At 71.7% G+C, this 115343-nt stretch carries 93 protein-coding genes, 4 pseudogenes and 1 riboswitch (1 of these 98 running past the window's edge); of the genes and pseudogenes, 33 read left to right on the forward strand and 64 right to left on the reverse strand.

What is annotated here, in order from left to right; all coding sequences use genetic code 11:
- The first annotated feature begins 415 nt into the window (after window positions 1–415).
- Together ADL25_RS00005 and ptsP are read left to right on the forward strand one after the other, a co-directional pair.
- Window positions 416–865, forward strand: coding sequence for a PTS sugar transporter subunit IIA (locus ADL25_RS00005; protein WP_059125456.1), 450 nt, complete (start codon window positions 416–418; stop codon window positions 863–865).
- 96 nt (window positions 866–961) lie between these two features.
- Window positions 962–2632, forward strand: a complete 1671-nt coding sequence (gene ptsP, locus ADL25_RS00010) for a phosphoenolpyruvate--protein phosphotransferase (RefSeq protein ID WP_059125457.1) — start codon at window positions 962–964, stop codon at window positions 2630–2632.
- A gap of 132 nt (window positions 2633–2764) precedes the next feature.
- Here ptsP and ADL25_RS00015 read toward each other — a convergent pair whose 3' ends face one another.
- Both ADL25_RS00015 and ADL25_RS00020 read right to left on the reverse strand, forming a co-directional pair.
- A complete protein-coding gene (locus ADL25_RS00015; RefSeq protein ID WP_059125458.1) occupies window positions 2765–3664 on the reverse strand; it encodes a hypothetical protein in 900 nt (299 codons plus the stop codon).
- 138 nt (window positions 3665–3802) lie between these two features.
- Window positions 3803–5770, reverse strand: a complete 1968-nt coding sequence (locus ADL25_RS00020; RefSeq protein ID WP_059125459.1) for an acetoacetate--CoA ligase — start codon at window positions 5768–5770, stop codon at window positions 3803–3805.
- A 213-nt stretch (window positions 5771–5983) separates the two neighbouring features.
- Here ADL25_RS00020 and ADL25_RS00025 point away from each other — a divergent pair, with 213 nt between their 5' ends.
- The gene (locus ADL25_RS00025; protein ID WP_059125840.1) at window positions 5984–8350 is read left to right on the forward strand and encodes a TIM-barrel domain-containing protein; all 2367 of its coding nucleotides are present in this window, start codon (window positions 5984–5986) and stop codon (window positions 8348–8350) included.
- A gap of 88 nt (window positions 8351–8438) precedes the next feature.
- Here ADL25_RS00025 and ADL25_RS00030 read toward each other — a convergent pair whose 3' ends face one another.
- Together ADL25_RS00030 and ADL25_RS00035 are read right to left on the reverse strand one after the other, a co-directional pair.
- On the reverse strand, window positions 8439–8975 hold the full coding sequence (locus tag ADL25_RS00030; protein WP_059125460.1) for an NUDIX domain-containing protein: 537 nt from the start codon (window positions 8973–8975) through the stop codon (window positions 8439–8441).
- A gap of 47 nt (window positions 8976–9022) precedes the next feature.
- Window positions 9023–9832 (reverse strand): M15 family metallopeptidase, encoded by an 810-nt coding sequence (locus ADL25_RS00035; protein WP_059125461.1) that lies wholly within the window; start codon window positions 9830–9832, stop codon window positions 9023–9025.
- A 185-nt stretch (window positions 9833–10017) separates the two neighbouring features.
- On the opposite strand from ADL25_RS00035, the pseudogene ADL25_RS00040 reads away from it, so the two are divergent.
- The 5 genes and pseudogenes from ADL25_RS00040 (at window position 10018) to glpK (ending at window position 16190) form a co-directional block, all read left to right on the forward strand.
- A pseudogene (locus tag ADL25_RS00040) lies at window positions 10018–10444 on the forward strand (Zn-ribbon domain-containing OB-fold protein).
- Window positions 10441–11613, forward strand: coding sequence for a lipid-transfer protein (locus tag ADL25_RS00045; protein ID WP_059125841.1), 1173 nt, complete (start codon window positions 10441–10443; stop codon window positions 11611–11613). The pseudogene ADL25_RS00040 and the gene ADL25_RS00045 overlap by 4 nt, the downstream one beginning before the upstream one ends.
- A 182-nt stretch (window positions 11614–11795) precedes the next feature.
- Entirely contained in the window at window positions 11796–13436 is a 1641-nt protein-coding gene (locus ADL25_RS00050; protein WP_059125462.1) for a GGDEF domain-containing protein, read from the forward strand.
- Between the two features lie 452 nt (window positions 13437–13888).
- Window positions 13889–14648 (forward strand): annotated as a pseudogene (locus tag ADL25_RS00055) (MIP/aquaporin family protein).
- Window positions 14649–14669: 21 nt separating this feature from the next.
- Window positions 14670–16190, forward strand: a complete 1521-nt coding sequence (gene glpK / locus ADL25_RS00060; RefSeq protein WP_059125463.1) for a glycerol kinase GlpK — start codon at window positions 14670–14672, stop codon at window positions 16188–16190.
- A gap of 85 nt (window positions 16191–16275) precedes the next feature.
- Here the strand turns inward: glpK and ADL25_RS00065 are convergent, their stop codons facing one another.
- The 5 genes from ADL25_RS00065 to ADL25_RS00085 all read right to left on the reverse strand — a co-directional run bounded on the left by ADL25_RS00065 (window position 16276) and on the right by ADL25_RS00085 (window position 24293).
- Window positions 16276–16881, reverse strand: a complete 606-nt coding sequence (locus ADL25_RS00065) for a GTP-binding protein (RefSeq protein ID WP_059125464.1) — start codon at window positions 16879–16881, stop codon at window positions 16276–16278.
- Entirely contained in the window at window positions 16862–20479 is a 3618-nt protein-coding gene (locus ADL25_RS00070) for a hydantoinase B/oxoprolinase family protein (RefSeq protein WP_059125465.1), read from the reverse strand. Before ADL25_RS00070 ends, ADL25_RS00065 begins: the two co-directional genes overlap by 20 nt.
- Before the next feature lie 191 nt (window positions 20480–20670).
- The gene (locus ADL25_RS00075; protein WP_059125466.1) at window positions 20671–21066 is read right to left on the reverse strand and encodes a DUF742 domain-containing protein; all 396 of its coding nucleotides are present in this window, start codon (window positions 21064–21066) and stop codon (window positions 20671–20673) included.
- Window positions 21067–21075: 9 nt separating this feature from the next.
- Window positions 21076–21516 carry a roadblock/LC7 domain-containing protein gene (locus ADL25_RS00080; protein ID WP_059125467.1) on the reverse strand — a complete coding sequence of 147 codons (441 nt, stop codon included), beginning with the start codon at window positions 21514–21516 and terminating at the stop codon, window positions 21076–21078.
- Window positions 21513–24293 (reverse strand): nitrate- and nitrite sensing domain-containing protein, encoded by a 2781-nt coding sequence (locus tag ADL25_RS00085; protein ID WP_059125468.1) that lies wholly within the window; start codon window positions 24291–24293, stop codon window positions 21513–21515. Before ADL25_RS00085 ends, ADL25_RS00080 begins: the two co-directional genes overlap by 4 nt.
- A gap of 415 nt (window positions 24294–24708) precedes the next feature.
- Here ADL25_RS00085 and ADL25_RS00090 point away from each other — a divergent pair, with 415 nt between their 5' ends.
- Window positions 24709–25290 (forward strand): hypothetical protein, encoded by a 582-nt coding sequence (locus ADL25_RS00090; protein WP_059125469.1) that lies wholly within the window; start codon window positions 24709–24711, stop codon window positions 25288–25290.
- A 51-nt stretch (window positions 25291–25341) separates the two neighbouring features.
- Here the strand turns inward: ADL25_RS00090 and ADL25_RS00095 are convergent, their stop codons facing one another.
- The 4 genes from ADL25_RS00095 to ADL25_RS00110 form a co-directional block, all read right to left on the reverse strand.
- Window positions 25342–29976 carry a hypothetical protein gene (locus ADL25_RS00095; RefSeq protein ID WP_059125470.1) on the reverse strand — a complete coding sequence of 1545 codons (4635 nt, stop codon included), beginning with the start codon at window positions 29974–29976 and terminating at the stop codon, window positions 25342–25344.
- A gap of 68 nt (window positions 29977–30044) precedes the next feature.
- Complete coding sequence (locus ADL25_RS00100; protein ID WP_059125471.1) at window positions 30045–30932, reverse strand: hypothetical protein; 888 nt, start codon at window positions 30930–30932, stop codon at window positions 30045–30047.
- 37 nt (window positions 30933–30969) lie between these two features.
- Entirely contained in the window at window positions 30970–32496 is a 1527-nt protein-coding gene (locus tag ADL25_RS00105; RefSeq protein ID WP_059125472.1) for a hypothetical protein, read from the reverse strand.
- 90 nt (window positions 32497–32586) lie between these two features.
- Window positions 32587–33279 carry a GntR family transcriptional regulator gene (locus ADL25_RS00110; protein ID WP_059125473.1) on the reverse strand — a complete coding sequence of 231 codons (693 nt, stop codon included), beginning with the start codon at window positions 33277–33279 and terminating at the stop codon, window positions 32587–32589.
- A 225-nt stretch (window positions 33280–33504) separates the two neighbouring features.
- Between ADL25_RS00110 and ADL25_RS00115 the strand changes: the two genes are divergently transcribed.
- From ADL25_RS00115 to ADL25_RS00135, 5 genes are read left to right on the forward strand one after another with little or no spacing between them, the layout of a single operon-like run.
- Window positions 33505–34824: an MFS transporter gene (locus tag ADL25_RS00115; protein ID WP_059125474.1), complete on the forward strand. Its 1320-nt coding sequence runs from the start codon at window positions 33505–33507 to the stop codon at window positions 34822–34824.
- On the forward strand, window positions 34821–35642 hold the full coding sequence (locus ADL25_RS00120; protein WP_059125475.1) for a putative hydro-lyase: 822 nt from the start codon (window positions 34821–34823) through the stop codon (window positions 35640–35642). The genes ADL25_RS00115 and ADL25_RS00120 overlap by 4 nt, the downstream gene beginning before the upstream one ends.
- A gap of 22 nt (window positions 35643–35664) precedes the next feature.
- Complete coding sequence (locus ADL25_RS00125) at window positions 35665–36417, forward strand: LamB/YcsF family protein (protein ID WP_059125476.1); 753 nt, start codon at window positions 35665–35667, stop codon at window positions 36415–36417.
- A complete protein-coding gene (locus ADL25_RS00130) occupies window positions 36414–37031 on the forward strand; it encodes a 5-oxoprolinase subunit B family protein (protein ID WP_059125477.1) in 618 nt (205 codons plus the stop codon). Before ADL25_RS00125 ends, ADL25_RS00130 begins: the two co-directional genes overlap by 4 nt.
- Window positions 37028–37897: a biotin-dependent carboxyltransferase family protein gene (locus tag ADL25_RS00135; protein ID WP_059125478.1), complete on the forward strand. Its 870-nt coding sequence runs from the start codon at window positions 37028–37030 to the stop codon at window positions 37895–37897. The genes ADL25_RS00130 and ADL25_RS00135 overlap by 4 nt, the downstream gene beginning before the upstream one ends.
- Before the next feature lie 10 nt (window positions 37898–37907).
- Here ADL25_RS00135 and ADL25_RS00140 read toward each other — a convergent pair whose 3' ends face one another.
- The 5 genes from ADL25_RS00140 to ADL25_RS00160 form a co-directional block, all read right to left on the reverse strand.
- Window positions 37908–38762, reverse strand: a complete 855-nt coding sequence (locus ADL25_RS00140) for an SGNH/GDSL hydrolase family protein (RefSeq protein WP_059125479.1) — start codon at window positions 38760–38762, stop codon at window positions 37908–37910.
- Complete coding sequence (locus ADL25_RS00145; RefSeq protein ID WP_059125480.1) at window positions 38759–39970, reverse strand: glycosyltransferase; 1212 nt, start codon at window positions 39968–39970, stop codon at window positions 38759–38761. Before ADL25_RS00145 ends, ADL25_RS00140 begins: the two co-directional genes overlap by 4 nt.
- Window positions 39967–41094 (reverse strand): glycosyltransferase family 4 protein, encoded by a 1128-nt coding sequence (locus ADL25_RS00150; protein WP_059125481.1) that lies wholly within the window; start codon window positions 41092–41094, stop codon window positions 39967–39969. The genes ADL25_RS00145 and ADL25_RS00150 overlap by 4 nt, the downstream gene beginning before the upstream one ends.
- Window positions 41095–41233: 139 nt before the next feature.
- Entirely contained in the window at window positions 41234–42652 is a 1419-nt protein-coding gene (locus tag ADL25_RS00155; RefSeq protein ID WP_059125482.1) for a hypothetical protein, read from the reverse strand.
- Between the two features lie 301 nt (window positions 42653–42953).
- Window positions 42954–43346 carry an ankyrin repeat domain-containing protein gene (locus ADL25_RS00160; protein ID WP_059125483.1) on the reverse strand — a complete coding sequence of 131 codons (393 nt, stop codon included), beginning with the start codon at window positions 43344–43346 and terminating at the stop codon, window positions 42954–42956.
- Between the two features lie 335 nt (window positions 43347–43681).
- Between ADL25_RS00160 and ADL25_RS00165 the strand changes: the two genes are divergently transcribed.
- Both ADL25_RS00165 and ADL25_RS00170 read left to right on the forward strand, forming a co-directional pair.
- Window positions 43682–43876, forward strand: coding sequence for a hypothetical protein (locus ADL25_RS00165; protein ID WP_059125484.1), 195 nt, complete (start codon window positions 43682–43684; stop codon window positions 43874–43876).
- A 37-nt stretch (window positions 43877–43913) separates the two neighbouring features.
- The gene (locus tag ADL25_RS00170) at window positions 43914–45455 is read left to right on the forward strand and encodes a hypothetical protein (RefSeq protein WP_059125485.1); all 1542 of its coding nucleotides are present in this window, start codon (window positions 43914–43916) and stop codon (window positions 45453–45455) included.
- A gap of 67 nt (window positions 45456–45522) precedes the next feature.
- On the opposite strand, the gene ADL25_RS00175 is transcribed toward ADL25_RS00170, so the two are convergent.
- Entirely contained in the window at window positions 45523–47022 is a 1500-nt protein-coding gene (locus tag ADL25_RS00175; protein ID WP_059125486.1) for a PLP-dependent aminotransferase family protein, read from the reverse strand.
- Window positions 47023–47134: 112 nt separating this feature from the next.
- Here ADL25_RS00175 and ADL25_RS00180 point away from each other — a divergent pair, with 112 nt between their 5' ends.
- The 4 genes from ADL25_RS00180 (at window position 47135) to ADL25_RS00195 (ending at window position 50573) form a co-directional block, all read left to right on the forward strand.
- The gene (locus ADL25_RS00180) at window positions 47135–47788 is read left to right on the forward strand and encodes a YczE/YyaS/YitT family protein (RefSeq protein WP_059125487.1); all 654 of its coding nucleotides are present in this window, start codon (window positions 47135–47137) and stop codon (window positions 47786–47788) included.
- The gene (locus ADL25_RS00185) at window positions 47785–48552 is read left to right on the forward strand and encodes a glycerophosphodiester phosphodiesterase (RefSeq protein ID WP_059125488.1); all 768 of its coding nucleotides are present in this window, start codon (window positions 47785–47787) and stop codon (window positions 48550–48552) included. Before ADL25_RS00180 ends, ADL25_RS00185 begins: the two co-directional genes overlap by 4 nt.
- A gap of 44 nt (window positions 48553–48596) precedes the next feature.
- Complete coding sequence (locus tag ADL25_RS00190; RefSeq protein WP_059125489.1) at window positions 48597–49943, forward strand: MFS transporter; 1347 nt, start codon at window positions 48597–48599, stop codon at window positions 49941–49943.
- Between the two features lie 255 nt (window positions 49944–50198).
- Window positions 50199–50573, forward strand: coding sequence for an RNA polymerase-binding protein RbpA (locus tag ADL25_RS00195; protein ID WP_009187548.1), 375 nt, complete (start codon window positions 50199–50201; stop codon window positions 50571–50573).
- Between the two features lie 110 nt (window positions 50574–50683).
- Here ADL25_RS00195 and fxsA read toward each other — a convergent pair whose 3' ends face one another.
- The 4 genes from fxsA to ADL25_RS00215 all read right to left on the reverse strand — a co-directional run bounded on the left by fxsA (window position 50684) and on the right by ADL25_RS00215 (window position 54906).
- Window positions 50684–51250, reverse strand: coding sequence for an FxsA family membrane protein (gene fxsA, locus ADL25_RS00200; RefSeq protein WP_059125490.1), 567 nt, complete (start codon window positions 51248–51250; stop codon window positions 50684–50686).
- A gap of 146 nt (window positions 51251–51396) precedes the next feature.
- Window positions 51397–52191 carry a polyprenol monophosphomannose synthase gene (locus ADL25_RS00205; RefSeq protein WP_059125491.1) on the reverse strand — a complete coding sequence of 265 codons (795 nt, stop codon included), beginning with the start codon at window positions 52189–52191 and terminating at the stop codon, window positions 51397–51399.
- Window positions 52192–52802: 611 nt separating this feature from the next.
- Window positions 52803–54419 carry an amidohydrolase gene (locus ADL25_RS00210; RefSeq protein WP_059125492.1) on the reverse strand — a complete coding sequence of 539 codons (1617 nt, stop codon included), beginning with the start codon at window positions 54417–54419 and terminating at the stop codon, window positions 52803–52805.
- Between the two features lie 46 nt (window positions 54420–54465).
- Window positions 54466–54906 carry an Lrp/AsnC family transcriptional regulator gene (locus ADL25_RS00215; RefSeq protein WP_059125493.1) on the reverse strand — a complete coding sequence of 147 codons (441 nt, stop codon included), beginning with the start codon at window positions 54904–54906 and terminating at the stop codon, window positions 54466–54468.
- Window positions 54907–55175: 269 nt separating this feature from the next.
- On the opposite strand from ADL25_RS00215, the gene ADL25_RS00220 reads away from it, so the two are divergent.
- Together ADL25_RS00220 and ADL25_RS52060 are read left to right on the forward strand one after the other, a co-directional pair.
- Entirely contained in the window at window positions 55176–55604 is a 429-nt protein-coding gene (locus tag ADL25_RS00220) for a hypothetical protein (RefSeq protein ID WP_059125494.1), read from the forward strand.
- Between the two features lie 279 nt (window positions 55605–55883).
- Entirely contained in the window at window positions 55884–56147 is a 264-nt protein-coding gene (locus ADL25_RS52060; protein WP_079050095.1) for a hypothetical protein, read from the forward strand.
- On the opposite strand, the gene ADL25_RS00225 is transcribed toward ADL25_RS52060, so the two are convergent.
- Window positions 56110–57288, reverse strand: coding sequence for an acyl-CoA dehydrogenase family protein (locus ADL25_RS00225; protein ID WP_059125495.1), 1179 nt, complete (start codon window positions 57286–57288; stop codon window positions 56110–56112). The genes ADL25_RS52060 and ADL25_RS00225 overlap by 38 nt on opposite strands.
- A gap of 336 nt (window positions 57289–57624) precedes the next feature.
- Between ADL25_RS00225 and ADL25_RS00230 the strand changes: the two are divergent.
- Window positions 57625–58858: pseudogene (locus ADL25_RS00230) on the forward strand (glycoside hydrolase family 18 protein).
- Between the two features lie 57 nt (window positions 58859–58915).
- On the opposite strand, the gene ADL25_RS00235 reads toward ADL25_RS00230, so the two are convergent.
- The 4 genes and pseudogenes from ADL25_RS00235 to ADL25_RS50180 all read right to left on the reverse strand — a co-directional run.
- Complete coding sequence (locus ADL25_RS00235; protein ID WP_059125496.1) at window positions 58916–59575, reverse strand: TetR/AcrR family transcriptional regulator; 660 nt, start codon at window positions 59573–59575, stop codon at window positions 58916–58918.
- Window positions 59576–59714: 139 nt separating this feature from the next.
- Complete coding sequence (locus tag ADL25_RS47825) at window positions 59715–59861, reverse strand: SCO1431 family membrane protein (RefSeq protein ID WP_107116465.1); 147 nt, start codon at window positions 59859–59861, stop codon at window positions 59715–59717.
- A 159-nt stretch (window positions 59862–60020) separates the two neighbouring features.
- Entirely contained in the window at window positions 60021–61382 is a 1362-nt protein-coding gene (locus ADL25_RS00240) for a peptidase C39 family protein (RefSeq protein WP_059125497.1), read from the reverse strand.
- Window positions 61383–61666: 284 nt separating this feature from the next.
- A pseudogene (locus ADL25_RS50180) lies at window positions 61667–62198 on the reverse strand (amino acid permease); the annotation flags it as partial.
- A gap of 652 nt (window positions 62199–62850) precedes the next feature.
- On the opposite strand from ADL25_RS50180, the gene ADL25_RS00245 reads away from it, so the two are divergent.
- Together ADL25_RS00245 and ADL25_RS00250 are read left to right on the forward strand one after the other, a co-directional pair.
- Window positions 62851–63471 carry a uridine kinase family protein gene (locus ADL25_RS00245; RefSeq protein ID WP_107116466.1) on the forward strand — a complete coding sequence of 207 codons (621 nt, stop codon included), beginning with the start codon at window positions 62851–62853 and terminating at the stop codon, window positions 63469–63471.
- A gap of 428 nt (window positions 63472–63899) precedes the next feature.
- Window positions 63900–65756: an AAA family ATPase gene (locus ADL25_RS00250; RefSeq protein ID WP_059125499.1), complete on the forward strand. Its 1857-nt coding sequence runs from the start codon at window positions 63900–63902 to the stop codon at window positions 65754–65756.
- A gap of 111 nt (window positions 65757–65867) precedes the next feature.
- Here ADL25_RS00250 and ADL25_RS00255 read toward each other — a convergent pair whose 3' ends face one another.
- The 10 genes from ADL25_RS00255 to ADL25_RS00300 form a co-directional block, all read right to left on the reverse strand.
- Window positions 65868–66944 carry a hemolysin family protein gene (locus ADL25_RS00255; RefSeq protein WP_059125500.1) on the reverse strand — a complete coding sequence of 359 codons (1077 nt, stop codon included), beginning with the start codon at window positions 66942–66944 and terminating at the stop codon, window positions 65868–65870.
- Complete coding sequence (locus tag ADL25_RS00260) at window positions 66941–68278, reverse strand: hemolysin family protein (RefSeq protein WP_059125501.1); 1338 nt, start codon at window positions 68276–68278, stop codon at window positions 66941–66943. The genes ADL25_RS00255 and ADL25_RS00260 overlap by 4 nt, the downstream gene beginning before the upstream one ends.
- A gap of 223 nt (window positions 68279–68501) precedes the next feature.
- The gene (locus ADL25_RS00265; protein ID WP_059125502.1) at window positions 68502–68957 is read right to left on the reverse strand and encodes a PH domain-containing protein; all 456 of its coding nucleotides are present in this window, start codon (window positions 68955–68957) and stop codon (window positions 68502–68504) included.
- Window positions 68958–68971: 14 nt separating this feature from the next.
- A complete protein-coding gene (gene hisG / locus ADL25_RS00270) occupies window positions 68972–69820 on the reverse strand; it encodes an ATP phosphoribosyltransferase (protein ID WP_059125503.1) in 849 nt (282 codons plus the stop codon).
- Window positions 69821–69873: 53 nt separating this feature from the next.
- Window positions 69874–70146, reverse strand: a complete 273-nt coding sequence (locus ADL25_RS00275; RefSeq protein WP_059125504.1) for a phosphoribosyl-ATP diphosphatase — start codon at window positions 70144–70146, stop codon at window positions 69874–69876.
- 34 nt (window positions 70147–70180) lie between these two features.
- A complete protein-coding gene (gene ribH / locus ADL25_RS00280) occupies window positions 70181–70666 on the reverse strand; it encodes a 6,7-dimethyl-8-ribityllumazine synthase (RefSeq protein ID WP_059125505.1) in 486 nt (161 codons plus the stop codon).
- Between the two features lie 19 nt (window positions 70667–70685).
- Window positions 70686–72032 (reverse strand): bifunctional 3,4-dihydroxy-2-butanone-4-phosphate synthase/GTP cyclohydrolase II, encoded by a 1347-nt coding sequence (locus ADL25_RS00285; RefSeq protein ID WP_059125506.1) that lies wholly within the window; start codon window positions 72030–72032, stop codon window positions 70686–70688.
- Window positions 72029–72673 (reverse strand): nicotinamide mononucleotide transporter family protein, encoded by a 645-nt coding sequence (locus ADL25_RS00290; protein WP_059125507.1) that lies wholly within the window; start codon window positions 72671–72673, stop codon window positions 72029–72031. Before ADL25_RS00290 ends, ADL25_RS00285 begins: the two co-directional genes overlap by 4 nt.
- Complete coding sequence (locus ADL25_RS00295) at window positions 72670–73272, reverse strand: riboflavin synthase (protein WP_059125508.1); 603 nt, start codon at window positions 73270–73272, stop codon at window positions 72670–72672. The genes ADL25_RS00290 and ADL25_RS00295 overlap by 4 nt, the downstream gene beginning before the upstream one ends.
- Window positions 73273–73421: 149 nt before the next feature.
- Window positions 73422–73552: riboswitch (FMN riboswitch) on the reverse strand.
- A 570-nt stretch (window positions 73553–74122) separates the two neighbouring features.
- Window positions 74123–75364: an ROK family transcriptional regulator gene (locus tag ADL25_RS00300; protein ID WP_059125509.1), complete on the reverse strand. Its 1242-nt coding sequence runs from the start codon at window positions 75362–75364 to the stop codon at window positions 74123–74125.
- A gap of 119 nt (window positions 75365–75483) precedes the next feature.
- Between ADL25_RS00300 and ADL25_RS00305 the strand changes: the two genes are divergently transcribed.
- Window positions 75484–76701, forward strand: coding sequence for an MFS transporter (locus tag ADL25_RS00305; RefSeq protein ID WP_059125510.1), 1218 nt, complete (start codon window positions 75484–75486; stop codon window positions 76699–76701).
- Here the strand turns inward: ADL25_RS00305 and ADL25_RS00310 are convergent.
- Window positions 76661–77119 carry an acyl-CoA thioesterase gene (locus ADL25_RS00310; RefSeq protein ID WP_059125511.1) on the reverse strand — a complete coding sequence of 153 codons (459 nt, stop codon included), beginning with the start codon at window positions 77117–77119 and terminating at the stop codon, window positions 76661–76663. The two genes, ADL25_RS00305 and ADL25_RS00310, sit on opposite strands and share 41 nt — an antisense overlap.
- A 98-nt stretch (window positions 77120–77217) precedes the next feature.
- Window positions 77218–78483, reverse strand: coding sequence for an alginate lyase family protein (locus tag ADL25_RS00315; protein ID WP_059125512.1), 1266 nt, complete (start codon window positions 78481–78483; stop codon window positions 77218–77220).
- 122 nt (window positions 78484–78605) lie between these two features.
- Between ADL25_RS00315 and ADL25_RS00320 the strand changes: the two genes are divergently transcribed.
- The 3 genes from ADL25_RS00320 to ADL25_RS00330 all read left to right on the forward strand — a co-directional run bounded on the left by ADL25_RS00320 (window position 78606) and on the right by ADL25_RS00330 (window position 81969).
- Window positions 78606–80039, forward strand: a complete 1434-nt coding sequence (locus tag ADL25_RS00320) for a uracil-xanthine permease family protein (RefSeq protein ID WP_059125513.1) — start codon at window positions 78606–78608, stop codon at window positions 80037–80039.
- Window positions 80040–80273: 234 nt separating this feature from the next.
- On the forward strand, window positions 80274–80948 hold the full coding sequence (locus ADL25_RS00325; RefSeq protein ID WP_059125514.1) for a DUF5995 family protein: 675 nt from the start codon (window positions 80274–80276) through the stop codon (window positions 80946–80948).
- A 91-nt stretch (window positions 80949–81039) separates the two neighbouring features.
- Entirely contained in the window at window positions 81040–81969 is a 930-nt protein-coding gene (locus ADL25_RS00330; protein ID WP_059125515.1) for a TIGR03619 family F420-dependent LLM class oxidoreductase, read from the forward strand.
- Window positions 81970–82027: 58 nt separating this feature from the next.
- Here the strand turns inward: ADL25_RS00330 and ADL25_RS00335 are convergent, their stop codons facing one another.
- From ADL25_RS00335 to ADL25_RS00365, 7 genes are all read right to left on the reverse strand, one after another.
- A complete protein-coding gene (locus ADL25_RS00335; RefSeq protein ID WP_059125516.1) occupies window positions 82028–83725 on the reverse strand; it encodes a flavin monoamine oxidase family protein in 1698 nt (565 codons plus the stop codon).
- 45 nt (window positions 83726–83770) lie between these two features.
- A complete protein-coding gene (locus ADL25_RS00340) occupies window positions 83771–84559 on the reverse strand; it encodes a carbon-nitrogen hydrolase family protein (RefSeq protein ID WP_059125517.1) in 789 nt (262 codons plus the stop codon).
- 826 nt (window positions 84560–85385) lie between these two features.
- Entirely contained in the window at window positions 85386–86891 is a 1506-nt protein-coding gene (locus ADL25_RS00345) for an HAD-IA family hydrolase (protein ID WP_267889217.1), read from the reverse strand.
- Window positions 86892–87216: 325 nt separating this feature from the next.
- Window positions 87217–88308: an ABC transporter ATP-binding protein gene (locus tag ADL25_RS00350; protein WP_059125518.1), complete on the reverse strand. Its 1092-nt coding sequence runs from the start codon at window positions 88306–88308 to the stop codon at window positions 87217–87219.
- A gap of 13 nt (window positions 88309–88321) precedes the next feature.
- Complete coding sequence (locus ADL25_RS00355) at window positions 88322–89155, reverse strand: ABC transporter permease (protein WP_059125519.1); 834 nt, start codon at window positions 89153–89155, stop codon at window positions 88322–88324.
- Window positions 89143–90039 (reverse strand): ABC transporter permease, encoded by an 897-nt coding sequence (locus ADL25_RS00360; RefSeq protein ID WP_059125520.1) that lies wholly within the window; start codon window positions 90037–90039, stop codon window positions 89143–89145. Before ADL25_RS00360 ends, ADL25_RS00355 begins: the two co-directional genes overlap by 13 nt.
- Window positions 90036–91187 (reverse strand): ABC transporter substrate-binding protein, encoded by a 1152-nt coding sequence (locus tag ADL25_RS00365; protein ID WP_059125521.1) that lies wholly within the window; start codon window positions 91185–91187, stop codon window positions 90036–90038. Before ADL25_RS00365 ends, ADL25_RS00360 begins: the two co-directional genes overlap by 4 nt.
- Window positions 91188–91390: 203 nt before the next feature.
- Here ADL25_RS00365 and ADL25_RS00370 point away from each other — a divergent pair, with 203 nt between their 5' ends.
- Window positions 91391–92131 carry a GntR family transcriptional regulator gene (locus tag ADL25_RS00370; protein WP_059125522.1) on the forward strand — a complete coding sequence of 247 codons (741 nt, stop codon included), beginning with the start codon at window positions 91391–91393 and terminating at the stop codon, window positions 92129–92131.
- A gap of 21 nt (window positions 92132–92152) precedes the next feature.
- Here ADL25_RS00370 and ADL25_RS00375 read toward each other — a convergent pair whose 3' ends face one another.
- From ADL25_RS00375 to ADL25_RS00400, 6 genes are all read right to left on the reverse strand, one after another.
- Window positions 92153–92605 (reverse strand): Lrp/AsnC family transcriptional regulator, encoded by a 453-nt coding sequence (locus tag ADL25_RS00375; protein ID WP_059125523.1) that lies wholly within the window; start codon window positions 92603–92605, stop codon window positions 92153–92155.
- 452 nt (window positions 92606–93057) lie between these two features.
- Window positions 93058–94500: a GuaB1 family IMP dehydrogenase-related protein gene (locus ADL25_RS00380; RefSeq protein WP_059125843.1), complete on the reverse strand. Its 1443-nt coding sequence runs from the start codon at window positions 94498–94500 to the stop codon at window positions 93058–93060.
- 107 nt (window positions 94501–94607) lie between these two features.
- A complete protein-coding gene (locus tag ADL25_RS00385) occupies window positions 94608–94961 on the reverse strand; it encodes a barstar family protein (RefSeq protein ID WP_059125524.1) in 354 nt (117 codons plus the stop codon).
- 219 nt (window positions 94962–95180) lie between these two features.
- Window positions 95181–96224 (reverse strand): sugar-binding transcriptional regulator, encoded by a 1044-nt coding sequence (locus ADL25_RS00390; RefSeq protein WP_059125844.1) that lies wholly within the window; start codon window positions 96222–96224, stop codon window positions 95181–95183.
- Between the two features lie 78 nt (window positions 96225–96302).
- Window positions 96303–96989 (reverse strand): ribulose-phosphate 3-epimerase, encoded by a 687-nt coding sequence (rpe, locus tag ADL25_RS00395; RefSeq protein WP_059125525.1) that lies wholly within the window; start codon window positions 96987–96989, stop codon window positions 96303–96305.
- Between the two features lie 149 nt (window positions 96990–97138).
- Window positions 97139–97684: a TetR/AcrR family transcriptional regulator gene (locus ADL25_RS00400; protein ID WP_059125526.1), complete on the reverse strand. Its 546-nt coding sequence runs from the start codon at window positions 97682–97684 to the stop codon at window positions 97139–97141.
- Window positions 97685–97855: 171 nt separating this feature from the next.
- Here ADL25_RS00400 and ADL25_RS00405 point away from each other — a divergent pair, with 171 nt between their 5' ends.
- Both ADL25_RS00405 and ADL25_RS00415 read left to right on the forward strand, forming a co-directional pair.
- Entirely contained in the window at window positions 97856–98698 is an 843-nt protein-coding gene (locus tag ADL25_RS00405) for an oxidoreductase (RefSeq protein ID WP_059125527.1), read from the forward strand.
- A gap of 202 nt (window positions 98699–98900) precedes the next feature.
- Window positions 98901–100349, forward strand: coding sequence for an aldehyde dehydrogenase (locus ADL25_RS00415; protein WP_059125529.1), 1449 nt, complete (start codon window positions 98901–98903; stop codon window positions 100347–100349).
- Window positions 100350–100590: 241 nt separating this feature from the next.
- Here ADL25_RS00415 and ADL25_RS00420 read toward each other — a convergent pair whose 3' ends face one another.
- The gene (locus tag ADL25_RS00420) at window positions 100591–102000 is read right to left on the reverse strand and encodes an RsmB/NOP family class I SAM-dependent RNA methyltransferase (RefSeq protein ID WP_059125845.1); all 1410 of its coding nucleotides are present in this window, start codon (window positions 101998–102000) and stop codon (window positions 100591–100593) included.
- A 75-nt stretch (window positions 102001–102075) separates the two neighbouring features.
- A complete protein-coding gene (gene fmt, locus ADL25_RS00425) occupies window positions 102076–103008 on the reverse strand; it encodes a methionyl-tRNA formyltransferase (RefSeq protein WP_059125530.1) in 933 nt (310 codons plus the stop codon).
- Window positions 103009–103306: 298 nt separating this feature from the next.
- Between fmt and ADL25_RS00430 the strand changes: the two genes are divergently transcribed.
- Window positions 103307–103840 (forward strand): hypothetical protein, encoded by a 534-nt coding sequence (locus ADL25_RS00430; protein ID WP_059125531.1) that lies wholly within the window; start codon window positions 103307–103309, stop codon window positions 103838–103840.
- A gap of 174 nt (window positions 103841–104014) precedes the next feature.
- Here the strand turns inward: ADL25_RS00430 and ADL25_RS00435 are convergent, their stop codons facing one another.
- From ADL25_RS00435 to carB, 9 genes are all read right to left on the reverse strand, one after another.
- Window positions 104015–106186, reverse strand: coding sequence for a primosomal protein N' (locus ADL25_RS00435; RefSeq protein ID WP_059125532.1), 2172 nt, complete (start codon window positions 106184–106186; stop codon window positions 104015–104017).
- 177 nt (window positions 106187–106363) lie between these two features.
- Complete coding sequence (gene metK / locus ADL25_RS00440; protein ID WP_059125533.1) at window positions 106364–107572, reverse strand: methionine adenosyltransferase; 1209 nt, start codon at window positions 107570–107572, stop codon at window positions 106364–106366.
- Between the two features lie 239 nt (window positions 107573–107811).
- Window positions 107812–109014, reverse strand: a complete 1203-nt coding sequence (gene coaBC, locus ADL25_RS00445; protein WP_059125534.1) for a bifunctional phosphopantothenoylcysteine decarboxylase/phosphopantothenate--cysteine ligase CoaBC — start codon at window positions 109012–109014, stop codon at window positions 107812–107814.
- A 148-nt stretch (window positions 109015–109162) separates the two neighbouring features.
- Window positions 109163–109435 carry a DNA-directed RNA polymerase subunit omega gene (gene rpoZ, locus ADL25_RS00450; RefSeq protein ID WP_005319902.1) on the reverse strand — a complete coding sequence of 91 codons (273 nt, stop codon included), beginning with the start codon at window positions 109433–109435 and terminating at the stop codon, window positions 109163–109165.
- A 51-nt stretch (window positions 109436–109486) separates the two neighbouring features.
- Window positions 109487–110044, reverse strand: coding sequence for a guanylate kinase (gene gmk, locus ADL25_RS00455; RefSeq protein WP_059125535.1), 558 nt, complete (start codon window positions 110042–110044; stop codon window positions 109487–109489).
- Between the two features lie 37 nt (window positions 110045–110081).
- Complete coding sequence (locus tag ADL25_RS00460) at window positions 110082–110405, reverse strand: integration host factor (protein WP_059125536.1); 324 nt, start codon at window positions 110403–110405, stop codon at window positions 110082–110084.
- A 277-nt stretch (window positions 110406–110682) separates the two neighbouring features.
- Window positions 110683–111585 carry an orotidine-5'-phosphate decarboxylase gene (gene pyrF / locus ADL25_RS00465; RefSeq protein ID WP_079050098.1) on the reverse strand — a complete coding sequence of 301 codons (903 nt, stop codon included), beginning with the start codon at window positions 111583–111585 and terminating at the stop codon, window positions 110683–110685.
- The gene (locus ADL25_RS00470) at window positions 111582–112688 is read right to left on the reverse strand and encodes a quinone-dependent dihydroorotate dehydrogenase (RefSeq protein WP_059125537.1); all 1107 of its coding nucleotides are present in this window, start codon (window positions 112686–112688) and stop codon (window positions 111582–111584) included. Before ADL25_RS00470 ends, pyrF begins: the two co-directional genes overlap by 4 nt.
- A gap of 55 nt (window positions 112689–112743) precedes the next feature.
- On the reverse strand, window positions 112744–115343 hold the 3' portion of the coding sequence (gene carB / locus ADL25_RS00475; RefSeq protein WP_059125538.1) for a carbamoyl-phosphate synthase large subunit. Its footprint extends 709 nt past the window's final position; 2600 of the gene's 3309 nt are visible here — the last part of the coding sequence; the start codon falls outside the window, past its right edge — the gene reads right to left on this strand; the stop codon is at window positions 112744–112746.

Below are 115343 nucleotides of genomic sequence, written 5' to 3' on the forward strand. Positions count from 1 at the left end.
GCGTTGACTTTTGGCACGCTGTTGAGTTCTCAAGGAACGGACGCTTCCTTCGTACTCACCCTTCCGGGCTTTCCTCCGGGCGCTTCCCTTCGGTGTTTCAAACTCTATCAGTGTTTTTCCGTCTCTCTGACCACCGCCCCGCAGACATGCAGAACGGGACCCCGAGATAGGATCCGACAAGTTTGGGTGCTGCCGGGCAACGACGCTTGGCTGCGTCGTCCGCCCCTAGGCAGGCACACGACTCTACACACGGCCCTGGAGCGGGCGCAAATCGTTTGGGCTGCGTTCCTAGGGCGCTCAACCCCTACGTCTCATGCGGAACCGGCACTTCATATGACATACGCTGCTGCCCAGTGCGCCGTCCGGGACAGGTAGCGACGGCCCATTTTGGATCTCCACCCCTGGGAGGCTTCCCATGACCACCGTGACGTCCCCGCTGGCAGGACGTGCCATCGGACTGGCCGCAGTACCCGACCCCGTCTTCTCCGGAGCGATGGTCGGTCCCGGCACGGCGATCGATCCCGTGCGCGAGCCCATGGATGCCGTCTCCCCCGTCGACGGGGTCATCGTCTCCCTTCACCCGCACGCGTTCGTCGTGGTCGACGGAGAGGGTCACGGTGTACTGACCCACCTGGGCATCGACACGGTCCAGCTCAACGGCGAGGGCTTCGAACTGCTCGTCAACAAGGGCGACACCGTCACGCGTGGTCAGTCGGTGGTCCGCTGGAACCCCGCCGCCGTCGAGGAGGCCGGCAAGTCGCCGGTGTGCCCGGTGGTGGCCCTCGAGGCGACAGCCGACTCCCTCTCCGCTCTGCGCGAGGACGGCGATCTGAAGCCGGGCGACCAGCTCTTCACCTGGCAGTGACGCCTGCGCCGTACTGAACGGCGCCGCCGTACCGGACGGCAGTACAGACAACCTTCGCGGTGGCCGTACCCGCCGCATGACTCGGAGACGGGTGAGATGGAGACAACGCTGCGAGGCGTCGGTGTGAGCCACGGCGTGGCGATCGGCGAGGTCCGGCACATGGGGACCGCGGTGCTCGAGCCCCCGGCCAAGCAGATTCCTGCGGAGGACGCGGGGCGCGAACAGGGGCGCGCACGCCAGGCCGTGGACGCCGTGGCAGCCGACCTGATCGCGCGCGGCAACCTGGCCGGTGGCGAGGCCCAGGCGGTGCTGGAGGCCCAGGCCCTGATGGCCCAGGACCCGGAGCTGATGGCGGATGTGGAGCGTCGTATCGCAGTCGGCAGCACGGCCGAGCGCGCCGTCTACGACGCGTTCGCCGCGTACCGCGAGCTGCTGGCGAACGCCGGGGAGTACCTGGCCGGTCGCGTGGCCGACCTCGATGACGTGCGGAACCGTATCGTCGCGCGTCTCCTCGGCGTCCCTATGCCGGGCGTACCCGACAGCGACGAGCCCTACGTCCTGGTGGCCCGTGACCTCGCACCCGCCGACACGGCCCTGCTGGACCCGGCCCTGGTGCTCGGCTTCGTCACCGAAGAGGGCGGCCCGACCAGCCACAGCGCGATCCTGGCGCGGGCGCTCGGTGTTCCCGCCGTCGTGGCGCTGCCGGGTGCGGGTGAGCTTTCCGAGGGCACCGTGATCGCCGTCGACGGCAGCACCGGCGAGATCTTCGTGAACCCGAGCGACGAGAAGAAGGGGCAGCTCGAGGCCTCGGCCGCCGAGCGCAAGGCCGCCCTGGCCGCCTCGACCGGACCGGGTGCCACTGCGGACGGTCACAAGATGCCGCTGCTGGCGAACGTCGGTGGGCCCGCCGATGTGCCGGCCGCTGTCGAGGCGGGGGCCGAAGGTGTCGGTCTGTTCCGCACGGAGTTCCTTTTCCTGGACGACAGCAAGAGCGCCCCGTCCGAGGAGAAGCAGGGCGCGGCCTACCGCCAGGTGCTCGAGGCGTTCCCCGAGGGCCGAGTCGTCGTGCGGGTGCTGGACGCCGGCGCGGACAAGCCGCTCGACTTCCTGACCCCGTCGGACGAGCCGAACCCGGCGCTGGGCGTGCGCGGCCTGCGCACCCTGCTCGACCACCCGGAGGTGCTCCGCACCCAGCTCACCGCGCTCGCGAAGGCCGCGGAGGGGCTGCCCGTCCACCTCGAGGTCATGGCGCCGATGGTCGCCGACCGCTCCGACGCCAAGGCGTTCGCGGACGCGTGCCGCGATGCCGGGCTGCACGCGAAGTTCGGTGCCATGGTGGAGATCCCCTCGGCGGCGCTGCGGGCTCGGTCGATCCTGCAGGAGGTCGAGTTCCTGTCGCTGGGCACGAACGACCTCGCGCAGTACACGTTCGCCGCGGACCGTCAGGTGGGTGCGGTGTCGCGTCTGCAGGATCCGTGGCAGCCCGCGCTGCTCGACCTGGTCGCGCTGTCCGCCGACGCGGCGAAGGCCGAGGGCAAGAGCTGCGGTGTCTGTGGCGAGGCCGCGTCGGACCCGCTCCTCGCCTGTGTGCTGACGGGGCTGGGTGTCACCTCCCTCTCCATGGGTGCGGCCTCGATCCCGTACGTCCGGGCGACGCTGGCCAAGTACACGCTGGCGCAGTGCGAGCGCGCCGCTGCGGCCGCTCGTGCCACGGACACGGCCGACGAGGCGCGCACCGCGGCCCAGGCGGTGCTGTCAGGCGAATGATCCGGGCGGCGGCACTACGACGTCGTACGACGGAGGCGTCCCACCTGCGGGTGGGGCGCCTTCGCTCGTTCACGCCCGTCCGCGCCGATCGGCTCCTTGTGCCGGCGCTCCCCACGTGTTTGTCCCCGGCGGTCAGGCCCGTCCGTGGGTGTGACCGCTCGGCGGTCCGTCCTCCCCGAGGTCGGGCGGAAAGCAGTAGTCGACACCGGACTCGGGTGGGACGAGGTCGCCGGACTCTACGTCGGTGCAGTAGGCGTCGAAGACCTCTCCCGCGGTGAGCGGCTCCAGGCGTCCGCCGCGCAGGCGCCAGCCGTGGACGCGGTCCGCCGTGTCGGGTGCGGACGTGCGCATGACGAGTCCGCCGACGCTGTGGGTGGCCATGCCCAGGGCCAGGACGGAGGTGAATTCGAGGGCTTCCGTCTCGTCTACACGGGACGTGCCGTCGGGGCTTTCGCCGGCGTTGAGCACGGCGATGAGTGTTTCGGCCGGTGCCGAGACGCTGAGGACGAGATGGCGGTGGCCGGGGCTCGCGGTGTCGAGGATGCGGGTGAGGAGCCGGGCGGCCTGGGCGAACGAGGCGCGTCCGATGTCCTCTCCGCAGGAGGCGCAGGTGCCGAGGTCGGCGAGGACGGTGGTCGCGTACTGCCAAGTGGCCTGGCGTACGGCCTCGTCGACCAGGTCCGGGAGCAGTTCGGCCAGCGGCTGCCCCTCGTACGGAACGGTCGGTCCCGTCGCGGCCAGTTCCGCCGTGAAGCGGGTGCGGCTGGCCGCGGCGTCCGGTTCCAGGCCGATGTCGGCGCAGAAATCCGCGTACTCCTCCGGGTCGAAGAGGGCGACCCTGGTGTGGCCGCCTTGGGCGGCGAGCGTCCTGAGCAGGGCTTCCACCTGCTCGAGGTAGGTCGTGTGGTCCTCGAAGGTGAAGGTGCGGTAGCGCCGCATCGCGGTGAAGTCGTGGTCGTCGGTCAACAGGCCGATGGTGCCGGCGATTTCGCGGCGCAGGACACTGCGCATGCTCTGGTCGGTGTGCGGCATTCTTCCCCCTGTGTACGGTCGATCGATGTGTACGGTCGATCGATCCTCACTCACAGTAATCGTGACCACTGACAGCGACGCCCCGCGGTGGCCGTGCGGCCTTCGCGGGGCGTGCTGTCCGTGTACGCGGGGAGAGGGTCAGGCGCGCTTGCGGGCCAGATCCTCGTAGAAGTGCAGAAGATCCAGGTCGTCGATGGAGCCCGGGTTGACGGCCTTCTCCAGGGGGGTGCCCTGGAGGAGGCGCTTGACGGGGACCTCGATACGTTTGCCGGTGAGCGTGTGCGGGATGCCCGGGACCTCGATGATCTCGTCGGGGAGGTGGCGCGGGGAGAGCTGTTCCCGGATGGTCTGCTTGATGCGGTGCACCAGGTCTTCGTCCAGGGCGGCTCCGGGCACCAGGTGGACGAAGAGGGGCATCCAGTAGCCGCCGTCGGGCTGTTCGATGCCGATGACGAGGGACTCCTTGATCTCCGGAAGGCGCTCCACGGCTTCGTAGATGTCGGCCGAGCCCATGCGGACTCCCTGCCGGTTCAGTGTGGAGTCCGAACGGCCGTGGATGACCACCGAGCCGCGGGAGGTGACGGTGATCCAGTCGCCGTGCCGCCACACTCCGGGATACATGTCGAAGTAGCTGTCGTGGTAGCGGCTGCCGTCGGGGTCGTTCCAGAAGCGGATCGGCATGGACGGCATCGGGTTGGTGACGACCAGTTCACCGACCTCGCCGACGACCGGCCTGCCGCTGGGGTCCCAGGACTGCAGGTCGGTGCCGAGGCAGGGTGCCTGGAGTTCGCCGATGTACACGGGAAGGGTCGGGACGGCCCCGGCGAAACAGGAGCACACGTCCGTACCACCGCTGACCGAGGCGATCCACAGGTCGTCGCGCACCTCGTCGTGCAGCCAACTGAATCCGTCCGGCGGCAGGGGCGATCCGGTGGTGGCCACGCACTGGACGCGGCTGAGGTCGTGATCGCGTCCGGGGTGCACCCCGGCCTTGCGGCAGGCCATGACGTACGCGGCGGACGTGCCGAAGAGGGTGGCCCCGGTGCGTTCGGCGATGCGCCATTGGGCGCCGGTGTCGGGATGGCCGGGGCTGCCGTCGTAGAGCACGATCGTGGTACCCGTCAGAAGGCCGGAGACGAGGAAGTTCCACATCATCCAGCCGGTGGACGTGTACCAGAAGAAGCGGTCCTCGGGGCCGAGGTCGCAGTGCAGGCCGATCTGCTTGAGGTGCTCGATCAGGATGCCGCCCTGGGACTGGACGATGGCCTTGGGCAGACCGGTCGTGCCCGAGGAGTACAGCACCCACAGCGGGTGGTCGAACGGGACCTGCTCGAAGAGGGGCTCGGTGTCGGCGGAGGTCAGATCCGACCATTCCAGGGCGCCTTCGGGGGTGTCCGTCCCGAGAAGCGGGATGTGCACGACGGCACGCAGGGTCGGCAGTTCCCGGCGCAGCTCGGCGACGATCTCCCGGCGGTCGTGCTCCTTGGCGCCGTAGCGATAGCCGTCGACCGTGAACAGCAGGACGGGCTCGACCTGTTGAAAGCGGTCCAGGACGCTGCGGGCCCCGAAGTCGGGGGCGCAGGAGGTCCACACGCCGCCGACCGCGGCCGTGGCGAGGAGGGCGACGACGGCCTGCGGGATGTTGGGGACGTAGGCGCTGACGCGGTCGCCGGGGCGTACGCCGAGCGCGCGCAGTTCGGCGGCCAGGGAACCGACCTGCCGGCGCAGTTCGGCCCAGGTGACCGGGCGGGGTTCGTGCGTCTCGTCGACGGCCAGCAGTGCGGGCTCGTCGGGGCGCGCGGCCGAGGCGCGCAGGGCGTGTTCGGCGTAGTTGAGCGTCGCCCCGGGGAACCATTCGGCACCCGGCATGGACCGGTCGCCCAGCACACGTGTGTACGGCGTGGAGAACCGGACGTCGAACCATTCCGTGACGGCTTTCCAGAAGGTGTCCAGCTCGTCCACCGACCAGCGGTGCAGGGCCGCGTAGCCGCCCTCGGCGGGTGCTCCGTGCCGCTCGGCCGCCCAGGCCTGGAACCTGGTGATCTGCGCCCGGGCGATGGCATCGGCGTCGGGCTGCCAGAGCGGGGTGGGGTTCGCTGGGGTCATGGGGCGGCTCCCGGACTGTGCGCGTCGTGTGCGTGGTCCGCGCACGGGCTGGGGTGTGCGCGATACGCGGCTGACACGGACGATGCCATGTGATCGACTTCTGCACCAGGGTGCGCCACACATAGTTGGCATCGTGAAGCTGTGCTCCCGGCACGGGTGAACGACAGTTGAACGGCACCCGTGTACGGGGACGTCAATGGCAGGGTGAGCAGCATGGACGGTCGTGACCTGGTGCGTTCGGTGAAGGCGGTCGGTTCGGGGGGCGCGGCGCAGGGCCTGCGCACGGTGCGGGCCGCGTGGCGCAGGAGGCGCACCGACGCCATCGGGTTGGCGCGGCGGGGGGCCGAGCGTGCGCGGGTGCCCGGGCCGGTGCAGGAGGCGGTGCCGGGGCCGGGCGGCGGTGTCGTGCGGTTCGCCCGTGCCGAACTGCGGATCACGGTCGCGGTGACCGGCGCGGTCTTCTGGGGATGGGACGGGGCCGGCCCGGAGCCGTCGTACGCCCTCGCGGGCCGCTGCCCCCGACCGGATCCCCGGGCCGCGCTGGAACCGGACAAGGACGGCGGCTGGCGGGTCGTGGCGGAGCGCGTCACGGTCGTGGTGTCGCGGCACGGGGCGGTCGAGGTGCGGACACCCGGCGGGGTGATCCTGCGCCGTGATCTGCCGCCGCGCTGGTGGGAGCCGGTGGACGGGGGCACGGCCCGCTGGATGCAGCGGTCCGAAGTGCCGTCGGACGCCCGGTTCTTCGGACTCGGTGGCCGGGCCGCGGGACCCCGGTTGCGTGACGGGACGTACCGGCTGTGGAACACGGATCCCGGGCAGCCGTTCGCGCCCGGCGACGATCCCCTGTACATCACGATGCCGGTGCAGATGGTGGTGGCCGACGCGGCCACCCATCTGGTGTTCCACGACACGTCCTGGGACGGCACGGTGACGTTGCGCGAGGGCCGGGAGGGTGCGGGCTCCGGGCACGACCGGGCGGGCGTCTGCGAGGTGCGGATGGACGGCGGGCCGCTGCGCTGCTGGGTGATCGTGGGCACTCCCGCTCGTGTGCTGCGCGTGTGGGCGTCGCTGACCGGGGCGCCGGCCCTGCCGCCCGCGTGGGCGCTGGGGCATCATCACGCACGGTGGGGCTTCGGCAGCGAGCAGGAGGTGCGGCGGATCGTCGCGGGCTACCAGGAGCGCGGCCTTGCCCTCGACGCCGTGCATCTCGACATCGACCACTACGACGGCCACCGGGTGTTCACGGCGGACCGGGACCGCTTTCCCAAGCTGCCGTCCCTGGCAGAGGAGTTGCGCCGGGACGGCATCCGGCTGGTGTCGATCGTCGACCCCGCGGTCAAGGCCGAGCCGGGCAACGCCGTGTACCACAGCGGTAGCGCCGAGGACGCCTTCGTACGGGACGCGTCGGGCCGGCTCGTCGAAGGCGTCGTATGGCCGGGGGACTGCGTCTATCCCGATTTCACCGACCCACGCGTGCGCCGGTGGTGGGGCGGCCTGTACGAGGAGCGTCTCGGACAGGGTTTCTCGGGGTTCTGGCACGACATGAACGAACCGGTGTCCTTCACCGCCTTCGGGGAGAACACCCTGCCCCGCTCGGCCCGGCACTCGCTCGAGGGGCGCGGCGGTGACCACCGGGAGGGCCACAACGTGTACGCGTTGGGCATGGCCCGCGCCGCGTTCGAGGGGTTGCGCGCCCTCGTCCCCGAGGAGAGGCCGTTCCTCTTCTCGCGCTCGGGGTGGGCCGGCATGCAGCGCTACGGAGGGTCGTGGTCCGGGGACGTGGCCACGGGCTGGCCCGGACTGCGCGCCTCGTTGTCCCTGGTGATGGGCCTCGGGCTGTGCGGGGTCCCGTACTCCGGGCCGGATGTGGGCGGTTTCGACGGGAACCCGTCGCCGGAGCTGTACCTGCGCTGGTTCCAGCTCGCCTCGTACCTGCCGCTGTTCCGGACGCACGCGAGCCTGCGGGCCGGGCGCCGTGAACCCTGGGAGTTCGGCGACGAAGTCCTCGAGCACGCGCGCGTGGCGCTCGCCGAGCGGCGCCGTCTGCTGCCCTACTTCGTCACGCTGGCGCATCTGGCGCGCCGTACGGGCGCGCCCTATGTACGTCCGCTGTGGTGGAGCAATCCGGAGAACCGGGAATTGAGGGACTGCGAGGACGCGTTCCTGCTCGGCGACAGCCTCCTGGTGGCGCCGGTGCTGGAGTCGGGGGTGCGCCGCCGGACCGTGTCGCTGCCGCGGGGACGCTGGTACGACACGTCGACCGAGGTGGCGTATCGGGGGCCGGCGCACGTGGAGGTGGACGCCCCACTGGGGCGCGTTCCGGTGTTCGCGCGCGCGGGCGCCGTGCTGCCCGTGCAGGGCGAGGACGGCGGTCTCGCGCTGGAGGTGTGGGCGCCGGCACGCGGCCGGTCCGGGGGCGGACTGGTGGTGCCGGACGCGGGCGACGGTTGGGCGGAACCCGAGATCGAGCGGTATGTCACGCGGTGGAAGGGCCGCAAACTGGTGATACGGCGGGACGGGGACGGCGACGGCGGGGAACCGGCGCGTCCGGTGCGGCTGCGGGGGCAGGGCCACGCATGATCCCGGTGGGGGCGCGCATGTCTGCCCCGCGCACCTTCACTTCCGCCGGGGCCGGGGCGGGACGCTCAGGTGTCGTCCCGCCCATGGCTCATACGTAGCGGCCTTCGAACCATCCCTGCACCACCAGTGTGTGCAGCGGGAAGGCGAGTTCGGCCGGGCGGCGCAGCAGATGCCAGCCCTCCGTCTCGTCCGTGGAGCCGGCGGGCGGCAGGTCGGCGGCGGGCCGCTCAGGGAGCAGGCCGAACAGCAGGAGATGGCCGTCGGGCGAGCTCATGGCGTCGACGAGCCGCACGTCGCGGGCCGCCGCGTCGATGCCGGTCTCCTCCTTGAGTTCCCGGACGAGGGCATGTCGCCAGTCCTCTCGGTGTTCGATGAACCCTCCGGGGAGAGCGGTGCCCCCACGAGCGGGCGGGATGGTTCGGGTGATGACGACGAGGGCGGTGCCCTTGGTGTCGTACACGGGCTGGAGGGCCACGGCTACCGGAAGCGGATTGCGGTAGGCCACCGTGCCGCAGGTGGCGCAGGTGCGGGGCCAGTCGGAGACACCCTGGCCGAAGGGCGCTCCACAGCTCGAACAGTGCGAGCCCGGCACGGAGTCGGCGGATGCGAACGAGGATTCGGACACGGGGCGGACTGTATCCGATCACCGGGAGGACGTGCTCCGGGGGCGGCTCAGTGGGACTTCGTGAGCGACTTCAGGGACACCGGGAAGTCGAAGTACGTGTCCGGATAGGGCTCCGGCTTGTAGGTGTAATGCCACCACTCCTCTGCCAGGTTGACGAATCCGAGGGCCTCGAGGGTGCCCTTCAGCAACTGCCGGTTGGCACGCTGTTCGCCGGCGATCCGGGGGTCGTCGGTGTGGGCGAGGGTGTCGAAGCAGTCGAAGCCCGTCCCCATGTCGACGGAGTTGTCGGGGAAGCGCTCGGCCTTGGGTGCATGGCACGACACCAGCGGCTCGCCGGGGAGATAGGGCCGGGTCGGCCACGCCGGAAGGCGCACGATGGTCAGGTCCATGGTGGAGCCGCGGCTGTGTCCGGACTTCTCGGCGATGTAACCGTCCGTGAACAGGCGGGTCTTGTCCACCTGCGGATAGAACTCGGCCTTCATCTTCTGGTCGTCGAGGTCCTTCGCCCAGCGGACGAAGTGGTCGACGGCACGCTGCGGCCGGTAGCAGTCGTAGACCTTGAGCGTGTACCCCTTGCGCAGCAGCTTCGTCTGGGCCTTGTGCAGTGCTTCGGCGGCGGGGCGGGTCAGGATGCACAGCGGCTGCCGGTAGCCGTCGACGGGTTCGCCGACGAAGTTGTGCGCAGTGAAGTAGCGGATCTCCTGGAGGATAGTCGGGTCCACCGTCCGCAGTGCCACGAAGTTCCCGGGCGCCTTGGGCTCCGGGGTTGCCCGGGCGGTGGCGGACGCGGACGTGACGGCCAGGACTGCGGCGATTGCGGTGACGAGAGCGCGTACCGCGACGGGGAATCGTGTCATGTCCCTTCCAATACCAGCCCGGGGCGGCGAGGGGGAAGCCTCCGGCACCCGCACGGGCCGGGCCGTCCTCCACGGCATCTGTCGGCCCACGCGAGCCCGTGGCAGACTTCTGACGATCCGTCAGACTTACTTCGGTCGTCGTGGATTCCTTCCCGGGAGGCCCCATGCCGCATGCACCCACCCCCGTGGTCGCCGGATGGTTCACCGGCGAGGGGGAGCACTTCCGCCTCGTCGGCACACGCTGTTCGGCCTGCGGCTCGGTGTTCTTCCCACGCGAGGACGCCTTCTGCCGCAATCCCGAGTGCGAGGGGGGGCGAGCTCACCGCGACACCCCTGTCCGGACGAGGGCGCGTCTGGTCGTACACCGACACGAGATACCGACCTCCGTCACCCTATGTGACGAATCCGGAACTTCCCTGGGAGCCCTACGCGTTGGTCGCGGTGGAGTTGGAGGCGGAGCGGATCGTCGTGCTCGGGCAGGCCGCTGCGGGGGTGACCGTCGGCGATCTGAGGGTCGGCATGGAGGTCGAGGTCGTGCCCGGTGTGCTGTACAAGGACGCGGAGACGACCTGGACGACGTGGAACTGGCGGCCGACGGGGGTGACGGCGTGACGGGCGATGTGGCGGTGCTCGGCGTGGGCATGCACCCCTGGGGCAAATGGGGGCGCGGCTTCGCCGCCTACGGAACGGCCGCAGCGCGGGCGGCACTCTCCGACGCGGGGATCGCCTGGCGCGACGTCCGTTCGATCGTGGGCGCGGGTACGGTTCGGGGCGGATATCCCGGATACGTTGCGGGAGCCACGTTCGCCAAGGCGCTCGGCTGGCAGGGCGCGCGGGTCACCAGCGTGTACGCGGCATGCGCGTCGGGGGCCCAGGCCGTCTGCGCGGCGAGGGCGCAGATCCTGTCCGGACTGGCGGACGCCGTGCTGGTGGTCGGGGCGGACTCGGCACCCAGGGGCTTCTTCCGGCCCGCGGGCGGTGACCGGCCGGACGATCCTGACTGGCTGCGGTTCCGGGTCCTCGGTGCGACGAATCCGGCGTACTTCGGGTTGTACGCGCGCCGGCGGATGGCCGTCCACGGCGACACCGTCGACGACTTCGCCCAGGTCAAGGTGAAGAACTCGGCGCTGGGGGCACTGAACCCGAACGCCCGCTACCGCAAGCGCGTCACCGCGGAAGAGGTCTCCGGCTCCCCGGTGGTCGCCGACCCCCTGCGGCTGCTGGACATCTGCGCGACGTCGGACGGCGGAGCCGCGCTCGTGCTGTCGAGCATGGAGTTCGCGCGCCGGCACGATGTGTCGGAACCGGTGCGCATACGGGCGGTGTCCACGGTGACGCCGCGCTACCCCGACACGGTGCTCGACCTGCCCGGTATCGCCACCGACTCGGCGGTGGCCGTGGCGCCCGCGGGCGAGACGTTCCGCGAGTCGATCGCACACCACGCCTACGAGGAGGCGGGGATCGGTCCCGGGGACCTGTCCCTCGCCGAGGTCTACGACCTGTCGACCGCCCTGGAGTTGCAGTGGTACGAGGATCTGGCCCTGTGCGGCGAGGGCGAGGCGGTGAAGCTGCTGCGGGAGGGGGCCACGGCGCTCGGCGGGCGCGTCCCCGTCAATGCCAGCGGTGGTCTCGCCTCCTTCGGCGAGGCCGTTCCCGCACAGGCGATCGCTCAACTGTGCGAGGTCACCTGGCAGTTGCGTGGTGAGGCGGGCGCGCGCGTCGGGATCACCGCGAACCAGGGGCTGTTCGGGCACGGATCCGCGGTCGTTCTGGTGCGGTGAACGGACATGTGCAGATCCCTCGCACAAGCGGTCGAGCCGTGCCCGGGGAGGCGGGGACCGTACGACTGATGTTCGCCCGGGCCGACACAGGTCGTTCACACGCTCCGTGATCACCTGGGAATCCTGTGTGAACAGGTCATGAATTGGGCCTGGGAGTGCCCGGCAGGCGTCATCATGCTCCCGTGCCCTCCTGGACGGATGCTCTCCGGTTCGCCTTCCAGCCGGTGGTCAATCTGACGACCGGAGGAGTCGCGGCGCTCGAGATCCTCGCACGCCCGGAGTCCGGCGACGTCCTCGCACAGGCCCGACGCGACCCCGAACTCGACGGCAACCTCGCCGCTTTGGCGATCGGCGCGGCCGCGCGGCGGGAGACCCTCCTCCCGCTGCACGTCAACGTGTTCGCAGCGACCCTCGCCGACCTCGGAGACCTCGTCGCGCTGCGGGACGCGGTGCACAAGGCGGGCCGGATGCCCTGGGAGGTGACGGTCGACATCGTGCCGCCGTACACGCATGTGCCGCACCGGGCGCTGCTGGAGGCCGTCGCGGTGCTGCGCGCAGAGGGCTTCGGGGTCAGCGCCGACGGCGTCGGTGACGGCGACATACCCCTGCGCCTGCTGTCCGACATGGAACCGGACCTGGTGAAGCTCGATGTGTCCCTGCTGACACGGTCCGCCGCGGTACGGGCCATGCGGACGCTGTGCGAGCAAATCGGGGCCCTGCTGTCGGTCGAGGGCGTGGAGACCGAGCTGCAGTGTGCGGCGGTACGGGCGGCGGGGGCGCATCTGGCGCAGGGCGACCTCTTCGCGCCGCCGTCCCGGCTGCCCGCCGCGGACGTATACGTTCCGACTCTTCCTGCCACCGCGACCGCGGCGCTCCGTACCGGGCCGTCGGTGCGGCAGTTCGTACGGCCCGCTGCGCTGCTGCCCGCCACTGCGTCGGCCGGACAGGTACGGGCCCTGCTCAACGGATCTCCGGACGTGTCCGGGGTGGTCCTCGTGGACCGGTCCGGAATCCCCGTCCGCTCGGTCCACCGTTCGCGCTTCCTGCTGTCGATGTCGGGGCGCTACGGCCACGCGCTGTACGCCGACCGGCCGGCCGCGAAGCTCGGCGATCCGCCGCGCACGGTCGGTATCGACGCCACGGCATGGGAGGTGCTCGACGTGGTGGCGGACGGCGGGCGCGACCGCACCTCGGACGACGTGACGGTGGTCGACCGGGCCGGGCGGTGCGTGGGCGTCGTGCGGCTCGCCGATCTTGTACGGACCCTCTCCGAGAGCCGGGTCGAGGAAGCGGCCGGACTCAATCCGCTGACACGGCTGCCCGGTTCGGACGCGATCACAGGAGAGGTGGACCGGCGGATCGCGGACGGCCGGATGTTCGCGCTGAGTTGGCTGGACGTCGACCACTTCAAGCAGGTCAACGACGGAGCGGGCTTCGCCGCGGGCGACGAGCTGATCCGCGCGGTGGGCCGGGCCCTGCAGGGGGCCGCCTCCGGAAGCACCCGCGTGGGGCACATCGGAGGGGACGACTTCCTGGTCCTGGCCGACCCGGACGGACTCGATCCGCTCGCCGTGTCGATGCTGGACACGCCCTGGTCGGCCGGTGGCCGCGTCGTCACCCTGTCGCTGGCCACGGTCCTGTGTGCGCCGGGCAGCGTGGCCGACCACCGTCAGGCGGCCGCGTGCCTGGCCCCGCTGAAGCAGGCCGCCAAGGCCCTCAGCGGAGCGAGCTGGGTCCTCGGCCGCGCCGGGCTCCCCGGTCACGAGGTACGCCGCGGCTCGGCGGCCGCCCCGGCCCAGGCGGGCGGTCCTGCGTGGGCCTGAGGCCCACCACGGCGTCCCGGTGAAGCGCGCCTCGCCGTCGCGGGCTCCGGCGGGCCCACCCGCCGGCGAGACACCGGCCGCCGCGGCCACCGTGTCGCCGGCGGTACCACCGAGGCCACGGCCGAGGCGCCGGTCGCCGCCGCTCCGGCCGCGGCCTGCCTCAACCGTTGCCGTCCCCGACCTTGACGCTCTCCGGGCGCCGGTGAAAACTTCCGGATGTCAGTCGACATCGTCGTATCAGGGCGTATTCGGCCAGCGCGCCCCTTGGACCCACGCCAGTACGAAGGGTCATCTCCCGACGGACGGTTCCACTGCACAGGCACGCTCGTCGCGGACGCCGGGCGGGGCGCGGCACCTTCCCTGCCCTCGGGTGAAGTCGCCGCGGGAAACGCACTCTGCACGGAGGACGGCCCCGGGGCGCAACCGCCCCGGGCGAGGGCCCAGGAGCCGCCATGACGCACGGAAGCATCTTCGTCGGCGAGTTGATCGGAACGGCCATCCTCATCCTGTTCGGCGCCGGTGTCTGCGCCGCCGTCACGCTCAACCACTCCAAGGCCAGGGGCGCGGGCTGGATCGTCATCGCCTTCGGCTGGGGTTTCGGCGTCCTCGCGGGCGCCTACACGGCCGCGCCGAAATCCGGCGCACACCTCAACCCGGCGGTGACCCTGGGCCTCGCCCTGGCCGACATCACCGAGTGGGGGGGACGTGCCGTACTACCTGCTGGGCCAGATGGCGGGGGCGATCCTCGGCGCGGTGCTGACCTGGCTGGTCTACTTCGCGCAGTTCCGGGCCAATGCCGACGACGACAGGGCGTTGCCCACGCTGGGGATCTTCTCCACGGCCCCGGAGATCCGCAATCCGGTCGCCAACCTGATCACCGAGATCATCGCCACCGTCGGACTCGTGCTGCCCATCCTGTTCTTCGGCAAGAACCCCGGCACCGGCATCGGCCGGATCCCCGGCACGACGGCGTACGGCTCGGGCATCGGGATCCTGATCGTCGCCCTGCTCGTCGTCGGCATCGGCCTCTCCCTCGGCGGGCCCTCCGGGTACGCGATCAACCCGGCCCGCGACCTCCTTCCGCGCATCACCCACGCCCTGCTGCCGATTCCCAACAAGGGGACCTCGGACTGGGGTTACGCCTGGACACCGGTGGTGGGACCGCTGATCGGCGGGGCGCTCTCGGCCCTCGTGTACAAAGCAGCCTTCTGACCCTTTGACGAAGGGGACGTCATGACGGACAACGCCCAGAAGTACGTCGCCGCGATCGACCAGGGCACCACGTCCAGCCGCTGCATCATCTTCGACCACGGCGGGGCGATCGTCGCGGTCGACCAGCGCGAACACCGGCAGATCTTCCCCAAGCCCGGCTGGGTGGAGCACGACGCCACGGAGATCTGGTCCAAGGTTCAGGCGGTGGTGATCGGGGCGCTCGCCAAAGCGGGCCTGCGTGCCGACCGGCTCAGCGCGCTGGGCATCACCAACCAGCGCGAGACGACCGTCCTGTGGGACCGGGCCACGGGCAAGCCCGTGCACAACGCGATCGTCTGGCAGGACACCCGGACTGCGGCCCTGTGCAACGAACTCGGCGGCTCCGATGGGCAGGATCGTTTCCGCGAGCAGACCGGACTCCCGCTGGCGAGCTACTTCTCCGGGCCCAAGGCGGCCTGGCTGCTCGACAACGTGCCCGGCCTCAGGACCCGCGCCGAGCACGGCGAGATCGCCTTCGGCACCATCGACTCCTGGCTGATCTGGAACCTCACGGGTGGCACCGAGGGGGGCCGGCACATCACCGACGTCACCAACGCCGGACGCACCCTGCTGATGGACCTGGAGACACTCCAGTGGGACGCCTCCATCCTGGCCGCCATGAACATCCCCGAGGCGGTGCTCCCCGAGATCAGGTCGTCCGCCGAGGTGTACGGGACCGCCGTGGGCCCGCTCGCGGGGGTGCCCGTGGCCTCGGCGCTGGGCGATCAGCAGGCGGCCGTCTTCGGGCAGGCCTGCTACGAGGTGGGCACGGCGAAGAACACCTACGGCACGGGCAGTTTCCTGCTGCTCAACACCGGCAACCGCCCGGTACCGTCCAAGAACGGCCTGCTGACGACGATGGGCTACAAGATCGGCGGTGAGGCTCCGGTCTACTGCCTGGAGGGCTCGATCGCGATCACCGGCGCGCTCGTGCAGTGGTTCCGCGACCAGCTCGGCATCATCCGCAGTGCCGACGAGATCGAGACCCTGGCGGCGAGCGTCGACGACAACGGCGGCGCGTACATCGTGCCCGCGTTCTCCGGCCTGTTCGCCCCGTACTGGCGCTCCGACGCGCGCGGCGTCGTCACCGGTCTGACGCGCTACGTCACGAAGGCGCACCTCGCACGTGCGGTGCTGGAGGCGACGAGCTGGCAGACGCGGGAGGTCGTGGACGCCATGTACCAGGACTCGGGGGTGCAGATCACCGCCCTGAAGGTCGACGGCGGCATGACGAAGAACCAACTGCTGATGCAGCATCAGGCGGACGTGCTCGGCGTGCCGGTGATCCGCCCGCAGGTCTCCGAGACGACCTGCCTGGGCGCCGCCTATGCGGCCGGCCTCGCCACCGGGGTCTGGAACGACCTCGACGAACTCACCTCGCACTGGCGGAAGGACGCCGAATGGACTCCTGCCATGGAGGCCTCGGCACGTGACCACGAGTACCACAACTGGCGCAGGGCCGTGGAGAAGAGCTTCGGCTGGCTCCAGGACGGGGCGGACTGACGTTCCTTCCCGCGCGCGCCTCGGGTGCGCGGCTGCGGCTCGTACCCCGGTCGGCGAGGGTACGGGCCGCACGCGCGCCCGGGGATCAGGTCGTGACGCGCGGGCGGCGGTCGGCCGTGTGCGCCATCGCGTGCCGGACGACCTCGATCAGGACCTCCTTGACGGACTCCCGCTCACGGGCGTCGCAGAGGACGAGCGGGACGGCCTCGTCCAGGTCGAGAGCCTGCCGTACGTCGTCGGCGGGATAACGGGCCGCGCCGTCGAAGCAGTTGACCCCGACCACGAACGGGATGGAGCGGCGCTCGAAGTAGTCGACGGCGGCGAAGCTGTCCTCCAGCCGGCGGGTGTCGGCGAGCACGACGGCGCCCAGGGCTCCGGTGGCAAGCTCGTCCCACAGGAACCAGAAACGGTTCTGGCCGGGGGTTCCGAACAGATAGAGCACCAGGTCCTGGCGGAGGGTGATGCGACCGAAATCCATCGCGACGGTGGTGGTGTTCTTGCCCTCGACGCCGTGGGTGTCGTCGACCGGGCGGCCCGCCTCGGTGAGCACCTCCTCCGTGCGCAGCGGTCTGATCTCGCTGACCGCGCCGACCAGGGTCGTCTTGCCCACGCCGAAACCGCCGGCCACGAGGATCTTGAGCGTGACGGGCTCGACCGGAGGCTTGCCGCGCTCACTGCGCCCGAGGACCATCGTTGTCTTCTCCTGCTCGCTGGGGGTCGCACGGCGGCGGTCCGTAGCCTCCGCCGCCCGGGGTCTCGACGACCAGTACGTCGCCGGGGCCCACGTCTGCCGAATCGCTGCCCTCGAGGCGCAGCACGGTCCCGTCCGCGCGCTCCACACGGTTGGCGCCGAGCGCTCCCGGCGTCCCGCCCGCCATGCCGTAGGGCGGGACCCTGCGGTGCTGGGAGAGCGTGGAGACGGTCATGGGCTCCTGGAAGCGGATCCGGCGTACGGCACCGTCCCCGCCGCACCAGCGGCCCCGACCTCCGCTGCCGTACCGTACCGCGAACTCGTCCAGCAGGACCGGAAGTCGCCACTCGAGGACCTCGGGATCGGTCAGCCGGGAGTTGGTCATATGGGTCTGGACGACGCTCGCGCCGGGGAAGCCGTCGCCCGCTCCCGAGCCGGAGGCCACGGTCTCGTAGTACTGGTGCCGCTCGTTGCCGAAGGTGACGTTGTTCATGGTGCCCGAGCCCTCCGCCTGTACGCCGAGCGCGGCGTACAGGGCGCCGGTGACGGCCTGTGAGGTCTCGACGTTGCCCGCGACGACGGCGGCAGGGTGCTCGGGCGCGAGCATGGACCCGGCCGGCACGACGATGTCCAGGGGGCGCAGGCAGCCGTCGTTGAGCGGGATGTCGTCGGCGACGAGGGTGCGGAAGACGTACAGGACAGCGGCGTCGACGACCGAGAAGGGCGCGTTGAAGTTGGTGGCGAGCTGGGGTGAGGTGCCGGTGAAGTCGACGGTCGCGGAGCGCTTGTCGCGGTCGACGCGCACACGGACGTGGATGACGGCCCCGGAGTCGGTCTCGTATGCGTACTCGCCCTCGTCCAGGGCGTCGATGACGCGGCGCACGGCTTCCTCGGCGTTGTCCTGGACGTGTTTCATGTACGCCTGGACCACGTCCGCCCCGAAGTTCTCGATCATGCGGCCGACCTCGTCGACACCCTTGCGGTTGGCGGCGATCTGGGCGCGCAGGTCGGCGAGGTTGGTCTGCGGATTGCGCGACGGGTGCGAAGCCTCGGTGAGCAGACGAAAGGTCTCCTCCTCGCGGAATCGGCCCTCCTCGGCGAGCAGCCAGTTGTCGAAGAGGACGCCCTCCTCCTCGATGGTGTGGCTGTGCGCGGGCATCGAGCCCGGTGCGATACCCCCGATCTCGGCGTGGTGCCCCCGGGACGCGACGTGGAAGAGGATCCGCTCACCCTCCGTGTCGAAGACGGGGGTGATGACGGTGACGTCGGGCAGATGCGTGCCGCCGTGGTACGGGTCGTTGACCGCGTAGGTGTCCCCGGGGCGCATACGGCCGGCGCGCCGTCGGACGACCTCCTTCACGCTGGTCCCCATCGAGCCCAGATGCACCGGGATATGCGGGGCGTTGGCGACCAGGTTGCCCTCGGGGTCGAAGAGCGCGCAGGAGAAGTCCAGGCGTTCCTTGATGTTGACGGACTGGGCCGTCGACTCCAGCCGGGCGCCCATCTGTTCGGCGATGGACATGAACAGGTTGTTGAAGACCTCGAGAAGAACGGGATCCGCCCGTGTGCCGAGATCGGAACTCTCCGTGATCGCCACACGTTCCATGACCAGATGCCCGTCGTCGGTCGCCGCGGCCCGCCAGCCTTCGTCGACGACGGTCGTCGCACTGGGCTCGGTGATGATCGCGGGGCCCGTGACGGTCTCGCCGGGTGGCAGGTGCTCCCGGCGGTGCAGAGGCACGTCGCGCCGGACACCGCCCGTATGGAGACGTACGGTCTCGGGCGCGGCGGTACCGCCTTCGTACGGGGCGAGGGCGGAGAGATCGGGGGGATCGGTGATGCCGGTGGCCTCCACGGAGAGGGCTTCGACGACGACCGGCCGGTCGAGCGTGAAGGAGTACGTGGCGCGATGGCGTTCTTCGAAGGCGTGCCGCATCGTGCCGGGGTCGGTCAGCTCGACCGTGAGCGTGGTGTCCGTCCCGTCGTAGCGCAGCTGGGCCCGGCGGACGACCCGGATGCGCTCCTCGGGGACGTCCTCGGCCAGGAGTTCGGCGCGGACGGCGCTCTCCAGGTCGCCGGCGGTCTTGAGGATCCCCGGCATCGAGGGGGCCTCCAGGGGCGCCTCGACGGACTGTTCGCGCATGGCCGTGGTGTCGGCGAGGCCGATGCCGAGAGCGGAGAGCACTCCGGCCAGGGGCGGGACGAGCACGGTGCGGACGCCCAGGGAGTCCGCCACCCGGCACGCGTGCTGGCCGCCCGCTCCACCGAAGGTGGTGAGCGCGTAGCGGGTGATGTCGTGGCCCTTCTGGACGGAGATCCGCTTCACCGCGTTGGCGATGTTGGCGACGGCGATCTGCAGGTACCCCTCGGCGACCTGTTCGGGCGTGCGGTCGTCGCCCGTCCGCTCGCGGATCTCCCGCGCCAGTGCGGCGAAGCGTTGGCGGACGATCCCCTCGTCCAGGGGTTGATCGCCGTCCGGGCCGAACACCCGGGGGAAGTGCGCGGCTTGGATACGGCCGAGCATGACGTTGGCGTCGGTCACCGTGAGCGGACCGCCGCCGCGGTAGCAGGCCGGCCCCGGGTCCGCGCCCGCCGAGTCCGGCCCTACGCGGTAGCGGGAGCCGTCGAAGTGCAGGATCGAGCCGCCGCCGGCGGCCACGGTGTGGATGTCCAGCATCGGCGCGCGCAGCCGTACGCCCGCGATCTGCGTGGTGAAGACGCGTTCGTACTCGCCTGCGAAGTGCGAGACGTCCGTTGAGGTGCCGCCCATGTCGAAGCCGATGACCCGGTCGAAGCCGGCGAGCTGCGACATACGCGCCATGCCCACGATCCCACCCGCGGGACCGGAGAGGATCGCGTCCTTCCCGCGGAACTGCCCCGCCTCCGCGAGCCCGCCGTTGGACTGCATGAACATCAGCCGCACGCCCTCGAGTTCATCGGCGACGTGTTGGACATAGCGGCGCAGGACGGGCGAGAGGTAGGCATCGACGACAGCGGTGTCACCGCGCGGGACCAGCTTCATCAGGGGGCTGACCTCGCTGGAGAGCGAGATCTGCGGGAAGCCGATACGGTCGGCCAGCTCCCCGACGGCCTGCTCGTGGGCGGGGTGCAGATGACTGTGCATGCAGACCACGGCCAGGGCGCGGATCCCGTCGTCGTAGGCCTCCTGGAGCGGTCCCGAGAGGGCCTCGAGGTCCGGGGCGCGCAGGACGGTGCCGTCGGCCGCGATCCGCTCGTCGACCTCGACGACCCGGTCGTACAGCGGCTCGGGCAGTTCGATGGCGCGCGCGAAGATGTGCGGACGGTTCTGGTAGCCGATCCGCAGGGCGTCCCCGAAGCCCCGGGTGATGACGAGGAGGGTGCGTTCGCCCGTGCGCTCCAGAAGCGCGTTGGTGGCCACGGTGGTGCCCATGCGCACGGCGTCGACGGGCCCGTCGTCCTGGAGGAGTTCGCGTACGCCCGCCACGGCCGCGTCGGCGTACCGGTGGGGATTGTCCGACAGGAGCTTGTGGGTGAGCAGACGGCCGTCGGGGCGCCGCGCGACGATGTCGGTGAAGGTACCGCCGCGGTCGACCCAGAACTGCCAGCCCGTGGTCACGTCCGTCTCTCCGATCCCACTGCCCGGAACCGTCGCCGCAGAGTGATCGGCGCACTGCGGTCGGTCCTCGACGACCCGTCAGATCATAACGGGCCGGGCAGACCCCCGCGGGCCCCACACGACGCGAGCGGCCGTCGCCCCTCCCGTACGAGGGCTTCCGCGCGCTCGCCCGGAGCGCGCGGAAGCCGGGGTCACAGAGCCCGCAGACCGCTGATCACATCACGCAGGATGCTCTCGTCGACCAGTTCGGCAGGGGGCACGGGGCGCGTCACATGCACCAGGCCCTCGTCCGCCAGGTCACCGACGAGGACCCGCACCACACCGACGGGAAGATCGAGTTCGGCGGCGATCTCGGCGACGGACTGGGGCGCGTCACGGCACAATTCCACGATGTCCACGTGCTCGGGGGACAGCGAGGGGTCCGGCTCGGGATCGTCCACATGCGGCTCCGTGACGACCACCGCGATCAGGTCGAGGCGGTGCTGGGCCGCATGGCTGGTGCGGCCGCGCGTCATGGCGTACGGACGGACCACCGGCCCGGCCTCGTCGTCGAACCAGCGACTGCTTCCCTGATCGTCTCCGCTCATGCCATCTCACTACCCGCCCGAGGGCAGATCGGTGCGCGGCGCGGAGCCCAGATGTACGCCGACTCGCTTGACGAGGAGTGTCATCTCGTACGCCACCTGCCCGATGTCGGAGTCGGCGTCCGACAGGACGGCGAGGCAGCTGCCGTCGCCCGCCGCCGTCACGAAGAGGAACGCGTCGTCGAGTTCGACGATGGTCTGCCGGACACCGCCCGCGTCGAAGTTGCGGCCGACACCCTTGGCGAGGCTGTGGATTCCCGAGGCGACCGCGGCCAGGTGCTCGCTGTCCTCCCGGCTCAGCTCCTTGGAGACCCCTGTGGGCAGGCCGTCGCTCGAGAGCACGACCGCCTTGCGGATGCTGGCGACACGCTCCACCAGGTCGTCGAGGAGCCAGTTCAGCTCTCCCGACGTCTTTTGGGCGGCGTTGGGCCCTGCGGCCTTCGGTGCGGTCATCGACCGTCTCCCTTTGTCGTTCCTCGTGCTGAGCCGTCCAGGGCGTCGTCGCCCGCGTCGTTCTCCTCGCGGCCACGCTGCCAGCCCCGCTGCAGCGAGGCGAAACGGCTGCGGACCTCATCGGCGTCGCGCTCGACGGGACCCGCTCCGCTCGCGGTGCGGGACGCGTCTGCCGAGGCGCGCCGGTCGGGGCCCTCCTTCAACTGCGGGGCCAGACTGGCCTGCCGGACACGGCGGGGCAGCGCGACCGGACCTGGAGGAGCCGCTTCCGTCTCGGCCTCCTGGTGCGCGGCCGCCTCCCGCGGGCCGGCCTCCTGCCGGGTACGGCGGCGCTGGGGCAGGCCCGGGCTCTCCGAGCGCTCGCCTTGCGGGCGCCTGCTTCCTTCCGAGGGCTCCCGCAGATCCGAGGGACGCCCGGACTCCTGAGATCCCTCCGGCTCGTGGTCCGAGGGTCCACTGTCCTTGCCGGTCCTTGCGCGCCGCGGGCCCTGCTCCGTCACCGGGCGGCCGTGCGAGCTGACGAGCTTGGGGGTCCCGCGCCGGGGAAGCGGTACCGGCGCGCCCGGCCGGTCCACCTCGTCGGAGCGGGCCGGTTCGCGCCGGGTGTCGCGGGCCTGCTGGTGTTGTTCGCCCGGGGCCTGCGCGAGAGAGCGGCGGGAGCGGAAAAGGCCGCCGTCCCGGTCGTCGACGCCGTCCGGGAAGTCGTCGAGTTCGTCCAGGTCGACGGGCGCCTCCAGCTCCACCGGGCCGTCCAGGATCGATCCCGGAAGGCCGGGGAGCTTGACCGGCACCGGCGACAGCACCGGGGCACCGGCCTCCGCGGCCCCGGCCTCCTTCTCGGGCAACGGCCGGTCGAGCCGGAAGCCGATTCCGTTGGTGTCGGGGATGTCCTCGGTCAGCAGGGTGTCGGGGATGAAGACGACGGCCGTGGTGCCGCCGTAGGGGGACGGCTGGAGGGAGACACGGACGTTCTGCCGCTGGGCGAGCCGGCTCACCACGAACAGGCCGAGCCGGTCGGTGTCGGAGAGTTCGAACTCGGGGGTCTCCGCGAGCCGGAGGTTGGCGTCCAGGAGCACTTCGGCCGCCATACCGAGGCCACGGTCGTGGATCTCCAGGGTGAACCCGTTGGCGACCCGTTCACCGAGCACCTGGACGGCGGTGTGGGGCGGCGAGAACACGGTGGCGTTCTCCAGGAGTTCGGCCACGAGGTGGGTGAGGTCGGCGACTGCGGGGCCGGTGACGGCGAAGCGGGGCAGCCGGCGCACCTCGATGCGCTCGTAGTCCTCGACCTCGGCGACGGCGGCGCGCACCACGTCCATGAGCTGGATCGGCTTGCGCCACTGCCGGGAGGGGGCGGCTCCGGAGAGGATGACCAGGCCCTCGGCGTGACGGCGCATACGCGTGGTCAGATGGTCGAGGCGGAACAGATCGGCGAGTTCCTCGGTGTCGTCGGTCCTGCGCTCCATGGTGTCGAGCAGGGTGAGCTGCTTGTGCAGCAGCACCTGACTGCGACGGGCCAGGTTGACGAAGACCTCCGAGACGCCGGCCCGCAGTTCGGCCTGTTTGACGGCGGCCTCGACGGCGGCACGCTGCAGGGTGTTGAGGGCCTGGCCGACCTCGCCGATCTCGTTCCTGTCGTACTCCAGCCGCGGGGCCTCGGTCTCCACGTCCACCTGTTCGCCCGCGGACAGGCGGCGCATCACGCTGGGCAGCCGCACCCCGGACGCCTCGTGCGCCTCCAGACGCAGCCGGCGCAGATCGCGGATGAGGCCACGGCCGATGCGCACGGACAGGAACAGCGAGACCAGTACGGCGAGGAGCCCGAGGACGCCCGCGACGGCCGCCTTGGCGATGACCCTCATGGCGAGCGGGTTGACGCGGTCCTGGTAGCGGTCCCCGGCCTGCCGGCTCATCGTGTCGAGCCGGCCGAGGACCTGGCCTGCGGCCTCGTCCCAGCTCTTGGCGGTCACCCCGTGCGGGGCGCCGGAGGTGCCGTTGACCACCGCCTGTTCGGCCACGCGCAGTGACGCGGTGTCGGCGTTCTTCCAGTAGCGCTGGAAGCGTCCGCTCTCCGACACGGGCAGCAGCGACAGGCTGACGTCGTACATCACGGCGCGCTGGGCGACCAGGTCGGAGACCTCATGGATCTCCTCGCGGGTGACCCGGCCGGCGACGAGCGCGGACCCCAGGAGGGCGTCCTCGCGGGAGAGCAGCTCACGGGCGCGGGAGACATCGACGAGGGCACGGCCCTGCTTGTCCATCGTCACGTTGTCGAGGGCCTGCAGATTGGCCAGGAGGGTGAAACACGGGTCGACGAGGCGGTTGTAGAGATCGAGGGCCTGGGAACGCTTGACCGTGCCGTCCTCGACGCTGCGGCGCAGCGACGCGATGCCGTCCAGGGCCTCCATGATCGAGGTGAGGCGCTCCGAGGAGCCCGCGTCCATGTCCTCGCGCAGGCCCCTGCTCTTGCTGTTGCGCCGGAGTTCGGCCACCGCCCTGTCCGTGGCCGCACGGCTGCGCCGCAGCGCGGTGAGGGCGTCCGAGGCGCGCGGGTCGGCGAGGTAGACGAGGGTCTGACGGCGCTCCTGCTGCAGGACGCGGACCGTGTCCTCGGTGGGGTAGCCGACCTTTTCGACGACGTTCGAGACGTCGAACAGCGCCTGGGCCTCACGACCCGTGAGCACTGTGGCGAACGCCCAGATGGCGGTCAGTGACAGCAGCGGCACGAGAAGCAGCGCCACGATCTTCCGGCGGATGGAGTTCCCGCGAAAGCGCATGGCCTCCCCCAGCTCGACCCCCAGGCCCGGGGGTACACGTGTACGTCAACAAACGGCGCGAGCCTACTACCGACACACCCGTATCTCGAAGGCCGGGAGGAGCGCACAACGCCCCCGGCACCGACGCGACATGGGTAGTTGTCCCGTCATTACGGGAGATTGCCTCCCCGAAACGGGACGGCACAGTCCGGATCGGGGCGGGAACACGGGGCCCTTGGCCGGATTCTTTCGCCCGCGGGGAATCTTCGCGGATCGCCGATCGTCTCCCCCTACGGGAAACGGGGGCGGTTTCGACCGCAGGCGCCGCATGCCGCACTCAGGTGGCGTAAAGCTGCGCAAGCCGGGCAACCAGTGGGGGGCCGGAGTCGTCTGACACTCCGGCGGAGGTCTGCGGGCGGTGGGGAGTGACGAGTTGATGGGCACGGCGAAGCGATGTGAGACACCGGGAAGGGGCGCCGGGGCGTCCACGGCGGCGCGAGGGGCGGCTCAAGCACCGGATCACGGCATTCCGGCGGATGCGGACCCCGGCATATCGCAGCGGCGCGAGCCGGACGGCGGGTGGGGCACCGCCATGGACGAGGAAGTGCGGTACGAAATCGGGTATCGCCGCCCCCTGTGGGTCGAGGAGCCCGCGCGCCGGCGTCGGCTGCCGGACCCCGTGCGCACCTCGGCGGTGCGGGCGATGCTGATCATCTCGGTGACACTGATCGAGGCGGTGATCGCCTTCCTGTGCACGATGGCCGGCTCCTGGCTGGCCTTCCCCATGGTCCTCAGCAGCGTGGCCGGCACGGTGGTGGCGACCTGGGGCGTGCTCGACGTCTGGATCACGCGCCAGGTCTGGAACCAGCGCCATGGTGTGGTGTCGGCACCCAGCAGCACGGCCCGTGCCGTGCGCCGCGAACGCCGAGCGGCCCGGCGCCAGGCGCGGACCGCGGAGCAGCGACAGGAGCGGATACGCCGGCAGGGCGGCACCGGGCGGCAGTTGTCACATCCGTGACGGCGTGGGGGCGGCGCCCGCGACACGCGGTGCCGCGCCCCACGCCCCTTCCTACGGGACGTCCACGGCCGGTCGCTTGAACATCCGGGTCGCCGTGATCTCGCTGTGCACCGCCTCGTCGGCACTGGGCTGCTGCGGCAGCCCGGGCCGAAGATGCTCCTCCACCCGGATGTACTTCAGTCCTGCCCGCAGGTCTGCGTCATTGCGCAGCCGGATGACCAGCGGGAACTCGGCGAGTGCGGTCGTGTCGAACAGCCCGGTGGTGTAGAGGAGCTGGACGCCGAGCGCGTCCGAGACGGCGCGCTGGAGCTCCAGCAGATAGGTCGCGTTGGCGCGTCCGATGGGATTGTCCAGGAACAGCGTGCCCGCGTGGCGGTGCCTGTCGCGGCCACGGTCGTTGCTGCGCAGTGCCGCCATGGTGCAGTACAGCGCGATGGCCGCGGTGAGCAGCTGGCCGCCCGAGAACACGTCACCCATCTGCCCGACGGGGACACGTTCGGCACGCAGCACGGCGTCCGGCTTGAGGATCTCGACGGCGACGCCCCTCGGCTGGAGGGCCGCGCCGACCCCCCGCAGGAGCAGCGACATGCCGTCCCGCCTGAGGTCGGAGTTCTTCCTGACGGCCGCGCGGGTCGCCTCGTCGATGACCTCGCCGAGCCGTTCGGTGAGCGTGGCCTGGTCGGGCTCCTCGAACCGGATGCGCAGGAACTCCTGCCCGGACCACTCGCCGAGTCCCTCGGGCAGCCGGGAGAGCCGCTGCGCCGAGCGGAGTGTGGCGAGCGCCGACTCCACGAGTCCCCGCAGCCGGTCCACGATCGAGTCGCGGTTGCGCTCCAGTTGGGCCAGCTCGTCCGTGAGCACACGCAGCCGGGGTGCGAAGGCGTCCGCCCACCGCTGTGCGTGCTCCGGCAGCGCCGACGCGGGCAATTCCCGGATCTGCTGCCGGGCCGGGGTGCGGACCTGCTCGTAGCGGGTGGAGTTGGCATGCCGGACGAGCACGTCGGAGGCCTCGCGCACGGCCGACTCCGCCGAGGACAGGTCAGTTGCGCAGCCGCGCAGCGACCGGCGGTTCTCGGCGGCGGACAGGCGGGCCTCCTCGAGGCTGCCCGGGTAGGGCTCCGGCTCCTGCTGCTCCTCCTCGGCCGCGTGCTCACGCAGCAGATCGCGGAGCATCGCCGCGATCTCGTCGAAGCCGCCCGCGGCGTCCTCGGCCGCGCGGTGGGCGTCCAGCAGCTCGGCATGGGCCTCGCGGGCCCGGCCGAGTGCCTCCACGCGGGAGGCGAGTTCCGATGTGGCCGTGCGCAGCAGGGACTGTGCGTGCTCGGTGTCCCGGGGGGCCATCTCCTCGGGCAGCTCGGTGTGGGCCTCGCCGTTCTCGGGAGCGTGCCGCTCGGCCTCGCCGCGCAGCCGGCCGAGCTGCTCGCTCGCCGTCGACATCCGCGTCTCCAGCAGTTGCACCAGTTCCTCGGCGCGCGTGGCGGCGGCCTGCCGGGACGGGCCGTCCGAGCCGTCCGGGGACTGGAGGAGCTGTTCCGCGCGTGAACGGACCTTGTTGCTGAGCCGGTCCAGTTCGGCGAGTGCGGCGGAGTCGTCGCTCTCGGCGCGCGCCTGTTCGGCCCTCAGGTCGGCACCGACGCCGACCTTTTCGTACACCTGGGAGGCGGCGCGGTAGGCCTCGCGGAGCGCGGGCAGGGACGCCTTCGGCGCGTCGGCGTCGTCCGCCGGTACGTCGTCGGGGGCGCCGGCGATCTCCGCGCGCTCGGCCCGCAGTGCACGCGCGGTGCGGCGGGCGTCGTCGGCGGCGCGCTGGGCGGCCCTGCGGTCCTCGTCGGCGGCCCGGGCGCGCTCCAGGCGGGACTGGGCACGAGCCTCCGATTCGACGGCCTCGTCGGCCAGTTCCCGCAGCGCTGCCTGCCACCCCGCCCGCTCCCGCAGCCGGAAGGCGAGGCCGGCGAGCGCATCGGCGGCGCGCCGCGCCCGCTGCGCGGACTCCTGGCGCTCGTCGCGCACCTGGGCGGCCTCGGCCGCGACCTCGTCGGCCTCGGCACGGACGGTGCGCGCCTCGGTCAGCTCGGCCTCGGCCTCCTCGGCGAAGGCGCGCGCGTCCCGGGCGGCCGCGGCGAGTTCGGTCAGGCGGCCCGCTGGGCAGCCGGTGCGCCAGGACGCCAGTCTGGCGGTCAGCTCGCGGTCCTTGCCGAGGCGGGCCGCGAGGGCCCGGATCTCCTCGTCCCGCTCGGTGGCCCGGGCACGCAGTGCCTGCCGCTCCTCGTCGGCCGCGTGCTCGTCGTGCATGGCCGGATTCGGCGGCACGAGGAAGACTCCGCCGTCGCCCTCGTCGAGGGCGGGGGTCGGGGCGAGCAGCGCGGCCGCGGTGCCGACGGCGACGGCGGAACGCGGCAGCAGAGCCGCGTCGCTCAGCGCGTCACGGGCCCGGGCGTGGGTGTCCGGGTCGGTGATGATCACTCCGTCGACCAGTTCGGGACGGGCGGCCAGCACGCGCGCGTGGTCGGCGGGGTCGACCGCCTGCGCGAGGTAGCGCCAGCCCGGGAGCGCCGGGATGCCGTGTTCACCGAGGAACTCGACGGTCGCCAGCACGTCCGGGCCCGGGGGCAGCAGTCCACCGTCACCGAGGGCACCGAGGATGCGCGCGTCGTCCGCCGCGGCGGTGCGCATCTCGAAGAGCTGACGCTCGGCGGAGGTGACGGTGTCGTCGAGCAGCTCGCGCAGTTCGTCGGCGAAGCGGTCCAACTCCTCGGCGGTGAGGGATCCGCCCTCCGCGGCGCTGTCCGCCGCGCGCGTCTCCTCGTCGCGGCGCGGCCGGGGGACCCTGGCCCCGCCGGTTCCGGACAGGCTCAGCAGTTCCGACAGCCGCTCCTCCGCCGCCAGCGCCCGGGCGGTGCTCTGCTCGGCCTCGTATGCCCGCTCGGCGGCCGTGGCCGCGTCGGCGGACCGGGCGGCCGTCAGTTCCGCGCGCGATTCCGCGGACGCCGCCTCGCGGGCGTGCTCGGACGCCCGGCGGGACGCCTCACGCGCGGTGTCCCAGGCGGCGACCGCGGCCTTCTCCGCGTCGCTCGCGGCGAGCGCGGCGCGTGCCGGGTCGGCGTCGGGGGCGCTGTCGTCCAGCCAGCCCGCGCGCACGGCCTCGGCGGTCTCCTGCTCGACCTCGGCGAGCCGCTGGCGCAGATGCCCCACCTCGCTGCGCGCACGCTGTGCCTCCGTGGCGGCGGCGGTCGCGTCCCGGTGCGCGGACTCGCCTGCCGCCTGGAGGGCGGCGGAGCGCTCTTCCTCCTCGTTGGCGAGGGTCTCGGCGCTCTCGGCGGCGGCGTGCAGTGCCCGGACGAGATCCACTGCGGCCCTGGCGCGCGCGGCGAGCGCCGGCGCCGCGTCCCGCTCGGCCTCCCGGATGGCGGCCGCCACCCGCGCCGAGCGGTCGGCGGCGGCGCGGTGGCGCAGCACGGCCTCGGCGGCCTGCCAGGCGGAGTACAACTGGCGCGCGTCGGCCAGTTCGCGCTTCTGGGCGGCTGCGGCCTTCTCCGCACCCGCCAGGGCCGACGAGGCATGCCGGTAGGCGAGTTCGGCAGCGATGAGCGCACTGCGCTCGCGGGCGCCCTCGGCATGCGTGACCGCGTAGGCGGCGGCGGTGACGCGCTGGGCAAGATCGGTGGCCCGCATCCGCTCGCGCACCCCGCGTGCCGACAGCCGCCGGGCCAGGGTGCGGGTGCGCCGCTCGGCGCCCGCGTGGATGTCCCGGGCCCGCGAGCGTGTCCCGGCCGCCTCGACGATGCGCCCGAGCAGATCCACCGACCCGGCGGTGAAGTCGCGCTCGGCCATCAGCTCGGCGCGCCGTCCCAGCTTGTTGCCGAAACCGCCGACCAGGTCGGCGAGCCCGTCGGTGTCACGGGTGTCGGTCACGGCCCGCAGCAGCAGGTCCGTGAAGTCGGAGTCCTTCTTGACCGCGAAGAGGCCGGCGGCCTCACCCTCGTCGGCGTTCATCTCCCGCTGGTAGCGGAAGAGTTCGGGGTCGAGGCCGAGGTCCGTCAGATGCTCGTTCCAGCGGTCGTGGATCTCCTCCCAGTGCACTTCGAGGTGCGGATACGCCTTGCCCGCCTCCGTCAGGGCGTCCCGGAAGCCCTTCATCGTGCGGCGCCGTCCCGCCGCCCCGGAAGCGCCCTCGGCCGGCGGTCTCACGGCGGTGGACTCGGCGACCGGCAGATTGTCGAGGCTGAGCCCGGGGCCGGGTCTGAAGGAGTACCAGGCCTCCGCGAACTTCCGCGGGTCGCTGGAGACCTGGCGCCCCCGCCATTCGCTCACCTTGCCGACCACGACGCACTCGCCGGTCAGTGTGTGCTGCCATTCCAGCGCCACATGCCCGCAGTCGTCGGCGAGCAGGAACTTGCGCAGCACACCGGAGCTGGCCCCGCCGAGGGTGTTGCGGTGGCCCGGCAGCATCACCGAGAAGATCAGCTTGAGCAGGACGGACTTGCCGCCGCCGTTCTCCAGGAAGAGCACACCGGCGGGCGCCGGACGGCGCGGCGGGCCCACGGGCTCCTCTTCGAAGAACTCCGCCTGGGTGGGCGCGGGGTCGGGCACCCGATCACCCACGCCCCGCAGGTCCAGCACGGTGTCGGCATAGCGCGCACCGGCCGGTCCGATGGAGTAGAGGCGGACCCGGGACAGCTCGTACATGGCGGGGGACTCTCGTCGTCGATCTTGCTGAGTCTGCGGAAATGCGGAGGGCCGAAGGCCGCGGGACCTCAGGCTCTGCCCGAGTGGAACGGCAGCCCGGCGTCGGCCACCAGCTCCAGGTCGTCGGTGTCCTCGGCGGGCAGCAGGGTGCCCGTCCCGTCGGTCACCGGGACGACGCCCAGTTCGAGGAGTTCGCCCATGGCGGCGCTGCCCGCCATGTCGCGCACCTGGAGCTGGTAGCGGGCCGTCGTTCGGTAGGTGCCGCCGTGGTCGTCGCCCGTGCGCTGGAGGAATCCGGAGTCGGTGAGGAACGCGACGGCCTTGCCGACGATGCCCGTGGTGGAGCCGGCGAGCCGGCGCGCGTCCTTGGTGGCCCCGGTCGCGCTGCGTCTGGCCCAGATCCGCCAGGCCGCCTCCAGCCCCGGCGCGTCCGTCGCCGGGTCCGTGTTCTCGCCCTGCTCCTCGGCCCGCTCCTCGAGCCGGCGGCAGGCCTGACGCACGAAGGCGTCGACGCCGTTGACCGTGACGCGCCCGATGTAGCCGTCGTCGGCCAGGTCCTCGGGGCGCGGGAACGCGAGCGCGGCGACGGCGAGATGGGCGAGGCCGTGCAGAAAGCGGTCGCCCGAGTCGGCGGAGGTGCGCCGCGCGTAGTCGCCCATGCGGACGGCGAACACGGAGTCCTCGGCGGCGGTCACCGCCATGCCGGCGCGCGGGGACACCTCCAGGACGACCAGCCCGAGCCCGCCGGCCACGGCGTCGGCGAGCCGGGCGAAGCGGGAGTCCTCGCGATAGCGGCGCAGCAGCTCCGTGTACTCCTGGTCGCGGGCGGGCTGGAGCTTGGGCTGCAGCCCGAAGGCGACGAGCCGCGCCGCGTCGGCGGCGTCGGCGGGGGTGACGGCGGCACTCACCGGCGCGGCGGCCGCCTCCGGCTCACTCCACTCGACGTGCTCGGTCACGGTCGGGACTCCTCATGCTGCTGGTACTGATCGCTGGTCATGCCGCTTCCGTCCGGTCCGCCGCCATGCCCGCCGCATCGAGCAGGGCCGTGCCGACGATCAGGTCCGCACCGCCGAACTCGGGATCGTCCAGCTCCGTGCCGTCGTCCACGGCGAACAGCAGCTTCTGTTCGCCCTGCCGGTAGGCAGTGCCGACCGGCGGGCTGGCCGCGTGCACGGTCAGCAGGGCCACCAGGTAGGGCAGTTCGGGGTCCTGCCGGCGTGCCTGTGCCAGCAGTCCGGACAGCCGCCTGGGCGCGTCCGCCGGCAGGTCGAGCAGCTCCAGCGCGGCGGCCAGTTGCTCCTCGCTGAACCGGCTGTCGTCCGGGGTGGCGATCAGATCCGGCTCGGGCATCTCGGCGCCGAGGTGCTCGCGCTCCACGGGCGGCGTCAGGAGCAGGTCGACGAGGTCACCGACCCGCACGGAGGCCGGGGTGCGCAGACCCGTGCCGTGGCCGAAGAAGGCGTCCGTGACGCGGATCGCCCGCTCCAGCGGAAGCGGCAGCAGGGGTGCGAGGAGATGCCCGTACAGGTCCGTCCCCGAGGTCGCCATGGGAGCGGCGAAGGCCTGCCGGTCCTGCTCGGCGCGGAACAGCGGGCCCGCTTCCAGAAGCCGCGACTGCAGTTGGGTGTGCCTGCGGATGCAGTCCTTGACGATGTCGACGAGCTCGGCGGCGCGCCGCTTGTGCTCGGGGTCCTCGGACTCGTCGCGGGCCCTGCGGATGTTGGTGAGGATCGCGTTCTCGTGGCGGTAGCGGTCGGCGACGTGGTCGAGGGCCTCGGCGATCATGTCGGGGACCGTGTTCAGCCAGTCCACCGCCCGGACGTTGCGCCGGGTCGCCTCCAGGGTCCTGCGCAGCGACTCCGAGTACTGCACGGTGCGGTAGCGGGCCTGCTCGGCGGCGAGCTGGGCGTCGGCGAGGCGCCCGCGGCTGATCAGCACGTCGAGCTTGACCTCGGCGGCGATCTGGGCGCTCGTGACGTCCGTGTCCAGAGCGCCGACCAGGACGTTGACCGCCTCGTCCGTCGTCCTCAGATAGACGCCCCCGCCGTAGCCCGGAACCTCCTCGATCAGCTTGAAGTCGTAGTCGCGGCGGACGTACTCGCCGTCGGCCGTGAACGTGCCGTACACGGCGCGGAAGCCCCGGTCGACGCTGCCGACGTTGACCAGGTTCTCCAGGACCCAGCGGGCGACGCGCTCGTGCTCCGCGACCGGGCGCCGAGGGGCCTGGGCGGCGATGCGCGGGATGAGCCGGGCCACTATCTGGTCGTGGTCTGCTCCCGTGTCGAAGTCCATGTTCAGTGTGACCAGGTCGATGGCGGACAGGGCGACCTCCGCCATCCCGTACACCGAGTACTCACCCGCGAGGTTCGCCTTGCGTGCGTCGAGGTCGTGCAGCGGCGCGGTGCAGGCGAGCGCGCGCAGCCGCCGCGCCAGCCCCTCGTCGGCGGCCGGGCCCGGTGCGGGGCGCGGCCCCGCGCTGAGCTGGGGCGGAACACGGTCCGTCGATGCAGGCGAAGTCACGGTGCACAGATTAGGTCCTCGGTCTGACAACGTCCCAAACAGCACGGGTGCGCCGCGGGGTCCGCTCGTCGCGCCGATGCGCCGGACCTGCTACTCGTCGCCGACCCGCCGCCGGTAGTCCTCGACGATCCGCTCCAGCGAGTCGTGGAGGTAGACCTCGAGGAGCTCCTCCGCCCCGATCCGGTCGCCGCCCTGCAGGGCCCGGAGGATCTGCTGGTTGCGCACGAGGTAGGGCTCGTGCAGCCGCCGGGGGTCGTCCACGACGTGGAAGGCGAGCCGCAGTTCGGCGAAGACGCTGCGCATCAGCTCGTCGGTGCGCTCACTGCCCGCGAGCGCCACCAGTTCGCGATGGAAGTGGATGTTGGCCGTGCCCAGCCCTTTCCAGTCGGTCTCCCCCGCGGCCCGCTGCCCCTCCGCGACGGCTTCGGCAAGGCCGTGCAGGGCGTACGGCGGCTCGCCCAGACCCCGGACCACGGCGCACTCGACGAGCAGCCGGGTGCGGTAGATGTCCTCGACGTCCTCGACGGTCAGCACCCGGACGAAGACCCCTCGGTTCAACTCGTGGACAAGCAGTCTCTCGTGCGTGAGCAGCCGGAATGCCTCGCGCAGCGTGTTGCGGGAGACGCCGAGCGCACCCCCGATGCCGTCCTCCGACAGCCGCGTGCCGGGCGGGAAGTACCCCTCGGCGATCCGGCTCCTGAGGATGTCCGAGACCCGCTCGGCGGTGCTGGTACGCCCTAGGAGGGCGCGGTCGTCGGCCAGTCCCGTCAGCTGCTCTGCCATGCCCGGAATTCAATCGCAGATACAAGGACGAAACAACATGGGTATTGAAGGATCGTTGAACGATCCTCTACGGTACTGCGAACGGCATCACCCGGCCCCACATCTCGGGCCGCACCTTTCGCGCGAAATGTCCCATCGTTGGGCGCAGTTCCCCGCACGGCGCTCTCCGACCGCACGGCACGGCTCATCCCGCAAGCACCCTCCGTCCCTCACTGCGAGGTGCCCATGAGCACGACCCCTCCTTCCCGGCCCCTGACCGCCGACGCCCACTCCGACGCGACCGAACGCATCGCCGACGACGGTGCGTTGGCCTGGCTGCGCGCCCTCGGCCCGCGCGGCCGGCGCGCCTTCGCCGGAGCCTTCGGCGGCTACGCCCTGGACTCCTACGACTACTTCACACTGCCGCTGAGCATGGTCGCGCTGGCGGCGTACTTCGGTCTGGACAGCGGCCAGACGGGACTGCTCACCACCGTCACCCTGGTCGTCTCGGCGGTGGGCGGCGCCATCGCGGGCGTCGTGGCAGACCGTATCGGCCGGGTGAAGGCCCTGATGATCACCGTGGTGACGTACGCCGTCTTCACGGTCGCCTGCGGCTTCGCGCCCACCTACGAGACGCTGCTGGTCTTCCGGGCCCTGCAGGGGCTCGGCTTCGGCGGCGAGTGGGCGGTCGGCGCGATCCTGGTCGCCGAGTACGCGAGCGCCCGGCACCGCGGCCGTACCCTCGGCGCGATCCAGAGCTCCTGGGCCGTCGGCTGGGCACTGGCCGCCGTCGTCTACACGCTGGTCTTCTCCTTCGTGGGCGACGACCTCGCCTGGCGCGTGATGTTCTGGACGGGAGCGCTGCCCGCACTGCTGGTGATCTGGATGCGCCGCCGGGTGCACGACGCCCCGGAGGCGACGGCCCAGCGTGAACGCAGCGAGCAGAGGGGGTCGTTCGCGGCGATCTTCAAGCCCGGCTCGGACGGGGCGCCGGGTCTGCTGCGCACGACGGTCTTCGCGGGCCTGCTGTCTACCGGCGTCCAGGGCGGCTACTACACGCTGGCGACCTGGGTGCCCACCTACCTCAAGACCGAACGTGGCCTGTCCGTCGTCGGCACCGGCTCCTATCTGGCCTTCCTGATCTCCGGAGCCTTCCTCGGCTACCTCACCGGCGGCCACCTCACCGACCGCCTGGGCCGCCGGCGCAACATCTGGCTGTTCGCACTGCTCTCGGCTCTCTGCATCCTGGCGTACGCGAACATCCCCAGCGGCGCCAACGCCCTTCTGCTGGTGCTCGGTTTCCCGCTCGGGTTCTGCATGTCGGCGATCTTCAGCGGCTTCGGGTCCTATCTGAGCGAGCTGTACCCCACGGCGGTACGCGGCACGGGGCAGGGCTTCACCTACAACACCGGGCGCGCGGTGGGCGCCGTCTTCCCCACCCTGGTGGGCTTCCTCGCCGACAGCTGGGGCGTCGGCGGGGCGCTGGTCTTCGGCGCGATCGGTTACGGTCTCGCGGCGCTGGCGCTGCTGGGCCTGCCCGAGACGCGCGGGAAGGAACTGACGTGAACCGAGCGGACGACCGCCCCCTCATGCGCGTCGACGACCACGCGCACATGTGGCGCCCCGAGGACGCCCGGGCCCGCTTCCGCGGCGGGCTGAGCGGCCCCACGGCCGGGTGCGCCGCGGGCCACACGCAGGCCAACCTGGTGTCGGTCCCGGCCGACTGGGCCTATGACACGCTGCTGTTCTGCCAGCGCAACCCCAAGCCCTGCCCGGTCCTCGACGTCACGGACGCCGGGTCCTTCACCACGGTCCTCGCGGACGGCGCCGATCTGCGCACCGATCTGCCGCGCTACCGGGTGTGGCAGGACGGCGAACTCGTGGACGAACCGACGGACGTCCTCGCGCACTGGCGAGAGGACCTGGTGTCCTTCCTCATCGGGTGCAGCTTCACCTTCGAGTGGGCGCTCGTCGAGGCGGGCGTCCCCATCCGCCACCTCGAACAGGGCCGCAACGTGCCGATGTACGTGACGGGACGTCAGTGCCGGCCGGCGGGGCGCCTGCACGGCCCCATGGTGGTGTCCATGCGCCCGGTGCCGCCGCAGCACCTCGGAGCCGCGATCCGGGAGAGCGGACTTCTCCCGGCGGTGCACGGAAGCCCCGTGCACTGCGGCGATCCCTCGGCCCTCGGGATCGAGGACCTCGGCCGGCCCGACTTCGGCGACCCGGTGGACGCAGAACCGGACGACATCCCGGTGTTCTGGGCCTGCGGAGTGACCCCGCAGGCCGCGGTGACGGCCTCGCGCCCGCCGTTCGCCATCACCCACGCACCGGGGCAGATGTTCATCACCGACGCCCGTGACGAGCAGTACCGCGTCGGCTGATGCCGCCCGACCAGGAGGGACCATGATCGATCTCAACGCCGACCTCGGCGAGGGCTTCGGCCGCTGGCAGCTCACCGACGACGAGCGACTGCTGTCCGTCGTCACCAGCGCCAACGTGGCCTGCGGCTTCCACGCCGGGGACGCGGCCACCATGCGGCGGGTGTGCGCACTGGCGGCGGAACGGGGGGTACGGATCGGCGCCCAGGTCTCCTACCGCGACCTGGCCGGATTCGGACGGCGCTCGATGGATGTGCCGCCCGCGGAACTGGCGGCCGAAGTGGCCTACCAGATCGGCGCGCTGGAGGTCTTCGCGCGTGCCGCGGGCTCCCGGGTGTCGTATGTGAAGCCGCACGGCGCGCTCTACAACCGGGTCGTCCACGACGAGCGGCAGGCCGAGGCGGTCGTCGAGGGCGTGCTGCTCGCCGACGCCGCGCTGCCCGTGCTCGGGCTGCCGGGCTCACGGCTGCTGGAGGTGGCCGAGAAGGCCGGACTCCCGGCCGTCACCGAGGCGTTCGCGGATCGCGCGTACACCGAGGAGGGAACGCTCGTGCCGCGCCGGGAGAACGGCGCGGTGGTCACCGACCCGGACGTCGTGGTGGAACGTTCGGTGGGACTCGCCCGCTCCGGGGTCGTCACCGCGCACTCCGGGCGCGAGATCCCCGTACGGGCACGTTCGCTCTGTCTGCACGGCGACACGCCCGGCGCCGTCGACCTGGCCCGCCGGGTACGGGCCGCGCTTCAGGCCGCCGGCGTCCGTGTGGAGGCCTTCGTATGAGGGCGATGCCCGTCGGCGACGACGCCCTGCTCCTGGAGGTCCCCTCGGGGCGGGAGGCCGAGGCGCTGCACGCCGAGCTGCAACGCCGCAGGTCGGCCGGCGAGCTGACGGTACGCGAGATCGTTCCCGCGGCCCGCACCGTCCTGCTCGACGGGGTGCGGGAGCCCTCCCGGCTCGCGGCGCGGCTCGCCGGCTGGGAGATTCCGCCGGTCCCCGAGCGGGTGCGGGAACCGGTGGAGATCCCCGTCCGGTACGACGGTCCGGATCTCCCGGACGTCGCCGCCCTGTGGGGCGTGTCCCGGGACGAGGCGGCGCGGATCCACGCCGCGTCCCGGTTTCGGGTGGCCTTCTGCGGGTTCGCGCCCGGCTTCGGCTATCTGACGGGTCTGCCGGACCGCTATCACGTTCCGCGCCGCGCCACCCCCCGCACGTCCGTGCCGGCCGGCGCCGTGGCACTGGCCGGTCCGTACACGGGCGTGTACCCGCGCCCGTCGCCCGGCGGCTGGCGGCTCATCGGCACGACCGACGCCGTCCTGTGGGACCACACGCGGGTGCCGGCCGCGCTGCTCGCGCCGGGCGCCGTGGTCCGTTTCGTCCCGGTGGGCTCCGGATGACGGACCGTGCGCTCTCGGTCGTGCGCGCCGGGGCGCTGACCACCGTGCAGGACGGGGGACGGCCCGGCCACGCCCACCTCGGCGTGCCGCGCTCGGGAGCGCTCGACGCGCCCGCCGCGGCGCTCGTCAACCGGCTGGTCGGCAATCCCCCGGAGGCGGCCGTGCTGGAGACCACGCTGGACGGCTGCACCGTGCGGCCGCGTTCGGCGGTCACGGTGGCGGTCGGCGGCGCGCCCTGCCCGGTCACCGTGGACGGGCGCCCCGCGCCCTGGGGAGCGCCGGTGCGTGTCATGGGCGGTGCGCTGCTCGACATCGGACGCGCGCGGTCCGGAGTGCGCAGCTATCTCGCCGTCTCGGGCGGTGTGACCGTGGAACCGGTGCTGGGCAGCCGCTCCACGGACCTGCTCTCCGGCCTCGGCCCGCCGCCGCTCGCGGACGGCGCCGTACTGCCCCTGGGGAGACCCGCCGCCGTCCTCCCGTACGCGGACGCCGCTCCGCAGCCGGGTCCACCGGACGAGTTGGTGCTGCGGGTGACGCTGGGGCCGCGCGAGGACTGGTTCACGGCGGACGCGGTCCGAACGTTCCTCACCCGCGCGTACCGTGTGTCCTCGGCGAGCAACCGGGTTGGCCTGCGCACCGAAGGTCCCCCGCTGGAGCGCGCCCGGCCGGGCGAACTCCCCAGTGAGGGAATGGTGCTGGGAGCGGTCCAGGTGCCGCCCGACGGCAGCCCGGTCGTCTTCCTCGCCGATCACCCGACGACCGGGGGGTACCCGGTCATCGCGGTCGTCCGTCCGGCCGGCCTCGCGGCCGCCGCCCAGGCGACTCCGGGCACCCCCGTGCGTTTCACCGCCGTCAGCCGTCGTTAGGCGCCACGGTTCACGCCACGTCCGGCTGTTCGGCCACCGACAGCGCGGCCAGCGCGGACGCCACCGCGTGCGAGGCGCTCAGGTCCAGCCGGGCGCTCGTCCCCCGCGCCTTGTGGCGCACCTCGGCTGCGGCGAGGGTGAGCAGTTGCGGCAGCAGATCGGTGCATCGCCTCGCCACCCAGCCCGTTCCGGCGGTGGCGAGCCACCACAGGCTGGCCGAGCGGGTGGGCGGAGCGAACTCGGGTTCGGCGGCGGGCGCGATGCCCGTCGCGACACCCTCCTCGGCGAGCAGCGCGTGGAAGCGCAGGGCGAGTTGCCGGTGCCCGCGCTCCCCCGGGTGCAGCCGGTCCGCACTCCACATGGACCGGTCGTGGATCCAGTCCCCGCCCTCGGCGTGCAGATGCACCGCCCCGTGCCGCTCGGAGAGCGCGTGCACGACCGTGTTCACGGCCCGCTGCCGCCGCGCCAGCGGGCGCGCCAGCGCGCCGGGCAGGCGGAGCATCGACCCCGGATCCGGCAGACAGGCAGTGAGCAGCACCGCGCCCTGGGCCCTGAAGGCCGCGTAGACCTTGTCGAGCCGGGCGGCGACGGCGTGGATGTCGAAGGTGTAGCGCAGCGTGTCGTTGACGCCGATGACGACGGAGACGACATCCGGGCGCAGGTCGAGCGCGTCCGGGGTCTGCCGTTCGAGAACGTCCCGGGTCTGCGCGCCGCTGACGGAGAGGTTGGTGAACTCGGCCGGGGCGTGGGCGGGCGCGAGCCCGCCGGCGAGGAGCGCAGCCCACCCCCGCCAGGAGTCCCCGACGGGGTCGCCCACGCCTTCCGTCAGTGAATCGCCGAGTGCGACGAACCGCAGGGGTCTCATGCGACACCCTCCCGGGCGTCGTCCCGGAAACGGTCGTCGAAGGCCGTCGGTCGCACGACGGACGGCTGCACGTCGTGGGCCGCGAGGAACGCGTCGACCGCGGTCTTCCACCCGAAGCACTCGGCACGCGCGCGTGCCGCCTCCCGGCGCTCGCACTCGGGCCGCTCCGTGAGCATGTCTATCGCGTCGGCGAACGCCTCGCCGGTGTTGACCGCGGTGGCGCCGGCCGAGCCGATGACCTCGGGCAGCGCCGAGAGGGAGCTGGCCACCACGGGGGTTCCGCAGGCCATCGCCTCCAGGGCGGCGAGCCCGAACGTCTCCGCCGGCCCGGGGGCCAGGCACACATCGGCCGAGGCCTGCAGGGCGCCGAGCAGCTCCCGGTCGCCCACATGGCCGAGGAAGGTGACCGGCAGCCGCCGCTCGGCCGCCCGCTGCTCAAGCCGGGCCCGCAGCGGGCCGTCGCCGGCGATCACCAGGACCGCACGCCGCCCGCGCCGCAGCAGCGACTCCAGGGCGTCCAGGGCCGTGCCGGGCCGCTTCTCCACGGAGAGGCGGGAGCACATCACGAGCAGCGTCTCGTCCCCGCGCGCGTACCGCTCGCGCAGCCCGGCGTCCAGCAGCGAGGGGTGCCGCTGCTCCAGGTCGACGCCCAGCGGCGCCCGTACGACGTTGCGGGCCCCGATCCGCACGAACTCGCGTTCGGCGAACTCGGTGGTGCACACCACGCGTGCGTAGGTGTGTGCCGTACGGATGTTGAGCGCGTCGGCGGCGCGCCGCGAGAGGTTCTCCGAGAGGCCCCAGGTGCGCAGGACGCCGTCGGCGGTCTCGTGGGAGACCATCACGGCGGGAATCCGGGCGCGCCGCGCCCACTTGCCGGTCCAGCGCAGCGTCGTGCGGTCGGAGACCTCCAGGCGGTCGGGGTCGAGTCGCTCCAGGAGGGCGGCGACCCGCCGCTTGTCCGTGAGGACGCGATAGCCGCCGGTACCGGGCAGGACGGGCCCGGGCAGGGTGATGACCCTGCCCTGCTCGGTCTCCCGGTCGCTGTGGCGCTCCCCCGGCACGATCAGCACCGGGTCGTGGCCCGCTTCCTTGAACCCCTTGCCCAGCTCGCGCAGGGCCGTGCGCAGACCGCCGGAGGAGGGCGCCACGAAGTTGGCGAGCCGCACGATCCGCAGTCCGCCGCCGACGCGCTCGGTGGCGAAGCTCATGCCGCCACCGCCGTCCTGCGCGCCGCGAGCACGTCCGCGTAGTGCCCGATGAGCTGATCGCCGACGGCCGCCCAGGTGCGGCCCTCGACGAGGGCGCGTGCGGCGGTCCCGTACTCGTTCCGCAGCGCGCGGTCCGAGACCAGAGTCTGGACCGCGTCGCGGAAGGCGGCCGTGTCACCGGGCGGGACGAGCAGTCCGGTCTGGCCGTGGGCCACCAGGTCGAGCGGTCCGCCGGCGGCGGGAGCGACGACCGGCACACCGCTGGCCATGGCCTCCTGCACGGTCTGGCAGAAGGTCTCGAACGGGCCCGTGTGCACGAAGACGTCCAGCGAGGCGAAGATCCGGGCGAGCTCGTCTCCGGTACGGCGCCCGAGGAAGGCGGCCCCGGGCAGGGCGCTCCGGAGGGTGGGCTCGCTCGGCCCGTCACCCACGACCACGACCCGGACGCCCTCGAGTCCGCAGGCGCCGGCGAGCAGCTCGACGTGCTTCTCGGGGGCCAGCCGGCCGACATAGCCGACGATCAGCTCGCCGTTGGGGGCGAGTTCCCGGCGCATCGCCTCGTCGCGCAGGTCGGGGCGGAAGCGGACGGTGTCGACACCTCGCGGCCACAGCTGGACCCGCGGCACGCCGTGCGCCTCCAGGTCGCGCTGTGCCGCGCTGGACGGCGCGAGCGTACGGTCGGCGGCGGCGTGCACGGAGCGGATGCGCCGCCAGGCCGCGGCCTCGCCCGCGCTGATGTAGGTGCGGGCGTATCCGGCCAGGTCGGTCTGATAGATGGCGACGGCCGGGATGTGGAGGCGGGCGGCGGCCGCCATGCCCCGGACACCGAGGATGAAGGGGCTTGCCAGGTGCACGATGTCGGCGCGGTGCTCGGTGATGGCCGCGGCGACGCGTCGGCTGGGGAGAGCGACGCGCACCTGGGGGTAGCCCGGGAGCGGAATGGAGGGGACACGGACGACGGGGCAGGGCGCCTGGGCGTCCGGCCCGTTCCCGGCGGCGGTGGCCGGGGCGACGACGAGGGGAACGTGACCGCGATCGACGAGGTGCCGGGCGGTCTGGAGCGCGCAGTGGGCCACGCCGTTCACATCGGGGGGAAAGGATTCGGTCACGATGACGACACGCATACCCGTGTTCTCGCCCTGCCGGACGTGGCCTCGTCAACGTCGATCTTTCCGGACGGGGAACGTCCTGTGAGCGTTGGGCTGCGTCGCCGGGCAGGTCAGCCCTCGTCCATACGTTCCTGACCCATGAGTCACCGACCGTTCATACGGTTGGCATGTCCGGGCCGATGCGGCTGCGAACGGCTGTCTGGACTTCGGCCTCCTCGGCCGGATCCGCGGCGAGCCTGCGGAGCCGCTCGACGACGCGTGTGTCCCCGGTCTCGGCGTGCCGTGCGGCGACCTCGCGGGTGGATTCCTCGCAGTCCCAGAGGCACTCGACGGCGAACCCCGCGGCGAAGGAGGGATCCGTGGCGGCCAGGGCGCGGGCGGCGCGGCCGCGGAGATGGGACGACGCGGTCTCGCGGTAGACATGGCGCAGTACCGGCGCGGCACAGGCGATTCCCAGCCGTCCGGCGCCGTCGACGAGGGTCCACAGGGTCGGCGCGTCGGGGCCCTCGCCCCGGACCCCCTCGCGCAGTGCGGCGAGCACCAGGTCGCTGTCCTGTGCGCCGCCGCGGCAGGCGAGCATGCGCCCGGCGGCCGCGCCCAGGGCGTCCGGCCGGCGGGCCCAGCCGCGCGCCCGGTCGACGGCGGCCATACTGCGCATCCGTTCGAAGGCGTCCACGGCCGCGTCGACGACGAGAGCGGACCCGGAGGCCACGGCGGCCTCGATCAGGTCGAGGGCCTCGGCGTCGTTGCTGTCGGCGAGGTAGCGCAGGGCGGTACACCGGGCCCCGTCCTCGCCGAAACGGGCGGCCTCGACGATCTCCGGCCGGTCCTCGGGACCGGCGACGGCACTGAGGCAGCGGGCCGCGGGCACATGGAGCACGGCACCGCGTTCGATGCCCTGCTGGGCCCAGTCGAAGACCGCCTGCACGCTCCACCCCGGCCGGGGGCCCTGCGACTGCATCTGCCGCTGCCAGCGGTCGAAACAGCCCGCCTCCTGCGCGGCACGCACACGCGTGGCGACGGACGGGCGCGAGTCGTCCGCCCACAGCCGCCAGGGCCGTGGCTCGAAGGCGTCCCGGACGGCGACCGCGAGTTCGGCCTCACCCTCGGCATCGGCCGGGAAACGGGCCAGGACGGGAGCGGCGAGGGCCCGCAGCCCCGCGTCGTCGTCGCGCAGCGCGAGTTCGTCCAGGGCCCAGGCCCAGTTGGAGCCCGAGGCCGCGTACCTGCGCAGCAGTTCCAGCGCATCACGCCTGCCGTACGACGCGAGGTGCCCGAGGACCGCGAGGGTGAGTCCCGTGCGGCACTCGTCGGTGTCGAGGACGTCCTCGGCGCTGAAGAGGTGTGCCTCGATGTCGTCCAGCTCGCCGTGCAGATCGAGGTAGAGCCGGGCGTAGTAGAGGGAGCGGTTCTCCACCTGCCAGTCGTGGCGGGGATCACGCAGCACGCAGTGGTTGAGAGCCGCGAGCGCTTCGGCTCGCGGTGCGGTGAGCGCGTGCAACGTACCGTCGCCGCGGCCCCTCTGGAGGAGGCCGAGCAGGGTACCGCTGGGCGCTATGACCGGTTCGAACATGGGAAACAGCCTCACATCAAGCGTCGACGCAACCGGGGGACACGCACTACCTGGTCGCGTGACAACACGTCGGGGCGCCCGCCGTCGCTTGCTTGTTGTAGACCATCTTCCTCTGCCTCTCGTCGGTGGCCCATGCGGACCGCATCACGGTCCGCGCGGTGCGGCAACACCTGCCCAGCCATCGCGTCCGTGATTCACGACGTCATGATGACTCGGCGTCTCGCGCTGCCGCGACCTTATTTCGGGCGGCCCCGTACCGCCTCCCCCGTTTTCGTTGTCTTTGCTGGTCAGAGCATACGGATCAGGGCTCGCCGAACAGTTCGAGCAAGTCGCTCCTGCCGAACATCCGGGCGGTGTCGACGGCCGACGGCGTGCCCGCGGACGGGTCGGCGCCGCCGTCCAGCAGGACCCTGATGACCTCCGGCTCGCCCTTGAAGACCGCTCCGGCGAGCGGGGTCTGGCCCCGGTCGTTGACCCGGTCGGCCTCGGCGCCGCGCTCCAGCAGGGCCCGGACGGCGTCCGCGTGTCCGTGGTAGGCGGCGAGCATCACGAGCGAGTCACCGCGGTCGTTGGTGAGGTCGGCCGGAACGCCCGCGTCGACGTACGCCACGAGCGCCTCGGTCTCGCCTCGGCGCGCAAGATCGAAGATCTTGGTCGCCAGCTCCACGACCTCGGGGTCGGGGGCGTCACTCATCGGACGGACCGCCTCTCACTACGGCTGCTGGGGACTGCGGGAGCGCACGACGGCGAGCGGGGCGGTCGCACGCGCCTCGTACAGCGGCGAGCGGTGACGCCGTACGGGTGAATCGCCAGCGTACTGGCTTCGGCGGCACATGGCGGGCGCCGCACCCGGCAAAGGTCACGACAGTGCCCGGTGAGCGCAACGGACCGGCCCGAAGTGCGCAGGACAGCGCCGCCATCCGGCGGAAATCAATGCAATTTCACCCACTTGCAGCTTTTATCCTATGGATACATTCTGTGAGCCTGGAAGGACTCATGGTGACTGTCCCCGTGAACCAGGAGAGAGCAATGATCCTCAACATCTCTGGCGTTGTACTGCTCGGCAGCGTCGTCTTCCTGTTCTGCCGCAACCACGGCCTGAAGGGTTCCCACGCCACGGTCTGCGGGCTCTTCGGCTTCTACCTCTCGAGCACCGCCGTGGCCCCGAGCATCAAGGCCGGGGGCGCGAGCCTCGCGAGCCTGCTGGGCGGGCTCAATTTCTGACCCCGCCCACCTTCCGCACGCACCCCAGGAGCAACACGTGGCCCGGCGCCCCCTCCCCCGCATTCTCACCAACGGCAGCGCGCAGATCGCCCGCGGCCGGGAGCTGGCCCGAACGGCCGCAGGCGGCGCCACCGATGTCCTCCACCCGCTGATCACCATCTCGCGCGGTCTGCGCCGGCTGGCCCTGGCCGGACGGCGCAAGTGGACGGAGACGCCGAAGGACCGGCGGGGACCGCTCCTCTTCCTGGCCGCATCGGTGATCCTGGTCGTGGCCCTGATGCCCTACGGGCCCCTGCTGGCCGGCATCGTCCTCATGGCGGCGGCGGGATGGCAGGGCCGCGAGCGCAGATCGGCGCAGCCGAATGGCCCGAGCGACGCCCAGACCCAGCGTCTGCAGTCGCTCTACGAGGCGCTCGTGCCCTACTTCTCGGTGGCCGAGGACCCGGCTCCGATGTACGCGCCCGGCGGGGACTGGACCCGGACGCTGTCCTCGTTCGAGTTCGACGGGACCGGCCGCATCTCGCACCTCCTCATCCGCTACCCCGCCTACTTCACGGACGGCGAGGCCGAATCGCGTGCACGGATCGAGCAGCTCGTGCACGCGAAGTCGGGGCGCGGCCGCGAGTACCACTTCCAGTGGGACGAGGAGGCCAACGAACTGACCGTGACCGTGCTGCCCCCCCTGCCCACCGACATCGCCGCGCAGCGCTTCGTGACCGCGCCCGGCGAGACGGTGCTCGGGTTCACCGACCCCACCGGTGTCCAGCGCACGCTCCCCCTCACCCAGGGCGAGGAGCAGCGCGATGTCCCTCCGGTGGTGTGGCGCACGGGACCCCGCTCCACCGAGCCGCATCTGCTCATCGCCGGCGGGCCCGGCAGCGGTACGACGACGCTGATGCGCTCGATCGCCCTCCAGGCACTGCAGTACGGGGACGTGCTGATCGTCGAGGGCGCCGGCACCGGCGAGTACGCGTGCCTGACGGGCCGGGACGGTGTGCTCGCCGTCGAGTCCGGCCTCGCCGGGGCGGTGGCGAGCCTGGAGTGGGCGACCCACGAGACGGAACGGCGCCTGATCGCGGCGAACCGGGCCCGGCAGGCCGGACAGCCGCCGCCCGACGACGTCAAGCGCCCGCTGTGGATCCTGCTGGACCGGTCGAGCGTGCTGGGGCACCTCGCGGCGGCGGACGGTGGCAGGGATCCGCTCGCGCTGCTCCAGGTGCCCCTGCGGCACGGCCGCGCCGCGAACGTCACGGTCGTGGTCGCCGAGCAGTTGGACGGCCTCGACGGTCTGTGCGACGCCGTACTCCGGCACACCCGCGCCCGTGTGGTGCTCGGCTGCGCCACCTCCGGCGAACTCGAGGCGGTGCTGGGCGTGCCGCCGCACACCACGCCCACCAGGGACGTTCCACCGGGCCGCGGCTACGCCCGCCTGGGCACCGGCCCGGTCCACCGCCTCCAGGTGCCGGCCACCCCGGATCCGTACGACGACGCGACCAGCGAACGCCATCGGCAGGCGGTCCTCGGGCTGCTGCCGCGGCGGAACAGCCCGGCGGTGGAAGCGGTTCCGGCGGAGGGCTGAACCGGCGCCGGGGCCCGGCCTCCCCGGCGCCCGCGCACGGCCGCGCCTGCGTACGCCCGGGTGCGGCTCAGGCGACGAAGGTGCGCGGCGCCTCGGCCGGTCCCGACACCCCCGTCTCGACCAGGTGTGCCGCGGCCGCGAGGCGCACCGCCGCCTCCTCCGCCACGGCACCGCCCACCGTGAACGGCAGCCGCACATATCCCTCGAACGCGCCGTCCACGCCGAAGCGCGGCCCCGACGGCACCCTGACGCCGACCCGTTCACCGGCCTCGGCGAGACGGGATCCCGACAGACCGCCGGTGCGCACCCACAGGGTCAGACCGCCCCGCGGCACCGAGAACTCCCAGGAGGGCAACTGCGTACGTACCGCGGCGACCAGGGCGTCCCGGTTCTCCCGGGCCTGCTTGCGCCGCAGTTCCACCGCCTGCTCCCAGCCGCCCGTGCTGAGCAGCCAGTGCACGGCCAGTTGCTCCAGCACCGGTGTGCCCAGGTCGGCATAGGCGCGGGCCGCGACCAGGCTGCGGATCACATCGGGGGCGGCACGCACCCAGCCGATGCGCATGCCCGCCCAGAAGGCCTTGCTCGCCGAGCCCACGGTGATCACGGAGGAGCCCGCCGGGTCGAAGGCGCTCACCGGACGCGGCATCTCCAGATCGTCCTCCAGGTACAGCTCGCTCATCGTCTCGTCGACGACCAGGACCGTCCCGGCGGAGCGGGCCGCCTCCACCAGGCGGCGGCGCTGGTCCTCGTCGGCCAGTGCGCCCGTCGGGTTGTGGAAGTCCGCGACGACATAGGCGAGTCGGGGCGCGGCCTCGCGCAGTACCTGGCGCCAGCGGTCCAGGTCCCAGCCGCGAAGACCTTCGCTCATCGCCACGGGGACCAGGCGGGCGCCCGCCTCCCGCATCAGCTGGAGGATGTTGGCGTACGACGGCGACTCGACGGCGATGCGCTCGCCTCGGCCGGCGAAGAGGTGGCAGATCGCGTCCATGGCGCCCATGGCGCCCGTGGTCACCATGATCTGCTCCGGCATGGTCGGGATGCCGCGCCGGGTGTAGCGCTCGGCGATCATGGAGCGCAGCGCGGGCAGACCGGCCGGGTAGTCCCCGTGGGTGTGCGCGTACGGGGGCAGCTCCTCCAGCGCCCCTTGCACGGCGCGGGTGAGCCACGGCTCGGGTGCGGGCAGGGCCGCGCAGCCGAGGTCGATCATCGAGCCCAGGGCCTCGGGCGGCAGCGGTTCGAGTCCCCGCGCCGGAAGCGGGTTGCCGGCGGGCACGGCGGTCCAGCTGCCGGCCCCGCGGCGGGACTCCAGGAATCCCTCGGTCCGCATCGCCTCGTACGCGGCCGCGACCGTCGTACGGCTGACGGACAGGGCGAGCGCCAGTTCCCGCTCGGCGGGCAGCCGGGCGGCGACGGGCACGCGGCCCTCCAGCACCAGGAGCCGGATGCCGTCGGCGAGCGCGCGATAGGCGGGCGGGCGACGGGTGCCGGGGCCCGCGGGACGGTCCTGCTGGGAGTTGAGCAGTCGGGCGAGCTGCGCCGCACCCACCGCCGAGGTCCACTGCGCCATGACTTCCGGTCCACCTTCCCTGAATTGGCCATGGTTGGCTTGTCTTTCCAAGCCACAGAGTGTCATGCATCAGGCCACTGCCACCACAGGGGGGTTCGTTTTGTTCACTGGCATGTCCACGAAGATCCGGCTCGGGCGGCGGCTGGTCCAGTTGTACGCGGGTCTCGCGCTCTACGGCGCGAGTTCCGCCCTCCTCCTCGAGGCGGGCCTCGGCCTCGAACCGTGGAACGTCCTGCATCAGGGACTGTCGAAGCTGACGGGGCTCAGCATGGGCCTGGTGCTGACCATCGTGGGCGCCGCCGTCCTGCTGCTGTGGATCCCCCTGCGCCAGCGCCCCGGTCTCGGCACCGTCTCCAACGTCCTCGTGATCGGCTTCGCCATGGACGCCACCCTGGCCGTGCTCCCCGACGTGCGCGCCCTGGCCGTACGGGTTCCCCTTCTTCTGGCGGGTGTCGTGCTCAACGGCGCGGCGACCGGCCTCTACATCGCGGCGGACTTCGGACCGGGTCCGCGCGACGGCCTGATGACCGGTCTGCACCGGCGCACCGGCCGCTCGATCCGGCTGATCCGCACGGCCGTCGAGGTCGCCGTCGTCGTGACCGGGTTCGCCCTCGGGGGCACCGTCGGCGTCGGGACCGTGCTGTACGCGCTGACCATCGGCCCGCTGGCCCAGCTCTTCCTGCGCGTGTTCGCCGTCCCCGCGGCATCGGCGCGCAGCACGGTCGTTGCCACCGGGCAACCGGAGGGAGCGATACTGCACCGGTGACGACCCTGATACGCCACCCCTATCTCGACCACCCCGGCCCCATCCCCTTCGCCCACCGGGGCGGGGCCGGGGACGGTCTGGAGAACACCCTGGCCCAGTTCCGGCGCGCCGTGGCGGCGGGCTACCGGTACATCGAGACGGATGTGCACGCCACCGCCGACGGGAAGCTGGTGGCGTTCCACGACACGACGCTCGACCGGGTGACGGACGGGGCCGGAAGGATCGCGGACCTGCCCTGGGAGGACGTGCGGCAGGCGCGCGTGGCGGGCAGCGAGCCGGTGCCCCTCTTCGAGGACCTGCTCGAGGAGTTCCCCGAGGTGCGCTGGAACGTCGACATCAAGGCGGAGCCCGCCCTGCGCCCCCTGCTGGACCTGATCGAGCGCACGGACAGCTGGGACCGGATCTGCGTCGGCTCGTTCTCGGAGTCCCGCGTCGTGCGCGCCCAGCGCCTGGCGGGTCCGCGCCTTGCGACGTCGTACGGCACGCGGGGCGTGCTGGGTCTGCGGCTGCGCTCCTGGGGCATACCGGCGGGGCTGCGCCGCTCGGCGATAGCCGCCCAGGTCCCGGAGTCCCAGTCGGGCATCCCCGTGGTGGACCGCCGCTTCGTGCGCGCCGCTCATGCGCGAGGGCTCCAGGTGCACGTGTGGACGATCAACGAACCCGATCGTATGCACCGGCTCCTGGACCTGGGAGTGGATGGCATCATGACCGATCACATCGGCACGCTGCGCAAGGTCCTCGAGGACCGGGGCACCTGGGTCTGAACGCCCCGCGCACGATCACGTTCCACGGGGAAGCGAGGGCACGGGTGGGCACCGACACCCTGCGGGCAGTGGCGGCGGACGACCCCGCCGAGCGGCGGCGCGAACAGCGCGGCTGGTACTTCTACGACTGGGCGTGCTCCGTCTACTCGACGAGCGTGCTGACCGTGTTCCTCGGCCCCTATCTCACCTCGGTGGCCAAATCGGCGGCGGACGCGGACGGTTACGTCCACCCGCTTGGCGTACCGGTCCGCGCGGGATCCTTCTTCGCGTACTCGGTCTCCGCCTCCGTCGTCGTCGCGATCCTCGTCATGCCGCTCGCCGGGGCGGCCGCCGACCGCAGCGGACGCAAGAAGCCGCTGCTCGGCCTCTGCGCGTACCTGGGTGCCGCGGCCACCACCGGGATGTTCTTCCTGGACGGACAGCGCTATCTGCTCGGCGGCCTCCTGCTGATCGTCGCGAACGCTTCGGTGGCCGTCTCGATGGTGGTCTACAACTCCTATCTCCCGCAGATCGCACCGCCCGAGGAGCGCGACGCGGTCTCCTCACGCGGCTGGGCCTTCGGTTACGCGGCCGGTTCTCTGGTCCTGGTAGCGAACCTGGTCCTGTTCACGGCCCACGACTCCTTCGGCGTCTCGGAGTCCACCGCGGTCCGCATCTGCCTGGCCTCGGCGGGCATCTGGTGGGGCGCCTTCACGCTGGTGCCGCTGCGGCGGCTGCGGGACCGCCGTACGACGTCCTCGGCGCCCGCGGTGCACGGCTGGCGGCAACTGGCGGCGACGGTCCGCGACATGCGCGGGAAGCCGCTCACCCTCGCCTTCCTGCTGGCGTACCTCATCTACAACGACGGCATCCAGACCGTCATCTCCCAGGCGTCGGTGTACGGCTCCGAGGAACTGGGCCTCGGCCAGTCGACCCTGATCGCCGCCGTGCTGCTGGTGCAGGTGCTGGCGGTGGGCGGCGCCCTGGGGATGGGACGGCTGGCCCGCAAGTACGGGGCCAAGCGCACCATCCTCGGTTCACTCGTCGCCTGGACCGTGACGCTCGGCGCGGGCTACTTCCTGCCCGCCGGCGCACCCGTCTGGTTCTTCGTCCTGGCGGCCTGCATCGGAATGGTCCTCGGCGGCAGCCAGGCCCTGTCGCGCTCGCTCTTCTCCCATCTGGTGCCGCCCGGCAAGGAGGCCGAGTACTTCTCGGCCTACGAGATGAGCGACCGCGGCATGAGCTGGCTCGGACCGCTGCTGTTCGGACTCACCTACCAGCTGACCGGAAGCTATCGGGACGCGATCATCTCGCTGGTGGCGTTCTTCCTCATCGGATTCGTCCTGCTGGCCCGGGTCCCGGTGCGGCAGGCGGTGCGCGACGCGGGAAATCCGGTACCCGAGAGGATTTAGCACCTGACGGCAAAGGGCGGTAGTGTACGCGTTTGGCCTGCAAGGCGTACCGTTACTGCGCGTCAAAGGAGACGAGCCGCTGGGTGACATCTGCTGGCAGATGTGACAAACCGGGCGCTGGTGGGTACAACAAGGGGCGGCTACGACGGCGACGCATGACCCGGAACGGGAATCTTTACCGCCGACCGGACGTTGACCGGATGACGACGACAGCGACACCTGTCCTGTGGGCGACAAGCCCGGGAGGCACGATTCATGAGTGAGCGAGCTCTTCGCGGCACGCGCCTCGTGGTGACCAGCTACGAGACGGACCGCGGCATCGACCTGGCCCCGCGCCAGGCCGTGGAGTACGCATGCGAGAAGGGGCACCGCTTCGAGATGCCCTTCTCGGTCGAGGCGGAGATCCCGCCGGAGTGGGAGTGCAAGGTCTGTGGGGCCCCGGCACTCCTTGTGGACGGTGACGGCCCGGAAGAGAAGAAGGCCAAGCCGGCGCGTACGCACTGGGACATGCTGATGGAGCGACGCACCCGCGAGGAGCTCGAAGAGGTCCTCGAGGAGCGCCTGGCCGTTCTCCGCTCCGGCGCGATGAACATCGCCGTCCATCCGCGGGACAGCCGCAAGTCCGCGTAGTCCCGGCAGGGTCTGGCGGGATACGAACAACGCATGCGATGCCCGGTGGGCGCCGCACGTCGATGCGACGTGCGGCGCCCACCGGCGCATCGCGGGTGAGTACTGCGGCCTCAGCGGTTCAGCGGCGGACGCGGCTCCCCGGGCGCCGATGACGGCTCGTCCCTGATGACCTCACCCTGAACGACCTTTCCGTCGGGACGGTGAATACGAGCCTGCTGGAAGGCGTCACCGAAACTGCCGGGCGTCGCCTCGCGCAGCCTGCGGTCGATGGTGCGTTCCGCCGTACGGCTCACCGCCTTCTGGACCGGCGGAACAAGAAGCAGCAGCCCCAGCACGTCGGAGATCAGGCCCGGCAGCATCAGCAGCAGACCGCCGAGCATCATCAGACCGTTGCCGCCGCCGCCCTTGGGCTCCTCACCCGACTGCCGGGCCTGGAGCGTCTCACCGAGATTGCGGAACGCCCGGCGTCCGGCCCGCTTGATCACCACGGCCCCGAGCACGAAGCCGGCCACCAGCAACACGAACACCGTGAACCCGCCGGCCGCGCCCGCCACCAGCGTGAGCAGCCAGATCTCCAGCACCAGCCACGCGGCGACACCCAGCGGCAGGAACGTGCGCAGCCGGGAACGCCGTGGCCGGGAGGCGGAGTGAGGGGAAGCGGGGGCACCAGTCGTCATGGTCCCAGTGTGCCCAAAGCAGGCTCAATGCGGGATAAGGGGGTGACCAGCGGCGTTCGCCCGACGACCCGGCCGGCTTTCCCGGACGGGGACGACGGATGCCGCACCGGATCGACGTACGGCCCGCACTGGAGCCGCACCGCGGGCTAGGCGGACTTGCCGCGGCCGCTCAGCTTGGCGACGCGGTCGCCCACGCCCCACGCCGTGACCCGCCACAGCGCCTCGACGAGGATGTCGCGGCTCATCTTGGAGTCGCCGAGCTCGCGCTCGACGAAGGTGATCGGCACCTCGACGACGTGGTATCCCGCCTTGACGGCGCGCCGGGCCAGGTCGACCTGGAAGCAGTACCCCTGCGAGGCCACCTCGTCCAGTCCGAGCCCCTGAAGGGTCTCGCGGCGGAAGGCGCGGTAACCACCGGTGATGTCACGCAGCGGCAGATCCAGCGCGAGACGCGAGTAGAGGCTGCCCCCGCGGGAGATGAACTCCCGGCTCTTGGGCCAGTTCACCACTCGGCCGCCCGGCACCCAGCGGGAGCCCAGCACGAGGTCGGCCCCCTTGAGCGCGGTCAGCAGGCGCGGCAGCTCCTCCGGCTGGTGGGAGCCGTCGGCGTCCATCTCGATCAGTACGCCGTAGCCGTGCTCCATGCCCCAGCGGAAGCCGGCCAGGTACGCGGCGCCCAGGCCTTCCTTGCCCTTGCGGTGCAGCACCTGGACATGGTCGTCCTCGGCGGCCAGCTCGTCCGCGAGCTTGCCCGTGCCGTCGGGGCTGTTGTCGTCGGCCACGAGGACGTGCGCCTCAGGCACGGCCGACCGCACCCGGCCGACGATCGCCTTGATGTTCTCCGCCTCGTTGTAGGTCGGAATGATCACCAGGGCGGTGCCGAGCGGGCCGAACTGCCTCCCCTGGGCTCCTGCCGCGAGGGTCCCGTCGCCGTCGTTCACTGCTGCCCCTTCATGTCCGTTCGCAGAGCACCACCATAGTGGCCCCGGCCTGGGCCGACGGGACAGCTTGCACCCGTGGGGGTGTCGATTGCACAAGAGTCGGGTAAGAGCGGCCGCCGCGTCGTGCGCGTGCCCCGCGGGGCACCATCTCGACGGAAATCCACGCGCCGCGGGCGCAGCCCCGGTGTGCGCCCCAGCAAAGCCGCGCCACGGATCGGGGCCCGGCGCCCTTCGGGCCGACCTGGCACCCGCTGGCTGCGGGTCGACCGAAAGCCGTTGTCTACTGAACGCCCGGGCCCCACCCGGATCACACCATGCCGACCGACCGGAACGTTGCCCTCGCCGTGGCGCGGGCGCTGAGCCTGGCTCCCAGTGGTGGTGCGCCGGTGCGGCACACCATCCCTGACCCAGCGGCGCTCCGGCGACTGCGCGGAGGTTCTCCGGTCGGACGTCCGGTGGTGGACCCGGCCGAACCTACCGGCCCCCTGCGCCTCGCTGTCAACAACCGTTTGACCTGCGGTTATTTCAGCAAAGACCTGGTCAGGGCAGAGGATGCGCAGGTCGCGCCGCAGAATCGCGGCGCCTGATCGGCACCGCGCCACCCCGGGAGATCACTCGCCCGGGCGCACGAACACCGTCCGGCCGCCCACCACCGTGCGCAGGCACACCGGGAGTTCGGTGCCCGGGGTCAGATCGGGCAGGCCAGGGGTGCCGGAGCGGGGGTCCGTGGACCAGCGGGCGACCCGGTCGTCGGGGGCCTGGACGATCAGCTCGTCCGTGCGCCACACGGCGTAGTCCGCCGGGGCGCCGGGAACAAGCACCCCGGCGTCGTCCCGTCCGACGGCCCGCCAGCCGCCGCGGGTGTGCGCGGTGAACGCGGCACGTACGGAGACCCGGTGCCCGGGCGTGCGGTGGAAGGCGGCGGCGCGCACCGTGCCCCACGGGTCCAGCGGGGTGACGGGGCTGTCGGAGCCGAAGGCGAGCGGGACACCGGCGCGCAGCAGCGCCGCGAAGGGATTCAGGGTGCGGGCCCGCTCGGCACCGAGCCGCTGGGCGTACATGCCGTCGTCACCGCCCCACAGCGCGTCGAAGGCCGGCTGGACGGAGGCGGTCAGGCCGAGTTCGGCGAACGCGGCGACGGTCTCGGGGGTGAGCATCTCGGCATGCTCGACCCGGTGGCGGGCGGCCCGGACACGGGTGAGCCCCACCTTCTCGGCCGCGGTTCGCACGCCCTCGACCACGGCGACGACGGCGGCGTCACCGATCGCGTGGAAGCCCGCCTGGAGCCCGGCCTCGGTGCACGCGACGACGTGGGCGGCGACGGCCCCGGCGTCCAGGTACGCGATGCCCGTGTGGGCGGCGTCCGTGTAGGGCTCGTGCAGGCACGCGGTGTGCGAGCCGATGGAGCCGTCGACGAACAGGTCTCCGGCCGCGCCCACGGCACCCAGCCGCCGGGCCTTGTCCACGTCCTGTTCGGCCCAGTAGCCGACCACCCGGGGCCCGGGCTCCTGCGCGGCGAGCCGCAGCAGCCCGGCGAAGTCGTCCTCGGAGGAGATCTCCGGTCCGGCGCACTCGTGGACCGAACCGATACCGAGGGAGGCGGCGTGCGCGAGCGCGGCCCGCTGCGCCGCAGTGCGCTGGTCGGGGGTGACCGCCGCGTAGGCGGCGGCGCGCACGGCGTGGTGGGCGTCCCGGGTGAGCGGTTCCCCGTCGGCGAAACCGGCTTTGTCACGGACGCCCGGCGCCAGATCCAGCAGGGCCGTGGTGACGACGGCCGAATGGACGTCGATCCGGGTGAGATAGAGGGGACGGCCACCGGTCGCCTCGTCCAGTTCGTCCCGGCGGGGTGCCCGGCGCTCGGGCCAGCGGGCCGTGTCCCAGCCGTGGCCGAGGAGGACGCGGTCGTCCGGCCGGGCCGCGGCGAAGTCACGGACGAGGGCCAGGGCGGCCTGCAGGGAGGGCGCGCCGGACAGATCGAGCCCGGTGAGCGCGAGACCCGTGGCGGTGGTGTGCACATGCGCGTCCGTGAACGCCGGGGTGACGAGCGCGCCGTCGAGGTCGACGACCTCGTCCACGCCTGCCGCGAAGGCGTCGGCGGCCCCTTCGGAGCCGACCCAGGCGACCTGCCCGCGTTCGACGACCATGGCGGTCGCGAAGGGGTCGGCGGGGCTGTGGACTTCTCCTCGGCGCAACAGGACGGTCTGCTGCGGGGCGGTGCGCTCGTTCATGGGAACAGTCTCGCGCCTCGCCACCGCCGCCCCGCAGGCAGGTGGGTCAGACGCGGGGCGGCCGTGCCTCGTACGGGGTGGACAGCACGACCGTGGTGCGCGTGGACACGCCCGCGAGGGATCTGAGGCGCGCCAGAAGTTCCTCGAGCTCGTGGGGCGTGGACACACGGACCTTGAGGATGTAGTTCTCGTCGCCGGCGACGCTGTGGCAGGCCTCGATCTCGGGGACGCCGGCGAGACGCTCGGCGATGTCGTCGGGGGCGCTGGGGTCGAACGGTTTCACCGAGATGAAGGCGGTCATGGGCAACCCGATCGCCTCCGGGTCGACGACCGCGGCATACCCGCGGATGACACCGCGCTGCTCGAGCCGGCGCACCCGCTGGTGCACGGCCGAGGTGGACAGGCCCGTGGCCTTGCCCAGGTCCGTGTAGCTCATCCGCCCGTCCTTGACGAGCAGCTGCACGATCTGTCGGTCCAGCTCCTCCATGGCGCTAGAACCTACAGTGCGCCCGATCCCGCGGGCACCTCAGCGGTGCAGGTCATGGCCGGTTCGTGATGTTGCCGGGGCCGGCAGCCGGGTATGTCCCGAGGGCTTCGCTCCCCGGGTCCGGCACCCTCCGGCGGCATGTGACGAACGCCACAGTGTGCGAACAGGCTTCGTGATGTCTTCGTGATTACCGCCGTGACCCGACGGGAAGTGCTTGCTGTGGTCGAGGCCACAGCGCCGTACCGGCCCAGTCCGAGGGGGAGAATCCCATGCACAGTCTGAAGCGCCCTGGTCGTACCGCGTCCAAGCGGCAGCAGCCGGCCGTCGAGCCCGAGCCGGAGGGTGTCGAACCCGGCGACGACGAGTTCGACGCGTACGACACCTTCGAGATGTACCGGGTCTTCTGCCCGGACTGCGCGCAGCCCATCGCGCTTCTGGCGGACGAGGAGTTCCTCCCCGAGCACGCGCTGTGCGCCTCGCCCTGGAACCCGTTCGGTCTGACGGTCTGCCGCGGCACGGGCCGCGCGGCGTCCGACGCCCGTCCCGCGGACGAGTCCACGAAGCCCCAGGAGCAGGACACCGCGCTGCTGCTGACCCTCCCTCAGGGCCTTGACTGGCGCACGCAGCCGTTCTCCCACGTCGGCGGCCCGGCCTCGCGCCCGATGCGGATGCCCGTGCTGCGGGGCCAGGCCGCCTGACCCGCCCGCGCCACCCGTACGCGGCCGCCCGGGACCGCTCGACCTCCCTGCACGACGTCACGCACGGCGTGGTGCAGGACCGGGCCGTCCGGTTCGCAGGCTCCCCGCGTGCACGGTACGGCGGCCGGCGACCGCCGGGCGCGCCGCCGTACCGTGCACGCGGGGAGATCCCACGGCACGCCGGCGGGGTCGCGCCCCGCCCCCCGTACGGGACACCGGGGAACTCACGCTCGATTCCCCGGCCGGTGACCTGTGCACGGGGGCCGGCGTTTGCCTTGTATGACTCCGACGTATTCGGCGGCCGGGCGTCTGCGACGGGTGTTCGTTCCGGCACCCGTGGGAGCGCCTCCACCACCGCAGCCCCCGGACCCGCCCATCTACCGTGCGCTGATGCGGACCTGGGCCGACGGGGGGCGGACGCTCCCGGGGCACCACGACCCGGAGTGGGTGCGGCTCGCGGCGCCCCCCGGCGGCCTCGGTCGCCCTGCGGCGGGACAGGAGTCGTTCAGTGCGACTCGGGACCAGCGAGGTGACGGGCGATGACCATCCGCTGGATCTGATTCGTGCCCTCGACGATCTGCAGCGCCTTGGCCTCGCGCATGTACCGCTCGGCCGGGAAGTCGGCCGTGTAGCCGTACCCGCCGAGCACCTGGACGGCGTCGGTGGTGACCTTCATCGCGGTGTCGGTGCAGTGCAGCTTGGCCATGGCGGCCTGCTTGGCGAACGGCCGGCCCGCGTCGCGCAGCCGCGCGGCCGCCAGATACAGCGCCCGGCCGGCCTCGATCTGCGTCGCCATGTCGGCGAGCATGAAGCGCAGCCCTTCGAAGTCCGAGATCGGACGACCGAACTGACGCCGCCCCGAGGCGTACGCGAGTGCCTCGTCGAGGGCCGACTGGGCCAGTCCGATGGCGCAGGCGGCGATGCCGAGCCGCCCGGAGTCGAGCGCGGCCAGGGCGATCGCGAAGCCCTGCCCCTCCTCGCCGATGCGGCGGGCGTCGGGTACCCGCACACCGTCGAAGTGGACCTGTGCCGTGGGTGAGCCCTTCATGCCCATCTTCCGCTCGGGCAGCGCACCGCTCAGGCCCGCGGCGTCGCCGGGGACCAGGAAGGCGGTGATCCCCCGGGGGCCCTCCTCGCCGGTGCGCGCCATGACGGTGTAGAAATCGGCGATCCCGCCATGGGTGATCCACGACTTCGTGCCCGTGATCCGCCAGTCACCCCCCTGCTCGTCCCGGACGGCTCTGGTGCGCAGCGACGCCGCGTCCGATCCGGACGTGGCCTCGGAGAGGCAGTAGGCGCCGAGCAGACCGCCGCCGAGCATGGCGGGCAGGTGCTCGACCTGCTGCTGCTTGGTGCCGAAGTGGGCGACGGCATGACAGGAAAGGGTGTGGACACTGACCCCGAGGCCGACGGTGAGGCGGGCCGCGGCGAGCTCCTCGAGCACCTGGAGGTACACCTCGTACGGCTGGTCACCGCCGCCGTACTCGGAGTCGTAGGGCAGGCCGAGCAGCCCGGATTCGGAGAGCAGCCGGAACACCTCGCGCGGGAAGTGTCCCGCGTCCTCCTCCTCGGCCGCCTTCGGGGCGATCTCGTGCTGCGCGATGTCGCGGACGAGCGAGATCAGTTCCCGGGCCTCGTCCGTGGGCAATGGGCGATCCACCGGCTGCGGGGCGCGGTCGGGCATGGCGACGCTCTCCTCCCTGTCGGGCGCTTCGGCGGGAGGTGCGCCTTGGGTGTGGCGACTCCGCCGGGTCTCACTGGGCCTCGCCGATGCTCGCCGCTCCGGGTCTCGGCAGCTGCTGACCAGCGGCTGTGGCGCTGTGAGTATGCCCGATCGGAGGCATGGAGTCACCAGTTAACGACCGCTTACTCAAGGAAACGTCCCGGATCCCGAATTGGTCCGAACCACTGACCAACTGGTCTAGTCCTCCTAGGGTTCGGTCCACCGCTTCACCGCGTTCATGCCAATCGGCACGCGTTCAGTCAGCGCGCGTTCCCCTCTCCCCCACGAGGAGACACGATGCTCACACCCCACCGCTCGCGCGTCCGCTTCCGGGCGCTCGTGTCCGCCGCCTGCTGCGCCGTCCTCGGCGCCGGGCTGCTCGCCGGCGCGGGCACCGCGACCGCCACCACAAAAGGACCGGCGCGGACGGCCGCGGCCGGCTCCAAGGTCGTCGGCTACTTCACCGAATGGGGCACGTACGATCGCAAGTACTTCGTCAAGAACATCGAGACCTCCGGTTCCGCCGCGAAGCTCACCCACATCAACTACGCCTTCGGCAACGTCACGGGTGGCAAGTGCGCCGTGGGCGACTCCTACGCCGCCACCGACCGCGCCTACACCGCGGCCGAGTCGGTGGACGGCGTCGCCGACACCTGGGACCAGCCGCTGCGTGGCAACTTCAACCAGCTGCTGAAGCTGAAGAAGAAGCACCCGAACCTCAAGGTCCTCTGGTCGTTCGGCGGCTGGACGTGGTCGAGCGGCTTCGGCGAGGCGGCCGGCCGCGTTCGCGCAGTCCTGCTACGACCTGGTCAAGAACTCCAAGTGGGCGGGCGTCTTCGACGGCATCGACATCGACTGGGAGTACCCGAACGCCTGCGGCAACACCTGTGACACCAGTGGCCGGGAGGCGTTCAAGAACCTGATGGCGGCGCTGCGGTCGAAGTTCGGCTCAGGTGCGCCGGTCACCGCGGCCATCACGGCCGACGCCACGAGCGGCGGGAAGATCGACGCGGCGAACTACGCGGGAGCGGCCCAGTACGTCGACTGGTACAACCCGATGCCCTACGACTACTTCGGCGCCTGGGACGCCGCCGGCCCGACCGCCCCCCACTCGCCGCTGAACTCCTACGCGGGAATCCCGAAGGCGAACTACTACACCTCGGCGACCATCGCGAAGCTCACCGGGCTCGGCATCCCGGCGTCGAAACTGCTGCTCGGCATCGGCTTCTACGGCCGCGGCTGGACCGGGGTCACCCAGGCCGCACCGGGCGGCACCGCCACGGGCCCGGCGGCGGGCACCTACGAGCAGGGGATCGACGACTACAAGGTGCTCAAGACCAAGTGCCCTGCGACCGGCACCGTCGCCGGCACCGCCTACGCCAAGTGCGGCAGAAACTGGTGGAGTTACGACACCCCGTCGACCATCGCGACCAAGATGGCGTACAAGAACCAGCAGGGCCTCGGAGGCAGCTTCCTCTGGGAGCTGAGCGGTGACACCGCGAACGGAGAGCTGATCAAGGCGATCAACTGACCGGTGGAACAACAGCACCGGGGGCGGGGCCGCTGCGGCTGCCGCCCCACGGTGCGGTCAACCGTCGCGGCGGGCCGGTGGCGGCGCCGTGTACCGGGGTTCGAGCTCCTCGATGGCGCGCAGGGTGCCGCCGAGCGTCTTCACCAGCAGTTCGCGCATGGAGTCCCGGGTCAGCCCCGGGCGGGCGATCCAGTCCAGCGTCGCGCCCTCCACACTGCACACCCATGCGAAGAGCCCCATGCGTGCCAGCGGTGAGATGTCGCGCCGGCCGTACGCCCCCTCGGCGATGGTGGCGACGATCGCCTCGCGCACCCCGTCCCGGATGGCGTGTACCTGGGCGTCGAAACCGACGCCGCCGCTGACGATGGTGCGATAGGCGGACTGATGGTGCTCGGCATAGCGCAGATAGCGGTCGATGGTGCGGTGCACACGATCCACCGCCGGGAGTTCCAGACCGGCGGCCGCGGAGGTGACGAGGTCGGCCACCGAATCCTCGACAATGGCGAGGTAATAGCCGCGCTTCGATTTGAAGTAGTAGTAAATCAGCCCTTTGGCCACATGGGCATGGCGTGCGATGTCGTCCATCGACAGTGCGTCGTACGACGTGTCGGCGAACAACTTGCGCCCGATGGAGATGAGTTCGGCGCGGCGCGCCAGCGAGCGATCGGTGGCGCGCGCCTGCGGGCCTACGCCACCTCGCTGTTGACTGATATTCAATTTCGGCCAAGCCTCCGAATGCCAGCGGGACATCCGCAGTATTGCAGAACGACCCCACCGGTACGTTCGGCTCCGATCGATCGGATGAGGTGCTGTTCCGGAATTGCCGGCCGGCCCGGAAAACCCCGGACCGCTCGCGTCACATCAGGCCGAGCTGCGTGACGAGCATCGCGAGGACCGCGACGAGGACCCAGCCCAGGACATGCTCGACGATCTTCGGTCCGTCGTCCTTCGGGCCGCCCGTGCGGGCGCGGAGTCGGGCGGTGGTGGCTGAGATGGCGGTCATGGCAGCTCGCTGGTGTAGGACTGTGCGATGGACTCCCCCCACCGATGTGTCCACCTTGCCACCGCTATGCACCGACGTGGCGGAGAGCTTGGTCACACACCAGGGGCCCCCGGTCTCTCCCGGGGGCCCTGGGTGTTCATGGCCGGGATCCGCGCGGTGTCAGTGGACGCCCACCGCCGCGAGCGCGAGGCGCTGGTGCGCGGTGGGACGGGCGGGGAAGTACAGGTAGCAGACGCCGCCCGTACCGGACACGACGCTGCCGGAGGCGTTGTACCGCTTGGTCCGCAGCCAGATCGTCTCCCATTCGGCCCGCTTGTAGACCCGGCGCACCGCCTCGTCGCTCGGCGAGGCCGGATCGTTGGCGATCACGTCGCCGTCGGCGGTGAAGCCGATCACGGTCATCAGATGGCCCGAGGTCCCGTAGCCCGCCCCGGTCAGCTCCTCCTTCAGGAACGACTGCGACGTTATGGCCGGGATGCCCGCCGCGATCAGCGTCTCCAGGTCCTTCAGGGAGGACAGCCGGGTGACCACGCCCTGGAGGTCCTCGAACGTCGCCGCGTAGGCGGCGTTGAAGGGCCAGTTCCCGCAGCCCTGGTACTGGTAGTCGTAGGTGGACCGGGCGGCATGGCAGACCTGCGGGTCGGTGTACGACGGGTCGACCCAGGACAACTGCTCGGGGGTGGGCTTCCGGCCCCAGTACTCGATGATCATCTGCGAGGAGGTGGGGCTGCACCAGGCCTCGCCGCCGTTGTCGTACTCCGGGTACTGCCCCTTGTGGATCTCCTGCGAGTAGCGCGGGACGACCAGTTCCTTGGCAAGGCCGGGCTTCGAGGCGGGGACCGTGAAGCGGTCGGGGATCGCTGAGCCCATGGCGCCGATCCGCCACACCGTGGGGGTGAGCGGGGTGCCCGGCGTGCGGTAGAGCGTCAGGCGCAGCTGGTACGCCGCCAGGCGCAGACCCGACGCGGCGTCGGAGATGGCGAAGGTGTCGGTCCAGATGTCGCTCTTGCCGTCCGTCTGGTCGTCGACGGACGTCCGCCGGATGTCCTGGTCGCCGGCGGCCCAGCGGCCCATCACGTACCAGGGCGTATCCGTGCCGTCGGAGTAGGTGCCCTTGAGCTCCGCCTGGAGCCAGGTGCCGGCCGGGGTGTGCGCGTTCCACGAGGCGATGGCCTCGGTGGACGGGACCGACAGGACGTGCACCGGCGAGGTCCAGGTGGCGTACTCCCAGGATGCGGTCCTCCCCGTGTGCGGGTCGGTGTAGTCGGTGCGGCCCGCGGGCGTGGAGATCACCACGCCCGGTCGGGGCCCTGCCACGGCACGGACCCCTCGCGCGGAGCCGGTCCGCCACTGCGCGTACGAGGTCCAGGCACGGTTGTCCACGAGGCTCGGGGAGGCTTTCGTCGGCCCGCCGTCGGGCTCTGCGGCTGCGGCCGCGGGGCCCGCACCGGCGGTCGCGGCGGCCGCGGCGACCGCCGCGGCGAGGATGGTTCTGCGGGACGGCTCTGAAGCTCTCGTCATCGGTGGGTGACCCCCAGTTGTCCGGAAGCAGCGGTTCAGACGCACGATGTGGGCCAACTATGGCCGCCGTCCGGGGACTTCTGCCAGCACTTCGGCGAGGGACGCGCCCACCAATATTGGCATGGACCACTGGCATGACCTGGGATGCCCTGACTCCGACCCGCATGATCACCACGACTCCGTACGGCGCCCGACCGGGTGACGTGTCGGGCGGCGAACGGGCGAACGGGCGAACGGGTCCTGTGTGCCGGATTCACGGCACATTCAGACGAGGTCCATGGCCAGCCCCTGGACACGATGATCAGAGCCATGATCAGCACGGTCCGGTGCGCGGTCGGCTCGTACGAGGACCACTGCAGGTCCAGGACGGCCTGGACGAAGGTGGCGGCGTATCCGGTGGCCGCCGCGCCGCCCACCTGGCCCACGAAGTTGAGCCAGCAACGTGAACCAGGACCAGGCGCCCCGATGCCGTTTCGCAAGTTTCCCGGCCGAGAAATACAGCGCCCCGCCCGTCGGATAGGCGGATGCCACTTCCCCCCATTGCGGCACCGATGAAAAGCACCATGCCGGAGACGCCGATCCACCCGAAGACGAGAACAAGCGGGCCGCCCGCGCTCATACCGAATCCGAACGAGGAGAAAATTCCGGAGAGGATGTTGATGACGGTGAAGGACACGGCGAAATCGTCGAAGGCCCGGAACCTCGCGGTGAGTTTCCGTCGAAATCCCATGGCGTGAGTGTCGCGTCGTCGTCGATCGCGACGGAATCCCGGCCTGCGTGCCGCCTCGTACGAGACCCTGACATCCGTTCCGACACACCGGACATTTCTGTGTCGGGGATGGAATCGAGCCCGAAGAGGACGCGGCGGGCGCGCGAGAGCTGTTCCTCGGGATCGCCGAAGACGCTCCACGGCATGCGCAAAGCGTAGGGCGCCGCCAGGGGCCGGGCGGCGCGATCAGCGGTCCCTGTGGGGCGGGCTCGCGGATCTCGTGCAGCCGGACGAGTACCGGCCCGGCCACCCAGGCGGTGGGGTCCCGGGGCGCGAGGGCCGCCGCGCTTCACCTGCGTTCAGCGCGATGCGCTCCAGCGCACGGGCCCGCACGCCCACGCATACGCTCGCCGGCTCATGGTCGTCGGCCGCCGGATGCCACACATACTGCCCCTCGAACAACCCGCGGCGACACTCCCCTGTCCGTCCCGCTACGACTTGCCGCCGCCGTGCACCAGGCACCCTGCTCAGCGATGACCTCATCCGGAATGGCGATTCCCGAATAGTCGGTTGAACACGTTCTCTGGTCCGCCGGAGACAAAAAAGAACACGCCATTGATTGAGGCGACGACAGTTTAATGCGGCACTATTTCCGGAACCGCATCCGCGTCCGGACCGCCCTCCGGACCGTGCGGCCATGCGCCGCGCGTAGAATGTTCCAACGAAATATGCCCGCGCTCCTCGCTCCAGGGAATCGCCATTCACCTCCTCGCATCGTGCCTGCATCGGCTGCCCCCGTCCTGCGGTCCCGTGCGGCTCGTCGGCATCGACGGACACGCGGGCTCCGGAAAGTCCACGTTCGCCGGGCAGTTGGCGGCTGCACTCGGCGGCGCACCCGTACTGCACCTCGACGACATCGCCACGCACGAGGAGCTGTTCGCCTGGACGGAGCGACTGCTGCGCGAGGTGATCGAACCGCTCGGCCGCGGAGAGACGGCGCACTACCGCCCCTACAACTGGCGCACTCGGCGGTTCGGCCCGGCGCGGACCCTGCCGCCAGCCCCGGTGGTCCTGATCGAGGGAGTCGGTGCCGGCCGCCGGGCCCTGCGCCCCCGGCTGGCGCGGTTGCTGTGGATGGAACTGCCCCACGAGGAGGCCTGGGCCCGGGGACGGGCGCGGGACGACGACGAACAGAAGGCGTTCTGGACGGGATGGGTCGAGGCGGAGCGGCAGCACTTCGCGCGGGACCCGTCGCGCCCCTTCGCCGACCTCCTGGTGCGGCAGGGAGATAAGGGATACAAGGTACTTCCGGGACCTCAGAGAGGGCATGGTCCGGACCAGCTCCTCACCCACGGTGATGGGCCATCGGCAGTGTGCTGACCTCATGAAGGCCCTTGTGGGAGAACTTCCTTGAGTGCTTCGGGGCGGCTTGACCCGGGAGCCGTACAGGACTTACGTTCTCAATGTGCGGCTTTCACAGCCGCCCGCAAGACGCGAAGCCCCCGGTTGTTCCCCCGTGATCGGGGGCTTCGTTCTGCCCCGGAGGCGTTGCCTCGGGCGCCGGGAGCCGTGATTCGCTCACCCTCGGTCACCGCGCAGCGTGCGCCCCGTCTGCTCCCACCTCATCGAACGGCTCGTGCGGCACCCTTCGGTACGCCGCTCCCCCGCAGGTACGATGCCTCTCGGTGCCACCGTCGGACAGTGCGCAACGTTGCAACTCCGGTCCGCGGCACAGCGGTTCGAGCAATGCGGCCGACGGGCACAGGCCCGGCGGCGAACCAACGGGGGCACGGTTTGTGGGGGACTTGATGGACTTCGGCTCGCGGGGCCCCGAGGCGCCGGCCGACCTCGCCTGGCTGCGAGGTGTCGACGCCTACACCATGGGCGCCTATCCACAGGCGGAGGAGGAGTTCCGCGCTGCGGTCCGCATGGATCCCGGGATGGCCGACGGCTGGCTCGGACTGCACGCGCTCCGCGTCGACACGACGACCGCGCTGCTGCGCATGTTCCGGCATCGCGACCGATTCGGGGAACAGCGCTCACGTCACCGGCGCACGCTCAACTCCTGGTACTGGCTGGGCTGGTGGGTGCAACCGGTGCTCGAGAACCCACGCGACCTGCTGCTCGCGCACGCCTCGCACTGGCTGGACGGCCGCCATGTGCCCGAACTGGACCGGGCCCTCGCCGGGCTGCCGCCCGTGGACGCCGACCCGCAGGTCCGCTTCCTGCACGCCTGCCGGGCCTACCTGGTCAAGGACTGGGAGCAGTTGGTCCGGCACACGGATCCGCTGATCGACGACCCCATGCTCGGCATCGAGGCCGGTCTGTTCGGGGGGATGGCCCGGGTGCGCCTCGAGATGTTCGGGCAGGCCGAGCCGCTGCTCTCCGCATCCCTGATGCGCTGCCGCAGCGAGCAGCCGCAGCGCAAGGAGCTGCGCTACTGGCTGGCCCGCGCACACGAGGGCACGGGACGTTCCGCCGCCGCCCTGCCCCTGTACCGGGCGGTGCACCGGGTGGACCCGGCCTTCATGGACACCTCGGCGCGGCTCGCGGCGATCGCCGAGGGCGACGGCTACGACGAGTCGACCGACCTGACTGCGCTGGCGTTCAGCGCCGGGGGCGACGTGCTGGAGGGACCGGACGGCCTCGATCCGCTGTTCGGCGCCGAGGGCCGGGACGTGAAGCTCTCGGACCCCGAACCGCCGACCGGCGGCCTGCCGGCCCAGGGCGACCTGGTGCGTGAGAAGGCCACCATGCCCTCGCCGCCGCTGCCGGCGGGGCCGACGGATCCGGCCCTGCTGGAGGAGGCACTCGCCGAGCTGGAGCGGATGGTGGGCCTCGAGCCGGTGAAGCGGCAGGTCAAGGCGCTGTCCGCGCAGCTGAACATGGCCCGGCTGCGGGCCGGCCAGGGATTGCCCGTGCAACCGCCCAAACGGCACTTCGTCTTCTCCGGTCCCTCGGGTACGGGCAAGACGACGGTGGCGCGGATCCTCGGCCGGGTCTTCTACGCCCTCGGCCTGCTCGGCGGCGACCATCTGGTGGAGGCACAGCGCGCCGACCTGGTCGGCGAGTACCTGGGCCAGACCGCGGTGAAGGCGAACGAACTGATCGACTCGGCGATCGGCGGAGTGCTGTTCGTCGACGAGGCGTACTCCCTGTCCAACTCGGGCTACGGCAAGGGCGACGCATACGGGGACGAGGCGCTGCAGGTGCTCCTGAAGCGCGCCGAGGACAACCGCGACCACCTGGTGGTGATCCTCGCCGGCTACCCCGAGGGCATGGACCGTCTGCTCGCCGCCAACCCCGGTCTGTCCTCCCGCTTCACCACCCGGGTCGACTTCCCCTCGTACCGCCCGCTGGAACTCACCGCGATCGGCGAGGTCCTCGCCGCGGAGAACGGCGACATGTGGGACGCGGAGGCACTGGACGAGCTCCGCTCGATCGCCGGTCACGTCGTGGACCAGGGCTGGATCGACGAACTCGGCAACGGCCGCTTCCTGCGGACGCTGTACGAGAAGAGCTGCGCGTACCGGGATCTGCGACTGAGCGGGTACCCCGGGATCCCGTCCCGGGACGACCTGTCGACGCTGCGGCTGCCCGATCTCATGCAGGCGTACGGAGAGGTCCTGTCGGGCCGCGGTCCCCAGGATCCACCGGGGTTGTGAGGAGCGCCGCAGGACCCGGCGCACCCGGCGACCGCGGGACGGAGTGGTGCCCCGGGGAAGTGTGCGGGGACACGTCACCCGCGCCCCGGTCGGGGCGCGGGTGAACCGCGATCAGCTCGCCACCGCCTCCCACTGCTCCGGTTCGGCCATCCGCGGCTGCGGCGGAGCCTCGCGATGCGCGGGGTCCCTGACCTCGCCCACCAGCAGCTCCAGGACGTCCTCCAGGGCGACCAGGCCCAGCACCCGGCCGGAGCCGTCGGCCACCTGGGCCAGGTGCGTGGCGGCCCGGCGCATCACCGTCAGGGCGTCGTCCAGGGGCAGCTCCGCCGCGAGCGTGGTCATCGGGCGCCAGAGCTGCTGGGGTACCGCCCTCTCGGACTCCTCCAGATCGAGGACGTCCTTCACATGCAGATAGCCCATGACGGCGCCGTTGGCCGCGACCACGGGGAAGCGCGAGTAGCCCGTGCGCGCGGTCAGGGCCACCACCTCCCCGGGGGTGACCGTGGGCTCGACGGTCACCAGGGACACCGGGTCCAGGAGCACGTCCGTCACCGGGCGCGAACCCAGCTCCAGCGCGTCCTCCAGCCGTTCCTGCTCCTCGGGATCGAGCAGTCCCGCCTGGCCCGAGTCCTCCACCAGCTGGTTGAGCTGCTCACTGGTGAAGACCGCCTCGACCTCGTCCTTCGGGTCCACCCGGAACAGCTTGAGGATCAGCTTGGCGCAGGCGCTCAGCGCGACCGTCACCGGACGGCACAGCCGCGCGAAGGCCACAAGACCCGGACTCAGCCACAGCGCGGCCTTCTCCGGTGCCGCCATCGCCAGGTTCTTCGGCACCATCTCGCCGATCACCAGGTGGAAGAAGACGACGGCCGCGAGTGCGACCACATAGCCGAGCGGATGCACCATCCCGTCGGGAATGTGCACCGCTTCGAACACCGGCTCGAGCAGATGTGCCACCGTCGGTTCGGCTACGGCGCCCAGTGTCAGCGAGCACAGGGTGATGCCGAACTGGGCCGCGGCCATCATCTGCGGCAGCCGCTCGAGCCCGTACAGCACCTGCCGGGCCCGTGCGGTCCCGAGCGGCTCGATCTGGCTGCGCCGCACCGACACGAGCGCGAACTCGGCGCCCACGAAGAACCCGTTCGCCAGCACCAGCAGTGCGGCGAACACGAGTTGCAGCACGCTCATCGCACCGCCTCCGCGACCGGCACGGGACTGTCCGCGAGCTTCACGAGCCTGACCCGCTCCGCGCGGTAGTGCCCCACCTGGCGCACCGTGAGCCGCCAGCCCGGCAGCTCGGCCCGGTCACCGGGGGCGGGGATCCGGCCGAGCAGATCGGCGACCAGTCCGGCCACTGTCTCGTACGGCCCCTCCGGTACGTCGAGGCCTATGCGCTGCAGGATGTCGACCCGGCAGCTGCCGTCTGCGTCCCAGGCGGGGCGCCCGTCCTCGGACGGCGCGACGGCGAGTTCGGGCAGGTCAAGCCCGTCGTGCTCGTCACGCACCTCGCCGACGAGCTCCTCGACGATGTCCTCGAGGGTGACCACGCCCGCCGTGCCGCCGTACTCGTCGACGACGACGGCGATGGGCTGCTCGCTGCGCAGCCGCCCGAGGAGGGGCTGGACTGGCAGCGTCTCCGGAACGAGCAGGGGCGCTTGGGCGATCCGGGTGACGGGCGTACGCAGCCGCTCGTGCGAGGGCACCGCGAGGGCGTCCTTCAGATGCACCATGCCGATGATCTCGTCGATCTTCTCCCGGTAGACGGGGAAGCGGGACAGACCGGTGGCACGGGTGAGATTGACCACGTCCTCCGCGGTGGCGGACGACTGCAGCGCACTCACCTTCACCCGGGGGGTCATCACATGCTGCGCGGTCAGCTCGCCCAGGGACAGCGTCCGTACGAACAGATCCGCGGTGTCCTGTTCCAGGGCACCGGCCTGAGCCGAGTGCCGGGCCAGGGAGACGAGCTCATCGGGGGTGCGGGCGGAGGCCAGCTCCTCGGCGGGCTCGACACCCAGGGCGCGCACCAGCCGGTTGGCGACCGCGTTGAGGGCCGCGATCACCGGCCGGAACAGCCGCGAGAAGTGGTGCTGCGGGCCGGCCACGAAACGGGCGACCTGGAGCGGCCGGGACACGGCCCAGTTCTTGGGCACGAGTTCGCCGATGACCATCTGCACGGCCGAGGCCAGCAGCATGCCCACCACCACGGCGACGCCGGAGACGGCACCCTCGGGGATGCCGAGCATGGTGAACGGGCCGCGCAGCAGTTCCGCCAGCGCGGGCTCGGCCAGCATGCCGACCACGAGTGAGGTGATGGTGATGCCGAGCTGGGTGCCGGAGAGCTGGAAGGACAGCTCCCTGAGCGACTCGACGACCGTGCGGGCCCTTCGGTCGCCCTCGGCCGCGGCCTTCTCGGCGTCGGGCCGCTCGACCGTCACGAGACCGAACTCGGCCGCGACGAAGAATCCGTTGGCCAGGATCAGGACAAACGCCGCTCCTAGGAGCAGCAAGGGGATGCTCATGATGCCGCCGCCTCCGCGTTCACGCGGACACGGTCCGCGCTATGTCGGCAGGGGGCGGCGCAGGTACTACAGGACGATCCGTCCATCGCCGGAGGGAGTCACTCCTCGGGTAGCAGGAAGCCCTGAGCACCGGGCGGAGCCTCAGGGGCGGAGGCGCCTCGGGGCGCCTCTGTCACCAGATTAGTCAAGACTCCGGCCGGTGCGGCAGGGCGGACGGCCCGAGTCAGCTGTGATGTCGTCCGGGATCGTCTGCGGAACGGGCCTCGGCGAGCGCGCGGAGCGTACGCGCGTCCGCGATCGCGCGCTCCTTGGCGATGCCCGGCTGGATGCCGAGGGCGGGCAGGCTGGTCCCGTCGCTCAGGTTGAGGAACACCCAGGGGTCGCCCGGGCGCAGGTTGACCTGCACGATCTCGGCCCAGTGCAGATGGCGGCTGCTGGCGATGTTGACGACGGTGACGCCGGACTCGTCCGCGACGACCTTGGGCCGGGCGAGCAGGAGGAGAACCCCGAACAGGAGGACCGCCGTCAGGATGAAGCTGAGGCGTTCCCCGGGGCTGAGCTGCTCCAGGAGCATGGCGACCGCGGTGATGACCACGAAGATCGCCACGCCGGCGCTCAGCAGCACGGCCCGGGTGTGTCCCGGCCGGAAGGTCACGGGAAGGGTGGGCAGGTCCGGCATCGTCGTACGGTTCCTCAGAGGCGGCAGGCGTGGATGGCCGTGGTCAGGATGGCACGGGCCCCGATGGCGTAGAGATCGTCCATGATCCGCTGCGCCTCCTTGGACGGGACCATCGCCCGCACGGCGACCCAGCCCTCGTTGTGCAGGGGCGAGACGGTCGGCGACTCCAGGCCGGGGGTGAGCGCGACGGCCTTCTCGAGCTGCTCGACGCGGCAGTCGTAGTCCATCATCACGTACGTCCGGGCCACCAGGACGCCCTGCAGACGACGCAGGAACTGCTGGACCTTCGGCTCCTCGACGTCGGCGCCGGTCCGGCGGACGACGATGGCCTCGGACTTCATGATCGGCTCGCCGATGACCTCGAGACCCGCGTTGCGCAGCGAGGTGCCGGTCTCGACCACGTCCGCGATGACCTCGGCGACGCCGAGCTCGATGGCGGTCTCGACGGCGCCGTCCAGGTGGACGACGGAGGCGTCGACGCCCTTGTCGGCGAGGTGCTTGGCGACGATCCCCTCGTAGGAGGTGGCGACCGTCCTGCCCGCGAGGTCCTCTACGCCGCCGGCCGTGCCGGGCTTGGTGGCGAAGCGGAAGGTGGAGCGGGCGAAGCCGAGCGGCAGGATCTCCTCGGCGTTGGCGCCCGAGTCGATGAGCAGGTCGCGGCCGGTGATGCCGATGTCGAGCCGGCCGGAGGAGACGTAGATCGCGATGTCGCGGGGGCGGAGGTAGAAGAACTCCACCTCGTTCTCCGGGTCGACGATCCGGAGCTCCTTCGACTCCCTGCGCTGCTGGTAGCCGGCCTCATGCAGCATGTCCGCCGCAGGGCCGGACAGGGAACCCTTGTTCGGGACGGCGATGCGCAGCATGAGGTCGGCTTCCTTCGTTCGTGCGTGGGGTGTGCGGATGTTCGGTATACGACTCAGAGGTGGGCGTACACCTCGTCCAGGGAGATCCCCCGGGCCACCATCATCACCTGGACGTGGTAGAGCAGCTGGGAGATCTCCTCGGCGGCCGCCTCCTTGCCCTCGTACTCGGCGGCCATCCAGACCTCGGCGGCCTCCTCGACGACCTTCTTGCCGATGGCATGGACGCCCTTGCCGACCAATTCGGCGGTGCGGGAGCTGGCGGGATCGCCGTGGGCGGCCTTGTGCTGGAGCTCGGTGAAGAGCTCCTCGAACGTCTTCTTGGACATGGTGGTCCTCACCCTACGCGCTCCGGACCGTGCCTCAGTGCCAGGGTTCGGATACCGAGCGCAGCGTGGCGGCCGTCGACACCGCCGCCGTCACGGCCTCGTGCCCCTTGTCCTCGTTGGAGCCCTCCAGGCCGGCACGGTCCAGAGCCTGCTCCTCGGTGTCACAGGTGAGGACACCGAAGCCGACGGGGACACCGGTCTCGATGGAGACCTGGGTCAGGCCCTGGGTGACCCCCTGGCACACATAGTCGAAGTGGGGGGTGCCACCGCGGATCACCACCCCGAGGGCCACGATCGCGTCGTAGCCTCGGCCCGCGAGCACCTTGGCGGCTACCGGGAGCTCGAAGCTGCCCGGGACCCGCAACAGGGTCGGCTCGTCGATCCCCAACTCGTGCAGGGCGCGCAGTGCGCCGTCCACCAGTCCGTCCATCACCTTGTCGTGCCACTGTGCCGCGATGACGGCGACCCGCAGATCGCTCGCGTTGCGTACGGACAGTACCGGTGCACCCTTGCCGCTCACGTCTCTCCTCAGTGCTCTCTTACTGGTTGCCGCAGGCGGACACGGCGTTCGTGTCCAGCCAGGGCAGGTCGTGCCCCATCCGGTCCCGCTTGGTGCGCAGGTAGCGGATGTTGTACTCGCCCGCCTGCACGGGCATCGGCTCACGCCGGGTGACCCCGAGGCCGTGCCGGAGCAGGGCCTCGGTCTTGTCGGGGTTGTTCGTCATCAGGCGCACGCTGCGCACGCCGAGGTCGGCCAGGATCCTGGCGCCGGCGGCGTAGTCGCGGGCGTCCGCGGGAAGGCCCAGCTCGAGGTTGGCGTCCAGGGTGTCGCGACCGCGCTCCTGGAGTTCGTACGCGCGCAGCTTGGACATCAGCCCGATGCCGCGCCCCTCGTGGCCGCGCAGATAGACCACCACTCCCCTGCCTTCCGCCTGGATGCGCTCCAGAGAGGCCTCCAACTGGGGGCCGCAGTCGCAGCGCAGAGAGTGGAACACGTCTCCGGTGAGGCATTCGGAGTGCACGCGGACCAGGACGTCCTCGCCGTCGCCGATCTCGCCGCGGACGAGGGCGATGTGCTCCACGCCGTCCGCGGGCGACCGGTAGCCGTAGGCGGTGAACTCGCCGAAGCGGGTGGGCAGGTGAACCTCGGCCTCACGGCGGACGGCGGGCTCGGACGGGGGCGCGTCCTGTGCCCCGGGGTCCTCCGCCCCGAGGGGGGCCGAGAGTTTGGGCGAGCGCCGGTAGGCGACCAGGTCCTCGATGGAGACGATCGTCAGCCCGTGCTTGCGGGCGAACGGGACGAGCTCCGGCAGCCGCAGCATGTGGCCGTCCTCGCCGGCGATCTCCACGATCGCACCGGCGGGCCGCAGCCCCGCGAGCCGTGCGAGGTCGACGGCGGCCTCGGTGTGGCCGTTGCGGACGAGCACACCGCCGGGCCTGGCCCGCAGCGGGAAGATGTGACCCGGGCGGACGAAGTCGCCGGGTCCCGCCTCTCCGCCGGCGAGCAGGCGCAGCGTGGTGGCCCGGTCGGACGCGGAGATGCCGGTGGTCACCCCGTGGGCACCGCCGGCGTCGACGGACACAGTGAACGCGGTGCGCATCGACTCGGTGTTGTTGTCGACCATCTGCGGGAGCTCGAGGCGGTCGAGTTCCTCGCCCTCCATGGGCGCGCAGATCAGACCGCGGCACTCGCTCATCATGAAGGCGACGATCTCGGGCGTGACCTTCTCGGCGGCGATGACCAGGTCGCCCTCGTTCTCCCGGTCCTCGTCGTCGACGACCACGACCGGCCGGCCGGCCGCGATGTCGGCGATGGCCTGCTCGATCGGATCGAGCGCGAAGTCCTCGACGTTGTCCGTGCTGTACAGGATCGGCGCGGTGCTCATGCCGCGGCTCCTTCCAGGAGGGGCTGCCCCGCCCTGCGGGAGCGCAGCCACCAGTCGCGCAGGCCCCACAGGACGAGCGCGCCGTAGATGACGTAGACGAAACCGGAGAATGCGAAGCCGTTGGCGAAGTTGAGCGGGACACCGACGGCGTCCACGAGCAGCCAGGCGAGCCAGAACTCGACCATGCCGCGTGCCTGGGCGTACATGGCGACGATCGTGCCGACGAAGATGTAGGCGTCCGGCCACGGGTCCCACGACAACGACGGGTACGCGGTGAACAGGCCGGCCACCGCGAGCGTGCCCACGGCGGCGGCGCCGAGCAGGATCCCACGCTCGCGCCAGGTGGCGAACCGCACCGCGATGTGGCCGTCGTCCGCCCGCCCCCTGCCGCGGTTCCACTGCCACCAGCCGTAGACGGCGACGACCATGACGACGACCTGCTTGCCGGCACTGCCGGAGAGGTGGGCCGTGGCGAAGGCGGCGAAGAGGACGAGGCCGGACAGGAACTGCACCGGCCAACTCCACAGGGAGCGGCGCCAGCCGAAGGCGAGGCCGATCAGACCGATCACGTTGCCGATCATGTCCGACCACTTGATGTGCTGGCCGAAGAGCGTGAACGCCTCCGAGTTGAGCCAGTTCACTCGGAGGCCCCCTGCCCGGCCAGCAGGCGCTCCACGTACTTGGCGATGACGTCGACCTCGAGGTTGACCGGATCGCCGGGCTGCTTGATGCCGAGCGTGGTCAGGGCGAGGGTCGTCGGGATGAGGCTGACGGTGAAGCGGTCGGCGCCGACCTCCACGACGGTGAGGCTGATGCCGTCCACGGTGATGGAGCCCTTCTCGACCACATAGCGGGCGAGCTCCGCCGGGAGCGAGACGGTGACGAGCTCCCAGTTCTCGGAGGGCTTGCGCTCGAGAACCGTGCCGGTGCCGTCGACGTGGCCCTGCACGATGTGCCCGCCCAGCCGCGCACCGACGGCGGTGGGGCGTTCGAGGTTCACGCGGGAGCCGACCGCGAGGGCGCCGAGGCTGGAGCGGTTGAGGGTCTCCGCCATGACGTCGGCGGTGAACTCGTCGCCCTCGTGCTCCACGACGGTGAGACAGACTCCGTTGACCGCGATGGAGTCACCGTGCTGCGCACCTTCGGTGACGACGGGTCCACGGAGCCGGAAGCGGGAGGAGTCGCCGAGATTCTCGACGGCGGTGACCTCACCCAGCTCTTCGACGATTCCGGTGAACACTTCCCGGGTCCTCCTGCCACGTTCGGGCACGGACTCCGGGGACTGTCGAGGACGACAGCGGACCGCGGTCGGGATCACCGGGACGACGCCGGACGGAGTTCGCCCCTCGGGGCGACCCGAATACGGCGGCGCGCACGAATGCCCGCCCGCCGCGCACTGCCTCCCATCCGGACTTTAACCGTCGGTCCAGGAATTCCACCTGGTCAACCGGCCGCTGGAAGCGACCGGGTCGCGGACTATAACCGCCGGTTCGGACTTTCACCGACCCCGGAGTGCGCTGCTTCTGGTACAGCAAACAGTGTGCCACGCCGGGTCGAGCGCCAAGCGGGTGAACCGCTGTGTGGTGGCTCACAGGTTCACATATCGGACTTCCCGGCCCGCCGCGCGGCACCCGAACCCATCACCCGGCAGCACAACGCCTGGTGGGGCATGGACAGTTGGCGACTGGTCCATACCTATTGACCGGTCTGGTCCAGTCCTCCTAGGGTCGGCGATCCCGGCGCTGTGCGCCGTCCACGAGCGGTCCGGCGGCGGTGACGGAGGCCCTTGCCCCGCCGCCGGGCCTCCGTCCATGGTCCGGACGCCGGGGCCGTGGCCCTCGCAGGCACGGCCCCCGACGGGCTGCCCGGCCGAGCGCGGACGGGCCGGACCCGGTCGGGCTCCGGTGCATCGCCCGGCGACGCGGCCGCGACCGCACCCTGAACGTGCCGCTGGCGGGCGGGACCTACCGTGCATTCCGCTCGGGCGGCCATCTCACCCCCGAACGGGCGGTGGGGAAGGCGAGGTTCGAGCAGCACCTCGCGCAGCGGTTCGAAGGCGGCGGACTCGGCCGACCGCACGGAGGCGCCCGCTATCTCTCCGGGGGCGCGAAGAGTTCGTCCTGTGCGCCGTCCCGCGCGGTCAGCAACGCACCGCGCAGTACGGCGCCCCCTCCGAGGACGCCTGCGCGCACCTCGGTGACCAGCGGCGACATACGTGCGAGCCGCGCCTCGACAAGACCGGCGAGCACGGCCCCGCCCGCCTGTCCGACCTCGCCGCCGAGCACCACGCACCCGGGATCGAGGATGGCGGCGAGGGATGCGGCGCCGATCGCGAGCCGGTCGGCGAGGGCGTCGAGGAAGCGCCCCGCCTGCTCGGGTCCCGCCTCCGACGGCGGCGGCGCGGCGGCGGTTCCGGCCGTCGCCCCGCCCCCGGCGACCGCCTCCACGGCCCGCCGGACGAGCACCGCCGCCTGCGGCTCACCCCCCGTGTCCGCGGTGAACAGCCCATGCTCCCCGGCCAGTCGGGTGATGGCCCCCGACCCCGCCAGGGAGTGGAAGCCGCCGTCGCAGTCCGTCGCGGACGGCAGCGTCCTGGTGCCGGGGACCGGCAGGAAGCCGATCTCGCCGGTGCCGCCGGAGGCCCCGCGGCGCAGCGCTCCGTCCAGGACCACGGCCGCGCCCGTGCCGAGTCCCAGCCACAGCAGCACAAAGGTGTCCCGGCCGCGCGCCGCGCCCTCGCGCTGCTCGGCCAGGGCGGCGAGGTTGGTCTCGTTCTCCACGATCACGCGCGCGGGCAGCCGCTCATGGAGCGCGGTGACCAGCCGGCGGTGCCATTCCGGCAGGCCGCTGGAATCACGGAGTTCGCCGGTGGCGGGGTCGATCAGGCCGGGTGCTCCGATCCCGACCGTGTGGAGCGGCGCGGCACCCGCCTCCTTCGCCGTGCGCTCCACCACGGCCACGGCCTGCTCGACCGCGGGTCCCGTCCCCATGTCGCCGCCGATAGGCACCGACGCCTCGGCGAGCACCCCGCCGAGCAGATCCGCGACGAGGACGGCGACGCCCTCGGTGCGCACGTCGAGGGCCGCGAGACGGGCGCGGTCGGCGACGATCCCGTACAGCCGGGCGTTCGGACCGCGCCGCTGCTCGCCCGACTCCCCCACCACCGCCACCAGCCCGGCCTCGGTGAGCCGCTCGACGAGGTCGGCGACCGTGGGCCGGGACAGTCCGGTGAGCTGTTTCAACTGCCCTGCCGTCAGGGGGCCTTGCTCCTGCAGCAGCCGCAGGGCCAGCCGGTCGTTGATGGCCCGGGCGGTGCTAGGAGATGCAGGCATGCCGGGATCCTCCCAGATCGGCGGGGACGTTCACCGGCCCCCTCCCTCCTATCTATCAGGCAGGGTTCCTGATAGTTTACGCCACGCAGCGAGGCGGACACACCCGGGGAGGGGCGAGAATGGGCGCGGTGGAGAGGGTCTACTCAGTACGTGACGTGAAGCGTGCGCGGTACGCCGTGGCGGCGGTCTTCGCCGTGCACGGTGCCGTCACCGGCTCGTTCGCGACCCGTGTGCCGTGGATCCAGGACCACGCCTCGGTCAGCGCGGGGCAACTCGGACTGGCGCTCGCGTTCCCCGCGCTCGGCGCGTCCGTGGCGATGCCGCTCGCCGGCAGCATCAGCCATCGGTTCGGCGCCCGCAACGCCCTGCGCGGTCTGATCGCCCTGTGGACGCTCTCCCTTGTTCTGCCGTCCCTCGCGCCCAACCTCCTCACGCTCTGCCCGGCCCTGTTCGTCTACGGCGCCTCGGCGGGCATGGCGGACGTCGCGATGAACGCCCTCGGTGTGGAGGTCGAGGACCGGCTCGGACGGTCGATCATGTCCGGTCTGCACGGCATGTGGAGCGCAGGCGCACTGATCGGCTCGGCCGCCGGCACACTCGCCGCACACCTCGGCTCGGACGCCCGGCTGCACCACACCCTGGCGGCCGCGGTCCTGACCGTGCTGGGGCTGGTCGCCTGCACCTGGGTGCTCGACCTCCAGCCCGCCGAGGACGAGGAGCCGCCGCCCCGGTTCGCCCTGCCGCCGAAGTCGGCGCTGCTGATCGGCGCGATCGGGTTCTGCGCGGTGTTCGCCGAGGGCGCGAGCCTGGACTGGTCCGCCGTGTATCTGCGGCACGAACTGGAGACCTCGGCGGGGCTCGCGGCCGCGTGCACCACGGGCTTCACGCTCACCATGGCCGTCGCCCGGATCGCGGGCGACAAGGTGGTGGACCGGTTCGGTTCGGTGCGCACCGTACGGGCCGGCGGCGTCCTGGCCGTCCTCGGCGGACTGCTGATCGTCGGTGCCGGTGATCCGGTCGTGGCGATGACCGGCTTCGCACTGATGGGCCTCGGCATCGCCGTCGTCGTGCCGTTGTGCTTCGCCGCGGCCGGCCGCAGCGGTCCGAACCCCAGCCAGGCCATCGCCGGTGTCGCGACGATCACGTACACCTCGGGGCTCGTCGCGCCGAGTGCGATCGGCGGACTGGCCCAGGCGACCAGCCTCGTGGTCTCGTTCGGGCTGGTGACGGTGCTTGCCTGCGGGCTCGCCCTGTTCGCGGGGGTGCTCCGCGCGGGCGACCGGGAACGACCGAAGGTCAGTCCGCCGAGCGCAGCAGTTCCCGACCCAAGGCCCTGAACCGGTCGCTCCACGACGTGGGGCGCAGGGTCGCCGCGTCGAGCCGGACCAGGACCCGGGTGCCGTGCGCGTACGTCACCGCTCCGTCGGTCGAGCAGAACCGGAACCCGTAGGTGAGGCCGGTGTTCCCGAGTCGCTCGAGCCACAGGTGCACGGCGTACGCGCCCGGCCTGCTCACCGGGGCCTCGTAGGTGATCCGCAGCTCCTTGACGGCGTTGCAGAAGTCCCCCGCCGCCTCCCAGTCGCCCTCGAAGCCGAAGCCCTGCTCGTGCCACAGGACGGTCCAGGCGCGTTCGACCATGACGGGATAGCGGGCGTTGTGCAGCAGGCCGAGCGCGTCGAGGTCGTCGAAGTGGACGACGACGGGGATCAACCGTCCGTACGACTGGACGGGCAAGGCCTGGGCTTCGGCGGTCACGGGCGGGGCTCCTCGATGTGGCCTGATGAGGCGCTCGCGACACCGCGGCGCTGTTCAGAGCCATGGTAAGCGCTCGCTCAGGATGCCCCGCCCGCGGGTCAGCCCGCGATCGAGTCCAGCTGCTCGGCGGCGGGCCGCAGCGCCCACAGGTCACCGCCGGGAGGCGCCTCCAGCAGCCGCACCGCCTTCCGGGCGCGCGCGTCGCCGGCGTCCGCCGCCGCGTGCACGACGTCGCTCGCCGCGTACCGGTGGAACTCCAGTTCGGGGTAGGGCCAGGCCCCGGCACCCGTCGCCGCCGGCAGCAGGAAGTCGACCGCCTTGACCAGGCTCTGCCCCTCGGGTCCCCGGTAGGACCACAGGTCCACGCCGACGTGCCGGCCGATGGCCGCGAGCCGCGTGTACGCCACCAGGTCGAAGGTCGAGTAGTGCCAGCTGCGTGTCCGGGCGAGCTCCTGCGGCTGGCTGCCGTCGGCTGCGATCTGCGGGTCGATGCGCCTGGCGCGTGCGTCGAGCACCGTCCGCCGGGCGAGCGCCTCGTCGCCGGTCGCGTACGCCAGGGCGGCGAGCTGCATGTCGTAGAAGGTGCCGTGGTTGTTCTCGGCGGCACCTTCCTCCTTGCCGAAGGACCCGTCGGTCAGCCAGGTACGGAAGGCGACGTTCCAGTCGTGCATCCCCGAGCGGTCGGCCTCGGACCAGCCGGGGGCGCCGGTGTTCAGGACGGCGATCGCGTCCAGGACGCCGGTGTACGACTGGGAGAAGTCGATGATCCCGATGGCTCGGCCGTCGTACCTGCACGGGATGAACTGCCCGTGGTCCAGTTCGGGGTTCATCCTGGTCGCCGGATCCAGGAACCATGTGCGCAGCACCTGGGCCGCCTTCTGCGCGTACTGCTTCCTGCCCGTGTAGTACCAGGCCAGCGCGAGGTCGTAGGTGGAGTCGAAGACCTTCTCCACGTCCTGGCGGTCGGTCCCCGTGTCGACCTCGGGGTTGCGCTGCCCGTCGCGCTGCTCGTAGGGGCAGCCCCAGGGGTTGTCGGCCGTCCTCGGCTGCGTGGGCCACCAGTACGGGGCCTGGCTGAGGTAGTCGTGCACGTCTCCGCCGGGTGCGGGCCTCGGCTTGTCGACGACCGTCCAGGGACCCTGGTCGAGCCAGGCGTCGGCGCGTTCGGTCAGATCACCGAGAGCCCCGCGCAGCCGGGGGTCTCCGTGGTCCAGCCGGATCCTGGTCTGCTGCAACCGGGTGCCGTCGAGGACGGCGGTTCTGGGGACCTTCGGTGCCGTGTGGGCCGATGCGCTGGGCACGAGGACGGCCGCGAAGGCGGTCACGGCGGCGAGCAGAGCGGCCAGGCGGGGGCGTGCACTCATCAAGGCTCCGATCAGAAATATGAACGCAGTTCATGAGTGGGACCGTGTGAGCGTAGGACCGCCTGATGACCCTGACAATGGTTCGGACAATTCTTCACGTACAGAGAAAGAGAAGCTTCACCATGGATCTCGGCGTGCGCTGGAAGCTGCACGGAGACGGGCACACGCCCGCGCCCGGAGCGGTCGTCCGTCCCGACGAACGGCTCTCCTGGCCCCGCACGATCGGGCTCGGTGCGCAGCACGTCGTGGCGATGTTCGGGGCGAGTTTTGTGGCGCCCGTGCTCATGGGCCTCGACCCCAACCTCGCGATCATGATGTCCGGCGTCGCGACCGTCATCTTCCTGCTGGCGACCCGCGGACGGGTGCCCAGCTATCTCGGCTGCTCGCTCTCCTTCGTGGGCGTCGCCGCCGTGATCAGGGCGCAGGGCGGCACCAGCGCGACCGTGACCGGCGCGGTGCTGGTCGTCGGCGCGGTGTTGTTCCTCGTGGGCCTCGCGGTCCAGCGGTTCGGGGCGCGGATCATCCATGCCACGATGCCGCCGATCGTGACCGGCGCGGTCGTCATGCTGATCGGGTTCAACCTCGCCCCGGTGACCGCCTCGACGTACTGGCCGCAGGACCAGTGGACCGCGCTGCCGGTCATGCTGTTCACCGGGCTGGCCGTGGTGTGCCTGCGCGGCTTCTGGTCCCGGATCGCGATCTTCCTGGGGCTGGTCTTCGGCTACGGCCTCTCGTGGGTGTGCGACCGGGCCTTCGGGAAGATCCACTCGGTGGACGCCGGCGGGAAGCTCACCGACCGCTGGCGCCTCGACCTGTCGGGCGTCGGCAGGGCGGACTGGATCGGCCTGCCCCATTTCCACGGACCGTCCTTCCAGTGGTCCGCGGTGCTGGTCGCCCTGCCCGTGGTGATCGCCCTGGTCGCCGAGAACGCGGGACATGTCAAGGCGGTCGGCGAGATGACGGGGGATCCGCTGGACGACAAGCTGGGCACGGCCATCTCCGCCGACGGCGTCGCGTCCGTGCTCTCGACCGCGGTCGGCGGCCCGCCCAACACGACGTACTCCGAGAACATCGGCGTGATGGCGGCCACCCGCGTCTACTCGACCGCCGCCTACTGGGCCGCCGCCGGCTTCGCCCTGCTCTTCGGTGTCTGCCCCAAGTTCGGGGCCGTCGTGGCCGCGATACCCGGCGGGGTGCTCGGCGGGATCACCGTCATCCTGTACGGAATGATCGGCCTGCTCGGCGCGCAGATCTGGATCAACTCCAAGGTGGACCTGCGCAATCCGCTGAACCTGGTGCCGGCCGCGGCGGGCATCATCATCGGCGTCGGCAACGTCAGCCTGAAGTTCGGCGACAGCTTCTCGCTGAGCGGTATCGCCCTGGGCACGCTGGTCGTCATCACCGGCTATCACGCGCTGCGGGCGATGGCCCCCGCCCACCTCAAGGGGCAGGAGCCGCTGCTGGACTCGGGAACCTCCTCGTACGACGAGGACGGCGACGAAGGCCGTCGGGACGCCGCCACCGCGCGGGACTCGGACGAGCGCGCCGGCTCGTAGTCGCTCCCGGACCCGGAACCCGGGGCTGCGCAGGCGCGCGGCCGGACGCTGCGGGCCGGACGGCACCGGTTGGGCCGGAGCGACAGGAGGTGCGCCACCCGGTCCGCGGGCGCACCCAGGTGCCGCCCGGCCCAGGCCCTGTCCCCCACCTGGACCACCGGCGCGTTCCCCCGTTCCGGCGAAGCCCGCGGGCCGCCGGCCCCTGGGCCGGGCGCGGCCTGCGACTCTGCCCCCATGGTCCGGTTGGAGCAGTACACCACCTCGGTCGACACGGTCGTCTCACGTATGCGCGCGCTCGACGAGGCATGGCCCGAGCACGACGGCGTCGCAGTCTTCAACCGCGTCTACCTTGCCGTCACCGAGGAGGTCGACCGCCGTCTGGACGCAGGGGACTTCCCCGACGCACGGGCCGCGAGCACGCTGGACGTCCGGTTCGCCGAGCGGTACCTGTCCGTCGCCGAGGAGGGGTCCCGACCGGCCTGCTGGCGGCCGTTGTTCCAGTTCCGGCGCCATCCGGGGGTGCGTCCGGTGCAGTTCGCGCTCGCCGGCATCAACGCGCACATCGGGCACGACCTCGCCCTCGCCGTCGTCGACGCCTGTCGCACGCTCGGCTGTGAACCGGGTGATCTCGAGGACGAGTTCGATCGTGTCGGGATCGTGCTCCTGTCGCTGGAGGAACGCATCCGCGAGGACCTGATGCCCGGCCCCGATCTGCTCCAGGTCGCCGACCCCCTCACCCATCTGCTCGGCGCCTGGAGCCTGGAGCGGGCGCGCGAGGCCGCCTGGTCCGCGGGGCGCGCCCTGTGGGCGCTGCGGGAACTTCCCGACCTGGCGGACGAGTTCGCCGGCCGGCTGGACGCGGCGGTGGGATTCGCCGGCCGGATCCTGCTCACCCCGCTCCCCGGATGATCCGGCCGGTTCTCGCCTGTCGCACGCGCAACCCCCGCACCGCGGTCGTACGTTGAACAAGCTGCACATCCAAGGCGAAGGAGCGACAGGTATGGCGACCCGGCTCGGACTCGGCCTCCCCCAGAACAAGCAGTACGACATCGGGCGCGATGTGCCCGACGTGGCACGCGCCGCCGAGGAGATGGGCTACGAGAGTCTGTGGGTGTACGAGCGGGCCCTGTTCCCGCTGGACTCCTCCCAGGGCCTGTACGACGTCGAGGGACTGCCCTGGCCCGAGTCCTACCGGGGGGTGGCCGAGCCGCTGGTGACGCTCACCCTGGCCGCGGCCGCCACCCGCCGCGCCCGGCTCGGGACGAGTGTGCTGGTGGCCCCCCTGCACGTGCCCTTCCAGCTCGCGAAGGCGTTCGCCACCCTGGACGCGGCGTCCGGCGGCCGGGTCGTGGCGGGCTTCGGCACGGGCTGGTCCCTGGACGAGTACGCGGCGGCGGCGGTCCGCCCCTTCGAACAGCGCGGCAAGGCGCTGGACGAGGTGATCGACGTCTGCCGCGCGGTATGGGGAGCGGACCCGGTCTCCTACGAGGGCACGGTCACGAAGCTCTCGTCCGTGGCCGTCGCACCCAAGCCCGCCCGGCCGATCCCGATCCTGCTGGCCGCGAGCAACAGCAGGGCACTGCGGCGGCTTGTCGACAAGGCCGACGGCTGGCTCCCGGTCTCCGCGGGCGCCGAGCGCATCGCCGCGCAGTGGCGCGAGCTGCAGGACCTGGCCGCCGAGCGAGGCCGGGTCACACCGCTCCAGTCGGTGCTGCGCGTCAACGCCTCCTACTCCGCCAAGGCCTACGACGGCGCGGACCGCGCTCTCTTCCAGGGCGACGTCGACCAGATCGTGGAGGACCTGGTCGCCCATGCCGCGGTCGGCCTGGACGAGATCCTGATCGACCTGCAGACCTCGGCGCGGGACGCCGAGGAGCTCAAGGACGTGGCCGCGGCGGTCTACACGGCGGCCCGGGCGGCCGGCGTCTGATCCCGGCGGGCGGCCGGGATCCGGCCGCCCGCCCCTGTGGGCCCGATGCCGGAGCGCCTCAGTCCTCCGGCAGCTCCACCGGCGCGATCTCGTCGTACACGTCACCGGGGCCGGGGTTGGACGGGTCGGTCCCGCCACCGAAGTGGTGCATGACGCCCCACACGGCGTTGAGCGCGGTCTGCACCGCGCCCTCCGCCCAGCCGGCCGTCCAGGAGATGTCGTCGCCGGCGAGGAAGATGCCCCGCTTCCCGTCGGGCAGCCGGTCCTGCATGAAGTGCGTGAACAGGCGCCGCTGGTAGCGGTAGTGACCGGGCAGGTTCGCCTTGAACGCACCCATGAAGTAGGGCTCGTTCTCCCAGGAGACCGTCACCGGGTTGCCGATGATGTGCTTCCTGATGTCGACCTTCGGGTAGATCTCGCCGAGCGACTTCAGCATCACCTCCATCCGCTCGTTCGCGGACAGCGGCAACCACTTCAGGCTGTCGTCGCACCAGGTGTAGGACAGGCAGATCACGGCCGGCCGGTCCGGGCCGTCGTCCAGCAGATAGGTCCCGCGGGTCATCCGGTCGGTGAGTGTCATCGACATCACGTCACGGCCGGTCTCCTCGTCCTTGTCCAGCCAGAACGGCCGGTCCACGGGCACGAAGAGCTTGCTGGACTCCATGTAGTGCGTGCGCTCGATCGCCGTCCAGTGGTCGATCGGGAACAGGGCGTCGTCGCAGGCGATCTTGGACAGCAGCATCCAGGACTGGGCCGTGAAGACCGCCGCCCGGTAGGTGCGGATGCGGCCCTTCGCGTCGGTGACCGTGATCCGGTCGCCCGCGGTGCGGTGCAGCCGGGTCACGGCGGGGCGCGGTTCGCCGCTCTCGTGCAGGGACCGCAGGGACGTCCCGTAGGGCCAGTGCACGATCTTCTGCGGCTCGCGCTCCCACAGGCGCAGCGGCAGCTGCTGGGAGCCGCCGACGATCCCGCGGTGGTGGTCGTCGGCCTCGGTGTAGACGACGCGCAGGATCTCCAGGATGGAGTTGGGGAAGTCGGTGTCCCAGCCGCCGGTACCGAAGCCGACCTGCCCGAAGATCTCCCGGTGCCGGAAGGACTTGAAGGCCTCGGAGTCGCAGAGGAAGCCGTAGAAGGTCTGGTTGTCGAGCTTCTCGACGAGCCCGGACCAGATCTCCCGGATGCGCCGCACGTCGCGCTCGCGCATGGCCCGGTTCATGTCGGAGAAGTCGGCGCCCTCCTCCAGGCAGGCGTTCCACGCGTCGGCCACGTCGCGGTACACCTGCGGCAGGTCGTCGAGCGTCTCCGCGTAGTGGCTCTCGCCCTTCAGGTCGACGACGGTCGACGGGGTCGCCTCGGCGAGCGGGTTGGGAAACGGCGCGGTCTCGAGCCCGGCCAGGTCGATGTAGTGCTGCAGGGCCGTGGAGGACGGCGGGAAGCGCATGGCGCCCATCTCCGCGGTCAGCGAGGGGTCGCAGCCTTCGAAGCCGACGGTGCGCAGCCTGCCGCCGATCCGGTCGGCCTCGTACACGACGGGCTTGAGGCCCATCTTCATCAGCTCGTAGGCGGCGACGATGCCGGACAGGCCGCCGCCGATGACCGCCACCTCGGTTCCGTGCTCGGTCGCCGGTATCTGGCCGAGGCCCGCCGGGTGGGCGAGGAAGTCGTCGTACGCGAAGGGGAAGTCCGGCCCGAACATGGTGATCGGCGGTTGCTGCCCGTCGGTGTGCTGGGCGGCGTTGGGCACCGTGGACGTCATGGGGCGGGGACTCCTTGCGCGGAAGGTACTCGGTGGGACTGAGGGTCAGACGAGGGACCCGTAGAGGCCGGGGCGCCGGTCCTTGAGGTACGGGTTCGCCGCACGGGACTCGGCCAGACGGGCGGGGTCGACGTCGGCGAGGACGAGCTCCTCGACGCGGCCGGCGCGGACCCGGGCGATCCCGTCGGGGCCGGCGAGCGTGGAGAGTCCGACGAACTCGAACTCCCCCTCCTGGCCGACGCGGTTGACGTACGCCACGTACATCTGGTTCTCGAAGGCCCGCACCGGGACGAGGGACTCGGCGACGAACTGGAAGGGGTGCATCTGGGCCGTCGGGACCAGGAGGAGGTCGGTGCCGGCCAGAGCGTGGGCGCGGACGTTCTCCGGGAACTCCACGTCGTAGCAGATCATCAGTCCGACCCGCAGGCCGTGCAGCTCGGCCTGGACGACCGGCACGTCGCCCGGCGTGAAGTGGTCGCGCTCGAAGCAGCCGAAGAGGTGGGTCTTGCGGTAGTTCGCCAGACGGTCGCCGTCGGCGGACAGCAGCTGGGCGGAGTTGAAGACGCTCTCGCCGTCCCGCTCGGGGTAGCCGTAGGCGATCGCCAGACCGTGCGTGGAGGCGATCTCCGCGACGGCGTCGGCGGAGTCCCCGTCGGCGGGCTCGGCGAGGCGCACGATGTCGCCGCCGATCGCGTAACCGGTGAGGAACAGCTCCGGCGCGACGAGCAGTCCCGCGCCCGCGGCGGCCGCCCGGCCCGCGGCCTCGTCGAGGACCTTGAGGTTCTCGAGGACCGAGCCGGGGCGTCCGGAGCTCTGGAGCAGGGCGGTGCGCATGCGTGGTCTCCACCGGTACCGAAGAGTGTTGGGGGGTCGCATAGACGGTACGGTCGGCGCCCTTGACCGGACAAGGAGGAGCCGTTGCGCGCCGGTGCGCGGATCATTGCGTCCGCAGGGGGCACGGCGGCGATTCGTTGCGCGCCCTGCCGGGCGCCTTTCGGAGCGCTGAGGCGCAGGTCACAGCGGTGTTCCTACGGCTCCCACCGCCGCTCCGCGATCTCCCGCGGCTCCGTGCCGCCCCGCGACGCCCGTCGAGGAGGATCGATGTGCACCGGACTCGCCTCCGCCAGGCCACCGAGCCGTACGCGTACGACGGTGCGGGGCGATCCGCGTCCACGGCGAGCTCGGCGACCGGCCGCGCCCCACGGCCGAGGAGGCCGAGCAGACCGTTGACGCACCGTCGGCCCGTTCTCGTCCTCGCACCGGTGCTCGTCGCTCGCCGGTGGATCAGGGGCCCTCGGGGCCGGCGGCCGACGGAAGGCCGCGTCCGGGTGGCGGCCGACGCGGCGGACGCACGGCGCCGTCGCGTGCGCGAGCCGCCCGACGCCGGTCTGCGCCTCCCTCGGCACGGGCGGACGGCTGCCGTCGCCGGCCGGGGTGAGAGGGAGAGTCACCGGCCGGGGTACCGAAGAGGCGGGCGTCGTCGGACATACCGTCGTCTGCCGCACCTCCCCCGCCTCGTCCCGGGCTCCACGTCCCCGGCCCGGCGACCGCGGCGGCAGCACCCCGTCGCCGTGCGGCCGTGCGGGGACCGGCACGGCGTGACCCCGATGCCGTGCCGGGCGGTCGGCCGTTCGACGACGTGGAGCTCCGAGCCGGAGGATCAGTCGCCGTGGGACACGGTGAACGTCGTGATCACCGCCGCGTGGTCGGAGGGCCAGGCGTTGCCGGACACGTCGGGCCAGGGCCGCGGATCGCCGCTGACGAAGGTGCGTGAGTCGAGCACCTCGAGACCCCGGTGCAGGACGTAGTCGATCCGGTCCTGCGGTTCGGGGCGTCCGCTGCCGTCCTCGTGCACCGGGTGGATCGGCGACCAGGTGTGGCCGGGGTCGGCGGCCGGGTCCGGACGCGCCTCGCGATAGGAGTCGCCGAAGCCCGCCTCCTCGGCCGCCCTCGTCACCGGCCACGCGACGTCGGGCCAGTCCAGATGGGAGGGGCAGTTGAAGTCGCCCATGAGCACGACCGGCACTCCGTCGTCGGACGACTCCTCGATCCACCGCAGGGCCCCCTGCATCTGCGCGAGTCGGACCTCTTCGTGGGCGATGAGCCGGTCCGCCGGGAGCCCGTCGAAGACGGACTCGTAGGGGCCGTACGGCGTGTAGTGCAGGTGGGCCGTCCAGATGTCGACCTCCCGACCGGGGGCGATCCGGATCCGGACCCCCGCCGCACCGTAGAAGCCCACGTCCGGGTCGCCGAAGCGGCGGGTGATCGGATGGCGGCTGATGATGCCGAGGTTCTCGCCGGCCCGGTGGTGGTACCAGCCGAGGGCGTCGGCGAGTTCCTGGGCCGCGATGCCCCCGGTCTCCTGAAGGCCGACGACGTCCGCGCCGCTCTCCGCGATCGCCTTGAGCTGCTTGGCCCGGTGGTCGTCGACCGGGGTGCCGCCGAGCCAGAGGTTCCAGCTCATCACAGGGAGTACCTGCCCTGTCGTTCGATCGGCCGTCTCTGCGGCGGCCATGGCACGCAGGTCCTCCGGCGTGACCCCGGCGAGGCTCGCCCGCACCGTACGGCCGGGCGCCGCGTCGATCGGCGCGAGCGAGGGCACCGCGAGCACCACGCACCCGGCCGCCTCGGCCGACGAGACGCCGGTGTGGGTGTCCTCCACGGCCACGCAGGCCGCAGGGTCGACGCCGAGGGCGCGGCAGGCCGCGAGATAGGGGGCGGGGTCGGGCTTGGTGCGGTCGGTGTCGTCGGCGGTGACGGAGACCGCGAAGCGCCCGGCCCCGAGCGCCTCGAGCACCGTGTCCGCGACGGTCCGGGGAGAGGCGGTGACCAGCGCGGTGGGCACGCCGTCGCGGGCGAGGGCGTCCAGCAGGTCAAGGGCGCCGGGGCGCGGGACGATGCCGGCCCGGACGCGGCCGACGAACTCCTGGTGCAGCCGCTCGGCGAGCTCGGCGGCCGAGGCGCCCGTGGTCGCGGCGAGCCACTCGGCGGTGTGCTCCACCGGACGGCCGAGCACCTCGGGCTGGTCCGCCTCGGTGAGAGGCCGCTCGGCGACGTGTTCCACCGCCTCCCACCACTGCCGCTCGGTGTCGACGAGCGTGCCGTCCATATCGAACAGGACCGCCTGCAGCGGGGTGCCGGAAACGTGGCCGACAAGGCTCTTCACCAAGACATTCTCTTTCTTCTCACCGGACCCGGACGTACACGGGCACGGTCATGGATCGGTTGTCACCCCACCGTTCGGCACGTGTGGGGCGGACGGGCGGACGGCCCCACCGAATCGCGGGGTCGTGCGTGCCCTCTCGTTCCCGATCCCGCATTCGGCCGCCAGGCCTACGAGCGGAAGGACGATGTGTTCACGGACAGGACGTCAGGAAGATCGGAGGATCACCCACCGGTGCATCTGTGACGACCCGGATCGGGTGCCGGGCCGAAGGGCCGGCCCGGCACCGGGCGAAGGCCGTCCCGGCCGCAGACGGCCGGGACGGTCCTCACCCCTTGGTGCGCTCCGCCACCACGACCGGCAGCTCGGGCAGCGTGACCGCCACCCGCGCCCCGGCCGGGAAGTCGGCGGCCCGCCGGGTGGGCACGTCGGCCTTGACGTCGTACCCCTCGGGAAGTCGCACGGTGATGCGGGTGGTGGCCCCGAGGAAGGCTCCGGATGTCACCAGTCCGTCGCCCTGGGGATCCGGCGCCAGCTCCACCGCCTCCGGACGGACCAGCACGTCCACGCTCGCGCCCACGGGGGCGGCGCCGCCCGTCACCGGCACCCGGCTTCCCAGCGCCTCGGCGACCTCGGCCGCCGCCATCCGGCCCGGGATCCGGCTCACCGTTCCGACGAACTCGGCGACGAAGGCGGTGGCCGGGCGGGAGTAGAGCTCCGTGGGCGAGGAGCACTGCTCGACCCGGCCGGCACGCATCACGGCGACCCGGTCGGCCATCGACAGGGCCTCTTCCTGATCGTGCGTCACGAACAGGGTGGTGATGCCCAGTTCCTGCTGCAGCCGGCGGATCTCCTCGCGCAGGGTGGTGCGCACCTTGGCGTCCAGCGCCGACAGCGGCTCGTCGAGGAGCAGCACCCGCGGGCGCAGTGCGAGCGCACGGGCCAGCGCGATGCGCTGCTGCTGACCGCCGGAGAGCTGGTGCGGGAAGCGCTCGCCCTTGTCGGCCAGGCCCACCAGGTCGAGCAGCTCCGCGGCCCTGGCGCGCCGCTGAGCGGTGCCTACCTTGCGCATACGCAGGCCGAAGGCCACGTTGTCGAGCGCGCTGAGGTGCGGGAAGAGGCTGTACGACTGGAAGACCATGCCGGCGTCGCGCCGGTGGGCCGGGACGTCCGTGACGTCCACGTCGTCGACCAGCACCTCACCGGAATCGGGGTGCTCGAACCCGGCGAGCATGCGCAGCGCGGTGGTCTTGCCGCAGCCGGACGGGCCGAGCAGGGCGAGGAGTTCGCCCGGCCGGACCGTCAGGTCGAGCCCGTCGAGGGCGACGGAGTTCCCGAACTGGCGTCGCAGGCCGCGGAATTCGACGGTGGCGGCGCCGGCCTTGGCTGTCTTCTCGTTCTCTGGGGCGGTGAGGGTCATGGCGGTGTCATCCCTAAGGGGCGGTACGGGAAGGGGTGCGGCGCCCGCCGACGGCGGCGAGGGCGAGCAGCAGCACCCAGGTCACGAGCAGGCTGAGCACGGAGACGGCGACGGACATCTGGGCCTGGGCGCCGGAGATGTCCACGATCCACACCGCGAAGGGCTGGTAGCCCAGCAGGTGGGAGACGGTGAACTCACCGAGCACCAGCGCGAGGGTCAGGAACGAGGCGTTCAGCAGGGCCCCGCGCAGGTTCGGCAGCACGGCTCGCACCAGTGCCTGCGGCCAGCTCGCGCCACAGCTGCGGGCGGCCTCGACGAGGGTACGCACGTCGACGGCCCGCAGTCCGGCGTCCAGCGCCTGGTAGACGAACGGCAGCGCCATCACGACGTATGCGAGGACGAGGACGAACGGGTAGTTCTCGTTCTGGATCGCCACGATCGTCTGGAAGAGCGGGGTGCGCGAGAGGTACTCGGGCCCCCACTTCAGCACCGTGCTGATCCCGGCGACGAACGCGATGGGCGGCACGACGAGCGGCAGCGAGCAGACGACCGCGACGACGGACCGCAGCTTCGACGCGCCGAGCCGCAGCGCGACCATGGCGGGGACCATCAGCAGCAGGACCAGGACGATGGTGGTCACCGCCAGCTCCAGGGAGAGCAGCAGGCTGTCGGTGAAGCCCTCGGTGCCGAGGATCTGGCTGTAGGCGCCGAACGTGACATGGTCGCCCGAGTCGACCGAGAAGACCACGGACGCGGCCAGCGGGACGAGGAAGTACACCGCGGCCGCGGCCAGGACGAGACCTCGCCCGGGCCGGACGCGCGTGCGGGAGAAGGTCAGGCGAGCCATCGCGAGCTCCGTCGTTGCAGGGGCAGGTACACGGCCATCACCAGACCCGCGACCACGACCATGTCGAGGCTGAGGGCCAGTGCCACGTTCTCCTGTCCGACGAGAACGTTTCCGGAGAGGGCGTCGGCGATCTGCAGCGTGACCAGCGGGACGGTGCTGCCGACCATCGCGGCCGCGGTGGCGTACGCGGCGAACGCGCTGCCGAAGAGCAGCACGAAACCGCCGAGCAGAGACGGAGTGAGCACCGGCAGCGCGACGTGACGCCAGTACTGTCCGTGGGTGGCGCCGTTGTTCTGCGCGGCCTCCCGCCACTGGGCGCGCAGCCCCTCGAGTGCCGGCGTGATGGTGAGGACCATCAGCGGTACGAGGAAGTACAGGTAGACCAAGGTCAGACCCCAGAAGCTGTACAGGTCGAAGCCCGCGTCCTTCAGACCCAGGCGCCCGGTGAGGACGCCGGAGTTGCCGAGGGTGGCGACGAAGGCGAAGGCCAGCGGCACACCGCCGAAGTTGGCGAGCACGCCCGAGGCCGTCAGCACCGCCTCACGCAGGAAACGGAAGCGCGAGGTCACCACTGCCTGGGCGAGAAGCAACCCGAACAGCGTGGCGATGGCGGCGGACACGGCGGACAGCTTCACACTGCCGAGCAGGGCCGTCAGATACGCGCCCTGCAAGGAGCTGCTCAGGTTCTCGCCACTGTACGAAGTGGCGCCCGTCGCCTGGTCCTTGACGGTGAAGGCGCCGTTCAGCATGGCCAGGGCGGGCAGCCCGAAGGTGATCGCGGTGAAGGCCAGCAGCGGAACGACCGCGAGCCAGCCGGGGGCGCGGCGCCGTCGCTTCGCCGAAGCGACGGGCGCCACGTCCACGCGCGGGAGGGCGGTGGTCATCCGGAGACGGCCTTACCCCAGCCCTGCGCGATGACCGTCTTGGCCTTGTTCTGCTGGTCCTCGGACGGGAAGGAAGGCGTGCCAGTGACCGCGGGCAGCTTGGCCGCGGCGTCCTTGTCCAGCGTGCCGGCCTTGTCCATCGCGGTCATGAGGGCCGGACGGGCGTAGCCCTTGAGCCAGAGGTTCTGGCCCTCGGTGCTGTAGAGGTACTCCTGCCACAGGCGGGCGGCCGCCGGGTGCGGGGCGTCCTTGTTGATGGCCTGCGAGTAGTACTGGGCGTACTGGCCGTCGCTCGGGACGGAGACCTTCCAGTCCAGGCCCTTGGACTTGAACTCGTCGGCGTAGCCGGCGTTCAGGTAGTCCCAGTCGATGCTGATCGGGGTCTCGCCCTTCTCGACGGTGGCCGGGGTGGACTCGACGGGGGTGTAGTTGCCGTTCTTCTTCAGCTTGGCGAAGAAGTCGAGGCCCGCCTGGACGTCGTCGAAGGAGCCGCCGTTCGCGAGCGCGGCCGCGTAGACACCGCCGAAGGCCGAACCGGACTTGGTGGGGTTGCCGTTGAGCGCCACCTGGCCCTTGTACTGCGGCTTCAGCAGGTCGGCGAAGGTGGTCGGGCAGGTCTTGACCCGCTTGGCGTCGCAGCCGATGGAGACGTAGCCGCCGTAGTCGTTGTACCAGCGGGCCTGCGGGTCCCTCTGCGCGGAGGGGATGTCACCGAAGGAGGTGACCTTGTACGGCGCGAGCAGCCCCTGCTGGGCGGCGCTCAGGGCGAAGGAGCTGCCGAGGTCGAGGACGTCGGGCGCGCGGTCCTGGCCCTTGCGCGTGGTGACGGCGTTGATCTCGTCCTGGCTGCTGGCGTCCGGGCTCTCGTCCTCGATCTTGATGCCGTACTTCTTCTGGAAGCCGTCGATGAGGGCGCCGTAGTTGGCCCAGTCGCGAGGCAGCGCGATGGCGTGCAGCGTGCCTTCCTTCTTGGCCGCCGCGACCAGGGCGTCCATGCCACCCATGTCGGCGGCGGAGGTGGCGGTCGCGGCGCTCTTGCCGTCGGTGGTGGTCGATGCGTTGTCGGTCGCGGCGCCGCAGGCGCTCAGGGCGAGCGCGGCAACAACGGCGAGGCTGCCGCTGAGGACGGTGGTTCTCGACAGGGACACTGGTTCTCCAGGGGAGGCACGAGGAGTACGGAGCACTTGTCTGAACAAGTTGGCCCCAGTACGCCCGGCGCCGATGTCCTGTCAGTGAACAGAGGCGAAACCCTGAACCTTTGTTGCCTGCACATTCGCGACCGGAGTAGATCACGCTCAGGTCTCGTTTAGTCTGTTCGAGCTGTGCACAGCAGTCGACCAAGAGGGGAAGCATGACGGCCCGACATGAGGAGATCGCGGACGAATTGCGTCGCGCGATCGACCGCGAGGAGTACACCGTCGGCAGTCTGCTGCCCACGGAGACCGACCTCGCGGCCCACTACGGCGTCTCCCGCGGCACGGTCCGCCAGGCCGTCGCGGCCCTCACCGCCGAGGGACTCATCGGGTCACGGCAGGGTGCCCGCCGGGTGGTCCTGGCCAGCCGGCGCAGCCAGAGCTTCGCGGAGCTGCGCAGCTTCGCCGAGTGGGCGCGGGCGATGGGCCGGGAGGCCACCGGGCGCGTCGTGGCGCAGACCTACCGTCCGGCGACCAAGGAGGACGCCGTACGCCTCCACCTGCCCGAGCAGAACCCGGTACTGCACGTTCTGCGCGTACGCGGACTGGACGGGGAGCCCGTGCTGCTGGAGCGGACCGTGTACGCGGACTGGATCTCCCCGGCGGTCGAGGCCATAGAGCCCGACTGCCCCTCCGTCACCCAGCGGCTCTTCGAGGACCGGGGCCTGGTCTTCGCGTACGGCGAGCACGTCATCGACGCGGTCGCGGCGGGGGCCCAGGACGCCGAACTGCTCGGCATCCGGCGCACCAGCCCGCTGCTGCGGGTCCGCCGCGTCACGACAACCCGCGAAGGGCGCCCGGTGGAGTGGTCGGACGACCGCTACCGCTCGGACGCCGTGAGCTTCAGCGTGCACAACTCGATAGGAAACAACGCGCTGGCCCGCAAGACGGCCGAGTGACCCGGCCGCGCCCCCGGGGTGTCAGGTGGGCGAGCCCGAGGAGAACCGGCGCAGCAACGGCGAGAGGACGAGCACCGATTTGGTGCGCTCCACGAAGGGTTCCCCGGCGATCCGCTCCAGCACGCGCTCGAAGTGGCGCATGTCGGCGGCGAAGACCTGGGCGATCGCGTCGGCCTCACCGGTGACGGTGGAGGCGGCCACGACCTCCTGGTAGCGCTCCAGACCCCGCCGGATGGTCCCCGGTGAGGTGTTGCGCCGGCAGTAGAGCTCGACGAACCCCTCCGTCTCCCAGCCGAGCGCCCTCGGGTCCACCCGGACGGTGAACCCGGTGATGGCGCCGGTCGCGCGCAGTCTGTCCACGCGCCGCTTGACGGCGGGCGCGGACAGGCCGACGAGCTGGCCGATGTCCGCGTAGGAGCGGCGGGCGTCCTCGGCCAGGGCGTGGACGATGCGTTCGTCGAGGTCGTTCAGCAAGGCGGGTGGTTCACTTCTCTGCGGTGAGTGCGGTCGGCGCGGGCTCCACGGCGGCCGGCCGGGAACGGCGGTGGCCCTACAGGAAGTAGAACACGAGCCCGAGGGCCGTCCGGCACCCGAAGCGCACCGAGGTGACGGTCGCGGGGCACCTCGTCAACACGCGGAGGCGAAACCCGGCCGCGTGCGGCACCACGACAGCGGAACCGTGACGCCCGGGCCGGCGGTTCGCCCCGGTCCGGCGCCCGTGCGGTCGCCCGCGCCCCGGCCTCGTCCGCCGCGCCGAAGCCGTGGGCCGCCACCTGGGCGTCGGTCCACCGGCAGCCGGCCGCTCGGGGCCGCCTGCCCCTCGGACCACGTGCGGCACGCACGGCACCCCGCGGCGGCTCCCGCGGGGAAAGGGCCCCTGACGCCCCGGCGATGGGACAACAGGGGCCGGGCGAAAGCGAGTTGTCTCAGTTCCAGCTGGCGTGCAGCGGCTCGCCCTCCGCATAGCCCGCCGCGCTCTGGATGCCCACCACGGCCCGCTCGGCGAACTCCTCCAGGGAGCCGGCACCCGCGTAGGTGCAGGACGAGCGCACACCCGCGACGATCGAGTCGATCAGGTCCTCGACGCCCGGGCGCGCCGGGTCGAGGAACATGCGGGAGGTCGAGATGCCCTCCTCGAACAGAGCCTTACGGGCACGGTCGTACGCCGACTCCTCCGACGTGCGGTTGCGTACCGCACGCGCCGACGCCATGCCGAAGGACTCCTTGTAGAGGCGGCCGTTGGCGTCCTGCTGCAGGTCGCCCGGGGACTCGTAGGTGCCCGCGAACCAGGAGCCGATCATCACGTTGGACGCGCCGGCGGCCAGCGCCATCGCCACGTCGCGCGGGTGGCGGACGCCGCCGTCGGCCCACACGTGCTTGCCGTACTTCTTCGCCTCGGCGGCACACTCGAGGACGGCCGAGAACTGCGGCCGGCCGACACCGGTCATCATGCGCGTGGTGCACATGGCGCCCGGGCCGACACCGACCTTGACGATGTCCGCGCCCGCCTCGATCAGATCGCGCACACCCTCGGCGGCGACGACGTTGCCCGCCACGATCGGCACCTGCGGGTCCAGCGCCCGCACGGTCCTGACGGCGCTGATCATCGACTCCTGGTGGCCGTGCGCGGTGTCGATGACGAGCGTGTCGACGCCCGCGTCGAGCAGCTGCTTGGCCTTGCCCGCGACATCGCCGTTGATGCCCACGGCGGCGGCGATGCGCAGCCTGCCGTCGGCGTCGGTGGCCGGCGTGTACAGCGTGGCGCGCAGGGCGCCCTTGCGGGTCAGGATGCCGGCCAGCCGGCCGTCCTCGTCGACGGCGGGCGCGTAGCGGCGGTTCGCGGCGTCGAGGACGTTGAAGGCCTCGCCCGGGTCGATGCCGGCGTCGAGGAGCAGCAGGTCCTTGGACATGACGACTTCGAGCTGGGTGAAGCGGTCCACGCCCGAGAGATCCGCGTCGGTGACGACGCCGATCGGCCGCTGCTCCTCGTCCACGACCACACCGGCATTGTGCGCCCGCTTCGGCAGCAGCGCGAGGGCATCGGCGACGGTCTGGTGCGGGGCCAGCACGATCGGGGTGTCGAGCACGAGATGGCGGCTCTTGACCCAGGAGACGACCTCGGTGACCACGTCGATCGGGATGTCCTGCGGGATGACCACCAGTCCACCGCGACGGGCCATCGTCTCCGCCATCCGGCGCCCGGCGATCGCCGTCATGTTGGCCACGACCAGCGGGATGGTGGTGCCCGTGCCGTCCGGGGCGGTGAGGTCCACGCCCTGGCGGGATCCGACCGCGGACCGGCGCGGCACCATGAAGACGTCGTCGTACGTCAGGTCGTACGAGGGCTGGATGTCATTGAGGAAACGCACGTGCTGCACATCCCAGTCGATCAGAGGCGGCCCCCTGCCAGGTCAGTCAGGGGGATGAGCACGTACTTCATTGTCCCATGTCGATGGGTATGCGGTCGTTGGACAGATCATCCAGGCAGGTCGAGTGGCCCTTCGTGAGATCCTCCAAGGGCGAGGGCGACGGTCAGCCCGGGCGTCCGCCGCTCCACCGTGGAGAACACCTCCAGGGCGACGTCCCACTCCTCGGGCCGTGCCGTCGCGTAGCGCCGCCACCCTTGTACGACGAGGAGCAGCCCCCTGCCGACGGCGGCCGTCGGCCAGACGGTGCGATCGGTGAGCGAGTCGGCGAGCGCGTCCCAGTTCCGGCCGAACCAGTCGGGCAGGCCGAGGGCCCCGGCGATCCTCTCCATGAACGCTGCCTTGTCGTCCACTGTGTCGAGATCCAGCGTGACCACGAGCCGGTCCGCCAGGTCGTGGGTCATTCCGGTACCGCCCTGGTCGAGTTGTGGTGTTCGTCGATACGGCAGCCGTGCGGGCACGGAGCATCATCGTGGCACGGACATGCCAGACTCGGGGCACTGGGATCCGAGGCGGCACGTCCGCCGGCGCCCGACCCGTCCGGCCACCGCACCACCGGCGTCTCGCAACGCCGGCACGGCCCCTCGGCCCGCCGCCGGGGTCACGACCCCGGCGTCCGGTCGTCAGGGCCCGTCGGGGTCCGACCGGTTCAGCGCCGGCTTCGGCGTCGGTCCCGCCGCCATGAGGTAGTCCGCCGCCGACGTGTCCGTCACCAGACTGGTGACGAGCCCGGACCGCAGCACCGCGTCGATCGCCGCCGCCTTTCGCTGTCCACCGGCGATCGCGACCACCTCGGGGATACGGCGCAACTGGTCCGCCTTGACGGTGATGCACCGTTCTCCGAGATCGCGCCCGACCCGGCGGCCGTCGGCGTCGAAGAGATGGGCGGACATCTCGGCGGCGACACCGAGGGACGCGTAGTGCGCGCGTTCCTCGTCGCTCAGCATGTCGTGCACCGTCGAGATGCCCGGCTCCCAGGAGCCGATGGAGACACAGGCGACCGTGACCTTGTCGAAGTACTCGAAGGCCCGGGCGATCCCCGTCTGGTTGCGCAGCGCCGCTGCGGTCGCGGCGTCCGGCAGCAGCATCGGCGCGTAGATGGGGTGGGCGTCACCGCCCGAGACCTGCGCGGCACGACGCACGGCCTCCACCGAACCGCGCTCGGCGGTTCCGGCGTCGTACACGCCCGTCAACTGCACCACCGTGCACGGCGGCAGCCGGTCCAGCGCGGCCGCCATGTGGATGGTGGAGCGGCCCCAGGCAAGACCCAGGACATCGCCCTCGGTCACCAGTTCGCCGAGCAGGTCGGCGGCCACCTCACCGAGGTTCTCGGGGTCGGGCGACTCCTCGGCCTCGGCCGGGGACTCGACCACGACGGCATGCCTGAGGCCGTACCGGGCGCGCAGCGCGTCGGAGCGCTCGGCGTCCAGCTCGGCCGGAACTCTGATCTCGATCCGCACGAGATCCCGTTCGAGGGCGGTCTCCAGAACCCGGGCCACCTTGAAGCGGCTGACGCCGAACTCCTCCGCGATCTGGATCTTGGACTTGCCCTCGAGATAGAAGCGACGGGCCATGGCCGCCGCCTGCACCAGCTCAGCGGGTCCCATCCGCATGGCTGACCGGCCCGCCGACATACCCGACACGGCCATCTCCTCACTGCTGTTCACACTCTGCATTCGCCGTTCATCCTTGCAGATCCGGCGTACTTGATCAGCCGGGACGGTCGGCGTTCAGGTTCCGTTGTCTCAGTCGTCGCACGCCCAGGACGCACGGGCGGTCGCCCGCTCCGCCTGGGTGCGCAATGCACGTACCGCGGCGGCCGGGTCGGACGCCCCGTACACGGCCGAACCGGCCACGAAGACGTCCGCTCCGGCCTCCGCGCACTGTTCGACGGTGGAGGCCGAGACACCGCCGTCGACCTGCAGCCAGAGCTCGAGGCCGTGCTTGCTGATGAGCTCTCGGGTGCGGCGGATCTTCGGCAGCATGATGTCCAGGAACGCCTGCCCGCCGAAACCCGGCTCGACCGTCATGATCAGCAACATGTCCAGCTCGGGCAGCAGATCCTCGTACGGCTCGATCGGGGTCGCGGGCTTGAGGGCCATGGAGGCCCGGGCGCCCTTGGCCCTGATCTCGCGGGCGAGCCGCACGGGAGCCGCGGCCGCTTCGACATGGAAGGTGACCGAACCGGCCCCCGCTTCGACGTACTGAGGCGCCCAGCGATCGGCGTCCTCGATCATCAGGTGGCAGTCCAGCGGTGTGTCCGTCGCCCGCGCCAGGGCCTCCACGATCGGCGCGCCGAGCGTGAGGTTGGGGACGAAGTGGTTGTCCATCACGTCGACGTGGAGCCAGTCGGCCCCTTCCACGGCCTTCGCCTCCTCAGCGAGGCGGGCGAAGTCGGCGGACAGGATGCTGGGGTTGATCTGCACGGCCATGACCCAAGCCTGCCATGTCCGGCGCCGCTTGTTGCGGCCGGTCCGCCTGGCGGACCTCCGGCCCCGAGGACACTCGACCGGACCGCGCCGGCCCGAGTGAGCCGGGAGCGGCACGGGACATCGGGCGGGCCTCGCGCGGCGAAGGCAGCTCAGGAGGCTCCGACACCCCTGAGGAACGTGTCCACGACCAGGTCGGCCGCCTGCGGGGGCTGAAGTTCGGGGAACCGGTGGGCGGCGCTGTCCACCAGTTCGTCGAAGACGGCCCGCGTCCAGCCGAGCGGGACACCGGGGCGCAGGAGGCCTTCGTCGGCTGCACGACGGAGAAAGGCGTCCAGCCGTGCGCTCAGCTCCTGACGCCGGATGTCCGCGTCGGGGTCCTCGCGCATCATGCGGCGCGTGTCGACGGGCCACTCCCGGCTGACCGGGACGATCCCCTCCACATAGCGGTGCAGCGCCACGGCGACGGGGGCCTCGGTGAGCCGCGCCTCGTCGAGGACGTGTTCGGCGGCGTCCAGTTTGGCCTGGAAGACCGCGGCAAGCAGGGCCTCGCGCGTGGCGAAGCGCCGGTGCGCGGTGGTGCGGTCGACGCCGGCCTCCTGGGCGATGGCCGACAGCGAGGTGCTCGGATTCTCGGCCAGCAACCTGGCTCCGGTGCGCAGAAGGGCGGCGAGGTTGCGTGCGGCGTCGGCTCTCATGATGCACCCACCCTAGCAACGAGTCGCACTTGAGCTCCTTTCTTCATCTGGTCCGCTTCCATAGAAATTATTACTGCTACAGTCATGTTGCAGATAGCCGTAGAGCTTCCACATGGGCTGCGAGCCCACTGACTCGGGTCGGCGGACTCGCAAGGAGAGGAGAGATGGACCATGGCACGGACTTGGCTGATCACCGGTGGTTCGCAAGGGCTCGGCAGGGCCTTGGCCGTCGCGGCGCTGGAGGCGGGTGACCGTGTCGTGGTCACCTCCCGCCGTCCGGAGGCGCTGGCCGATCTGTCGGCGGAGCACGCCGAAAGCGTGCTCGCCCTGCCCCTGGACGTGACCTCGCCTTCCTCCGCCCGGGACGTGGTCGCGGCAGCCGTCGACCGCTTCGGGTCGCTGGACGTCGTGGTCAACAACGCGGGGTACGCGACCAGCGGTTCGATCGAGGACTTCCCGGAGGACGAGTTCAGGGCGCAGATCGAGGCGAACCTCTTCGGCGTGATCAATGTGACCAGGGCGGCACTGCCCGTCCTGCGCAGCCGGCGCTCCGGACACTTCGTGCAGGTGTCCTCCATCGGCGGGCGCGTGGGCGGCACCCCGGGCCTGAGCGCCTACCAGACCGCGAAGTTCGGCATCGAGGGCTTCTCCGAGGTCCTGGCCAACGAGGTCGCACCGCTCGGCATCACGGTGACCATCGTCGAGCCGGGCGGCATCCGGACCGGCTGGGCCGCCGGCGCCGCGCTGGAGTCCGGTCGCGTCGGCGCCGACTACGAGCAGACCGTCGGTCGGTGGCTGAAGCGCTTCGCCGAGTACAGCGGCAACGAGCCCGGTGACCCCGCACGCATGGCCCGGGCCATCGTCGACGTCGTCGGCGCACCCGAGCCCCCGCGGCGGCTGGTGCTGGGCGGCGACGCCCTGGACATCGCCCTGGCCGCCGAGGAAGGGCGCTTGGCCGAGGCCCGCGCCTGGGCCCACGTCAGCCGGTCCACCGACCACGCACCGGCTTCCTGACGGTGCTCACTCCTTCCGGGCGGCCCGGTCCGGTCCGCCCGGTGCGGCGCCCGGGACCCGCGGCGACTGCTCGCTCAGGCCGTCCACCTCGGGGATCGCCCCCTTTCGCCCCTGAGGCCCGACGGAGCGCGCGACACGGCCGAGCGGCCCCGCCTCTCCCCCGTACTCCCCTCCCTTCCACTTCACGAGAAAGAAGCGACTGATGATGATCCGCGACAAGCTCTACATCGGCGGTTCCTGGGTGGCGCCCAGCAACCCCGACCTGCTGGAGATCCGTTCCCCGCACGACCGGTCCGTCCTCGGCCGTGTGGCCCAGGCGGCCGAGGCGGACGTGGACGCCGCCGTGGCCGCGGCACGCGAGGCGTTCGACCACGGGCCGTGGCCCCGCACCGACCCCAAGGAGCGGCAGGAGGTGGTCCGGCGGTTCAACGCGCTGCGCGAGGCCCGTGCCGACGAGATCGCTGCCGCCATCTCCGCCGAGAACGGTTCGGCGCTCTGGTTCACCAAGGCCGGTCAGCCGTTCCTGACCCGCCAGGCCAACGCCTACCTCAAGGCGGCCGAGGAGTTCGGCTGGGAGGAGGTCGTGGAGCCCTCGGACCCGTCGGTGGCCTTCGACACCGTGGTCAGGCGGGAGCCGATCGGTGTCGTCGCCGCGGTCATCCCCTGGAACTCCCCGTTCTCCGCGGCCATGGCGAAGCTGGCGCCCGCCCTGCTGGCGGGCAACACCGTGGTGCTCAAGGTCTCCCCGGAGAACTCGCTCAGCATGATGCTCCTCGCGGACCTGTTCCACGAGGCCGGCCTGCCGGTGGGAACCCTCAGCGTCCTGCCCGCGGACCGGGAGACCAGCGAGTACCTGGTCTCGCATCGGGACGTCGACAAGATCTCCTTCACCGGGTCGACCCGGGCAGGCCGCCGTATCGCCTCGATAGCGGGCGAGCAGCTCAAGCGGGTCGGCCTCGAACTCGGCGGCAAGTCCGCCGCGATCCTCCTGGAGGACGCCGACCTCCCCTCCGTGATGCAGGGACTGTGTTTCGGTTCGCTGGGCAACAACGGCGAGGCCTGCATCCTGCAGACCCGCATCCTCGCCCCGCGCGGCCGCTACGACGAGATCGTCGCGGCGCTGAAGGAGATGGTGGAGTCCCTGAAGGTCGGAGACCCCTCCGCGGAGGACACCTTCATCGGTCCCATGATCCGCCCCGACCAGCAGCAGCGCGTGATCGACTACATCCGTCTGGGCATCGAGGAGGGCGCCCGTCTGGTGACGGGAGGTCCGGACGTCCCCGAGGGGCTGGAGCAGGGCAACTACGTCACTCCGACGCTGTTCGCGGATGTCGACAACAGCATGCGCATCGCCCAGGAGGAGATCTTCGGCCCGGTCCTCGCCGTCATCGCCTACGACGACGAGGACGACGCGGTACGCATCGCCAACGACTCCGACTACGGCCTCTCCGGCGGCGTCTGGTCGGGGGACCTCGAGCGCGCCTTCGCGGTGGCCCGCCGGCTCCGCACCGGAACCGTCACCCTCAACGGCTCACCGATGAGCTTCGACGGGCCGTTCGGCGGCTACAAGGCGAGCGGCGTCGGCCGTGAGTACGGGGCGGTGGGTCTGACCGGGTACGTCGAGCACAAGACCGTCACCCGCAACCGGTAGATCCCGTCGACCGGCGGGCACATGTCCCGGTCATCGCCTTCACCGCGGCCGGTGCGCCCGGCGAGGACGTCGTCACGCTCGCCGGGGCGTCTCCCGCGACCGGTGGTCAGCCCGGAGCGCACCCGTCTGCCGGCCACCGGCAGGGGCAGGGTCCGACACCGGAACTCGACTGCTTGCGGCGGTCATGGTGCTCACCCGCGGGCTGCCGCGGAACCGAGCATCCCCGGCTCCACAGCACCCGTCAGGCGGTCCGGCGGATGAGCGCGAGATACATGGCGTCGGTGCCGTGGAGATGCGGCCACAGCTGCACGTCGGGACCGTCGCCGAGCGCCGGCACGTCCGCCAGCAGCGGGCGGGCGTCGATGAGCTCGGTGTCCCGGTGCTGCTTCAGCACGTCGTCGACCACCGCACGGGTCTCGGCGAGATGGGGAGAACAGGTGGCGTAGCCGACGACGCCGCCGACACGCACGGACTCGAGGGCCGTGGTCAGCAGGGCACGCTGGACCGGCGCGAAGCCGTCCAGGTCCTCGGGGCGGCGCCGCCACCTGGCCTCGGGCCTGCGGCGCAGTGCGCCGAGCCCGGTGCACGGCACATCCACCAGCACGCGGTCGAAGCTGCCGGCCCGCCACGGCGGGCGGGTCCCGTCGGCGGTGATCACCTGGTACGGGCCGGGGTTGCCGTCCAGCGCCTTCGCCACCAGCCCGGCCCGGTGCGGCTGCTTCTCGGACGCCACCAGCAGGGCTCCGCGCTCGGCGGCGAGCGCCGCGAGCAGCGCAGCCTTGCCGCCGGGCCCGGCGCAGCCGTCGAGCCACCTCTTGTCGGGGCCCTCCAGCGGTGCGTTGGCGAGGGCGAGGGCGACAAGCTGGCTTCCCTCGTCCTGAACGCCAGCGCGGCCTTCCCGTACGGCGTCGACGGCACCGGGCTCGCCGCCTTCGGTGAGCCGGACCGCGTACGGCGACCAGCGGCCCGGTACCGCCGCCTCTTCGCGCAGCAGCTCCTCGGTGGTGGCGCGGCCGGGACGGGCCACGAGCGTGACCTCGGGGCGCTCGTTGTCGGCTTCGAGGAGGTCCTCGATACCGGCACGGCCGCCGCCGAGGGAGTCCCACAGGGCGGACACGACCCAGCGCGGGTGCGAGTGCACAACCGCGAGATGGTCCTCGGCGTCCTCGTCGTACGGCGGTGCCACCCGCTCCAGCCAGCCGTCGAGGTCGTCCTGGGCCACCTTGCGCAGCACGGCGTTGACGAACTTGGCACGCCCGTCGCCGAGCACGACCCGGGCGAGTTCGACGGTGGCCGACACCGCGGCGTGGCTGGGGATCCGTGTCCCCAGCAGCTGATGGACGCCGAGGCTCAGCACGTCGAGCACGGGCGGATCGACCTCGCGCAACGGCCGGTCGACGCAGGCCGCGAGGACGGCGTCGTACGTCCCCTGGCGGCGCAGCGTCCCGTACACCAACTCCGTGGCGAGGGCCGCGTCCCGGGTGTCGAAGTCGCCCTTCTCGCGTGCCTTGCGCAGCAGTGGCGGCAGCACGAGGTTCGCGTAGGCGTCACGCTCGTCGACGGCCCGCAGGGCGTCGAACGCGAGGACGCGGACAGGGTCCTTCTTGGGCCGGCGGTAGGGCTTGCGGGGACGACGGGACTGCTCGCTCACGAAAAAGGTGCTCCGGGTGTGGGATGACGTGCGCATCCCAGCGTACGTCCGTGCGGGTCGGGGCGTTCGCGGAGGTCAGCCGCCGAGGCCCTCGCCCTCGCCGATCCGCGCGCCGCGCGCCCAGTCGGCGGCCCGCATCGGCTTCTTGCCCTGGGCCTGCACCCACAACAGCTCCACGGCGTAGGAGCCGGTGCCGACGAAGACGTCGTTCTTGCCGACGGACAACCGACCGGGGGCGAGATCCGTCCGCTCCGGCACGGGGGCGACGTGGATGAGCTTCAGCCGCTCGCCCCGGAAGACGGTCCAGGCACCGGGCGCGGGTGTGCAGGCCCGGACCAGTCGGTCCACCCGGAGCGCGGGCGCGGACCAGTCGACGTGTGCGTCCTCGACGTTGATCTTCGGTGCGAGGGTGACTCCCTCGGCGGGCTGCGGCACGGCCTTCAGGCTGCCGTCCTCGATGCCGTCCATGGTGGCCGCGAGCAGTCCGGCGCCGGCGAAGGCGAGGCGGGTGAGGAGGTCCCCGCTGGTGTCCGTGGGACGGATCTGCTCGGTGACGGTGCCGTAGACGGGCCCGGAGTCGAGCCCTTCCTCGATGAGGAACGTGGAGGCGCCGGTGATCTCGTCGCCCGCCAGGACGGAGTGCTGCACCGGGGCGGCGCCGCGCCAGGCGGGGAGCAGGGAGAAGTGCAGATTGACCCAGCCGTGGGCGGGGACGTCGAGGGCGACGCGCGGCAGCAACGCACCGTAGGCGACCACAGGGCAGCAGTCGGGGGCGATCTCCCGCAGGCGGGCGAGGAAGTCCTCGTCCCGGGGCCTGTTCGGCTTGAGTACCTCGATCCCGGCCTCCATGGCCCGCTCGGCGACCGGACTGGCGATCAGCCTGCGCCCGCGTCCCGCCTGTGCGTCGGGCCGTGTGACGACGGCGGCGACCTCGTGCCTCCCGGACGCGAGCAGCGCGTCCAGCGCGGGAACGGCGACCTCGGGGGTACCTGCGAAGACAAGCCTCATAAGGGAGTGACGGCCTCTCGGGCGGGAGCTCTGACGGACCCTCACGCGTCCGGCTGTGCCGGAGCGGGTGGTCGGCTCACCAGTCTATGGGGGTGCGGGCCGCGGGGGCGCTTCGACCACCCACGACCACGGCGAACGCCTCATGCAGCGCGCACCACTCCTGGGGGCGTACGCATATGCCCTTACGCCCCCGCCCCGTGACCACAGACCCGTAAACGCGTTGGTCAAGAAAGAGTTGACCACAGCGGGCCACGATGGCGGCCCGACCCTTTTCAACGCCGGTTCGAGAGGCTTGTTCATGGCCGACCACGCAACCCACGACGCCCAGGCCCGGGCCAGCCTGCACTTGCTGGTGCGGGACATCGAGCGGGTCCGCCGGCAGGTGGACGCACTGCGCACCCTCACCGCTCAGTTGGGCAACGTCTACCGCCCGCGCCGCTCCGGCCCCTCCACGGGCTTCGTCGTCTACGGACGCGCCCCCGCTCCGACCGTCCGCCTCGCCCAGGAGTTGCGGGACAGCGTGGAGACCCTGGTCACGGCGGCCGTGGACTTCGACCGTTCACTCGGTTTCTCGTGGGACGCCGTGGGGTCCGCACTGGGCGTCACCAAGCAGGCGGTGCACCGCCGTTACGGCGCCCGCCGCGCCGCCGCCCAGGCGCCCGCCGAACCCGAACGAGCATCCGACCCTTCCGTCGGTCGCACGCTCAACGTGACCGGAGCCATGCCCACGGTCCCCGCTGCCCGTTCGATGCCGTCCCAGCCGACGGCGGGCACCCCCGCCTTCCGCGACGAGGTGCGGCCCACAGCCTTCCCCGGCCCGCGCAACGGCTGAGCCCGGCTCTCTTCCTTCTCCCGACCTACCGGGAGGCTGCCGCAGGGCACGGCGCCCGCACACACCGGCGTGCGGGCGCCGTGCCCTGCGGCAGGCACGTCCGCCCAGTCCTGGCTCGAGGAAGACGGCGCCTGGGCCGCCGCCCTTGGCGGACAGGGACTCGGCGGCGGCCCGTCACCCGATGTCGGGCGGGTCGACCCGGATGCGAACGGTCTCTCCGCCACCGCCACCGCCACCGCCACCGCCTCGCGCCGTGCGGGCGGCCAGCGCGGTCTTGAGCGCGGAGGCCAGCGCGGCCCCGCTCCCCGGCGGCACCCGGATGAGCGCCCGCTCCCACCGCTCGCCCGGTGGGGGTCCCCCGGGCCGCCGTGTCCGCCCGGCCTCGGTGACCGGCAGCGGCACGGGTCCCAGCACCTCGGCGTCGGACGGCAGCCGGGCCCCGCCGAGGAATCCGGTCACGGCGTCGGCCGGACCCGATACGGCCGCCATGCGTGACACCGGCGGGAAGCCCAGCTCGGCCCGCTCGGCGAGCTCCCGAACCGCGTGCCCCACGGGATCCCAACGGACGAGCGCCTGCACCGGCCTGAGTGTCGGCTCGGCGACGACCACCACCGTGCCGCCGGCCGACTGCGGCCGTACGAGGGCACTCGCGCCGATCCAGCGCCGCAACGCCTCCTCGCCCGCCCTCAGATCGGGACGGCCGAGCATGGCCCACCCGTCGAGGAGCAGTGCCGCCGCGTATCCGCCCTCGGCGACCGGCTCGGCCCCCGGCGTGCTGACGACCAGCGCGGGAGTGCCAGGCACCGTGTCCAGCACCTGCTCGCGTCCCGAGGTCCGCACAGCGACGGCCGGAAACGCCCGCCCCAGCTCCTCGGCGGTCCGCCGAGCCCCCACTATCCGGGCCCGCAGCCGGAATCCGCCGCACTCCGGACAGTGCCAGTCGGTCTCCTGCCGCCCGCACCAGGCGCACCGCAGCTCTCCCGCGTCCTGTGCGGACAGCGGCCCGGCGCAGTGCCGGCACCGGGCGGGCGCCCGGCACTGGGCGCAGGCCATGCGGGGCACATAGCCGCGCCGGGGAACCTGTACCAGCACCGGCCCCTGGCGCAGGCCGTCCCGTACGACCTGCCAAGCGAGCGTGGGCAGACGCGCCGCCCTGGCGGCCTCGTCCCGTGCGAGGTCCCCGTCCCCCACGGTCCGTACGAGCGGCGCGAGGGCCCGCACCTGCTCGCGGTCGGCGACCAGCGGGGCGGCCCACCCGCTCTCCACGAGCTGGGCGGCCTCCACGGTGCAGCTCCAACTGCCCAGCAGGAAGGCACAGGAGTCGCGCGAGGCGCGAAGCTCCAGCACCTCACGGACATGCGGATAGGGGGCGTTGTCGTCGCTGTGGCCGGCGTCCCCGTCGTCCCACACGACGACCAGCCCGAGATCGTGCACCGGAGCGAACATGGCCGCCCGCGTCCCGACGACGGCGCGTACCGCACCGCGGCGCACGGCGAGCCACTCCCGGTACCGCCGCTCCTGCCCGGCGTCGGCGGTCAGCAGCGCATGCCGGCCGTCGCCCATGAGCGCCCTGAGCGCCGCGTCCACCCGAGAGGCGGGCCGCCCGGCCGGTACGACGACCAGCGCGCCCCGGCCGGAGGCGAGCGTGGCCTGCACGGCCCGGGCGATCTCCTCCGCCCACTGCGGGCCGGGCAGAGCCGTCCAGACGGCCCGTGGAGCGCCGCCCGAGGCCAGCGACCGCAGGAACTCCGGGCCTCGTCCGTACCTCCGCCAGGACCCGGGGTCGGGCGCGGGAGGCGGTGCGGGCGGCGCACCCGTACCGGCGGACTCGGCCCGGGCGTGCCGCGGTGGGACGGCGAGCTGGAGCACATCGGCGAGACTGCCGGCGTACCGGTCGGCGACGGCGCGGGCGAGCCCGAGCAGTTCGCGCGAGAGGACCGGCTCGGGCGACACGACCTGGGCGAGCGCCGCCAGGGGCCCCGTGTAGTCGGTCTCGGCCACGCGCTCGACCAGGAAACCGTCGATGAGGCCGCCGCCCTCACGGCGTCCTTCGCGCACGCTGCGCCCGCCGGCCCCGAACCGCACCCGCACCCGGACACCGGGCTGGGCCACCGCGTCGAGCTCCTCGGGGACCGCGTAGTCGAAGTAGCGGTCCAGATGCAGCACGCCCTTGTCCACGAGCACCCGCGCGACGGGCAGCTCCTTGGCCAGCGCGGCCCCTCGCCACGTCCGCGGCTTGGCCCTGGGCGCCTTGGCCTTCCGCACGGCCTCACGCATCAGCGCAAGCTGCTCGGGCGGCGCGGCCTCCTCCCCGCCCGCCGGCTGCTGCCCGTTCCCGCTGCTCACGCTTGCATTCTTACCAAAAGCCACTGACACCGACGCGGGCCCGGCCATCCAGCGCTCCGCACGCCGGCCGTCCCGTCCCGCGCGGGACGGGAGTCACCCGTGCCGGGCCTCCGCGACGCGCGGAGGCCCGGCACCCCCGAAAGGGTGCCGGGCCTCGTGGCACGAGTGCGAGGGGGCCTACAGGCCCACCGCCGCCCGGAGGGCGTCGACGCGGTCCGTGCGCTCCCAGGTGAAGTCGGGGAGCTCGCGGCCGAAGTGTCCGTACGCCGCGGTCTGGGAGTAGATCGGGCGCAGCAGATCCAGGGCGCGGATGATCGCGGCCGGGCGGAGGTCGAAGACCTCCTCGATCGCCTTCTCGATCTTCTCGGCGTCGACCTTGGCCGTACCGAAGGTCTCCACGAACAGACCGACCGGCTCGGCCTTGCCGATCGCGTACGCGACCTGGACCTCACAGCGCGAGGCGAGACCCGCGGCGACGACGTTCTTGGCGACCCAGCGCATCGCGTACGCAGCCGAACGGTCCACCTTGGACGGGTCCTTGCCGGAGAAGGCGCCACCGCCGTGCCGGGCCATGCCGCCGTACGTGTCGATGATGATCTTGCGGCCGGTGAGGCCGGCGTCGCCCATCGGGCCGCCGATCTCGAAGCGGCCGGTGGGGTTGACCAGCAGGCGGTAGCCGTCCGTGTCCAGCTTGATGCCTTCGTCGATCAGCGCCTTCAGCTCCGGCTCGACCACGAACTCGCGGATGTCGGGGGCCAGGAGGGAGTCCAGGTCGATGTCGCTCGCGTGCTGCGAGGACACGACGACCGTGTCGAGGCGGACCGCCTTGTCACCGTCGTACTCGATGGTGACCTGGGTCTTTCCGTCGGGGCGCAGGTACGGGATGGTGCCGTTCTTGCGTACGTCGGACAGCCGCTTGGACAGGCGGTGCGCCAGGAAGATCGGCAGCGGCATCAGCGTCGGCGTCTCGTCCGACGCGTAGCCGAACATCAGGCCCTGGTCGCCGGCGCCCTGGCGGTCCAGCTCGTCCTCGTCGCCCTCGACACGGGACTCGTACGCCGTGTCCACACCCTGCGCGATGTCCGGGGACTGCGCGCCGATCGACACCGAGACACCGCAGGAGGCGCCGTCGAAGCCCTTCTTCGACGAGTCGTAGCCGATCTCGAGGATCTTGTTGCGGACCAGCGTCGCGATGTCGGCGTAGGTCTTGGTGGTGACCTCACCGGCCACGTGCACCAGGCCCGTGGTGATCAGCGTCTCCACGGCGACGCGGGACGTGGGGTCCTCGCGCAGGAGTGCATCGAGAATGGTGTCGCTGATCTGGTCAGCGATCTTGTCGGGGTGGCCCTCGGTCACGGACTCCGAGGTGAACAGACGACGGGACACAACGCTCCCTGTGGTTGCAGCGGCTGCTGGCTGATCATTGGCGGACGGGACGGGGGCTGCGCCCGGCGTCGTCCGGGAACAGTTTATCGGTCGCGCCCTGCCACGGGCCCACGTGTCTCGCCTCTTGGGAGCGCTGTGACCTGCGGCACGGGCATTCTGCCCAATGCCCCGCACTCTTTTCCAGGGTCGCCACGCACGAATGTCCCGGTCGGCCGGGTGCCGGGACCTGGAGGCGGCGCTCAGGCCAGGCGCGGGACCACAAGATCCCACACGGTGTCGGCCAGTGCTTCCTTCGGTCCGTACGGCACCGGGGTCTCACTGCCGTCGGCACCCAGCACGACCGCCTCGTTCTCCTCGGAGCCGAAGGTCCTGCGCTCCCCGACCTCGTTCACGACGAGCAGGTCGCAGCCCTTGCGCTCCAGCTTCCTGCGGCCGTTCGCCAGCACGTCGTCCGTCTCCGCGGCGAAGCCGACGACCACCTGCCCGGGACGGGCGCGGTCGGCCGAGATCTCCGCGAGGATGTCGGGATTCCTGACCAGGACGACCGGCTCCGGCTCCTGGTCGTCCTTCTTCTTGATCTTTCCCGAGGCGTAGGTCGCCGGGCGGAAGTCGGCGACCGCCGCCGCCATCACCACGGCATCCGCGTCCCCGGCCGCCTTCAGCACCGCCTCGCGCAGCTGCACCGCCGTGCCGACCTCCACGACGTCGACCCCGGCCGGGTCGGGCAGGCCCGTGTTGGCCGCGACGAGGGTGACACGGGCGCCCCGGGCCGCGGCCGTACGGGCCAGGGCGTAGCCCTGCTTGCCCGAGGAGCGGTTGCCGAGGAAACGGACCGGGTCGAGGGGCTCACGGGTGCCGCCCGCGCTGACCACGACATGGCGCCCCGCGAGGTCGGGCTTCGCCACGCCCCGGGCCAGCACCCGGCGGCACGCCTCGAAGATCTCGACGGGGTCGGGCAGCCGGCCCTTGCCCGTGTCGACGCCGGTCAGCCGGCCGACGGCGGGCTCGAGCACGACGGTGCCGCGGCGCCGCAGTGTCGCCACGTTCTCCTGGGTGGCCGGGTGCTCCCACATCTCCGTGTGCATCGCCGGCGCGAAGACGACCGGACAGCGCGCGGTCAGGAGCGTGTTGGTCAGCAGGTCGTCCGCCAGGCCGTGGGCCGCCTTGGCCAGCACGTCCGCCGTCGCCGGGGCCACCACGACCAGGTCGGCGTGCTGGCCGATGCGGACGTGCGGGACCTCGTGCACATCGTCCCAGACCTCGGTCGCCACGGGGTTGCCGGACAGCGCGGACCAGGTGGTGGCTCCGACGAAGTGCAGCGCCGAGGCGGTCGGCACCACTCGGACGTCATGTCCCGACTCGGTGAATCTGCGCAGCAGCTCGCACGCCTTGTACGCGGCGATGCCGCCGCTGACTCCCAGAACGACCTTCGGCTTGCCCACCGGGCCTCCCGCGCTCGACATCCGTACGCCGCGACTCACGGGCGTACGCCATCCATGACACACCACAGGCCCGGCAGCACTGCTGTCGGGCCTGTGGAAAGAACTGCTGTGGTCCGCCGATGACTACCGCCGGACGTACTGCGCCGACTTACTGCGCGGGGCCCTCGATGGCCTCGGAGGTCAGCAGACCCGCGTTGATCTCGCGCAGGGCGATCGAGAGCGGCTTCTCGTGGACATGGGTGTCGACGAGGGGACCGACGTACTCGAGGAGGCCCTCGCCGAGCTGCGAGTAGTACGCGTTGATCTGGCGGGCACGCTTGGCCGCGTAGATCACGAGGCTGTACTTCGAGTCCGTGGCCTCGAGGAGCTCGTCGATCGGCGGGTTGATGATGCCCTCGGGCGCGGTGATGGAAGAGGACACGCTCTACCTTCCGAAAGATGGGAAAGATCAGACCTGATCACACAACCCTGATCACACAACGTTCATCAAGGCTAGCAGCTCGCGCGCCACATCCTCGACCGAGGTGTTGACCAGGGTGATGTCGAACTCGGGCTCGGCCGCCAGTTCGATCTTGGCCGCCTCCAGGCGGCGCTCGATCACGTCAGGCGACTCGGTGCCCCGTCCGGTGAGTCTGCGCACGAGCTCCTCCCAGGAGGGGGGAGCCAGGAACACGAGCTGGGCCTCGGACATGGACTCACGGACCTGCCGGGCGCCCTGGAGGTCGATCTCCAGCAGCACCGGCACGCCGGACTCCAGGTGCTCCAGCACGGCCGCACGGGGCGTGCCGTAGCGGTTGCCCGCGAACTCGGCCCACTCCAGCAGCTCACCGTTGGCGATCAGCTTGTCCATCTCGTCGTCGGTGACGAAGAAGTAGTGGACCCCGTGCCGCTCCCCGGGTCGGGGCCTGCGGGTCGTCGCCGACACCGAGAGCCAGACCTCGGGGTGTTCCTTGCGCATATGAGCGACGACCGTGCTCTTCCCCACCCCGGAGGGGCCGGAGAGCACGGTCAGCCGCGGACGTTCACTCATGCAGCGATTATTCCAGCAATCCCGGAGTGTCCCGGACTCAGCTGGTGGCGCCGCCGAACTCGCGCTCCAGGGAGGCGATCTGGTTGGAGCCGAGGCCTCGCACACGACGGCTCTCGGAGATCCCCAGTCGCTCCATGATCTGCTTGGCGCGGACCTTGCCCACGCCGGGCAGCGACTCGAGGAGGGCGGAGACCTTCATCTTGCCGATGACGTCGTTCTCCTGGCCCTGCTTGATGACCTCGTGCAGAGAGGCGCCGGAGTGCTTGAGTCGATTCTTGACCTCGGCCCGCTCCCGGCGAGCCGCGGCGGCCTTTTCGAGCGCGGCTGCGCGCTGTTCAGGGGTAAGGGGCGGAAGAGCCACGCCTACGTCACCTCGGATGTCGAACTGTCGGATACGGACCGGTGAGGAACCTAGTCGCCCCACACCTGACGAGCCACGAGCAACACGCTTGCCCGTTCACTCTCGTCGGAGACTAGCGGTCAAGTGCGCCGGAGTCAGCGAGAACAGCGGAAAAGTCCTGGTCAGCCTCCATCGAGCCCGACTTTTCGGACATATTGCCCCGGATTTGAGGATGTATTCAGACTCAAGCCCGCCTCGAGGAGGTCGCCGGAGGACTCATCCGGCGGCTGCACGGGGTTCAGACGGCCGTCACCGCGGCCCTGATCTCCTCCGCGTAGCGTTCCGCGGCGTCACGCAGCGCGACGACGTCGGGACCGTACCGCAGCACTCCCCGGCTCACGTTCGGGACGACATGGCGCACCGCGGTCCCGAAGACCCTGGGGAGATCTGCCGCGGTGGCCCCCTGGGCGCCGATGCCCGGCGCGAGGAGGGGCCCGTTGATGTCCAGGTCGTACGAGGACAGATCGCCGAGCGTCGCCCCCACGACCGCGCCGAAGGAGCCGAGGGGCTCCTCCCCCGCGTTCTCGGCTGCGAGGTGGGCGAGCATCGTCGCCGCCACGTTCCGGCCGCCGGGCCGCACCGCGTGCTGCACCTCGGCCCCCTCGGGATTGGACGTCAGCGCGAGCACGAAGAGCCCGGCTCCGCTCTCGCGCGCCAGGTCCACGGCCGGCTTCAGCGACCCGTACCCCAGGTAGGGCGAGACCGTGAGCGCGTCGGAGAACAGCGGGGCGTCCTTCCTGAGGAACGACTCGGCGTAGGCGGCCATGGTGGAGCCGATGTCGCCGCGCTTGGCGTCCATGACCACCAGGGCCCCGGCCGCCCGGGCCTCCTCGACCGTCTTCTCCAGGACGGCGACACCCCGCGAGCCGAAGCGCTCGAAGAAGGCGCTCTGCGGCTTGAGAACGGCGATCCGGTCGGCCGTCGCCTCCACGACGGTCCGGCTGAACCGCTCGAGACCGGCGACGTCGTCGTTCAGACCCCACTCGGCGAGCAGCGCGGCGTGCGGGTCGATCCCCACGCACAGCGGGCCGCGTTCGTCCATGGCACGGCGCAGACGGGCGCCGAAGGGCTCTCCGGAGAGCCGCTGCGGCCCGGAGGGCTCCGTCGAGGAGTCGTGGCCGGGTGTCGGGTGGACGGTCATACGGGCTTCCTCACGTCGGCGCCGACCGCGTCGGCGAGGGTGGCGTAGGGGCTGGTGCGCAGCCGTGCGGCGAGCCCCTTGTGGATGGCGCGCCCCCAGAAGGGCCCCTCGTAGACGAAGGCGCTGTAACCCTGCACCAGGGTGGCGCCGGCCAGGATGCGCTGCCAGGCGTCCTCCGCGTCCTGGATGCCGCCCACGCCCACCAGGACGATGCGGTCCCCCACCCGTGCGTACAGGCGGCGCAGCACCTCCAGGGAGCGTGCCCGCAGCGGGGCGCCGGACAGCCCGCCCGCCTCCTTCACCAGGGCCGGCTCGGACGCCAGGCCGAGCCCCTCACGGGCGATGGTGGTGTTCGTGGCGATGATCCCGTCGAGGCCGAGTTCCACGGCGAGGTCGGCGACCGCGTCGACGTCCTCGTCGGCGAGATCCGGGGCGATCTTCACCAGCAGAGGCACGCGGCGGCCGGGCACCGTACGGTCGGCGGCCTCGCGGACGGCGGTCAGCAGCGGGCGCAGGGCCTCGGTCGATTGGAGGTTGCGCAGTCCGGGGGTGTTCGGGGAGGAGACGTTGACCACCAGATAGTCGGCGTGGGCGGCGAGCCGCTCGGTCGACTTCACGTAGTCCTCGGCGGCTTCGGCCTCCGGAACGACCTTGGTCTTGCCGATGTTGACGCCCACCACCGTCCTGAACACGGGGGTGCGCGTGGCCAGGCGCCGGGCGACCGCCAGCGAGCCGTCGTTGTTGAAGCCCATGCGGTTGATCAGCGCCCGGTCCGGGACGAGGCGGAACAGCCGCTTCTTCGGGTTGCCCGGCTGCGGCTCCCCGGTGACCGTGCCGATCTCGACGTGGTCGAAGCCCAGCATCGACATCCCGTCGATCGCGACCGCGTTCTTGTCGAAGCCGGCGGCCAGCCCGAACGGGCCGTGCATCCGCAGCCCGAATGCCTCGGTGCGCAGCTCCTTGTGGCGGGGCGCCAGCACGGCGGCGACGAACGTGCGCAGCACGGGCACCCGGACGGCCAGACGGATCCAGCGGAAGGCCAGGTGGTGGGCGCGCTCCGGGTCCATCCGCTGGAAGACGAGTCGGAAGAACAGCTTGTACATCTCTCAGTGTCCTCGTGAAGAGGGGGACACCGTTTCCGGTGTCCCCCTCGGGCTGCTAGTCGCGGGCCGCGGTCAGGTGCCGCGCGTGTTCCTGGAGTGAACTGACACCCACGTCGCCGTGGTTGAGGGCGTCGATGCCCTGGACCGCGGCGGCGAGCGCCTGGACCGTGGTCAGGCAGGGCACGGAGCGGGCGACGGCGGCCGTGCGGATGTCGTAGCCGTCGAGGCGGCCGCCGGTGCCGTACGGGGTGTTGACGATGAGGTCGACCTCGCCGTCGTGGATGAGCTGGACGATGGTCCGCTCGCCGTTCGGCCCGGTGCCCTCGGACTGCTTGCGCACGATCGTGGCGTGGATGCCGTTGCGCTTGAGCACCTCGGCCGTGCCGGAGGTGGCGAGCAGCTCGAAGCCGTGGGCGACCAGCTCACGCGCCGGGAAGATCATCGACCGCTTGTCGCGGTTGGCGACCGAGATGAACGCGCGGCCCTTGGTGGGCAGCGGGCCGTACGCCCCCGCCTGCGACTTGGCGTAGGCCGTGCCGAAGACGGAGTCGATGCCCATGACCTCGCCGGTGGAGCGCATCTCCGGACCGAGGATCGTGTCCACCCCGCGCCCGTGGATGTCGCGGAACCGCGACCACGGCATGACCGCCTCCTTCACGGAGATCGGCGCGTCGAGCGGCAGTTCGCCGCCGTCGCCGTGCGCGGGCAGCAGCCCTTCGGAGCGCAGCTCCGCGACGGTCGCACCCAGGGAGATCCGGGCGGCGGCCTTCGCCAGCGGCACCGCGGTCGCCTTCGAGGTGAAGGGCACGGTCCGGGAGGCACGCGGGTTGGCCTCCAGGACGTAGAGGATGTCGCCCGCCATCGCGAACTGGATGTTGATCAGTCCGCGGACGCCCACGCCCCGGGCGATGGCCTCCGTGGAGGTGCGCAGCCGCTTGATGTCGAAGCCGCCGAGCGTGATCGGCGGCAGGGCGCACGCCGAGTCGCCGGAGTGGATGCCCGCCTCCTCGATGTGCTCCATCACGCCGCCGAGGTAGAGCTCCTCGCCGTCGTAGAGGGCGTCCACGTCGATCTCGATCGCGTCGTCGAGGAAACGGTCGACCAGCACCGGACGGGAGGGGCTGATCTCGGTGGACTCGGCGATGTAAGAGGCGAGGCGGGACTCGTCGTAGACGATCTCCATGCCGCGTCCGCCGAGCACATAGGACGGCCGGACCAGGACCGGGTAGCCGATCTCGTCCGCGATGGCCTTGGCCTCGTCGAAGGTGGTGGCGGTGCCGTGTTTGGGGGCCGGCAGCCCGGCCTCGGCCAGAACGCGTCCGAACGCGCCGCGGTCCTCGGCCGCGTGGATCGCCTCCGGAGAGGTGCCCACGATCGGTACGCCGTTGTCCTTCAGGGCCTGTGCGAGCCCCAGCGGGGTCTGTCCGCCCAACTGGACGACCACACCCGCGACCGGACCGGCCTGGCGCTCCGCGTGGACGATCTCCAGCACGTCCTCGAGCGTCAGCGGCTCGAAGTACAGGCGGTCGGAGGTGTCGTAGTCGGTCGAGACCGTCTCCGGGTTGCAGTTGACCATCACGGTCTCGTACCCGGCGTCGCTCAGCGCGAAGGAGGCGTGCACGCACGAGTAGTCGAACTCGATGCCCTGCCCGATCCGGTTGGGGCCGGAGCCCAGGATGATCACCGCCGGCTTCTCGCGCGGAGCGACCTCGCTCTCCTCGTCGTAGGAGGAGTAGAAGTACGGCGTCCGCGCCGCGAACTCGGCGGCGCAGGTGTCGACCGTCTTGTAGACCGGGCGCACACCCAGCGCGTGCCGCACCTCGCGCACGACGTCCTCGCGCAGACCGCGGATCTCGGCGATCTGCTGGTCGGAGAAACCGTGCCGCTTGGCCTCGGCGAGCAGCTCGGGGGTCAGCTCGGGCGCCTCCGCGAGCTCGTCCGCGATCTCCTTGATCAGGAAGAGCTGATCGACGAACCACGGGTCGATCTTCGTAGCGTCGAAGACCTCCTCCTGGGTGGCACCGGCGCGGATGGCCTCCATGACCGTGTTGATCCGGCCGTCGGTGGGGCGGCCCGCCGCCTCGAGCAGTTCGGCCTTGTCGCCCGTACCGCCCACGAAGGTGAACTGGCTGCCCTTCCGCTCCAGCGAGCGCAGCGCCTTCTGGAACGCCTCGGTGAAGTTGCGGCCGATCGCCATGGCCTCGCCGACCGACTTCATGGTCGTGGTCAGCGTGCTGTCGGCGGAGGGGAACTTCTCGAAGGCGAACCGGGGCGCCTTGACCACTACGTAGTCGAGGGTCGGCTCGAAGGAGGCCGGGGTCTCCTGCGTGATGTCGTTCGGGATCTCGTCGAGCGTGTAGCCGACGGCGAGCTTGGCCGCGATCTTGGCGATCGGGAAGCCGGTCGCCTTGGAGGCCAAGGCCGACGAACGCGACACCCGGGGGTTCATCTCGATGACGATCACCCGGCCGTCCTCGGGGTTCACCGCGAACTGGATGTTGCAGCCGCCGGTGTCCACGCCGACCTCGCGGATCACCGCGATGCCGATGTCGCGCAGGATCTGGTACTCGCGGTCGGTCAGGGTCATCGCCGGGGCGACGGTGATCGAGTCACCGGTGTGCACGCCCATCGGGTCGAAGTTCTCGATGGAGCAGA

Source organism: Streptomyces sp. NRRL F-5122 (assembly GCF_001507435.1).
GTDB lineage: Bacteria > Actinomycetota > Actinomycetes > Streptomycetales > Streptomycetaceae > Streptomyces > Streptomyces lannensis.

Coding starts and splice junctions, on each gene's coding strand:
- ADL25_RS00005 (WP_059125456.1), top strand. CDS start 416: ATGACCACCGTGACGTCCCCGCTGGCAGGACGTGCCATCGGACTGGCC.
- ptsP (WP_059125457.1), top strand. CDS start 962: ATGGAGACAACGCTGCGAGGCGTCGGTGTGAGCCACGGCGTGGCGATC.
- ADL25_RS00015 (WP_059125458.1), bottom strand. CDS start 3,664: ATGCCGCACACCGACCAGAGCATGCGCAGTGTCCTGCGCCGCGAAATC.
- ADL25_RS00020 (WP_059125459.1), bottom strand. CDS start 5,770: ATGACCCCAGCGAACCCCACCCCGCTCTGGCAGCCCGACGCCGATGCC.
- ADL25_RS00025 (WP_059125840.1), top strand. CDS start 5,984: ATGGACGGTCGTGACCTGGTGCGTTCGGTGAAGGCGGTCGGTTCGGGG.
- ADL25_RS00035 (WP_059125461.1), bottom strand. CDS start 9,832: ATGACACGATTCCCCGTCGCGGTACGCGCTCTCGTCACCGCAATCGCC.
- glpK (WP_059125463.1), top strand. CDS start 14,670: ATGACGGACAACGCCCAGAAGTACGTCGCCGCGATCGACCAGGGCACC.
- ADL25_RS00065 (WP_059125464.1), bottom strand. CDS start 16,881: ATGGTCCTCGGGCGCAGTGAGCGCGGCAAGCCTCCGGTCGAGCCCGTC.
- ADL25_RS00075 (WP_059125466.1), bottom strand. CDS start 21,066: ATGAGCGGAGACGATCAGGGAAGCAGTCGCTGGTTCGACGACGAGGCC.
- ADL25_RS00080 (WP_059125467.1), bottom strand. CDS start 21,516: ATGACCGCACCGAAGGCCGCAGGGCCCAACGCCGCCCAAAAGACGTCG.
- ADL25_RS00085 (WP_059125468.1), bottom strand. CDS start 24,293: ATGCGCTTTCGCGGGAACTCCATCCGCCGGAAGATCGTGGCGCTGCTT.
- ADL25_RS00090 (WP_059125469.1), top strand. CDS start 24,709: ATGGGCACGGCGAAGCGATGTGAGACACCGGGAAGGGGCGCCGGGGCG.
- ADL25_RS00095 (WP_059125470.1), bottom strand. CDS start 29,976: ATGTACGAGCTGTCCCGGGTCCGCCTCTACTCCATCGGACCGGCCGGT.
- ADL25_RS00110 (WP_059125473.1), bottom strand. CDS start 33,279: ATGGCAGAGCAGCTGACGGGACTGGCCGACGACCGCGCCCTCCTAGGG.
- ADL25_RS00115 (WP_059125474.1), top strand. CDS start 33,505: ATGAGCACGACCCCTCCTTCCCGGCCCCTGACCGCCGACGCCCACTCC.
- ADL25_RS00125 (WP_059125476.1), top strand. CDS start 35,665: ATGATCGATCTCAACGCCGACCTCGGCGAGGGCTTCGGCCGCTGGCAG.
- ADL25_RS00130 (WP_059125477.1), top strand. CDS start 36,414: ATGAGGGCGATGCCCGTCGGCGACGACGCCCTGCTCCTGGAGGTCCCC.
- ADL25_RS00135 (WP_059125478.1), top strand. CDS start 37,028: ATGACGGACCGTGCGCTCTCGGTCGTGCGCGCCGGGGCGCTGACCACC.
- ADL25_RS00140 (WP_059125479.1), bottom strand. CDS start 38,762: ATGAGACCCCTGCGGTTCGTCGCACTCGGCGATTCACTGACGGAAGGC.
- ADL25_RS00145 (WP_059125480.1), bottom strand. CDS start 39,970: ATGAGCTTCGCCACCGAGCGCGTCGGCGGCGGACTGCGGATCGTGCGG.
- ADL25_RS00150 (WP_059125481.1), bottom strand. CDS start 41,094: ATGCGTGTCGTCATCGTGACCGAATCCTTTCCCCCCGATGTGAACGGC.
- ADL25_RS00155 (WP_059125482.1), bottom strand. CDS start 42,652: ATGTTCGAACCGGTCATAGCGCCCAGCGGTACCCTGCTCGGCCTCCTC.
- ADL25_RS00160 (WP_059125483.1), bottom strand. CDS start 43,346: ATGAGTGACGCCCCCGACCCCGAGGTCGTGGAGCTGGCGACCAAGATC.
- ADL25_RS00165 (WP_059125484.1), top strand. CDS start 43,682: ATGATCCTCAACATCTCTGGCGTTGTACTGCTCGGCAGCGTCGTCTTC.
- ADL25_RS00175 (WP_059125486.1), bottom strand. CDS start 47,022: ATGGCGCAGTGGACCTCGGCGGTGGGTGCGGCGCAGCTCGCCCGACTG.
- ADL25_RS00180 (WP_059125487.1), top strand. CDS start 47,135: ATGTCCACGAAGATCCGGCTCGGGCGGCGGCTGGTCCAGTTGTACGCG.
- ADL25_RS00195 (WP_009187548.1), top strand. CDS start 50,199: ATGAGTGAGCGAGCTCTTCGCGGCACGCGCCTCGTGGTGACCAGCTAC.
- fxsA (WP_059125490.1), bottom strand. CDS start 51,250: ATGACGACTGGTGCCCCCGCTTCCCCTCACTCCGCCTCCCGGCCACGG.
- ADL25_RS00210 (WP_059125492.1), bottom strand. CDS start 54,419: ATGAACGAGCGCACCGCCCCGCAGCAGACCGTCCTGTTGCGCCGAGGA.
- ADL25_RS00215 (WP_059125493.1), bottom strand. CDS start 54,906: ATGGAGGAGCTGGACCGACAGATCGTGCAGCTGCTCGTCAAGGACGGG.
- ADL25_RS00220 (WP_059125494.1), top strand. CDS start 55,176: ATGCACAGTCTGAAGCGCCCTGGTCGTACCGCGTCCAAGCGGCAGCAG.
- ADL25_RS52060 (WP_079050095.1), top strand. CDS start 55,884: ATGACTCCGACGTATTCGGCGGCCGGGCGTCTGCGACGGGTGTTCGTT.
- ADL25_RS00225 (WP_059125495.1), bottom strand. CDS start 57,288: ATGCCCGACCGCGCCCCGCAGCCGGTGGATCGCCCATTGCCCACGGAC.
- ADL25_RS47825 (WP_107116465.1), bottom strand. CDS start 59,861: ATGACCGCCATCTCAGCCACCACCGCCCGACTCCGCGCCCGCACGGGC.
- ADL25_RS00240 (WP_059125497.1), bottom strand. CDS start 61,382: ATGACGAGAGCTTCAGAGCCGTCCCGCAGAACCATCCTCGCCGCGGCG.
- ADL25_RS00250 (WP_059125499.1), top strand. CDS start 63,900: ATGGACTTCGGCTCGCGGGGCCCCGAGGCGCCGGCCGACCTCGCCTGG.
- ADL25_RS00255 (WP_059125500.1), bottom strand. CDS start 66,944: ATGAGCGTGCTGCAACTCGTGTTCGCCGCACTGCTGGTGCTGGCGAAC.
- ADL25_RS00260 (WP_059125501.1), bottom strand. CDS start 68,278: ATGAGCATCCCCTTGCTGCTCCTAGGAGCGGCGTTTGTCCTGATCCTG.
- ADL25_RS00265 (WP_059125502.1), bottom strand. CDS start 68,957: ATGCCGGACCTGCCCACCCTTCCCGTGACCTTCCGGCCGGGACACACC.
- hisG (WP_059125503.1), bottom strand. CDS start 69,820: ATGCTGCGCATCGCCGTCCCGAACAAGGGTTCCCTGTCCGGCCCTGCG.
- ADL25_RS00275 (WP_059125504.1), bottom strand. CDS start 70,146: ATGTCCAAGAAGACGTTCGAGGAGCTCTTCACCGAGCTCCAGCACAAG.
- ADL25_RS00285 (WP_059125506.1), bottom strand. CDS start 72,032: ATGAGCACCGCGCCGATCCTGTACAGCACGGACAACGTCGAGGACTTC.
- ADL25_RS00300 (WP_059125509.1), bottom strand. CDS start 75,364: ATGCCTGCATCTCCTAGCACCGCCCGGGCCATCAACGACCGGCTGGCC.
- ADL25_RS00305 (WP_059125510.1), top strand. CDS start 75,484: ATGGGCGCGGTGGAGAGGGTCTACTCAGTACGTGACGTGAAGCGTGCG.
- ADL25_RS00315 (WP_059125512.1), bottom strand. CDS start 78,483: ATGAGTGCACGCCCCCGCCTGGCCGCTCTGCTCGCCGCCGTGACCGCC.
- ADL25_RS00320 (WP_059125513.1), top strand. CDS start 78,606: ATGGATCTCGGCGTGCGCTGGAAGCTGCACGGAGACGGGCACACGCCC.
- ADL25_RS00325 (WP_059125514.1), top strand. CDS start 80,274: ATGGTCCGGTTGGAGCAGTACACCACCTCGGTCGACACGGTCGTCTCA.
- ADL25_RS00330 (WP_059125515.1), top strand. CDS start 81,040: ATGGCGACCCGGCTCGGACTCGGCCTCCCCCAGAACAAGCAGTACGAC.
- ADL25_RS00335 (WP_059125516.1), bottom strand. CDS start 83,725: ATGACGTCCACGGTGCCCAACGCCGCCCAGCACACCGACGGGCAGCAA.
- ADL25_RS00340 (WP_059125517.1), bottom strand. CDS start 84,559: ATGCGCACCGCCCTGCTCCAGAGCTCCGGACGCCCCGGCTCGGTCCTC.
- ADL25_RS00350 (WP_059125518.1), bottom strand. CDS start 88,308: ATGACCCTCACCGCCCCAGAGAACGAGAAGACAGCCAAGGCCGGCGCC.
- ADL25_RS00355 (WP_059125519.1), bottom strand. CDS start 89,155: ATGGCTCGCCTGACCTTCTCCCGCACGCGCGTCCGGCCCGGGCGAGGT.
- ADL25_RS00360 (WP_059125520.1), bottom strand. CDS start 90,039: ATGACCACCGCCCTCCCGCGCGTGGACGTGGCGCCCGTCGCTTCGGCG.
- ADL25_RS00370 (WP_059125522.1), top strand. CDS start 91,391: ATGACGGCCCGACATGAGGAGATCGCGGACGAATTGCGTCGCGCGATC.
- ADL25_RS00385 (WP_059125524.1), bottom strand. CDS start 94,961: ATGACCCACGACCTGGCGGACCGGCTCGTGGTCACGCTGGATCTCGAC.
- rpe (WP_059125525.1), bottom strand. CDS start 96,989: ATGGCCGTGCAGATCAACCCCAGCATCCTGTCCGCCGACTTCGCCCGC.
- ADL25_RS00400 (WP_059125526.1), bottom strand. CDS start 97,684: ATGAGAGCCGACGCCGCACGCAACCTCGCCGCCCTTCTGCGCACCGGA.
- ADL25_RS00405 (WP_059125527.1), top strand. CDS start 97,856: ATGGCACGGACTTGGCTGATCACCGGTGGTTCGCAAGGGCTCGGCAGG.
- ADL25_RS00415 (WP_059125529.1), top strand. CDS start 98,901: ATGATGATCCGCGACAAGCTCTACATCGGCGGTTCCTGGGTGGCGCCC.
- fmt (WP_059125530.1), bottom strand. CDS start 103,008: ATGAGGCTTGTCTTCGCAGGTACCCCCGAGGTCGCCGTTCCCGCGCTG.
- ADL25_RS00430 (WP_059125531.1), top strand. CDS start 103,307: ATGGCCGACCACGCAACCCACGACGCCCAGGCCCGGGCCAGCCTGCAC.
- gmk (WP_059125535.1), bottom strand. CDS start 110,044: ATGAGTGAACGTCCGCGGCTGACCGTGCTCTCCGGCCCCTCCGGGGTG.
- pyrF (WP_079050098.1), bottom strand. CDS start 111,585: ATGACCGTCCACCCGACACCCGGCCACGACTCCTCGACGGAGCCCTCC.
- ADL25_RS00470 (WP_059125537.1), bottom strand. CDS start 112,688: ATGTACAAGCTGTTCTTCCGACTCGTCTTCCAGCGGATGGACCCGGAG.